This is a genomic window from Enterobacter sp. BNK-14 (assembly GCF_047456095.1).
GTDB classification, from domain to species: domain Bacteria; phylum Pseudomonadota; class Gammaproteobacteria; order Enterobacterales; family Enterobacteriaceae; genus Enterobacter; species Enterobacter kobei.
The window spans coordinates 3,667,184-3,782,526 of sequence record NZ_CP179897.1 but is presented as its reverse complement, the minus strand read 5'-3'; the positions used below and the strand labels follow the sequence as shown (position 1 = coordinate 3,782,526).

The 115,343-nt window shown below is 53.3% G+C and carries 93 protein-coding genes, 5 tRNA genes, 3 rRNA genes and 3 pseudogenes (1 of these 104 cut by a window edge); 36 read left to right on the top strand and 68 right to left on the bottom strand.

Going from position 1 to position 115,343, the window contains the following annotated elements; genetic code table 11:
* Positions 1-200: the 5' portion of a homocysteine S-methyltransferase gene (gene mmuM / locus ACMGGM_RS17910; RefSeq protein ID WP_023332204.1), read on the bottom strand. 733 nt of this gene lie to the left of the window's left edge; 200 of the gene's 933 nt are visible here — the first part of the coding sequence; its start codon is at positions 198-200; its stop codon lies beyond the left edge, outside the window.
* Positions 187-1,587, bottom strand: a complete 1,401-nt coding sequence (gene mmuP / locus ACMGGM_RS17905) for an S-methylmethionine permease (protein ID WP_014882714.1) — start codon at positions 1,585-1,587, stop codon at positions 187-189. The genes mmuM and mmuP overlap by 14 nt, the downstream gene beginning before the upstream one ends.
* A 345-nt stretch (positions 1,588-1,932) precedes the next feature.
* Between mmuP and ACMGGM_RS17900 the strand changes: the two genes are divergently transcribed.
* On the top strand, positions 1,933-3,042 hold the full coding sequence (locus tag ACMGGM_RS17900) for an AI-2E family transporter (protein WP_014882713.1): 1,110 nt from the start codon (positions 1,933-1,935) through the stop codon (positions 3,040-3,042).
* A 487-nt stretch (positions 3,043-3,529) separates the two neighbouring features.
* Positions 3,530-4,944: pseudogene (locus tag ACMGGM_RS17895) on the top strand (diguanylate cyclase).
* A gap of 35 nt (positions 4,945-4,979) precedes the next feature.
* Here the strand turns inward: ACMGGM_RS17895 and ACMGGM_RS17890 are convergent.
* Positions 4,980-5,879 carry a LysR family transcriptional regulator gene (locus tag ACMGGM_RS17890; RefSeq protein ID WP_032637378.1) on the bottom strand — a complete coding sequence of 300 codons (900 nt, stop codon included), beginning with the start codon at positions 5,877-5,879 and terminating at the stop codon, positions 4,980-4,982.
* Positions 5,880-5,977: 98 nt separating this feature from the next.
* Between ACMGGM_RS17890 and ACMGGM_RS17885 the strand changes: the two genes are divergently transcribed.
* The 6 genes from ACMGGM_RS17885 (at position 5,978) to ACMGGM_RS17860 (ending at position 12,082) form a co-directional block, all read left to right on the top strand.
* The gene (locus ACMGGM_RS17885) at positions 5,978-6,772 is read left to right on the top strand and encodes an SDR family NAD(P)-dependent oxidoreductase (protein ID WP_014882710.1); all 795 of its coding nucleotides are present in this window, start codon (positions 5,978-5,980) and stop codon (positions 6,770-6,772) included.
* Between the two features lie 45 nt (positions 6,773-6,817).
* A complete protein-coding gene (locus tag ACMGGM_RS17880; protein WP_014882709.1) occupies positions 6,818-8,035 on the top strand; it encodes an L-dopachrome tautomerase-related protein in 1,218 nt (405 codons plus the stop codon).
* Between the two features lie 320 nt (positions 8,036-8,355).
* Complete coding sequence (locus tag ACMGGM_RS17875) at positions 8,356-8,850, top strand: molybdopterin-dependent oxidoreductase (RefSeq protein ID WP_032628721.1); 495 nt, start codon at positions 8,356-8,358, stop codon at positions 8,848-8,850.
* A gap of 17 nt (positions 8,851-8,867) precedes the next feature.
* Complete coding sequence (locus ACMGGM_RS17870; protein ID WP_045269293.1) at positions 8,868-10,805, top strand: putative bifunctional diguanylate cyclase/phosphodiesterase; 1,938 nt, start codon at positions 8,868-8,870, stop codon at positions 10,803-10,805.
* Positions 10,806-11,043: 238 nt separating this feature from the next.
* Positions 11,044-11,301, top strand: a complete 258-nt coding sequence (locus tag ACMGGM_RS17865) for a YjhX family toxin (RefSeq protein ID WP_014882706.1) — start codon at positions 11,044-11,046, stop codon at positions 11,299-11,301.
* Between the two features lie 10 nt (positions 11,302-11,311).
* Positions 11,312-12,082, top strand: coding sequence for an SAM-dependent methyltransferase (locus ACMGGM_RS17860; protein WP_248180610.1), 771 nt, complete (start codon positions 11,312-11,314; stop codon positions 12,080-12,082).
* Between the two features lie 120 nt (positions 12,083-12,202).
* Here the strand turns inward: ACMGGM_RS17860 and ACMGGM_RS17855 are convergent, their stop codons facing one another.
* Positions 12,203-15,487 (bottom strand): response regulator, encoded by a 3,285-nt coding sequence (locus ACMGGM_RS17855; RefSeq protein WP_250365974.1) that lies wholly within the window; start codon positions 15,485-15,487, stop codon positions 12,203-12,205.
* A gap of 4 nt (positions 15,488-15,491) precedes the next feature.
* Positions 15,492-16,115: a response regulator gene (locus ACMGGM_RS17850; RefSeq protein WP_248180613.1), complete on the bottom strand. Its 624-nt coding sequence runs from the start codon at positions 16,113-16,115 to the stop codon at positions 15,492-15,494.
* A gap of 658 nt (positions 16,116-16,773) precedes the next feature.
* Here ACMGGM_RS17850 and ACMGGM_RS17845 point away from each other — a divergent pair.
* The 5 genes from ACMGGM_RS17845 (at position 16,774) to ACMGGM_RS17825 (ending at position 22,707) form a co-directional block, all read left to right on the top strand.
* Positions 16,774-17,301 (top strand): fimbrial protein, encoded by a 528-nt coding sequence (locus ACMGGM_RS17845; RefSeq protein ID WP_045134696.1) that lies wholly within the window; start codon positions 16,774-16,776, stop codon positions 17,299-17,301.
* Between the two features lie 73 nt (positions 17,302-17,374).
* Positions 17,375-18,058 (top strand): molecular chaperone, encoded by a 684-nt coding sequence (locus ACMGGM_RS17840; RefSeq protein ID WP_087529057.1) that lies wholly within the window; start codon positions 17,375-17,377, stop codon positions 18,056-18,058.
* Between the two features lie 30 nt (positions 18,059-18,088).
* On the top strand, positions 18,089-20,629 hold the full coding sequence (locus tag ACMGGM_RS17835) for a fimbria/pilus outer membrane usher protein (protein WP_414149061.1): 2,541 nt from the start codon (positions 18,089-18,091) through the stop codon (positions 20,627-20,629).
* Between the two features lie 24 nt (positions 20,630-20,653).
* Positions 20,654-21,679, top strand: coding sequence for a fimbrial protein (locus ACMGGM_RS17830; RefSeq protein ID WP_087529055.1), 1,026 nt, complete (start codon positions 20,654-20,656; stop codon positions 21,677-21,679).
* Between the two features lie 23 nt (positions 21,680-21,702).
* The gene (locus ACMGGM_RS17825) at positions 21,703-22,707 is read left to right on the top strand and encodes a fimbrial protein (RefSeq protein WP_232947936.1); all 1,005 of its coding nucleotides are present in this window, start codon (positions 21,703-21,705) and stop codon (positions 22,705-22,707) included.
* Positions 22,708-22,752: 45 nt separating this feature from the next.
* Here the strand turns inward: ACMGGM_RS17825 and ACMGGM_RS17820 are convergent, their stop codons facing one another.
* Positions 22,753-23,376, bottom strand: a complete 624-nt coding sequence (locus tag ACMGGM_RS17820) for a response regulator transcription factor (protein WP_158236410.1) — start codon at positions 23,374-23,376, stop codon at positions 22,753-22,755.
* Between the two features lie 15 nt (positions 23,377-23,391).
* Positions 23,392-26,664, bottom strand: coding sequence for an ATP-binding protein (locus ACMGGM_RS17815; RefSeq protein ID WP_414149060.1), 3,273 nt, complete (start codon positions 26,662-26,664; stop codon positions 23,392-23,394).
* 453 nt (positions 26,665-27,117) lie between these two features.
* Here ACMGGM_RS17815 and ACMGGM_RS17810 point away from each other — a divergent pair, with 453 nt between their 5' ends.
* Together ACMGGM_RS17810 and ACMGGM_RS17805 are read left to right on the top strand one after the other, a co-directional pair.
* Positions 27,118-27,561 carry a hypothetical protein gene (locus ACMGGM_RS17810; protein WP_127314866.1) on the top strand — a complete coding sequence of 148 codons (444 nt, stop codon included), beginning with the start codon at positions 27,118-27,120 and terminating at the stop codon, positions 27,559-27,561.
* Between the two features lie 828 nt (positions 27,562-28,389).
* The gene (locus ACMGGM_RS17805; protein ID WP_414149059.1) at positions 28,390-29,094 is read left to right on the top strand and encodes a response regulator; all 705 of its coding nucleotides are present in this window, start codon (positions 28,390-28,392) and stop codon (positions 29,092-29,094) included.
* On the opposite strand, the gene ACMGGM_RS17800 is transcribed toward ACMGGM_RS17805, so the two are convergent.
* The 3 genes from ACMGGM_RS17800 to ACMGGM_RS17790 form a co-directional block, all read right to left on the bottom strand.
* Positions 29,060-31,372, bottom strand: coding sequence for an ATP-binding protein (locus tag ACMGGM_RS17800; protein WP_333109946.1), 2,313 nt, complete (start codon positions 31,370-31,372; stop codon positions 29,060-29,062). The genes ACMGGM_RS17805 and ACMGGM_RS17800 overlap by 35 nt on opposite strands.
* Before the next feature lie 75 nt (positions 31,373-31,447).
* Positions 31,448-33,784: an ATP-binding protein gene (locus ACMGGM_RS17795; RefSeq protein ID WP_414149058.1), complete on the bottom strand. Its 2,337-nt coding sequence runs from the start codon at positions 33,782-33,784 to the stop codon at positions 31,448-31,450.
* Between the two features lie 186 nt (positions 33,785-33,970).
* Complete coding sequence (locus ACMGGM_RS17790; RefSeq protein WP_213784187.1) at positions 33,971-35,191, bottom strand: hypothetical protein; 1,221 nt, start codon at positions 35,189-35,191, stop codon at positions 33,971-33,973.
* 255 nt (positions 35,192-35,446) lie between these two features.
* On the opposite strand from ACMGGM_RS17790, the gene ACMGGM_RS17785 reads away from it, so the two are divergent.
* From ACMGGM_RS17785 to ACMGGM_RS17770, 4 genes are read left to right on the top strand one after another with little or no spacing between them, the layout of a single operon-like run.
* Positions 35,447-36,178: a hypothetical protein gene (locus tag ACMGGM_RS17785; RefSeq protein WP_069601762.1), complete on the top strand. Its 732-nt coding sequence runs from the start codon at positions 35,447-35,449 to the stop codon at positions 36,176-36,178.
* Between the two features lie 27 nt (positions 36,179-36,205).
* Positions 36,206-36,688, top strand: coding sequence for a CS1 type fimbrial major subunit (locus ACMGGM_RS17780; RefSeq protein ID WP_045269688.1), 483 nt, complete (start codon positions 36,206-36,208; stop codon positions 36,686-36,688).
* 56 nt (positions 36,689-36,744) lie between these two features.
* Positions 36,745-39,207, top strand: coding sequence for a CS1-pili formation C-terminal domain-containing protein (locus ACMGGM_RS17775; protein WP_250365968.1), 2,463 nt, complete (start codon positions 36,745-36,747; stop codon positions 39,205-39,207).
* A 49-nt stretch (positions 39,208-39,256) separates the two neighbouring features.
* On the top strand, positions 39,257-39,949 hold the full coding sequence (locus ACMGGM_RS17770; protein WP_052684084.1) for a response regulator transcription factor: 693 nt from the start codon (positions 39,257-39,259) through the stop codon (positions 39,947-39,949).
* 492 nt (positions 39,950-40,441) lie between these two features.
* Here ACMGGM_RS17770 and ACMGGM_RS17765 read toward each other — a convergent pair.
* The 3 genes from ACMGGM_RS17765 to proB all read right to left on the bottom strand — a co-directional run bounded on the left by ACMGGM_RS17765 (position 40,442) and on the right by proB (position 42,997).
* Positions 40,442-40,517, bottom strand: a tRNA-Thr gene (locus ACMGGM_RS17765).
* 111 nt (positions 40,518-40,628) lie between these two features.
* Positions 40,629-41,882 (bottom strand): glutamate-5-semialdehyde dehydrogenase, encoded by a 1,254-nt coding sequence (gene proA / locus ACMGGM_RS17760; protein WP_414149057.1) that lies wholly within the window; start codon positions 41,880-41,882, stop codon positions 40,629-40,631.
* 11 nt (positions 41,883-41,893) lie between these two features.
* A complete protein-coding gene (gene proB / locus ACMGGM_RS17755) occupies positions 41,894-42,997 on the bottom strand; it encodes a glutamate 5-kinase (RefSeq protein ID WP_014882684.1) in 1,104 nt (367 codons plus the stop codon).
* A gap of 305 nt (positions 42,998-43,302) precedes the next feature.
* Here proB and phoE point away from each other — a divergent pair, with 305 nt between their 5' ends.
* Positions 43,303-44,355, top strand: coding sequence for a phosphoporin PhoE (gene phoE / locus ACMGGM_RS17750; RefSeq protein ID WP_014882683.1), 1,053 nt, complete (start codon positions 43,303-43,305; stop codon positions 44,353-44,355).
* Positions 44,356-44,468: 113 nt separating this feature from the next.
* Here phoE and crl read toward each other — a convergent pair whose 3' ends face one another.
* From crl to gpt, 3 genes are all read right to left on the bottom strand, one after another.
* Entirely contained in the window at positions 44,469-44,870 is a 402-nt protein-coding gene (gene crl / locus ACMGGM_RS17745; RefSeq protein ID WP_014882682.1) for a sigma factor-binding protein Crl, read from the bottom strand.
* Positions 44,871-44,927: 57 nt separating this feature from the next.
* Positions 44,928-46,172 carry an esterase FrsA gene (gene frsA / locus ACMGGM_RS17740; protein WP_014882681.1) on the bottom strand — a complete coding sequence of 415 codons (1,245 nt, stop codon included), beginning with the start codon at positions 46,170-46,172 and terminating at the stop codon, positions 44,928-44,930.
* Between the two features lie 104 nt (positions 46,173-46,276).
* Positions 46,277-46,735, bottom strand: a complete 459-nt coding sequence (gpt, locus tag ACMGGM_RS17735) for a xanthine phosphoribosyltransferase (RefSeq protein WP_003863205.1) — start codon at positions 46,733-46,735, stop codon at positions 46,277-46,279.
* Between the two features lie 260 nt (positions 46,736-46,995).
* Between gpt and pepD the strand changes: the two genes are divergently transcribed.
* Positions 46,996-48,453, top strand: coding sequence for a cytosol nonspecific dipeptidase (gene pepD / locus ACMGGM_RS17730; RefSeq protein WP_200924897.1), 1,458 nt, complete (start codon positions 46,996-46,998; stop codon positions 48,451-48,453).
* Positions 48,454-48,508: 55 nt separating this feature from the next.
* Here pepD and dinB read toward each other — a convergent pair whose 3' ends face one another.
* The 8 genes from dinB to ACMGGM_RS17690 all read right to left on the bottom strand — a co-directional run bounded on the left by dinB (position 48,509) and on the right by ACMGGM_RS17690 (position 55,714).
* On the bottom strand, positions 48,509-49,567 hold the full coding sequence (gene dinB / locus ACMGGM_RS17725) for a DNA polymerase IV (RefSeq protein WP_023332160.1): 1,059 nt from the start codon (positions 49,565-49,567) through the stop codon (positions 48,509-48,511).
* Positions 49,568-49,674: 107 nt separating this feature from the next.
* Complete coding sequence (nqrM, locus tag ACMGGM_RS17720; protein ID WP_069601720.1) at positions 49,675-49,875, bottom strand: (Na+)-NQR maturation NqrM; 201 nt, start codon at positions 49,873-49,875, stop codon at positions 49,675-49,677.
* Positions 49,876-49,877: 2 nt separating this feature from the next.
* Positions 49,878-51,101: an NADH:ubiquinone reductase (Na(+)-transporting) subunit F gene (gene nqrF / locus ACMGGM_RS17715; protein ID WP_047343779.1), complete on the bottom strand. Its 1,224-nt coding sequence runs from the start codon at positions 51,099-51,101 to the stop codon at positions 49,878-49,880.
* A 10-nt stretch (positions 51,102-51,111) separates the two neighbouring features.
* Positions 51,112-51,708 (bottom strand): NADH:ubiquinone reductase (Na(+)-transporting) subunit E, encoded by a 597-nt coding sequence (nqrE, locus tag ACMGGM_RS17710; RefSeq protein WP_006810004.1) that lies wholly within the window; start codon positions 51,706-51,708, stop codon positions 51,112-51,114.
* Between the two features lie 6 nt (positions 51,709-51,714).
* Positions 51,715-52,353, bottom strand: coding sequence for an NADH:ubiquinone reductase (Na(+)-transporting) subunit D (locus tag ACMGGM_RS17705; protein ID WP_014882676.1), 639 nt, complete (start codon positions 52,351-52,353; stop codon positions 51,715-51,717).
* On the bottom strand, positions 52,346-53,140 hold the full coding sequence (locus ACMGGM_RS17700) for a Na(+)-translocating NADH-quinone reductase subunit C (protein ID WP_014882675.1): 795 nt from the start codon (positions 53,138-53,140) through the stop codon (positions 52,346-52,348). The genes ACMGGM_RS17705 and ACMGGM_RS17700 overlap by 8 nt, the downstream gene beginning before the upstream one ends.
* Positions 53,133-54,368 carry an NADH:ubiquinone reductase (Na(+)-transporting) subunit B gene (locus ACMGGM_RS17695; protein ID WP_014882674.1) on the bottom strand — a complete coding sequence of 412 codons (1,236 nt, stop codon included), beginning with the start codon at positions 54,366-54,368 and terminating at the stop codon, positions 53,133-53,135. Before ACMGGM_RS17695 ends, ACMGGM_RS17700 begins: the two co-directional genes overlap by 8 nt.
* Positions 54,369-54,370: 2 nt before the next feature.
* Positions 54,371-55,714, bottom strand: coding sequence for a Na(+)-translocating NADH-quinone reductase subunit A (locus ACMGGM_RS17690; RefSeq protein ID WP_023332159.1), 1,344 nt, complete (start codon positions 55,712-55,714; stop codon positions 54,371-54,373).
* Positions 55,715-56,012: 298 nt separating this feature from the next.
* Here ACMGGM_RS17690 and dpaA point away from each other — a divergent pair, with 298 nt between their 5' ends.
* Positions 56,013-56,753, top strand: coding sequence for a peptidoglycan meso-diaminopimelic acid protein amidase (dpaA, locus tag ACMGGM_RS17685; protein ID WP_014882672.1), 741 nt, complete (start codon positions 56,013-56,015; stop codon positions 56,751-56,753).
* Here dpaA and ACMGGM_RS17680 read toward each other — a convergent pair.
* Entirely contained in the window at positions 56,724-57,491 is a 768-nt protein-coding gene (locus ACMGGM_RS17680; protein ID WP_014882671.1) for a class II glutamine amidotransferase, read from the bottom strand. The two genes, dpaA and ACMGGM_RS17680, sit on opposite strands and share 30 nt — an antisense overlap.
* A gap of 46 nt (positions 57,492-57,537) precedes the next feature.
* Complete coding sequence (gene lpcA, locus ACMGGM_RS17675; protein WP_010427884.1) at positions 57,538-58,116, bottom strand: D-sedoheptulose 7-phosphate isomerase; 579 nt, start codon at positions 58,114-58,116, stop codon at positions 57,538-57,540.
* 239 nt (positions 58,117-58,355) lie between these two features.
* Between lpcA and fadE the strand changes: the two genes are divergently transcribed.
* Together fadE and ACMGGM_RS17665 are read left to right on the top strand one after the other, a co-directional pair.
* Complete coding sequence (gene fadE, locus ACMGGM_RS17670; protein WP_014882670.1) at positions 58,356-60,800, top strand: acyl-CoA dehydrogenase FadE; 2,445 nt, start codon at positions 58,356-58,358, stop codon at positions 60,798-60,800.
* A gap of 108 nt (positions 60,801-60,908) precedes the next feature.
* Entirely contained in the window at positions 60,909-61,679 is a 771-nt protein-coding gene (locus ACMGGM_RS17665; RefSeq protein ID WP_014882669.1) for an amidohydrolase, read from the top strand.
* A gap of 54 nt (positions 61,680-61,733) precedes the next feature.
* Here the strand turns inward: ACMGGM_RS17665 and ACMGGM_RS17660 are convergent, their stop codons facing one another.
* The 9 genes from ACMGGM_RS17660 to dnaQ all read right to left on the bottom strand — a co-directional run bounded on the left by ACMGGM_RS17660 (position 61,734) and on the right by dnaQ (position 70,828).
* Entirely contained in the window at positions 61,734-63,335 is a 1,602-nt protein-coding gene (locus ACMGGM_RS17660; protein ID WP_023338093.1) for a gamma-glutamyltransferase family protein, read from the bottom strand.
* A gap of 9 nt (positions 63,336-63,344) precedes the next feature.
* Positions 63,345-64,220, bottom strand: a complete 876-nt coding sequence (locus tag ACMGGM_RS17655) for an ABC transporter permease (RefSeq protein ID WP_023338092.1) — start codon at positions 64,218-64,220, stop codon at positions 63,345-63,347.
* 2 nt (positions 64,221-64,222) lie between these two features.
* Positions 64,223-65,164, bottom strand: a complete 942-nt coding sequence (locus ACMGGM_RS17650; RefSeq protein ID WP_014882666.1) for an ABC transporter permease — start codon at positions 65,162-65,164, stop codon at positions 64,223-64,225.
* An 18-nt stretch (positions 65,165-65,182) separates the two neighbouring features.
* Entirely contained in the window at positions 65,183-66,697 is a 1,515-nt protein-coding gene (locus ACMGGM_RS17645; protein WP_072253243.1) for an ABC transporter substrate-binding protein, read from the bottom strand.
* Positions 66,698-66,699: 2 nt separating this feature from the next.
* The gene (locus ACMGGM_RS17640; protein ID WP_023332156.1) at positions 66,700-67,782 is read right to left on the bottom strand and encodes an ABC transporter ATP-binding protein; all 1,083 of its coding nucleotides are present in this window, start codon (positions 67,780-67,782) and stop codon (positions 66,700-66,702) included.
* Entirely contained in the window at positions 67,779-68,792 is a 1,014-nt protein-coding gene (locus ACMGGM_RS17635; RefSeq protein WP_014882663.1) for an ABC transporter ATP-binding protein, read from the bottom strand. Before ACMGGM_RS17635 ends, ACMGGM_RS17640 begins: the two co-directional genes overlap by 4 nt.
* Positions 68,789-69,508: a FadR/GntR family transcriptional regulator gene (locus ACMGGM_RS17630; RefSeq protein ID WP_014882662.1), complete on the bottom strand. Its 720-nt coding sequence runs from the start codon at positions 69,506-69,508 to the stop codon at positions 68,789-68,791. The genes ACMGGM_RS17635 and ACMGGM_RS17630 overlap by 4 nt, the downstream gene beginning before the upstream one ends.
* Before the next feature lie 379 nt (positions 69,509-69,887).
* Positions 69,888-69,964 (bottom strand) — tRNA-Asp (locus ACMGGM_RS17625).
* A 132-nt stretch (positions 69,965-70,096) separates the two neighbouring features.
* Positions 70,097-70,828, bottom strand: coding sequence for a DNA polymerase III subunit epsilon (gene dnaQ / locus ACMGGM_RS17620; protein WP_032637426.1), 732 nt, complete (start codon positions 70,826-70,828; stop codon positions 70,097-70,099).
* On the opposite strand from dnaQ, the pseudogene rnhA reads away from it, so the two are divergent.
* A pseudogene (gene rnhA, locus ACMGGM_RS17615) lies at positions 70,782-71,359 on the top strand (ribonuclease HI). The gene dnaQ and the pseudogene rnhA overlap by 47 nt on opposite strands.
* Here rnhA and ACMGGM_RS17610 read toward each other — a convergent pair.
* Positions 71,360-72,076: a class I SAM-dependent methyltransferase gene (locus ACMGGM_RS17610; RefSeq protein ID WP_014882659.1), complete on the bottom strand. Its 717-nt coding sequence runs from the start codon at positions 72,074-72,076 to the stop codon at positions 71,360-71,362.
* 32 nt (positions 72,077-72,108) lie between these two features.
* Here ACMGGM_RS17610 and gloB point away from each other — a divergent pair, with 32 nt between their 5' ends.
* Complete coding sequence (gene gloB / locus ACMGGM_RS17605) at positions 72,109-72,867, top strand: hydroxyacylglutathione hydrolase (protein WP_063944067.1); 759 nt, start codon at positions 72,109-72,111, stop codon at positions 72,865-72,867.
* A gap of 68 nt (positions 72,868-72,935) precedes the next feature.
* Positions 72,936-74,300, top strand: coding sequence for a murein transglycosylase D (gene mltD, locus ACMGGM_RS17600; RefSeq protein ID WP_023336785.1), 1,365 nt, complete (start codon positions 72,936-72,938; stop codon positions 74,298-74,300).
* A gap of 52 nt (positions 74,301-74,352) precedes the next feature.
* On the opposite strand, the gene ACMGGM_RS17595 is transcribed toward mltD, so the two are convergent.
* From ACMGGM_RS17595 to ACMGGM_RS17585, 3 genes are all read right to left on the bottom strand, one after another.
* Positions 74,353-75,126 carry a class I SAM-dependent methyltransferase gene (locus tag ACMGGM_RS17595; protein ID WP_059373493.1) on the bottom strand — a complete coding sequence of 258 codons (774 nt, stop codon included), beginning with the start codon at positions 75,124-75,126 and terminating at the stop codon, positions 74,353-74,355.
* Positions 75,127-75,202: 76 nt separating this feature from the next.
* Positions 75,203-76,003 (bottom strand): endonuclease/exonuclease/phosphatase family protein, encoded by an 801-nt coding sequence (locus ACMGGM_RS17590; protein WP_014882655.1) that lies wholly within the window; start codon positions 76,001-76,003, stop codon positions 75,203-75,205.
* Positions 76,004-76,138: 135 nt separating this feature from the next.
* Entirely contained in the window at positions 76,139-77,314 is a 1,176-nt protein-coding gene (locus ACMGGM_RS17585) for an MFS transporter (RefSeq protein WP_059373495.1), read from the bottom strand.
* 104 nt (positions 77,315-77,418) lie between these two features.
* Here ACMGGM_RS17585 and yafC point away from each other — a divergent pair, with 104 nt between their 5' ends.
* Positions 77,419-78,324, top strand: a complete 906-nt coding sequence (gene yafC, locus ACMGGM_RS17580; RefSeq protein WP_023332148.1) for a DNA-binding transcriptional regulator YafC — start codon at positions 77,419-77,421, stop codon at positions 78,322-78,324.
* A 29-nt stretch (positions 78,325-78,353) separates the two neighbouring features.
* On the opposite strand, the gene dkgB is transcribed toward yafC, so the two are convergent.
* From dkgB to gmhB, 8 genes are all read right to left on the bottom strand, one after another.
* A complete protein-coding gene (gene dkgB / locus ACMGGM_RS17575; RefSeq protein WP_023336782.1) occupies positions 78,354-79,157 on the bottom strand; it encodes a 2,5-didehydrogluconate reductase DkgB in 804 nt (267 codons plus the stop codon).
* 160 nt (positions 79,158-79,317) lie between these two features.
* Positions 79,318-79,394 (bottom strand) — tRNA-Asp (locus ACMGGM_RS17570).
* A gap of 56 nt (positions 79,395-79,450) precedes the next feature.
* Positions 79,451-79,566: ribosomal RNA gene (gene rrf / locus ACMGGM_RS17565) — 5S ribosomal RNA — on the bottom strand.
* A gap of 64 nt (positions 79,567-79,630) precedes the next feature.
* Positions 79,631-82,536, bottom strand: a 23S ribosomal RNA gene (locus ACMGGM_RS17560).
* Positions 82,537-82,716: 180 nt separating this feature from the next.
* Positions 82,717-82,792: transfer RNA gene (locus ACMGGM_RS17555), tRNA-Ala, on the bottom strand.
* Between the two features lie 42 nt (positions 82,793-82,834).
* Positions 82,835-82,911: transfer RNA gene (locus ACMGGM_RS17550), tRNA-Ile, on the bottom strand.
* 70 nt (positions 82,912-82,981) lie between these two features.
* Positions 82,982-84,521: ribosomal RNA gene (locus tag ACMGGM_RS17545) — 16S ribosomal RNA — on the bottom strand.
* The 16S, 23S and 5S rRNA genes sit together here with 3 tRNA genes alongside, the layout of an rRNA operon.
* 370 nt (positions 84,522-84,891) lie before the next feature.
* Complete coding sequence (gene gmhB, locus ACMGGM_RS17540; RefSeq protein WP_014882651.1) at positions 84,892-85,458, bottom strand: D-glycero-beta-D-manno-heptose 1,7-bisphosphate 7-phosphatase; 567 nt, start codon at positions 85,456-85,458, stop codon at positions 84,892-84,894.
* Between the two features lie 188 nt (positions 85,459-85,646).
* On the opposite strand from gmhB, the gene metN reads away from it, so the two are divergent.
* The 6 genes from metN to proS all read left to right on the top strand — a co-directional run bounded on the left by metN (position 85,647) and on the right by proS (position 91,226).
* Positions 85,647-86,678, top strand: coding sequence for a methionine ABC transporter ATP-binding protein MetN (gene metN / locus ACMGGM_RS17535; protein ID WP_023332146.1), 1,032 nt, complete (start codon positions 85,647-85,649; stop codon positions 86,676-86,678).
* Positions 86,671-87,324, top strand: coding sequence for a methionine ABC transporter permease MetI (locus ACMGGM_RS17530; protein WP_003856130.1), 654 nt, complete (start codon positions 86,671-86,673; stop codon positions 87,322-87,324). Before metN ends, ACMGGM_RS17530 begins: the two co-directional genes overlap by 8 nt.
* A 40-nt stretch (positions 87,325-87,364) precedes the next feature.
* A complete protein-coding gene (metQ, locus tag ACMGGM_RS17525) occupies positions 87,365-88,180 on the top strand; it encodes a methionine ABC transporter substrate-binding lipoprotein MetQ (protein WP_014168729.1) in 816 nt (271 codons plus the stop codon).
* Positions 88,181-88,286: 106 nt separating this feature from the next.
* The gene (gene rcsF, locus ACMGGM_RS17520; RefSeq protein WP_008501883.1) at positions 88,287-88,691 is read left to right on the top strand and encodes an Rcs stress response system protein RcsF; all 405 of its coding nucleotides are present in this window, start codon (positions 88,287-88,289) and stop codon (positions 88,689-88,691) included.
* A complete protein-coding gene (gene tsaA, locus ACMGGM_RS17515) occupies positions 88,688-89,395 on the top strand; it encodes a tRNA (N6-threonylcarbamoyladenosine(37)-N6)-methyltransferase TrmO (RefSeq protein WP_014882649.1) in 708 nt (235 codons plus the stop codon). Before rcsF ends, tsaA begins: the two co-directional genes overlap by 4 nt.
* Before the next feature lie 112 nt (positions 89,396-89,507).
* Positions 89,508-91,226, top strand: a complete 1,719-nt coding sequence (gene proS / locus ACMGGM_RS17510; protein ID WP_023332143.1) for a proline--tRNA ligase — start codon at positions 89,508-89,510, stop codon at positions 91,224-91,226.
* A gap of 47 nt (positions 91,227-91,273) precedes the next feature.
* On the opposite strand, the gene nlpE is transcribed toward proS, so the two are convergent.
* The 3 genes from nlpE to ACMGGM_RS17495 are packed head-to-tail and all read right to left on the bottom strand — an operon-like array spanning position 91,274 to position 92,971.
* Positions 91,274-91,972, bottom strand: coding sequence for an envelope stress response activation lipoprotein NlpE (gene nlpE / locus ACMGGM_RS17505; protein WP_023339028.1), 699 nt, complete (start codon positions 91,970-91,972; stop codon positions 91,274-91,276).
* Between the two features lie 34 nt (positions 91,973-92,006).
* Complete coding sequence (gene arfB / locus ACMGGM_RS17500; RefSeq protein ID WP_014882646.1) at positions 92,007-92,429, bottom strand: alternative ribosome rescue aminoacyl-tRNA hydrolase ArfB; 423 nt, start codon at positions 92,427-92,429, stop codon at positions 92,007-92,009.
* Entirely contained in the window at positions 92,426-92,971 is a 546-nt protein-coding gene (locus ACMGGM_RS17495; RefSeq protein ID WP_045134609.1) for a YaeQ family protein, read from the bottom strand. Before ACMGGM_RS17495 ends, arfB begins: the two co-directional genes overlap by 4 nt.
* Before the next feature lie 195 nt (positions 92,972-93,166).
* On the opposite strand from ACMGGM_RS17495, the gene ACMGGM_RS17490 reads away from it, so the two are divergent.
* The gene (locus tag ACMGGM_RS17490) at positions 93,167-93,367 is read left to right on the top strand and encodes a YaeP family protein (RefSeq protein ID WP_008501889.1); all 201 of its coding nucleotides are present in this window, start codon (positions 93,167-93,169) and stop codon (positions 93,365-93,367) included.
* The gene (gene rof, locus ACMGGM_RS17485; protein ID WP_014882644.1) at positions 93,354-93,614 is read left to right on the top strand and encodes a Rho-binding antiterminator; all 261 of its coding nucleotides are present in this window, start codon (positions 93,354-93,356) and stop codon (positions 93,612-93,614) included. Before ACMGGM_RS17490 ends, rof begins: the two co-directional genes overlap by 14 nt.
* 28 nt (positions 93,615-93,642) lie before the next feature.
* Here the strand turns inward: rof and tilS are convergent, their stop codons facing one another.
* The 18 genes and pseudogenes from tilS to pyrH all read right to left on the bottom strand — a co-directional run bounded on the left by tilS (position 93,643) and on the right by pyrH (position 115,281).
* Entirely contained in the window at positions 93,643-94,932 is a 1,290-nt protein-coding gene (gene tilS, locus ACMGGM_RS17480; protein WP_250365965.1) for a tRNA lysidine(34) synthetase TilS, read from the bottom strand.
* A gap of 58 nt (positions 94,933-94,990) precedes the next feature.
* Positions 94,991-95,380 (bottom strand): VOC family protein, encoded by a 390-nt coding sequence (locus tag ACMGGM_RS17475; protein WP_014882642.1) that lies wholly within the window; start codon positions 95,378-95,380, stop codon positions 94,991-94,993.
* Positions 95,381-95,445: 65 nt separating this feature from the next.
* Positions 95,446-97,578, bottom strand: a complete 2,133-nt coding sequence (locus ACMGGM_RS17470; protein WP_045134607.1) for a lysine decarboxylase LdcC — start codon at positions 97,576-97,578, stop codon at positions 95,446-95,448.
* A gap of 100 nt (positions 97,579-97,678) precedes the next feature.
* A complete protein-coding gene (accA, locus tag ACMGGM_RS17465; protein ID WP_013095666.1) occupies positions 97,679-98,638 on the bottom strand; it encodes an acetyl-CoA carboxylase carboxyl transferase subunit alpha in 960 nt (319 codons plus the stop codon).
* Between the two features lie 12 nt (positions 98,639-98,650).
* A complete protein-coding gene (dnaE, locus tag ACMGGM_RS17460; protein ID WP_023336775.1) occupies positions 98,651-102,133 on the bottom strand; it encodes a DNA polymerase III subunit alpha in 3,483 nt (1,160 codons plus the stop codon).
* Between the two features lie 38 nt (positions 102,134-102,171).
* Entirely contained in the window at positions 102,172-102,768 is a 597-nt protein-coding gene (rnhB, locus tag ACMGGM_RS17455; protein ID WP_014882639.1) for a ribonuclease HII, read from the bottom strand.
* Positions 102,765-103,913 carry a lipid-A-disaccharide synthase gene (lpxB, locus tag ACMGGM_RS17450; protein WP_023332133.1) on the bottom strand — a complete coding sequence of 383 codons (1,149 nt, stop codon included), beginning with the start codon at positions 103,911-103,913 and terminating at the stop codon, positions 102,765-102,767. The genes rnhB and lpxB overlap by 4 nt, the downstream gene beginning before the upstream one ends.
* Positions 103,913-104,701: an acyl-ACP--UDP-N-acetylglucosamine O-acyltransferase gene (gene lpxA, locus ACMGGM_RS17445; RefSeq protein ID WP_014882637.1), complete on the bottom strand. Its 789-nt coding sequence runs from the start codon at positions 104,699-104,701 to the stop codon at positions 103,913-103,915. Before lpxA ends, lpxB begins: the two co-directional genes overlap by 1 nt.
* Positions 104,702-104,704: 3 nt before the next feature.
* Positions 104,705-105,160: a 3-hydroxyacyl-ACP dehydratase FabZ gene (gene fabZ / locus ACMGGM_RS17440; protein ID WP_010426706.1), complete on the bottom strand. Its 456-nt coding sequence runs from the start codon at positions 105,158-105,160 to the stop codon at positions 104,705-104,707.
* A gap of 102 nt (positions 105,161-105,262) precedes the next feature.
* Positions 105,263-106,288 (bottom strand): UDP-3-O-(3-hydroxymyristoyl)glucosamine N-acyltransferase, encoded by a 1,026-nt coding sequence (gene lpxD, locus ACMGGM_RS17435; protein WP_045281026.1) that lies wholly within the window; start codon positions 106,286-106,288, stop codon positions 105,263-105,265.
* A gap of 3 nt (positions 106,289-106,291) precedes the next feature.
* Positions 106,292-106,786: a molecular chaperone Skp gene (gene skp, locus ACMGGM_RS17430; protein WP_014882635.1), complete on the bottom strand. Its 495-nt coding sequence runs from the start codon at positions 106,784-106,786 to the stop codon at positions 106,292-106,294.
* A 122-nt stretch (positions 106,787-106,908) separates the two neighbouring features.
* Complete coding sequence (gene bamA, locus ACMGGM_RS17425; RefSeq protein ID WP_014882634.1) at positions 106,909-109,326, bottom strand: outer membrane protein assembly factor BamA; 2,418 nt, start codon at positions 109,324-109,326, stop codon at positions 106,909-106,911.
* A 31-nt stretch (positions 109,327-109,357) separates the two neighbouring features.
* The gene (rseP, locus tag ACMGGM_RS17420) at positions 109,358-110,710 is read right to left on the bottom strand and encodes a sigma E protease regulator RseP (protein ID WP_014882633.1); all 1,353 of its coding nucleotides are present in this window, start codon (positions 110,708-110,710) and stop codon (positions 109,358-109,360) included.
* Positions 110,711-110,721: 11 nt separating this feature from the next.
* Positions 110,722-111,579: a phosphatidate cytidylyltransferase gene (gene cdsA / locus ACMGGM_RS17415; RefSeq protein ID WP_014882632.1), complete on the bottom strand. Its 858-nt coding sequence runs from the start codon at positions 111,577-111,579 to the stop codon at positions 110,722-110,724.
* A gap of 12 nt (positions 111,580-111,591) precedes the next feature.
* A pseudogene (gene ispU, locus ACMGGM_RS17410) lies at positions 111,592-112,349 on the bottom strand ((2E,6E)-farnesyl-diphosphate-specific ditrans,polycis-undecaprenyl-diphosphate synthase).
* Between the two features lie 186 nt (positions 112,350-112,535).
* Positions 112,536-113,735 carry a 1-deoxy-D-xylulose-5-phosphate reductoisomerase gene (gene ispC, locus ACMGGM_RS17405; RefSeq protein ID WP_023332130.1) on the bottom strand — a complete coding sequence of 400 codons (1,200 nt, stop codon included), beginning with the start codon at positions 113,733-113,735 and terminating at the stop codon, positions 112,536-112,538.
* Between the two features lie 95 nt (positions 113,736-113,830).
* Positions 113,831-114,388, bottom strand: a complete 558-nt coding sequence (gene frr, locus ACMGGM_RS17400) for a ribosome recycling factor (RefSeq protein ID WP_014882629.1) — start codon at positions 114,386-114,388, stop codon at positions 113,831-113,833.
* A gap of 167 nt (positions 114,389-114,555) precedes the next feature.
* Complete coding sequence (gene pyrH, locus ACMGGM_RS17395) at positions 114,556-115,281, bottom strand: UMP kinase (RefSeq protein ID WP_045134604.1); 726 nt, start codon at positions 115,279-115,281, stop codon at positions 114,556-114,558.
* Positions 115,282-115,343: the final 62 nt, after the last annotated feature.

Here is a 115,343-nt window from a genome sequence, read left to right as displayed (position 1 = left end):
ATCGCCACCTGCGCCCCTGCGCGGTAATAATCAAGATGCACTTCGCGGATAAGTTCCGGGTTTTCTACCAGCACTTTGGCAGACCAGAGGCTGTCTGCAAGGTTACACCCGCGCGCTTCCAGCTCCGTTGCCATCGCCCCATCCAGCACCACATACGGCTGTTTTTCGAGAAGGGCGGTAAGCGGATTATTCTGCGACATGTTCAGGCTCCTGCGATGTCATATTTCGGGTCAGGTAGTACGCACCATAACACAGGGCGACAAACGGAAGCCCGCAATAAAGGGCAATACGCTGGCTCGGGTCAAACCACAGGCCGACACAGGCAACCACGCAGAGAATAAAACCGAGTACCGGCACCAGCGGATACCACGGTGCGCGATACTGCAACGCAGAGAGCGGCTGGCCGGACTGCAGATGTCGGCGACGGAAAACGAAGTGCGACGCGCAGATGCTGATCCAGACCGCCACCACCGCAAAGCCGGAAATGGCCGAGAGCGCGACAAACACCGTGTCCGGGGCGATAACGCTTGAGAACAGCGCCAGCACGCCACCGAGCATGGAAACCGAAAGCGCCGTCAACGGCACGCCATTTTTGTTCACCCGGGCAAAGCAGCGCGGCAACGTTTTCTCGTTAGAGAGCGACCACAGCATGCGCCCGGAGGCATACAACCCGGAGTTGGCCGCCGAGAGGATTGCCGTCAGGATCACGAAGTTAAAGATATCTGCCGCGTAAGGAATACCGACCTTCTCAAACACCAGCACGAACGGGCTCTTTTCCACGCCCGCCTGCTGCATCGGGATCAGCGCCGCCAGTACAAACACGGTGCCGATAAAGAAGATAATCAGCCGCGCGATGGTGGTGCGGATTGCGACCGGAATGACCTTGTGCGGGTTTTGGGTTTCGCCCGCCGCGATACCAATAAGTTCGGTGCCGGAGAAGGCAAAGTTCACCGCCACCATGGTCATCAGGATCGGCAGGCCGCCGTGCGGGAACCAGCCCTCAGCGGTAATGTTGCTTAACCCCGGCGCAGGAGAACCGTCCTGCATCGGGATAAAGCCAAAGACCGCCGCCCCGCCGAGGATAATAAAGGCGATGATGGTGATAACTTTCACCAGCGAGAACCAGAATTCGCCTTCAGCAAAGAAGCGCGTGGAGATGACGTTAAGGCCAAAAATCACCACGCAGAAGACCACGCACCACGTCCAGACGGGCACCTGCGGGAACCAGTACTGCATGCAGAACCCGGCGGCGGTAAAGCTCGACCCGAGCGCCACCGTCCAGGTGAGCCAGTAGAGCCACGCCACGGTGTAGCCCGTCGCCGGGCCAAGATAACGGGCGGCATAGACGTGGAACGCGCCGGTTTCCGGCATCGCCACGGAAAGCTCACCAAGACACTGCATCACCAGCCAGACCACCAGCGCGCCAATCAGGTATGCCAGCAGCGTGCCAGCCGCCCCGGTCGTGGAAATGATATAACCCGTATTAAAAAATAACCCAGTCCCAATCACGCCGCCCAGCGAGAGCATAATCAGGTGGCGTGTTTTCATGGTGCGCTTCAGCTGCCCATTTTCTTGTTGTGTTTGCATATTACCTTCTATACGTATGGACATCTAAACATCCAAAGAAGGTGTTATACCGCGATTGTTAATAAAAAGCTAGATGACCAGACGCAAACGAGCGCGCCGCGCACTGAGTCTGGGGTGGGATGTCAGGATGACATAGAGAAAAGGACGCCAGGCCATAAGCACCTCCGCAAGCTGATATGTACATCATGGTGCGGGAAGAGACGATCTTCGGTCAGTCGAAAGTGGGATCCGTGAAGAGTGGATTCATACCGCAACACTGTCCACAGGACAGGTAAGGCGCAAAGGTTGGTAATTCTCACAATCAGTTCTATAGTCGAACAGTTTCTTAGTAACCAGGAATGACTGATGCGCTTTAACGGACTGACCAAAGGTTTCTTTATTTTCATCCTCGCCCTTGTGACCTGGGCCTTCTTCGACGTGCTGTCGCCCTACTTCTCCGCAATACTGTGGGCCGCTATTCTGACCGTGATTTTTAACCCGGTAAAAAACAAGCTGCGCACCGCGCTGGGGGATCGCAACGGGCTGGCCTCGCTGCTGACCATCGGCATTATCTGCCTGATCGTCTTTATTCCGCTGATGGTGATCCTCTCCTCACTCGCCATTGAGCTGAACGTGGTGTACACGAAGCTTCAGGAGAACAACACGCAGTTCCCGGAAGTGGTGGCGAGCATCTTTAACCACCTGCCGGACTGGGCCAGCGGCTTCCTCGCGGATCACAACCTGAACAACGCGGCGCAGATCCAGAAAAAACTCTCCGATGTTGCGCTGCAGGGCGGGCAGTATCTGGCGGGTAGCGCGTTTCTGATCGGCAAAGGTACGTTTGGCTTTGCGATTAGCTTCGGCATCATGCTTTATCTGCTGTTCTTCCTGCTGAAAGACGGACCGTATCTGGTGCGCCAGATCCTCGACTCCCTGCCCCTGTCTGATTTCGCCAAACAACACCTGTTCGCCAAATTTGTCGGCGTATCGCGTGCCACGGTAAAAGGCACGGCGGCGGTGGCGGTGGTCCAGGGCATACTCGGCGGGATTGCGTTTGCCATTGTGGGCCTCGACGGCAGCGTCCTCTGGGGCGCGCTGATGGCTTTCCTCTCGCTGGTACCTGCCATCGGTTCGGCGATTGTCTGGGTCCCTGCCGCCATCTTCCTGTTCGCCACGCACCAGATCTGGCAGGGGCTGTTCATTGTCGGCTTCTTCGTGATAGTCGTCGGGCTGGTGGACAACATCCTGCGACCGCTGCTGGTGGGTAAAGACACCAAAATGCCGGACTATCTGATACTGATCTCCACCCTCGGCGGCATGGAGCTGTACGGCATTAATGGCTTTGTCATTGGGCCGCTGATTGCCGCGCTGTTTATCGCCTGCTGGAACCTCTTCTCCGGCCGCGACCACGAAGGAAATGCTGAAGAGCTGGATGCCGATTTCATTGAAGAGGGAAAAAACCCTCCAGATTTGTAAGGATGTGACAATATAGACCCCACCAGGCGGCACTGTGCCGCCTTTTTTTCGCCATAAATCAGCCGTTTTCTATAATCTGAAGAACGCCATCCTCTTCATGTTGTAAAAGGATCACCAGGTGCGAATCGCGACAATTACTAACTGGGCCTATGGTGCCACGGTCTGCCTGACCATTGCGTCCGGCATTATCATGCTGCTGGCTTCCGACGCCGACACCGCGGAACGTCAGGCCATTGAACAGCGTCAACGTTTTGATGAGCTGACGGAAAATATTGAAACTGATGCCTGGGTACAGTCCGATTTAGCGCGCCTGTACGTCGTCAAAAAAGATCCTCAAATCCTCAAAGAGTATAACCAGTCAGAGAATAGCCTGAAGCACATCGAGCTGAAGCTGGAAAAACTGCAGGACGCTGGCGCATCGGATGACGAGCTTGCCCTGCTGCATGAAGGCTTAAAGATTGTTGATGAGCTGCAGGACGAACAGCAAATGGCCCTGGCGAACACGGCGCGGGGTGAAGACGCTCAGGCCATCGCCCTGCTCTATGGTGCCTCTTATGAGCAAGAGCTTGAGCGCGCCCAGAACCAGATCGATCACTTTCGCCAGATACTCGACAAACGTGTGATCACGTCCGTACGGGAGGCGACAAAAAAATCGAAAGCGCTGCGAACGACCTCTGAGTTGATGGTTGGCCTCACCGCCCTGCTGTTCCTGTTTGTGCTTGGCTTTATATTAAAACGCCGCGTGCTGCGTCCGGTCGTGCGCCTGAGCGACGTGGTGCACCGCCTGGCATCACAGGACTACGCGGTGGAAACGCCCAACTTCAACCAGATTGATGAGATCGGCGATATGGCGCAGGCCATCCGCATCTTCCGTGAAAACGGCCTTGCGCGCCAGCGTCTGGAAAAAGAGCGCGATGCCGACTGGGCCATCCGCGAGCTGCTGGCGCGCATGACCCAGAGGCTGCAGGGATGTGAGAACGTAAACGATGTGATTAACGTGGCGGAGTTGTTTGCGCCCAATATTGCACCGGGGATCCCTGGCCGACTCTACGTTCTCGACCGGGATCCGTGGCAGATGCGCTGCGTCGCGCAATGGCTTGCGCCGGTGGGTGACGAGACAACGTTCCACCCTGACGAGTGCTGGGCCGTGCGTCGTGGTCAGAGCCATCCGCCGGTCAACGGTGAGCCGGATATCGCCTGCTATCACCTGCAGGAAGAGACGGCGAACAGCGCGCTGTGCGTGCCGCTTATCGCCCAGGGGGAGGCCATTGGCTTGCTCTCTTTCCAGAACATCAACGCGGACAATGCCCCTTCCCGCCCGTATCTTGAACTGATGGCTGAGGCGCTCGGACTGGCGCTGGCGAACCAACGTCTGCGCGACGCGTTACTGGAAAAAGCCCTGTTTGACCCGCTCACCGGCCTGCGTAATCGCCATCATCTGGAAGACACCCTGCACACCCAGATGGCACAAGCCATGCGTAACGATGAACCGGTTAGCTGCCTGATGATCGACATCGATCACTTCAAGAGCATTAATGACCGTTTCGGCCATGAGGCCGGAGACCTGGTCATTAAAAGCGTGGCGCTGATTGTTCAGCGGGCCGGGCATGACAGCGGTCTGGCCTTTCGCTTCGGGGGGAGGAGTTTCTGGTACTGCTTCCCGGCGCCGGAGAAGCAGAAGCGCATGCCTGTGCGCAGAAAATTTATGACGGTGTGCGTGAGCTGTCGCTTCGTTACGGCCTCTCAGAGATTGGGCCGGTGGATGTCTCGATTGGTATTGCCAGCTATCCAGAGCATGCCCAGAGCGACAACCTGCTGCGCGCCGCGGATGTCGCCTTATACCGGGCGAAAGAGCTGGGCCGGGCGCGGATTGTGAGTTTTGGGATGCTGGAAGCGGGTTAAGGTTAGACTCTTATTCATGACGCATGATGTTCATGTCATTGTTCTGACGCCAGAAGATCAATCATGGCCCGTGTGGCAGCTGACTGGCGTCGATGGGGCGCATAGATGAGCGAGAAAGGTCGCGATCGTCCACGAAGTTGCGGAAGTATCTCAACTAACTGGCCGCGCTGTATCTTCTCGCGGACAATGAATTCGTAGCTCTGACAGACCCCTATTCCATGTTCAGCCAGCGAAACCACGCCAAGGACATCATCTGAAATCTCGATGGTTGAATCTGGCTGCCAGTCAACATCCCGCTCATCCACGCGAAATACCCAGGGCGCAATACGGCCGGTACGCGGCATAATAAAAGGCAGGCACATATGCTGCCGCAGTTCATCGAGCGTCTGCGGCATTCCCATGCGATGAAGGTAAGCGGGTGAAGCAACCAACAGCAGTGCCGCATCCTGCAATTTACGCGCGACGAATCCACTGTCAGGCATTTGACCCAGGCGAATAGCCAGGTCGAATCCCTCAGCGATCAGGTCGACATTGCGATTGGTAATGTTCAGCTCCACCTGAACGCGCGGAAACTGTTGGGAAAAGCGGGCCAGCAAGGGCGGCAGACAATAATGCCCATAGGTGGTCGGGACGCTGATCCGTACCCGGCCAGTCAGATCCCCCTCCTGCCCCCGGCCATCGCGTTCGGCGTCATCAAGCAGGGAAAAAGCAGAACGCGCCTGCTCAAGATAAATCCGTCCGGCTTCCGTTAGTCCCACACGACGTGTGGTGCGTTGCAATAGCTGTCGTCCAAGACGCACTTCAAGGCGGGAGACCGCACGACTCAACACTGAGGGCGTGGTTGAAAGGGCGACCGCTGCAGCGGTAAATGAGCCATGTTCAACAACAGTAATGAAGACCTCAACATCGCCGAGATAATCGAATTTTCTGCTCATCTTGCTCTTTCAGGAACAAATGTTTTTCATTTTCGCTAATTTATCTCCGTTTGAGCGATGAGTAAAGTAGCCGCACTTGTTACCAAAAGGCAAAAACGATGGATCTTCAACTCAACGGTAAGACAGCACTTGTTACAGGGGCCACCGCAGGCATTGGGCTGGCTATCGCCAGTACCCTTGCGCGCGAAGGTGTTGCCGTCACGATTACCGGACGCGATCGGGAAAAACTGCACAATGCGGTAGCGAAAATTGCTCAGGCAGCTCCCCAGGCCCGGGTATCAGCCATTGTCGCCGATCTGGCTAACGCTGAAGGTGCAGAAGCGCTGATTAAGGCCTGTACGGATACCGATATTCTTATCAATAACCTGGGTTTTTATGAAGCCGCCCCTTTCGCTGATATCACCGACGAGGAATGGCTACGCATGTTCAACATTAACGTGATGTCAGGCGTTCGTCTTTCACGGCATTACTTCCCACGCATGCTAGCACGCAACTGGGGCCGGGTGATTTTTATGTCCAGCGAAGTTGGCGCTTTCACTCCGCCAGACATGGTGCATTACGGCGTCAGTAAATCAGCTCAACTCGCCGTATCGCGAGGAATGGCAGAGCTGACGAAGGGTACCGGCGTAACGGTCAACAGCGTACTGCCATCGGCAACCCGCTCTGACGGAATCATTGATTACCTGCGCCAGACAGCGCCTGAACCTGGCATGACAGACCAGCAGATTGAAGCGCATTTCTTCCAGACCTACCGCCCCAGTTCCCTGATCGCGCGAATGATCGAGGCTGACGAGATAGCCGCTATGGTCGCGCTACTGGCAAGCCCACTCGGCGCGGCATCAAACGGGGCTGCGGTACGCGTCGAAGGCGGAACGTTCCGCTCCATTCTTTGATACCGCATTAAGAAACCGCGTCTTACTCACATCACCGGAGCATGTATGTCCTACCGTATCGGTACTTTCCCCGCCATTGCAATGGCGGCATTGTTCTCTTTCGCAAGCTGCGCCAGCGCGGCGGATCAGATGCCTCTTGAGCACTGGCGCAGCTACTCAGGCGTAAGCTGGGATAAACCTGAAAATGTGCAAATGCCAGCCGTGTTTTCCGGGTCGGTGAATGCCCCCTTAGCAGGCATTCACTTTGATGCAAAGGGCCGGGCCTTTGTCAGCACGCCCCGACTGATTTCAGCCAGCGCCCCCGCCACGTTGAATATTCTCGACACCGATCCTCAGTCCGGACCCGCGCGCCTGACAGCATTTCCGTCCCGCGAGCGTAATGCGGTTGATTCCGCTCCCGATCAGAACCTGCGCAACGTGCTCGGCTTTTATGTTGATCGTAAAAACGGCTGGTTATGGGCGCTGGATATGGGGTTCATCGCGGGAGAAACGGAATCCCCTTCAGGCTCGCAGAAATTGGTCGTACTGGATCTCGACTCGGGCCGAACGGTTAAACGTATCCCCCTGGACGGCGTGGCCGACCGTAAGGCAAGTTTCCTTAATGATGTCGTTGTCGATGAGAATCATCGTATCGCATACATTTCCGACAGCGGGTCGCGCAGTGCGCCTGAAAACCGTGTCGGCCTGATCGTCGTGGATTTCGCCACCGGCACAGCCCGACGCGTGCTGAATAGTCACCCTGCCCTGCAGATTGAACCGGGGGTAAACGTCATTTCCCATGGCGCGGAGGTATGGCCAGGTAAACCGCTATTGATTGGTATCAACGGCATTGCGCTGTCTCCCGATGCAGAAACATTGTACTGGACGGTGACGACGGGAACACATGCATACGCGGTGCCCACTGCCGTGCTGAAGCAACATGATTCAACTGATGCGCAGATTGCCGCTCAAATTCAGAATCTGGGCACGGTGGGAGGTAATACTGACGGTTTGGTGACCGATGCAAAAGGCTACCTCTATATTACAGATGTCACCCATAACGGCATTGTCAGATATGATCCGAAGACCCGTAAAATGTTACTTATTGCTGCAAATGAAGCCATAAAGTGGCCAGACACACCGGCTATTCGCCCGGACGGTGACCTGATCTTCACATCAAGTAGCCTTAATGACCACTTCGCTGGAATGGTCAAACCAGGCCATGAACGGTACGATCTGTGGCGCTTGCGACAGGACACGAACCCGCCGATGAACACTCGCTAATATGGCTGCGCCACCCCATGGGTGGCGCTTTTTTAGCTGTGATGGGCAGGTAAAATCTGTGTCGTGAGAAAATAACGCTCATTTAAAACGATTATTTTTTAAACGCAAAAGAGCTTATTCAAGTAATGTTAGTTTGTCTCAAAATTTCAGTAGCACCATCCACAAATCAAACACCCTACCCCAAAACCACCCAACCCATTGTTTTTAATGGCTTTTACTAAACTAAACGTGCAGTAACAACCGCTACTCAACAAAATATGTAAACTACTGTGATAACTAAATTATAATTCATATACTTCGTTAAAAAAGTGGGGGTCAAAATGAGATTAACCTTAATGCTGTTGTGCTGTCTGGTGCCAACTTTAGCCTGGGCAGGTGAACTGCCAAAACCTGTTGGAAAACCTATTTTGACGATTTACGGTAATATAGAAAATACCAACGAAGAGGGAAAAGCAGTGTTTGATCTCGCCAGCCTTGAAAAACTAGGGATGGTGAGTTTCGAGACGACATCGCCCTGGTATAACGGACGTACAAAGTTTGAGGGTGTCCCTATGAGAAAACTCATGGATTATGTGGGGGCAAAGGGTACTAACGTTAACGTCATTGCGCTCAATGATTACTCTACCGTCATCCCTCTTAGCGACTTCAAAAAATACAACGCCATACTTGCCTTAAAGGTCAATGGCGAATATATGCGCATCCGCGACAAAGGCCCGTCGTTCATTGTTTACCCTTATGACAGTCTTCCTGAGTTGAATAATCAAATTTATTATTCGCGTTCAGCATGGCAGGTTAGCAAAATGAAGATTGAGTAGCAGTTCAGGAGAACATAATGAACAGGATACTGGTTGGTATCATTTTTTCTCTTTTTATCACGACAGGATATATTGCATTCCTTGTTTACGATCGACAGCAGGAGTTGCAAAAACTGACTCAATACACCGAGTCCTGGTCCGTGGCTCAACTGGTATCAGAGTATTACCGATTTGAATCATGGCTTGGTCTATACGCAACCGATACCGATGACGTTACGATAGACCAGGTCCGCATGCGTCTTGAAATTATGCTAAGCCAGAGCGATTTAATGAACGGCGGGGATTTAGGTCGCTATATTGACAGCGATAAAATGCACCAGGAACTCGCTTCGCGTTTAGAGAAAATACTGGCGTATCTGGATGGCAATCTCGAAAAAATGAGCCATTCGGAGTTACAGGCATACCTGAAAAATATGCATATGCTTGATGCGCCGCTCAGCCAACTTTCGGCCACGGCATTAACAAAAGATATTAATACAGTTAATGAATCAAACAGAAAAATCCAAATCCTGTATTATATTTACTCCGCACTTTCATTACTTCTGGTGATCTTAAGCTTTATTCTGGGCTTTTTAATGATCTACCAGAATAAAAACATTCTCAAAGCCCACATGCAGGTTAAAAGCCTGGCTGACGAACTACAGATATCAAAAGAAACGCTGCAGATTCAGAACGCGAAGCTGGAGTATGATGTTTATCATGATTCCCTGACCGGTATGAAAAACCGCCTTTTCTTCTGGGACGATCTCAACAAAATTAATCTTCAGGCGGATAAAAACCATATCCCCGTCACGGTAATGTTATTTGATTTAGACCGGTTTAAAGAGGTCAACGATACCTATGGTCATGATGCCGGAGATTTACTGCTGAACCAGGTCTCCCGCCGCCTTACCTCAATGAGCAGCGCGACGGATACGTTTTACCGTTTGGGTGGCGACGAGTTTGCCCTTCTCTCCAGCGGCCTGACGGAAAGCGCTGCGGTTTCGCGCGCCAAAGAGATCAGCGATCATATCAGCCAGCCCTATACGATTAATAACCAGCTGATAAAAATTGCCACCTGCGTGGGTATTGTTTTATCGGATAACGAACGACGCTCTGATTATCTTTACAAGTTTGCCGATCTCGCCCTCTACGAAGCCAAAAAAGAGGGCTCGCAGCAGATAAAAGTCTTCCGTCAGTGGATGCTGCAAAAACTGCAGGAAAGCAGAACCCTTGAACATGATATGGCGCTGGCGCTCGATCACCATGAATTTGTGGTGTATTACCAGCCTATTGTCGATGCATTCAGCAATGATATTTACGGCTATGAAGCGCTTATTCGCTGGATACACCCGCAGAAAGGAATACTGTCGCCGGATTACTTTATCTCTGTTGCTGAAAAAACAGGGATGATCAATGAGATCGGTAAAAATGTGCTTGAGCTTGCCTGCCGGGAGGCCGTTTCCTGGGCGGTTCCGGCACGGATCTCGGTGAACGTCTCGCCTGTTCAGTTAGGCACGAAATCCTTTACGGCGATGGTGCAGTCTATTCTGAAAGAGACTGGGCTACCGGCCAATCGCCTTGAGTTAGAAGTCACCGAGTCTTCACTCTTCAGTGACAGCAACACGCCAGTCACTATTCTCAAAAAGCTCAGATCGCTGGGGGTAAGAATTTCGATCGATGATTTCGGTACCGGGTATTCATCGCTCTCACGGCTCAGTGAACTCAACTTTGATAAAATCAAAATAGATAAATCCTTTGTGAATCCCATCTCCACGCAAGATGATGCGCTGAATATCGTTAAGCTGATCGCCGGTATGGCAAAGAGCCTTAATATGAGGGTCATTGCAGAAGGCGTGGAAACCGAAGCACAGCTTGAACGCCTTCAGGCGCTTGGCTGCGACCTCGTGCAGGGCTATCTGTTCGGAAAACCGCAGGCTGAAGTCGACAAAAAAATAAAAAGCGGTGCAGCGTGATCCCTCCGGGATCACACTTTTCAGCCGTGGGTATTCACATCCCCTCACCAGCTGTTACCATTCACCCCGTAAATACCTTTCAACTCAACCCGAGGCTTTGATGCTGGAGAATGTCATCATCCGATAATCAGCTCCCCGACCTTTCAGGCCGGACTGATTATCAATGCGCCGAAATCGAATGCGGACACCGCTGTGTGTTTGCACGTTTTGCACATGATGATTAAACAGGTTTTCCAGTATGAATTTATCCCGTCAGGAACAACGTACCTTACACGTTCTCGCCAAAGGTGGCCGTATTGTGCACGTCCGCGATACGTCCGGCCGCGTCACCGCCGTGGAATGCTACAGCCGCGAAGGGCTGCTGCTGTCTGATTGCACGCTCGCCGTCTTTAAAAAACTCAAAACTAAAAAGCTGATCAAATCCGTTAAGGGTCAGCCCTACCGCATCAATACCACCGGGCTGAACAACGTTCGTGCTCAGCCTGATAATCGTTAAGGAGAGGAATATGGATATCCCATGTATTTTTACCGTCAGCGAAAGCGAACACCGCATTCATAACCCCTTTACGCCAGAAAAATACGCCACGCTGGGCCGCGTGTTACGCATGAAGCCAGACACGCGCATTCTCGATCTCGGCAGCGGCTCGGGAGAGATGCTTTGCACCTGGGCACGTGACCACGGAATTACCGGCACCGGCATCGACATGAGCCCGCTCTTTACCACGCAGGCCAAACTGCGCGCAGAGGAACTGGGCGTTGCCGAACGCGTTCAATTTATTCATAACGACGCGGCAGGTTACGTTGCGGATGAAAAATGTGACGTGGCGGCGTGTATTGGCGCCACATGGATTGCAGGTGGCGTCGCCGGGACGATGAGCCTGCTGGCACAAAGCCTTAAGCGCGGGGGGGTCATGCTCATCGGCGAACCTTACTGGCGGCGACTTCCCGCAACGGATGAGGTGGCTCGGGCCTGTGGCGCCTCGTCCATCGCAGACTTTCTCACCCTGCCCGACCTCGTCGCCTCTTTCGATCAACAAGGCTATGACCTGGTGGAAATGGTGCTGGCAGACCAGGAAGGCTGGGACCGATACGAAGCCGCGAAATGGATGACATTGCGTCGCTGGCTGGAGCAAAACCCTGACGATGACTTTGCGCAGGAGGTGCGAGCGGAGCTGAAAAGCGCGCCTGAACGCCATGTGACCTACACGCGGGAATACCTCGGCTGGGGCGTGTTTGCGTTAATGGCACGACAGGAGGACGTTTGCGGTACCGCCTAAAGGGAAAACCGGATATCTGATTACCTTACCCGATATCTGCGATAAATTGACCCGAACCGCGCATTTACTCTACGATCGCCCGGTAGCGCTTCGCTTACCGGGCGGAAAGGATGAAGATATTCAGGGTTCCACCTCAGCCAACCAGCCTCCCACAGCAAGGTTAAACTCCTCCACCGCGTCACAAAGCTCTGACCACAGGGCATGCAGGTGTTCCAGAGCCTGTTCCGGACAAAGACAGGCCATCTCAAGTTCACGACTCGCCCGTTCAATCCGTCTCGCGCCACAAATTTTCGCGGCTCCCGACAGACGATGCATGCAAGCGGCCAGCTCCGGCCAGTCCTGCAGCTCGACCAGGTCTGCCGCATAGCGCAGATCGTCATTATTCGTTTGAACGGTTACCCGCAGCAACTCTCCCAGCATCTGCTCATCAAAGCTGCTGAGCGCCTCCAGCTTCGGGTAATCCACCACTCGGGAGAGAGAAACGGCCTCCCCCCTGGGTGCAGCAATGTTTTTCATCACGTCATTCAACAACGTTTTGAGCTGGGACATCGGAAGAGGTTTGAACAGGCAGTCGTCCATTCCGGCCGCGAGGCATCTGGCCCGCTCTTCAGGCCAGGCATTGGCCGTTAGCCCGAGGATGATCAGGGCGTCACCGGCACGTTCCCGCAGCAGACGCGTCAATGCCAGACCATCCATCCCCGGCATACTGCAATCGGTAATAACCACATCAAATCGCGTCTCCTGAAACAATTCCCAGGCCTCCAGGCCATTCTGCGCCTCCTTGACATGGTGACCAAGATGCATGAGCTGGCGGCGTAACAGCATCCGGTTCGCTGGATGATCGTCCACCGCCAGAATGCTCAGAGGACGATGAGGAACCGCTATTGGTTCGACATCTGCCTCCGTTGGACTGACGGGGTTGTCCCGCTGCTGGACTGACACCGTAAAACTGACCTGCGTTCCCTTACCTTTCTCACTCGCGATGGTAATACTGCCGCCCATCATCGTGACCAGCTGCGCGCAAATCGCCAGTCCCAGCCCGGAACCACTCTGGACGGCACCATCCCTCGCCTGGACCCAGGGATCGAAGATATTCTTTTGCTCTTCCGCGGAAATCCCTCGCCCCGTATCCGAAACGCTAATGTGCAGAAGATAGTTAGCCGGGGCCGTTTCACCGTTAAAAAGGGTCATTTCAACGGTGATGCAACCTTTCTCGGTGAATTTAATGGCGTTACTCACCAGGTTTGAGAGCACCTGTCTGAACCGCAGCGGATCGAGAAAAATCTCCTCTGGCAACTCCGGAGGCACCACATACTGCAGACGTAACGCTTTCTGCCTCGCCAGGCCCTCAAAGACCCGCACCACCGGCGGCAGAAGATCCGCCGTTCTGACCCACTGCGGAGTTAATTCAAGTCGGCCTGATTCAATCCGGGCCATATCCAGAATATCCCCGATAAGCCCCATTAAGGAGCGGGCAGATTCACAGGCAACCCTGACGGGATCGTCATCTTCCCATGTTTTATCTGCGGCGTTGACCGTCAGCTCAAGCAGCCCAATGATGGCGCTTACTGGCGTCCGTATTTCATGACTCATGGTTGCCAGAAACGTACTTTTTGCGCGGTTAGCCTGTTCGGCGCGTTCCGTTTCTTCTGAAAGCGCACGGGTCAGCGTTTCGTTATAGGCCAGCTGAGACTGAAGATCCTGCTGAGCCAGCTGACGGGCGCCAATTTCGCGCCGCAGGTAATAGATCCAGATAAGTGAGGTCAGAATGACAATCCCGGCCACCCCGGAAACCAGCCAGAAGCGGGTTCTGTACAGCTCCCACGTATTGAGTCTGACATCGGGTCGCGTCTGCCATTTATCGATCACATGAGTGATATCCGCCGGGGAGATATTCTCCAGTGACTTGTTAAGGATGCTCAGAAGTTCGGGCTGATCCCGCGAAACTGCAAACGCAACTTTTGCTGTCTGATTGCCGATATGACCGCCAATCTTGAGCCGATCGCGAAAATAACGATCGATCATGTAGCTGGCCCCAAACAGCGTATGTATCGCCACGTCTGCCTTGCCATCGGCAACATTTTGCATCGCTATCGCGGCGTTTTCGGTTTCGATCAGCACGATCCCCGGGCGGGTGCGCCTGAGTTCAGGGATGAGGGCATTTTTCGTCACGATTGCCACGCGCGTTCCCGGCGGCAGGGCTGCGGTGTAATGTTTGTCCGAGGCCTCTACCCACACAAATGGCGACGTAAAATAGGGTCGGGAAAACCGCAGCTGCTTCGTTCGTTCCTCGCTCTGGCTGACCGCGCCCATGAAGAGCGCCTTTTTACCGGCGATCTGGTCCTCCATCCGACGGATTGAATCCGCCGGAACCGGATCAAAATGCAGGCCGGTACGCAGCCGGACCAGACGTAAAATATCGGCGGTAACCCCGTAAAAATTCCCCTTTGCATCAATCATGGTGAAGGGGGCATAGAGGGCATTAACGGAAACCGGCACCGTGGGATTGTCTGCTAACCACTTTTTCTCTGCTGCGGTAAACGCCACTTGTTCCCTGACGCGCCAGCGTGACGAGCCTTCACTCCACTGCTGCAGAATGACCTCCTTCTGGGTACGGGGTATCGAATCAAGCACCCGTCCCACGGACCGTATCAACGCATGGTCTTCCTTGCGCATGACGAAATGGCTTCCGGTATCACGTTCCGGATAGACCTGCTGAAGCACCAGAAAATGCGGGTAGTGGCGTTCAAGTAAATATGATCCTGTCACCAGGTTACCAATATAAAAGTCGTTTTCACCGAACGCCACGGAGGCCATGGCCCGATCGTCGGTGTCAAAATGAATCAGCCTGGCGCCGGGGAAATGGGCCTCTATCCAGCTGTCGTCAACATACCAGCGCGCGATGGCCAACCGCATCCCGGGTTGATAGTGAAACGGTTTTTCAGGGGATTGTTTTCGGTGGACCAGGACAGGATGATCCCGAATGAAATTCGCTGACGCTACCAGTGCAGCATGAACCCCACGGACCTTTGCCGAGGGATCCACCACGATATCCACCTTTTTCTGGGCCAGTGCAGCATAAGCCGAATCGCGATCCTCAAATGCAACGACGTGGATCCGCACGGCCAGATACTCGCCAAGAAGCGCAATATAGTCTGCAATCATGCCTTCCAGCCGACCGTCTTCCGGAAACAGTGACAGCGGAGGGATCTCAGGCTGCCAGACCGCCATCGTCAGCACTCGTTTTTTCCCTAACCAGCGCCAGTCATCGTTGGTGAGCGTAAATTCTTTTGGCGCGTAGCTCTCCCGGCTAATAATCTGCACATCCGCTGGTTCCAGCGCAAGGCTGCGCAGAGGGGCAAGCACCAGATACAATAAGCCAAGGGTAAAAAGAAATTTTTTCAATGCATTAGTCCAGATGATGGCGACGCGCAAAATCAACCAATCCAATGGTGTGCGTTATCTCAAGCTTGTGCATCAACCGGGTTTTATAGGTGCTGACGGTTTTGTTGCTGATGAACATTTTGTTGGCGATATCATTGATTTTCATACCGCGCGCGACATAGCGCAGAACCTGAAGCTCGCGGTTTGACAGGGTTTTGATCACATCGCTCTCGCGGACAAAGCTGGCGGGCACCCGATTGGCCTGACGACGCAGAGGAAAATAGGCGTAGCCGCGTTCTACCGCGTTGACGGCATTTCGAAGTTCATCCAGATTATTCCCTTTCCCGACAAATCCATCCGCACCAAACTGAATACATCGGTTAAGGTAATGTTCATCATCCCGACTCGTCAGTACCAGTAACCTGCCAGGAAATTCTGTTTTACGCAGTTTTTCTATTAACTCCACGCCGCTCAAACCGGGAATATCAAGATCGACCACCACGATTTCGGGCTTTATTTTCTGAATCACCTTAAATGCGTCCGTCCCATCACCACTTTCAGCAATGATGATATGGTTATCTTTTTCGAGCAGCATACGTATAGCCAGACGAACCATAGGATGGTCGTCGACAATGAGGATATTAGCCATATCAGCCTCTTTAATTTCCTTTTATTAAAGGCTGTCATAAAATCCCTGGTAAAATCAATCCAAAAATCTATTTTTTTATTTTATTGTCGCAAAAATATTTTTATTCACTGCTATTTCTCCCGGTTACCTTACGGGGATGACATCTTTTTCCTGACAGATCCGCTTTAATTCTCAACTCAATTACCAGAAGAAAAACAAATCTAATTCATTGATTTTAATTAATTTACCAACCAAAGAAACATTTTCACAACCAGGTGGTTTTCGCCGCTTGTAGGCAAAGGACTACAGGTAATGTCGTCTTTGATGACATAAATCAACTCCCAGTCTGAGTGTTTTAATTTACTGCGAGGGTATAGTGGATTACACAAAGCGAGACCAAACAGAAATGCTTTTTGAATAAGTTTCAAAATCCCAACTGTTACGCATAAACAGGATTTCTCATGCGCAATGGATATTTATAGCCTAATAAAAATGGGCAAATCAAATTTCATTATCATTGAGAAATACATCGCTTTGAAAATACTTTTATTCGCAAACCCAAAAATGCGCTGTTTTTATCACCTGCAAACAGGAAGCTGCTTGCCGTTTTATCAGCATCATCCAGGCGCAATACGTAAACACAGTGTTAATTGTTACTCACTTACAGGAATAAAACCTGATGAAAAAGCAACTTCACTTTATCGCCATCGCGTCAATCATCAGCGGTGCATCACTGACTGCCGCCCACGCTGCTGACGGCACCATTCAGTTTAACGGCGAAATCATTGATGCCGCCTGTACGGTATCGGCATCCAGCGCCAACCAGACGGTCACCTTAGGCCAGATTAGCGAAAACGCCTTCTCCGCCGCAGGTGATACCGCCGGTGCGACCGCTTTCCAGATTGATCTGACGAGCTGCCCGGCAAGCGTGACCTCCGCAGCGGTGAAATTCGACGGAACGCCTTATCAGGGAGACAACAGCGCGCTCGCACTGACGCCGGTGAATGGCGTCGCAACCGGTGTCGGCATCCAGATCCGTAATGCGGACAACACCGTGCTGCCTCTGTTCACCGAATCTCAGCGCGTCACGCTTTCCCAGGCGGGGACCAATACGCTGAAATTTAACGCTGCTTACGTAGCAAAAGCCGCCACAGTGACCGCAGGTCCAGCGAACGCAACCGCCACCTTCAGCGTTGTTTACAACTGATCCAACGGCAGCGCTTTCTGCCGTTATCCGAAAGCCAGCCCCCGGCTGGCTTTTTCCCAGAGGAGAAACCACAGTGACATTCAAACTCTCATCCTTACTGGTTGCGGGCATGCTCATCGGGTGCGAAATGGCTCACGCCGGCGTAGTCGTGGGCGGCACGCGCATTATCTATGATGGTGACAAAAAAGAGGCGTCAATCAGCGTAGACAATCCCGACGCCACGCCTTATCTCATTCAGTCCTGGATAGAAAATGAACGCGGTCAGAGCGATAAACAGAGCTTTATCGTGACGCCTCCGCTTTTTCGCCTGGATGGAAGCCAGAAAAATACCCTGCGTATTCTGAAAATGGCCCCAAATTTCGCTGCAGATCGGGAGACGATGTTCTGGATGAATATTAAATCCATCCCCGCAGCCGATCCCAGCCGTTCGGACAATACCCTGCAACTGGCCGTCAATACGCGCCTGAAGTTGATTTATCGCCCGTCAGCCCTGAAGGCTTCCTCACCGGATCAGGCCAGCAACAGCCTGAAATGGACGCGTCAGGGACAGCGCCTGTCGGTAAATAACCCGACCCCATACTACATCAACTTTCAGTCAATCAGCCTGAACGGACGTCAACTTGAGAATGTGACCTACGTTGCCCCTCGCGCAACGGCCTTCTTTGACCTTCCGTCTGGTGCTCAGGGCAATCAGGTCGAATGGAAGGTGATCAGTGATTACGGCGCAACTGGCGCTGCTCACAAAGCCTCCCTTTAACGCACCTGTAACGAACCGCTGGAAAGAACCATGTCCCCATTATCATACGCTGCACAAAAACGTCCGGAGTTTCGGCCATCCCTTATGGCCGTGCTAGTCGCCCTCCTTCTGCCTTCCGTTCACGCTGAAGCCAGGGACTACTTTAATCCTGCGCTTTTACAGCAGACAGGTACAGGCGGCACCGTACCTGATCTGTCGGCTTTTGAGAATGGCGGGCAGTTACCGGGTCGTTATCCCGTTGATATCTATCTTAATGACGAACAGGTAGACAGCAGAGACGTCACCTTTTTCCAGACCTCCGAGAACGGCCTTCAGCCGTGTCTGGATGCAGAAACTCTGGCGGGATATGGCGTTCGTACAGAGTTATTTCCTGGATTACAGCCTGAAGGCGAGCAGTGCGTGGATTTTTCAACGATTCCGGACAGCGCAGCTGTCTTCGTATTCGGCGCACATCGTCTGAACATTTCGATCCCGCAGGCGGCGGTTAACCCGCGCATTCGTGGCTATGTTTCACCCACGCAGTGGGATGACGGTATTAACGCCGCACTTCTGCATTACAGCTTCAGCGGCGTGAGCCCTCTGACCGGCGAGGGTAGCAGTCAGTATCTCAATCTGCGTCCGGGTCTGAATCTGGGTGCCTGGCGTTTTCGTAACTACACCACCTGGAACCGCCCCGCCAGCAGTGATAGTGGCGGCGACAAGTGGAACACCGTCTATACCTATGCTCAGCGCAGCATCGTTCCGCTGAAAAGCCAGTTAACGCTGGGGGACAGCCTGTCCCCGTCTGACGTGTTTGACAGCGTGCCTTTCAGAGGTGCGCAGCTGGCATCCGATGACGAAATGATCCCCGACAGTCAGCGCGGCTACGCGCCGGTCGTGCGCGGCATCGCACGCGGTAACAGTGCGCAGGTCACCATTCGCCAGAACGGTTACGTCATTTACCAGACAACCGTACCGGCCGGGGCATTCGAAATCACGGATATGTACCCTACCGGCGGCAGCGGCGATTTGTACGTCACCATTAAAGAGGCCGACGGCAGTGAGCAGTCGATGGTCGTGCCTTACGCCTCTCTTCCTGTCCTCCAGCGTGAGGGCAGACTGCAGTTCAGCCTGACGGCAGGTCAGTATCGTGCCTATGACAGCAGTATTGAAAAAACGCCCTTTTCACAGGGAACCCTTCTGTACGGCGTGGGTAAAGGGATGACGTTATATGGCGGCGCACAGCTGGCACAACCTTATCGCGCTTTCGCGGCGGGCGTGGGTCAGAACCTGGGGGGGCTGGGGGCGTTATCGGTAGACGTTACGCAGGCGTGGAGTACGCCACAAAACGATAAAGAACAACAGGGACAATCCTGGCGTCTGCGTTATAGCAAAAGTCTGGCGGAAACGGGAACCCACCTTGCGGTTGCAGGGTATCGCTATTCCACCGAGGGGTTTTACGATCTGGCTGATGTCCTGGAAAGCTATCGCGATAAACCCTCTTCCATGCGCACCGAACGCAAGCGTAATCGCGCGGAACTGACCCTGAGCCAGGATTTAGGCGGCGAACGCGGTTATCTGTCCGTTGGGGCAATCAGTGAAGACTACTGGGATAACCGTCGTAAAACGACCTCGTGGAATATGAGTTACAACAACAGCTGGAACGGCATCAGCTACAGCCTTAACTACGCCATGAATCGTAACACTGCGGGCGGGGGTCAATACACAGGCGGAAAAAACAGCGAACGCGATGATGTCCTGTCCCTCAACCTGAGCATTCCTCTGGATAAGTGGCTGGGTAAATCCTTTGCCAGCTACAACGTCAGCAGCAGTCCCGCACGAGGGACCGTCAATACCGTGGGACTTAACGGTACGGCACTGGAGGATAACAGCCTTAACTGGAACCTGACGCAAAGCCATGCATCGCAGGAGCAGTCTAACAGCGGCTACGGGAGCGTTAACTATCGGGGAACTTATGGCGAGGTGAATGGTGCCTACAGCCAGAGCGCCGGTCAGCGCAATCTCAGCTACGTCCTCCAGGGCAGTATTGTCGCTCACGCCGGGGGCATAACCGCCGGTCAACCCATGGGCGAAACGTTTGGACTGGTCAAAGTGCCGGGCGCATCGAACGTAGCTATCCAGAATCAAACCGGTATCAGAACGGATTATCGCGGTTATGCGCTCGTACCAAACCTGATGCCGTACCGCCGCAATGACGTCACGCTGAACACGTCAACGCTGGATGAGGATGTCGATCTGAAACAAACCAGCCGTAGCGTCGTTCCGACCCGGGGAGCGCTGGTGCGGGCAGAATACCGCGCGCAGGTAGGGCAGCGCGTGATGATGACGCTTATCCGCGCTGACGGCAAACCGGTGCCCTTTGGCGCAACCGTTGTGAACGACGCCGATCCGGATGCCGGCAGCAGTATTGTCGGCGATGGTGGACAGGTGTACCTCGCCGGCCTGTCTTCTGAAGGCACGCTGAAGGTGCAGTGGGGAAATGACGCGCAGCGTCAATGTCGGGTGTCCTATCGCCTGAGTAAACCGAAAACGGGCGAAAGCATCCCGGTCATCCAGGGACAGTGTCGCTGAGCGAACATCAATAGAAGGTTAGTAATGAAAACGTTAATCAAACACATATTTCGAAACCGCCTGCTCTCGGCCATCTTGCTGATGGGGGTTTCAAACGGCGCACTCGCCACCTGTAGCTTTATGGACAGTCGCTTTACACCGAATGATGCCGTTCAGCTGAATCTGGGGTCAGTGATCGTTCAACGCGACACGCCCGTCGGGACCGTCGTCTGGAGCGCCACAAACAATACTCTGGGCGGGCGAAATAATTTCATCGAATGCAACGCCACGGGATACCGTACACAGTGGGCTGCAGGTTCCGGGTATGCGCCGGTAGCCTATAGCGGCCAGACGCTGTACCAGTCCGGTGTCCCGGGTCTGGCTTTCAGGATCGTCACTCCAGGGGCAGGAACGACCAGCGGCCGGTATGGAACCGGCCCTCTTCCCCGTCAAATTTCCAACGTCCCCTGCACCAGCTCGTCGACCTGGTGGCGGTTATGCGGGGGAACCTGGGGAAGCTACCAGCTTCAGCTCGTCAAAATTGCCCCCACTACCGGATCGGGCCCCATCACGACCGGCACGATTACCCGGGCGCTGATCGTCGGAGAGACCACTATTTTTGACTATGCCATCGCCAGCGGCACGGTTCAGACGGTGGCCTGCTCGGTAACCAATCCTAATATTACGGTCAACATGGGAACGGCCAAAAACACCGATTTCCGGGGGACGGGAAGCACCAGCGGCAATACCGATTTTGCGATCGCCCTTAACTGCGATGCCTCCACCAATATCAATATGACGCTGACAGCGGGAAGTGCAGGTGCGGCCGACTCAACACAGGGCGTGCTGAACCTCGACAATGCCGGGGCGGCAGACAACGCAACCGGAGTGGGTGTTCAGGTGCTCTATAACAGCAGACCGGTTTCACTGGGCACGCGCATAAACGTAGCCAGAACCACGGCGAATGGCACCTATTCCATACCGTTGCAAGCGCGCTATTACCAGACACAGTCGACGGTAACACCGGGAAAAGCGGATGCTAATGCCACGTTTACCATGACTTATCAGTGATTATTTTAGGACAACGCTCTCCAGTGAACATACGAATTTTATTCTGCGGCGTACTGCTCCTGACCTCTAAAATGGCGGTGGGTGCCTGCAGCTTTATGGATAACCGGTTTACGGCCAGCGACAATATTAACCTCAATTTTGGTCAGATAATCGTTCAGCGCGACACCCCCATCGGTAGCGTGGTTGCAACCGCCAGTTCTGCCACACTCGCTAACCGGAACGATTTTATCGAATGCACCACCTCCAGGTTCGTCACCCAGTGGGCGCCAGGAAGCGGTAATTTTCAGCCAGTACAGCATAATGCTGAAACTCTCTATCAGTCAGGCGTGGCGGGTCTTGCCTTCAGGGTTGTGACCCCGGGAGCAGGGTCAACGGCCGGGCGCTATGGAACGGGGCCTCTGCCCAGACGCGTCAGTAATATCTGGTGTCGCCTCTCCCCCACCTGGTGGAGGCTCTGTGGCGGCTCCTGGGGGAACTATCAGCTCCAGCTGATCAAAATTGCTCCCGTAACGGGGTCAGGCCGTCTGCAGACCGGATCTATCACGCGGGCAGGCGTTGTGGGTGAAATGGATGTCATGAACGTGAATATCGCGAGTGGAGAAGTACATACGGTGGCCTGTTCCGTAACCACTCCAAACATCTTTGTGAACATGGGAAGCATAAAAAATACCGAGTTTTCGGGGGCTGGAAGCACCTCGCGCGACGTGAGCTTTAACGTCAATTTGAACTGCGACGCGTCTGCTAATATTTACCTGACGCTGGAGGCGGGACGTGCGGGCGTAGCGGATACCAGTAAGGGTATTTTGAATATTGACACAACAGGCTCGGGTGAAACAGCCAGCGGAGTGGGGATACAGGTGCTGTTTAACCACACGCCAGTTATACCGGGAGAACGGCTTAAAATTACCACCACCGCGTCAGACGGTCTGTATGCCCTCCCGCTTGCGGCACGCTACTATCAGACTGGCACCATCCTGACGCCGGGTACGGCTAACGCCACGGCAACGTTTACGACAACGTACCAGTAAATCGCTGAGCGGTCCCCCGAAACGGGTACCGCTAATTCCCTTTAGTCACGCCAGATGATTACGTTTAGCGAATTCGACCAGCTCCAGCGTTTTACTCAGGCCCAGCTTTTCCATAATACGTCGCTTATAGGTACTGACGGATTTGTTGCTGACATGCAGTTTCTCCGCAATCTCCACCAGCAGTTCGCCCCGCGCGATATAGCCAAGAACCTGCAGCTCCCGATTAGACAGGCGGCTCAGCAGGTCCTTCTCCGGCTGTATCCCATCCGGTCGGCCTGACGATGACTGGCGCTGGGGAAAAAACTCGTATCCGTTTAACACGGCCCTGAACGCATCTGCCAGGGCGTCAAGCTGGTTGTTCTTACTGATAAAACCATTGGCGCCTGCGGCCCTGACCCTGTCTACAAAATGCTGATCGCTGTGCGTCGTCAGAACAATAATTCCGCCTGGATAATTCTCTTCGCGCAGCCGTTTTATGACCTCAAGTCCGTCAGGCGGAGGGATATCAATATCAATCACCACCAGATCGGGACGATGGTTACGCAAATAGACTAATGCATCGTGCCCGTTGTCGCAGGTGCCCACAACGTCATATCCCTTCCCGTTCGCCACGACCTGCACGGCAAGTTGAGAAACAGGATGGTCATCAACAATAAAGATTGTGCTCATAAGCATACCCTGCGTTTATTCGTCATCCGCCTTCTTCCCCTGGTGAGAAAACTGTTGGTCTTTAAGGCGATTATTCAGTTGCAGCAGATGGGCCTCCAGTGCGGTGACCAGAGACAGAATGTGAGGCAAGTCTTCTTCTTCCGCTGCGTTTTCCAGCCTCTCGCATATTCCGGCAAGTTCGTGCGCTTCAAGTAATCTCGCCCCTCCGGTCAGGCTGTGCGCCGCGCGTCGAATGCCCGTAAAATCAGCGTCCGCAATCCCCCGTTTAAATGCCGCCCAGTCCTGCGTATTTTGCGATATCGCCGCGTCGATCAGCCTGTCGAATATTTCGGGCTGCGATTGCGCCATCTCCCTCAAACCGAGACGAGTATGACGCTCCCCGGAGGGGGATGCCAGTCGCGTCGTTTCGGGGATATGCTCAAGGAGCCGCGCAAGTTCGACGGGCTTAAACAAGCAGGCCGTCATCCCGGCCTCCTCAGCCAGCGCGACGACTTTCTGCTCGGCCATGGCAGTCAATCCCAGCATCGGCCCGGGAGCCCGATTCAGCTGTTTTTCCTTTTCACGTAGTTGCCGGATGAGTTCAAAGCCGCTCATACCGGGCATATTGCAATCTGTAATCACCATATCAAACGGCGGCGTTTCCTCACCCCATAACTGCAGAGCCTGAACGCCATCTTCTGCCACAACGCACGTATGCCCGGCGACCGTCAGCTGCTGCGACAGTAGCATTCTGCTGGGAGCATGATCGTCCACCACCAGTATGTTACAGGGCGTGGAAACCGCCCCCACGTTCGTAGCCGGTGGCAAATCGGCTTCATCAATGACCGCTGGTGCAGAAAAACGAAAAATAAAGGTGGTACCTTCACCCGGTACGCTCTCTACCGCCAGCTGCCCGTCCAGTAATTCGGCGAGCTGCCGGCAAATCGTCAATCCCAACCCGGTCCCCTGCCGCGCAGAGTGGGCACTGTGAACCTGCACAAAAGGTTCGAAAATAGCGGCTTGCTGGGCTTCCGTTAATCCGGGACCTGAATCACTCACTTCCAGCACATAGCTATTACCGCGTTCAGGGGTTGAGGGGGTCTGATAGATTACAATCTCCACTTCACCGTGAGCGGTAAATTTGATGGCGTTACTCAGTAAATTGGAGGCGATCTGGCTCAGCATCAGGGGATCGCTCATGACCCGATCAACCTCGACGTCCACCTGCGTCAGCAGCGTCAAACCTTTTTTTTCTGCCGTATGATGAAATAACGTACTGACCTGATTAACAATAGCGTTGAGAGAAACCGGTACGGAGCGTACGGCATAGGTACCGGACTCGATTTTCGCCATATCCAGAATATCGCCCACGAGCATGAGCAGGAATTTCGATGATTCATAGGCAACAGCAATATTATTACGCCGTTGCGCCGGGGAGGAGTGGCCGAGATGCTCAAGTTCAAGCAGGCCGATAATGGCATTTAGCGGCGTGCGTATTTCATGGCTCATTTGCGACAGAAACACGCTCTTGGATTCACTCGCCTTTTCAACCTGTTGCTTTGCCACGGTGAGTTCATTTTGCAGTGCTTGCTGTATGGCCAGGTTCTTTTTGAGCCAGCGGTTGCGCCAGAAGTAAAAAGCCAGCATCACCGCGATGACAAACATCACGGCGCTGGCAATTAATATAGCGGTTCGGTAGCGCCCCCAGACTTCAAAGCGCTCAAGGGCATAGCGCATTTGCCAGCCCGTGAGTTCTGCGCCCATTTCACTGGATGTCTGTTCACTGAGCGTTTTGTTAATGATAGAAATCAGATCTTTATTTTCTGCGCTGGTCGCCATGGCAAGCCGAAGGGGGGCGATTGGCAGGGTTAAGGCGATCCGGAAACGATCGTTCAAATAGCTTTTCAGTACAAAACTGGCCGCGGTCTGCGGCACAATGACCCCATCGAGTCGGTGGGTAAAAAGTGAAAGCGCCGTTTCCAGCGAAAAATCATCTTCAACAAATTCCACCTGAGGGAAGCGTTCGCGCAGCTCAGGTAAATAATAAATGCCGGTAAATACCGCCACGCGTTTTCCCTTCATATCAGACAGAGAGCGAATGGCGGGGAATGCGCTACGGGTCACCAGCACCCAGTTAGATATTTGATAGGGCCGGGAGTAGATAATGTCAGGTTCGTGAGTTGCCGATGCATCTGCGGCCGCTATTAACGAGTCAGGCGCGCGTTTCAGCGCATCACGCATCTCCGGCACATTTGAAAACGGAACCCAACTGAACGTTAATCCCGTCTCTTTGGCGATGTTCTGGAGTAATGATACGGCATACCCACTCTGCTGACCGCCATCATTAATGTAAGTTACCGGAACATGCGTGTTTACCACATACACCGCAATCTTAGGATGATGCGCAATCCAGTTTCTTTCCTCAGAAGTAAGAGCGTTTTTAAGGGTCTTTTTTCCCTCTTCCGACAGGCGCGTCAAACCCCACGTCTGGGCTACTTCATTGTAAATGTGGCGGCGACGATCTCTGAGTGCCGTGTTGATGGCATCCTTAAGGGGCATCATGTCCGGACGGATGATAAATCTGGGTCCCTGTTCTGGCAAAAACGTACTGGGGGACAGCGTTAACTGGCTATTGAAATTCTGACGATTAATCTCGGCAGCCGTCACAAAGTTGGTCCAGAATACGGCATTGTCATCATTGGCCACAGACGCCATTGCGCGGTAATCATCTGTAGCGGCAGTCAATGAAGCCTTCGGAAACGCGTTTCTTAGCTGTTCGCGTAACGCATCTCCACCAATATAAAACAGCACTTTTCCACGTAATCCGTCCGCTTCCCGAACCGGTTTTTGGCTCACCAGAACAGCACGATCGGCCAGATAACGGTCGGTCAGAAGCAGGTCGGGATGACGTTCTGTATCGGTAAGGGAACGATCGTCGACGATCATGTCCACCTGTGACGCGGTTAAGGCTTCCAATGCTGCAGAACTGTCAGGGTAACGTAATACCTGGAAATCCACTCCCAGCGTGCGGGACAAACGTTCGAGGTAGTCCGCCGTAATCCCCTCAAAATCCCGATCGGCAATGCTCACCTGATAGGGTGGATGTGCGGATGCGCTCACCCCAACGCGGATTGCTGGATGCTGTTGAAGCCAGCCTTTATCGTCAGGATTAAGTTCGGGAAGGGGCTCAGAAAAATGCGTATGGGCCAGAAGATTTAGCGAAACGGGTTTGGCCGAAATAGCAAAAGCAGGTCCCAGCAGACAAATCAACGCAAGAAGAAGGCCTGACTTATTCCATAATGCTGACATACGCCTCCATTAGCGTGTGCGTCGAAGTCTGTTCGTGAATTCAGTCAAAAATACGCCGGAAGTGTGACCCTGAATGTGATGGTCATTAGGTCTCTAAACCTTACTGCTCGCTCAGGCGTGATGAACCGACTGAACCTGTAGTCCCCTGCCTACAGGATAAGGTGGCGCGGTCTCATATTTCTCCCTGTTCTTTTCCGTTACCGTAAATATACGACAGAAATCTTTCCCAGGCGCAGTGTAAAAAACATGATGAATGACAACCCTATCTTCGATAACCCCCTTATGCCTGACACAAAAAGAGCCCCTCTCCGGCGCGTTCTTATCGGAACGGCATGCCATTTTACGTCGCAGGGGCTTTATACGGTTTTATCGGCAGACGCACAGGCATGCGGTAGGTTGCTCATAACAAAAATCTCGTCAACTACGCTCCCGCACACCCACTGCAACGCAGATATGGTGATTCTCGACGAGGTCGCCTTAAGGGAGGACAAACTGAATATTTTGTCGGCATGTATTACGACGGACACGACGATAGTGGTCATGACAGACCGTATTTTTCGCGATACTTACAGCCTTGAGCACAATAAGAAAATCATTTTTATTGAGAAATCGGCTCCCGTAAACAGGTTAAAGCGCAGTCTGTTTCATCTTCTGCTGTCTGCTATCCCCGTCCGTAGGTCTTCTCGTCCGGAGGGACATCAGCGCGCCAGAATGGTTGAACGCGAAGTGTTATACGCCTTAATGAAGGGGGAAAAACCCGGCGATGTTGCCCGGAGGATGGGCATCAGCTACAACGCGGTAAGTCGATACAAAATGCTGGCCCTAAAACGAGCCGGGTTGAAAAGCCTGAATGCACTGTTAGTAAGAAAAAACAGACATCTTTATCAAAACCTGTAGTTCTCCATTGCAGCGTGAGCATTTTAGTTTGCCAGAACAAATTCCCGTTGATACCAGAAAATCCGGGCCAGAAACCGCACTATCAGGCTTTGGGTTGATTCCGCTTGGCCTGGAATGAGTTTGAGATGATGCGTTAACAGAAACCAATAAAACATAATCATTTGATTTACATAGCCATTTAAATTCTAAAACTCTTGTAGCGGCCAAAAAATGGCCACCACATTACCTCTGCAGATCCGTCATGAAGGCAAAGCCGTCGGGCATAGTGTATTTAACCGGGCAACCTTCAAAAGAGAAATGGATTCGAACCCTGTGCCGCAGATCAGGACCATCCTGCACCTTCCCCCCTTTTAGAGGCACACAAAGCCTGTTGGATGGTGCAATCATTCACAACTCAGCCAGATCCAGTGTGCTCAGATCCGGGCTCACGCCATGACCGGTATCGCTTTGAGTCAGTTGTTCAGCAAACAGACCAGACGGCGCGCGGGCTGATTTCCTGACGCTACCGTGGCTAGTCAGCCATGCTCAGTGAACCTGGCTAAGACGAGGTGGAAATGGTGCAGTGATAACGAATATATTCTGCAAGCGTGTTCTATATGGGCTCTTTCAAATCTTCGCGCGTGCGAACGTTAATTTCATGTATAAGTGCTACCCCCCGCTAAACTAACCTTAAGTTGTGGATCCTGTAGGATTGATTTGGCGAGTTTTGAATCATAAAGTGATTATCGTCAGATTTATGGAAGGTTGCGGACAGGAAGTCGACAAAGCGGGAGTTTTTACAATGCTCCACACTAAAGTTAACCGAATCTATTGCTATGAGTGATTGTGATGAAAAGTACAGCGCGAAATCAGGTTTCCATTGCCTTGTTAGACGATCATCTTCTGGTGCTACGAGGGCTTGCTGATGTATTGCGCGAAAACCCTGATTTTAATGTCACAGGTACTTTTACTGACAGCAAAGAATTACTGAAAGCGCTGAAGGCATTTAAAGCTGATGTGATAATTGTGGATTATGAACTTGCGCCGTCTGATATCGACGGCCTCAGCCTTATTCAGATGGTTCGTCGGCAGTATGAGGATGTTGCCATTCTGGTACTTTCAGCGCATTACAACACAGCCACTGTAGCGCAGGCACTGCGCGGTGGGGCCAACGGATTTATTGGTAAAAATCGACCTTTTGAAGAAATTCAAAATGCAGTACTTGAGGTCAGCCGTGGTAGAACGTTCATTGAAAGCCGAATGGCACAGGAGTTGGCCCAATATCAGCAGCAGGGGGAAGTGCTGCTGACAGGAAACTTCAGCAAGGTGAATGTTGAACGGGCATTAAGTCTGGCGGTTCTTTCACCTAAAGAGCAGGAGGTTATCCGATGTTTTATTACCGGTATGACAGTCACAGAGATTGCCGAGAAATTTAACCGCAGCCTGAAGACCGTTAGCGGCCAGAAACAGAGTGCTTTGCGCAAGCTGGGTTTGAAAGCTGACCACGAGCTTTTTATTATCAAAGATGAGTTAATGAAGATACTTCAATTTTAAGCGTTTGCAGCCAGGATTCCTTCTGGCTGCTGCTGAGTTCTGCACCTTCCCGCAGTGCCGCTTCAATCCGGGTGGCGACGTATGCCAGGTTATTGAGGTTATACGTCTGGGCCGCGCCGCGAAGACGATGGACGTGATACTGCATCAGCCTGACATTGCCATCCGAGCTTGCAGCGGAAAATCCCTGCAGGTCTTCCCGCAACCACCGCGCCAGTTCCTCCTCCTGCTGGGGATTTTGCTGACGTTTTAAGCGTGCTGTTGATGGGGAAAGATGGCACCAGCGACGCAGATTATGCGCCAGCGAGCTCAGTACGATAGGTTTGCTGAGCACCACGTTAATTCCGCTTTGCTGGCAACTTGAAAGATGCGTTTCGTCACTCATAGCAGAAATTGCAATCAAGGGCATCGCTTCACTGCCACGTTGCTGCTCAATTTCCCGAAGCCTACGCGCAACTTCGTAACCGCTCAAGTCGGGAAGATTAATGTCAAGCAGTATCACGTCATAATAGTTTTCATCGGCGATTTTACTTAAGGCTTGTGCTCCAGTCTCGACTATATCGGCCTGGCAACCCAGCACCGCCAGCTGATCCTTCAATATTCGTTGTGCAGCAGGGTGATCTTCCACGACAAGAAGTATTGTATCGGACTTAAAAAGCGGAAGATCTGGCTCGGCAGGCATTCTCTCCGGTTCAGTTAAACGAAGGGGTAGCTTTATGCTAAATAGGCTTCCCTTGTCCGGTTCGCTCTGACACATCAGCTCACCCTTCATCAGACGCATCAACTGCCAGCAAATCCATAAACCCAGCCCGCTACCTCCATAATGGCGATCGGGTGCGTCGTCCGCCTGCATCCAGGCTTTAAACAGGTTATGTTGGATTTCAGGTGAAATGCCTATACCCGTATCGGCGACGTCTAGCGAAATCATGCACGTTTTATTGGCCAAAAACTCACCCTTTAGCGTTACTGAAACAGAACCACTCGCGGTGAACTTTATCGCATTGGACAGCAGATTGTTGACGACTTGTCTGATCCGGTGCGGATCACCTTCCATCATCTGGTTATCGAGGTCGGGATTGATACATACGGACAGCATCAGTCCTTTTTGCGCGGCAAGTGGACGATAGCTGTCACATACCGCACGGATAAGCTCTGCAAGTACAAACGGGCGCGACTCAAGGCGGATACCTTTCTGGCTTATTTTGCTGTGATCAAGTATATCGTTTAGCAGGTCCAGCAGACTGCGGGCGGAAGAACTGGCAAGTGCGAGATACTGTTCCCGTTGCTCATCCGTCACCGGGCGATTCAGCAGTTCAAGGGAGGCAATCATCGCATTCATAGGCGTGCGAATTTCATGGCTCATCATTGCCAAAAACTGCGTCTTATGTTTTTCACTGGCCATGGCTTTTCGCCACAGTTTTACGGTGCGTTGCAGCATCCATCCCAGCAATATCAGCAGCAATAAAAAAGCCGAAATTTCCAGACTGTACAAAGAAAAAATAACCCCAGTGCTGGGATAGCCGAGTTTCATATCACTCACCCAGCGGTTAAAAATAGTATTACTCATTTGTGCTGGAATCGATCCTAGCGACTTATTTATTATGCTCAATAGCAGAGGCTGATCCTGCCGAATAGCGATATTAATACCCGCGCGTAATTCAGGGATCTGCCCTGCAATGGCGAGCTTATGCGAGTAATACCTGTAATAAAGAGGCCTGATGACCAAATCAGCGCCAAGTCCGACATCCGCATCCCCACTATAGATCGCTTCGAATAATCCACGAGTATGATCCTGGGGGACCAGGCTAATCTCCGGGTGGTGTTCACGAAGCCAGCTTTCATAATAAGTGCCACGGCGAACCGCAACGCGTTTCCCACTGAGTTGTTGCAGTGACTGTATTGTGGCCGCGTCATTATCACTGATAACCAGGGCGTGTGTGGTCATCCATCGCTGGCTGAAGCGCCATTCTTTAAGCTCGCTTTCGGGTAAAAATTCAGGGGATATTGCGGAAATAAGCTGCGGGGCTTTGGCTCCGTCAGTCAGAATAAAATTCAGCCCGCTTATTTTGCTTATCACGTCGAGGTAATCACGACTCAGACCAAAATGTTGTCCTTTTTCTTCATAGTCCAGAGGCCAGCTGGGGATGACGTTATAAATGACCTGCTGATGTTCTGCGATCCATCGTCGTTCTTCCGGGGAAAAAAGCGGCTCTGATGCCGCAGATGGCAGGTGATAAAACAGACCTGTGAGTGTCATCAACAGGCTGATGATGAAATGCATAATGAATAACCTGAATTCCTAAAATCAATTCAGGTATTTGATGAAAAAAACACCACAAGCTCTACAAGAGCACTCTCATTTGATTTTGATGTGATCCAGTCTATTTCTCCACGCATCAATTCTGAGCAGATCGGGCACTCCTTGCCGTCGCAAGGATTGTTCAATTTCTTCCGAAAGTAACGCGAGCTCGGAAAGATTATACATCTGCGCCACGCCGCGTATCCGGTGGCTGTAATAAATCATCTGAATATTGTCACGGCTCTCGCATGCCTGGTGAAATTGATCTATGTCCTGTCTGAGCAACTGCCGCACTTCGTCATTAATCACCGGCGAGGATCTGCCTGCGAATGAGGTATCGTCGTTGAGCTGTCCAAAATTAAGCCCCTGATGAGAGGGGAGACAATACCGCCTAAGCATTTCTGCGAGTGGGTTTAAACGGATAGGTTTGACCAGTACATCGTCCATACCGCTTAGCTGGCACCGTTTATGGTGTTCCTGACTACTGACAGCAGAAATAGCTATTATAGGCATGCGTTCATGTTGGTGCAGGCGTTCATATTGCCTGATTTCACCGGCCAGCCAGTAGCCATCTTTACCCGGCAGATTACAATCCAGCAGCATAAGGTCGTAATAATTTTCATCTTCAAGCAACTGAAACGCATCCTCCGCACTTTGAGCGACTTCCCATTCGCAACCCAACAGATCAAGCTGTGCAGATATCACGCGTTGATTAGCGGGATGATCCTCAACAATCAGCACACTTAAGCCCAGAGAAAGCACGGGCAGGTTATCCGCGGTGGGCGTATCTGTTTCGGGGGGATGTACGCGTTGCGCCGACAGTGTGCAGGTAAAGATGCTGCCCTTACCTTGTTCACTTTTAAGCGAAATATCACCTCCCATTTGTTTTGCAAGCTGGCGGGACAGGTAGAGCCCTAAACCACTGCCGCTGCGAAGGCCTGTACCACTGCTTTCAGCCTGGTGCCACGCCTGAAAAAGGCGCTGCTGATCGACTTCACTGATACCGATACCGCTGTCCGTTACCCTGATGGAGAGTACTCCGCATACACTTTCCTCTGACGTCCAGGTGCACTCTAATGCAATGCTACCGACGTCAGTGAATTTGACCGCGTTTGAAAGAAGATTATTAACAATCTGCCTTACACGGTGTGCATCTGCGTCAATCCATAAATCGGAGGGTAAAGCGTCCAGCGCAGAATATAGCTTTAATCCTTTGCGTTCTGCTGACGGCCGCTGGCTGTCACATACCACCATGAGTAACTGACGAATATCGCAGGGAGCCATCTGAAGCGGCACAGGCTGATGGGTGAGTTTGCTGTGGTCGAGCACATTATTGAGTAATTCCAGTAAATCATTGGCTGCAGAGAGCGCGAGCACCTGATATTCCTCCGATTTATGCTGGCCCGCTGGCTGCTGTTGGAGCTCCAGAGCGGCAACAATGGCGTTCATCGGCGTGCGAATTTCATGACTCATGATGGCGAGAAACTCTTCTTTTTGTTTTTCGCTTCTCTGCGCCCGTCGGCGAGCCTTAAGGGCGTAAAACAGAGTCAGCATTAACAGCATTAACAGAATGCCAAAAACAAAAAGTTCATAGCGATAATGGTATATAACCACGCTTATCGAGGGCGAACCAAAATCTACAATACCTACCCAGTGTTCAAAAACCTGCTGTGCCTCAAGGGCGCTGATGCTTTCAAGGGTGACGTTGATAATATCGCGCAGTATCGGATAGTGAGGATCAACGGCCATATTGATGCTGCTGGCCATTTCAGGAACCTGTCCGGATATGGCCATATCACGTGCATAATAACGCTGGAGAAGCGGTAGAATCACCAGCCCTGAGCCAATAGCAGCATCGCTGTCACCGTCTTCAACCTTCTGCAGTGCAGCCTTTACATCGCTAACTTCAACCAACCGTATTGCAGGATTATGCTGGCGGATCCAACTGGCATATTCACTGTTTTTCTCGATCGCCAGCGTTTTACCGGACATTTGACCCAGAGTCCGGATGCCTGTCGCGGTATTTTTACCGATCAGCATGGGCATGGTGTTAGCCCATGCATGAGTCATCAGCCAGCGGGATTTATCGTTATCGCTAAGTAATTGCACGCTGAGCGCCGCAACAAGCATAGGCGGTGATGCTACTGCGTCTTCAGGAGCGATATACCTGAAATGCAGCCCCGTCCGTGCGCTGATTTCCTGCAGAACACTCTGACTGAGCCCGACCGGATGACCGTTGACGCGAAAGTCCTGCGGCCAGCGGTCGCTGACGGTGTAGGTGACGTCCGGATGGTGCTTAATCCACTCCAGTTGTTCCGGGCTAAGCGCTGTCGGCTTCGCCTGAGCGGCAGATAAAGTGATAAGACAGAGCAGAAGTGTTATCCACTTTTTCATGAATTAACCATCAATATAATCTCAATAAGAGATATTGATTGCGAATAATGGCGCACTTTGCAAGTTAATCATGTTGTAATGAGGCTGTAAGCAGTGGAGATGCGTTGCGGGGATCTAGCCTGAGCCAGCATGCACCGGCGTCAGGCTGAATGGATCGCCCCATTCGAAGAGGTAGTAAGGGGCAGGTTATTGGCTGGCGAAAGGCAAATCGGCATCAAATACGAGCGTTACTGCCCCTTTCCAGGTGGTACCGGGTTGGGTGATCATTTTACGACTATCAGGCCCATTAATCTTAAACTGAACTGTTGATGAAGCGGCATTATTAAATTGTGTAGGTTCAAGATTAAAGCTTGGCATATGATTTTGTCGCATCGGTAGCACCATATCTGTCACGGATTCACCCGTTATTATATTTCGCATTTGGGGCATCGTTACGGAGATAATAACGGGAACCGTTTCATCTGACCCCTCCTTTTGTAATGCACAGTTGCCAAGCTGGTTATGTTCGCATTCAAGATATAAGCTAAATGGTGCCGAAGCGGTTAAAGCAAAGGTTGATTGTGCTCTTAATGGAACCTCATTTGAACCTGAACCGATTACGGTGTCCCAGCCCCCTTGAGGTTCCAGCATCACTTTTTGAGAGCTGGTGTGTTCAACCTTGAAATCATGTTTGATTGTGGTCCGAATCGTAATTTTTAACTCATCATCACTGTAAGTGGCGTTACCCAAATCTATCGCATTGTTATTACCTACAAAATAGCTAATTGAACCCTCATAATTACCATTGGGTAATGACATTGGACTTAACGATCTCAACTCATAACCGATGGAAATCGGACTTATGGTAATATCATTTACATTTACATCCGGGACTTTTTTATAGCATTCCAGACCAGGTCCAGGATGTATCCACCCAAAATCATAAACTGTTGAACTGCTTAGAGAAGTGGCCCGCTCACAACCGCCAACAGGCGATAGCCCACCCACGGAAAACTTGTCCTTATCCCATCCTGTTCGGGTCACAAACCTGGTGAACACAGCCGTTATTCTAAATGTTGCGGTGATTTGTTTGCGGCTGCCTCGATCATATAACGTCACAATTCGCCACCCGTTGTCGATGCGCTGATAAAGCTGGTCTCTTAAACTGGTGCTATTGAAATTTAATACGCGATTTCTTGCACTCAAATTAGTTGCAATCGTGACATTCCCCGCTCTGCAATATGCCGTGTTTGCATTGGTCTGACAAAACCCTGAAATAGGCGTAGTGTTCACAAATTCATTATTACCAGGATTTACGGCTGAAGGAGTAAACTCTGTAGTAATAATAACTTCGTCTGCATAGACAAAGCGATTAGTGGCAAGCGTAAGCAGTAATAGGATAAAAATTTTTATAACAGGGTTCATCATAATAATCTCTTAGTTCGATGTTGATATAAGCTTGTTTTATTTTTACAGTAGCTCCAACAGGAGTACTCTCAAACTGGTCGCAGTTATAAGATAACTTTTTCGAGAAAAAGGATTCTTCCTTGCAGGACGACATTCATGTTTTGAGAGTGGTCTTGTGTAAGAGTAAGCTTAGTTTGAGGCATAGTCTTGCTCATTGAATACGCACAACCTCATATTGCATGGGCACGAGGTGGTGTTAATCACTGAGAGGTCACAATGTTAAAAACTTTATTAGGTATTGCACTATTCACCGCTTCAGGTATTGCAGCCGCAACGCCACAAATCTCTATCGGCTCTATGTATGAATTTATAGATGCGGATAAAAGCACCTTATTGAAACGTATTCGTAACAACGGTGATCAAACGGCTTATATCCGCACGGAAGTCAGTGAGATAATTTATCAACACGATGGAAAAAAAATCGAACGAAAAATGGATGCAAGCGAGGTAGCACGCGGAAACATTAATGGCCTGGTGTTTACCCCATTGCGCATGATTATTCCTGCTAAGGCTATGCAGTCCGGACGATTAGTGTTTTCTGGTAAGCGTGAACAGGAGCGCTATTTCCGAGTACGCTTCTCACCAGTATTACCTAAAGATCAGTATGAATTTAATCAATCTAAGCAGGAGTATGAGGCTTATCGTCAAAAACTTAGTGCAGGTATTAATATCCTGACAGGATTTGGCGCAATGATTATTGTACGCCCCGAAAATGTCAGATACAGCACGCAAATCGAACGTGTCGGACAAATCATTTCATTTAAGAACAATGGCAATAGCACAGTTTTAATTGACGGAATTAAAGAATGCATAAATAAAAAGTGCGCGCCAGAAAATTCGGTTTTCTTGTTACCTGGTAAAACACACCAGATACACCAGAAAACCAATCATTCTCTGCAATTTATTTTGCAGGAAGGAAGTAAAAGTACACCGAAATCATTCGGTTAATATTTAATCCCTTATTGAGAGTCTACCATGTTCAAGAAAATTCTCCTTACCGCACTGATTAGCACCTCTGCTACGGCAATTGCAGATGATACCACTACACTACAGTTTGATTTAGAAGCTACGGTTCCAACAACGCGTTATTTCGTTGAATTTAACGACCCTACTTTTGGCACGAATACACAGGAGATGGTGTGGAACCAAAGTGCTCAGAAACTGGATAATGTTTCTACTCAACTGAAAGCGCTAAATAATAGTGGAAAAATTGAGGCTTATATTGCTTCCGCTGCAGAGTTAGTTCACGAAACTGATATCAGTAAGAAGATCCCGCTGACAGTAACCATTGACGGAAAAACGTTACCTGTTGGGGCTGCTTCAGCCGTTGAGATTGTGGATGATGCGACTACCACAGTACAGACGTTGCCGCTGGTGGTTAGCCCAACAGGAGCACCAACCTATGATGATGGGAAATATAACGGCACCGTCACCATGAATTTTGATCACAGTTTTTAATTGTGCCTGTTTGAATACAAGGGCGCGTCAGCGTCCTTTTTTTAACGGATAAAACCATGACGTTATTCTCAAAAAAAACTCTGACCATTGCGGTAATGATGTCGTTGATGTCGCTGCCGGTCACTGTATTCGCCATGGAAGATTTGAACACACAGGCAGAAAATTTGCCTGCAGATTTTAGTAGTCATTTCTTCGATGCGCCATTGCTGACCAAAGTTGAGCTGGATGGAGAGTATTTAGGTGACGCCATGGTTTTATTATCAAGGAATAACACCGTCCAACTTATTAATTTCTCCCAATTCTCGGAAAGCAAATTATCATCACAAGTCCGTAATCGTTGGGCAAATACACTTAAACAGTCGAACAAGCTAGGGAAATGCGATAAAAATTGTGCAGACGGCTTAATTAGCCTTGATTACAGCTTGATCAACGCGGCGCTATATATCACCACCGATGCAGATAAAAATGCCCGGGGCGGCGTGCGTCACATTGCTCTGCCTGAAACCGGCAGTAGTGGATTGATACTGCGTAACCAGATGAATTTAGTTGGGGGTGAAATGCAGCCCTGGTCTGGTTATCAAAGCTTACAGGCACAAGGCAGTATTGGGAACTGGACGGCACAGGCCAGTAGCCAGCTCAGCCGTAGTGATGTTGAGAATAGTCATACTGAGGCACGTGTAAGTTCGCTTTTTTTACAACGTGAACTACCGGGGAAATCAGTTAGAGCAGGTCTCTTTATGCCTGATAGCCAGGGAATTTTGCGCCAGCCGCAAATGCCCGGCAGCCAAAGTAGCCAAACATTGGTTGGCGTGATGGTTGGAAGTTCAGACACGTTATTAGAAACGTCGGGGCAGGCCAGCGTCTATCCGCTTTACGTCACTGCCAATCGAGACGCAATCGCTGAAATTTATCGCGATGGTGTGTTGATCAATAGCCAGCCGGTTAAACCGGGTATGCAACAACTCGATACTACGGTATTGCCCTCCGGCATTTACAGTGTTGAGGTGCGTATACTTGAATTGGGTAAAGAAATTAGCCGCAGCGAAGAAACAATTTACAAGCCCAATAGCTGGCGCAATCCCGAAAGTCGCTGGCAATACAATATATATGGAGGTGTCGAACAACAGCTGGGCAACAATCGTCTTAACGATAACAGTGGCAAAGAGGCATTGGGTGCTAGCGCTAACTATTTGTTGCATCCGCGTGTGATTGTAGGTGCTGCAGGACAACGTAATGCCAACGGGAACCAGGTGGGCGCTTCAACCGATATTCAGGCTGGGCAGAATGTCCGCCTTTATGGCAGCGTCGGCGTGAGCGACAGTCTGGGGTCGCGATTCGACACGCAGTTCAACTGGCAAATGCGACCACAAACCAGCTTAATGCTGAATCATAGCCAGAGCTGGTACGGCGAGGAAAACTCCTTTTGCGGTAACAAAAAGTGCCAAACCACTAAGCATCAATCCAGCGGGGCGACACTAAACCATCGACTCGATAATGGCGACTCGCTTTCACTACGCGGCACGCATTACGAACGTGAAAAGAGCGTTGGGATAGATGCTAACTGGCGTACTCGTTTCACCGTTAAAGACACGCCAATCTCATTAACGCTAAACGGCTTTGATCGTCCTTATCGCCAAAGTGGGAGCACAAGAAATCGTGGAGCGAACCTTAATCTCAGCTTCGCCCTGGGCGGGAGTGGACGCAGCATAAACGCGACATTGGGCAGTCGTAATGATAACCGGGGTGAACGAGAAATGTTCGCTTCCGCGGGTATAAGCCAGTCCTTTGAACAAGGGAGCATTAAAAGCTTTTCGGCTGGGGTCACCGGCGATCGATATGGTCTGAGCGGCAATATTTATAGCGACTTCGCGCATCGCTACGCCAGCGGTTCGATATATGCGCAAAGTACCAGCAATAACAGCAAATTGAGTGGCGGTATCAACATGAGTAATACGCTTGCCGTTGGTGGCGGTAAGGTCTCAGCCAGCCATACCCCTGAATCATGGGCCAGTCACACCGGCATGATCATTGATGTTGAGAGTGACGATGCAGATGTCATCCTCAAAGCCTGGGATAGCATGGGAACCACCAGCACTTTACGTGCCGGTCGTAATTTCATTCCCGTGAATGCGTGGAAATCAGGTCAGATGCAAATTGATTTCATTGGTAAAGATGCGCCAGCACTCAAAGTCTGGCCAACGGAACTGCCTTATCACTTGAATAAAGGGGGGGTAGCAACCGCTAAAGTACGCGTAATGAAAACCGTCACGGTGATTGGTCGCGTGGTAGATATTAACGGAAATCCTTTGTCCGGTGCCAAATTAGTGAATCATGCCGGACATGGTATCTCTGAAGGGGATGGTTTTTTTGTCACTGATATGCATGAACATACGCCGGAACTGATCATTCATTCACGTAACGATCAGCAATGCAAAGTACATCTGGATGTCAATGCATTCAAGCGTGAAAATAATACGCTGATGGTCGGCGATCTGAGTTGTAAAAAGCAAAAGAGTTAAGCCTGCACGTGGAGACTTTTCAAAAATATTTATACAGGAAGCGGATCCCATGAATTTCAGCCGTTCTCAACCGTTGCGCATCATTATCCTTGACGATCAACCAATTTTTTTACGGGGCGTTCATAATCTCTTCCAGCATGAGTTTGATATTAAATTGTTGGGTAGTGTAAGTGATTGCACAGATCTGGATATATTCATTAATGATGCTGATATTTTGCTTATGGATTTTGCGCTTTTGCCGCAGAAAAAAAACGGAATCAACTTAATTAATTATTTGCATAAGCACCATCCAAATTTATATATTTTAGTGATGTCTTCGTTTTATTCTGCCAGCAGCGTCTCCATGGCATTGCGCAATGGCGCACGAGGGTTCATTCACAAGCAGGCGTCAGAAGCTGAAATGATTAATGCGGTAAAGGTGGTCGGTAGCGGCAATGTGTATCTGGAGCTGGAAATGGCGGTACTGCTGGCGCAATTACATTACGCTGAAATGCAGGCTTCTTCCAGACATGCGCCGCCAACGCAAGAAGCTTCGCGGGTTTCGCTCAGCAGTTTGTCGCCCAAAGTGCAGGAAGTCATACACGGCTTGCTGGAGGGAATGACTGTGAAAGAGATTGCACAAAAATATGGACGCAGTATTAAGACTATCAGCGGACAGAAACAGACCGGTATGCGCAAACTGGGGCTTAAATCGAATAGAGAACTTTATTTACTGCGCCATAATCTGGACTACAGCGCATAACAAACACAAGTCATTGACCGGCGGACTCAGCAATATTGCGAGCAAAAACAATTGAGTTGAATTGGCTAATGAAATGATATCAACATTATTTATTTGTCGAGTTTTTTTATTTTACAGACTTCATAATATTGGAGGTTAAAGCAGAAGAAGGAATTAGAGTAAACTATATAATAAATTGAAAATGAGTTAGTTTTCAAGTTACATCTTTATATATTCCCGAAAGCCATGCCACTCAAGCGCCACAGAATGAAACATATTATTGAGTGGTACATCCCGAATCTGCTTTTCTTCTTTCCTGGTAAAGGATGGGTCGATACCATCTGTCAGCTTATAGGCTTTCTCTCTGGGTTTAGCAGCGCCAGCCTGTCGCGTATTAAGTTTCAGTGAAGCTATAACCCTGGAACGAATATAAACCCGTTGATAACAGGAAATAAGATTACAGGACGGAAACAGCTTTGAGTTGTTTTCGGTAGACATGAGAAGAGTTTTGAGTGGTGCCGATAATAGGAGTCGAACCTACGACCTTCGCATTACGAATGCGCTGCTCTACCAACTGAGCTATATCGGCCCTGAGAGGCCGGTTACGAGTGTAACCACGGTGCAAAAGGTTAGATCTAACCGGGTGATGCGTCAATGCCCTTTTGAATCAAACGGCTATTTTTGCATCACCCGTGATTATTTACGCACGAATTGTATCGTCACCGAGGCCGATCCACTTGTACGTGGTCAGAGCTTCGAGGCCCATCGGACCACGCGCGTGCAGTTTCTGCGTGCTGACCGCCACTTCTGCGCCAAGTCCAAACTGGCCACCGTCGGTGAAGCGCGTTGAGGCGTTGACATACACCGCAGAGGAGTCCACTTCGTTCACGAAGCGATCGGCATTGCGCAGCGTACGCGTCAGGATCGCGTCAGAATGCTGGGTACCATGCTCACGGATGTGGGCAATCGCGTCATCGAGATCGCTAACAATCTTCACGTTCAGATCCAGCGACAGGAACTCGTCATCGTACTGCTCCGCTTTGACTGGCACTACCTTAGCCGGGCCATCCTGGAGCAGTGTGAGCGCATTGGCATCCGCGTGCAGCGTTACGCCGCTCTCCGCCATCTGTTTGCTCAGCGCCGGGAGGAAGGTATTTGCAATGCCCTGATGCACCAGCAGCGTTTCCACAGTGTTACAGGTACTTGGACGCTGAGTTTTGGCGTTAACGATAATCTTCAGCGCCGGGGCAATCTCTGCGCTGTCATCGACAACGATATGGCATACGCCGATACCGCCTGTAATGACCGGAATAGTGGACTGTTCACGGCACAGCTTGTGCAGACCTGCGCCACCGCGTGGGATCAGCATGTCGATGTATTTATCCATGCGCAGCATTTCGTTGACCAGCGCACGGTCTGGGCTCTCGATCGCCTGCACGGCTCCCGCCGGTAAGCCACACTCTTCCAGCGCCTGCTGAATGACGTTTACCGTCGCGGCGTTGGTGCGCCAGGTCTCTTTTCCGCCGCGCAGAATGGCAGCGTTACCGGTTTTCAGGCACAGGGAGGCGACGTCAACCGTCACGTTTGGACGGGCTTCATAAATCACACCAATGACGCCGAGCGGCACGCGGCGACGCTCCAGACGCAAACCGCTGTCAAGCAGCCCACCGTCAATCACCTGCCCTACCGGGTCAGCCAGATTACAAACCTGACGGACATCATCAGCGATGCCTTTCAGGCGCGCTAGCGTCAGCGCCAGGCGGTCGAGCATCGCTTCGCTCAGGCCGTTTTCACGCGCCTCAGCTAAATCTTGTTCGTTGGCTCGCAGGATCTCAGCGGATTGCGATTCCAGATAATCAGCGATTTTTTCCAGCACGCGGTTTTTCTCACGGCTGGAAAGGAGCGCCAGTTTGTAAGAGGCGGCCTTCGCGGCTGCGCCCATTTGTTCCAGCATGTTCTGGCTCCTTAACGAATAATCATGTCATCGCGGTGAACGGCAACCGGGCCATATTCATAGCCCAGAATGGCGTCGATCTGCTGCGAATGGTGGCCCGCAATGCGGCGCAGCGCGTCGCTGTTATAGCGGCTTACGCCATGAGCGATATCGCGACCTTCAAGGTTACGGATGCGGATCACTTCACCACGGGAGAAGTTGCCTGTCACGCTTTTAATTCCTTTAGGAAGCAATGAACTCCCTCGTTCCAGAATCGCCGCCGTCGCGCCTTCATCAACGGTGAGCTCACCGGCAGGAGGCGCGCCAAAAATCCAGCGCTTGCGGTTTTCCAGCGGGGATTCCTGCGCATGGAAGCGGGTGCCGACAGAGATGCCTTCCATCACGTCACCAATCACGCCCGGGCGGCTGCCCGCCGCAATAATGGTGTCGATACCGGCACGGCACGCCACGTCAGCAGCCTGCAGCTTGGTTCCCATACCACCGGTTCCCAGCCCTGAAACGCTGTCACCCGCGATGGCACGCAGCGCATCATCGATGCCATGAACGTCGGTGATCAGCTCAGCTTCCGGGTTGGAGCGCGGGTCGGCGGTAAACAGCCCTTGCTGATCGGTCAGAAGCAGGAGTTTATCAGCTCCGGCCAGAATGGCGGCCAGCGCAGAGAGATTATCGTTATCCCCCACTTTGATTTCAGCGGTGGCAACGGCATCGTTTTCGTTGATGACGGGAACAATGTTGTTGTCCAGCAGCGCGCGCAGGGTGTCGCGCGCGTTCAGGAAGCGCTCTCTGTCTTCCATATCCGCGCGCGTCAGCAGCATCTGCCCGACGTGAATACCATAGATGGAGAACAGCTGTTCCCAGAGTTGAATGAGTCGGCTTTGTCCCACGGCGGCCAGCAGCTGTTTAGAGGCGATCGTCGCGGGGAGTTCGGGGTAACCCAGATGTTCACGCCCGGCGGCAATCGCCCCGGAAGTCACAATCACAATACGATGCCCTGCGGCATGCAGTTGAGCGCACTGACGTACAAGCTCAACAATGTGGGCGCGATTTAGGCGGCGCGATCCGCCTGTTAACACACTGGTACCGAGTTTTACCACCAGCGTCTGGCTGTCACTCATGATTCTCTGCCGTTCAACGATAAGGGAAAGTAATGTCGAACGAACGTTTTAACAGGAGTCAGCCCGGTTGCCAACTGCCTTAGTACATCACAAAGCACTTTGTTGCGCGGGATCAGGAAGCGTAGCGGCAAAATTTGACGGATTTATTACCGAAATAATAAATCACAGTTTTTTAAAATTATTCTTAGTTTGTCATAAAAGTTTCATTCCAGAACGATAAAACCCTTCCTGTTTTTTCACGGGACTTAAGCATGAGCTTATCGTCCAGCGAATTTTTTTAGCGCGTTTATAAGACAGGATCGAAAATGAAAAAGAGCACTCTGGCATTAGTGGTTATGGGCGTGGTGGCTTCTGCATCCGTTCACGCAGCTGAAGTTTATAATAAAAACGGTAATAAACTGGACGTGTACGGCAAAGTTAAAGCGATGCACTATATCAGCGATGATGACACCAAAGATGGTGACCAGACGTACGTTCGCTTCGGTTTTAAAGGTGAAACCCAGATTAACGATCAGCTGACGGGCTATGGCCGTTGGGAAGCTGAATTTGCCGGTAACAAAGCCGAAAGCGACTCTTCTCAGAAAACACGCCTGGCGTTTGCGGGTCTGAAACTGAAAGACTTTGGTTCCCTGGATTATGGTCGTAACCTGGGTGCCCTGTACGACGTCGAAGCGTGGACCGATATGTTCCCTGAGTTCGGCGGCGACTCTTCCGCACAGACCGACAACTTTATGACCAAGCGTGCCAGCGGTCTTGCAACCTACCGTAACACCGATTTCTTCGGTGCGATTGATGGCCTGGACATGACGCTGCAGTACCAGGGCAAAAACGAAAACCGTGACGCCAAAAAACAGAACGGTGACGGTTTCGGTACCTCTCTGACCTATGACTTCGGCGGTAGCGATTTCGCCGTCAGCGGTGCGTACACCAACTCTGACCGCACCAACGCGCAGAACCTGCTGGCGCGTGGTCAGGGCCAGAAAGCGGAAGCCTGGGCTACCGGTCTGAAATACGACGCAAACGATATTTATCTGGCAGCCATGTATTCCGAAACCCGCAATATGACGCCAATTTCCGGCGGCTTTGCTAATAAAGCGCAGAACTTTGAAGTTGTTGCACAATATCAGTTCGATTTCGGCCTGCGCCCGTCTCTGGGCTATGTCCAGTCTAAAGGCAAGGATATAGAAGGGATTGGTGACGAAGACCTGGTGAAATATATCGATGTCGGCGCGACCTATTACTTCAACAAAAATATGTCCGCATTTGTTGATTATAAAATCAACCAGATTGACGACGATAATAAACTGGGCGTAAGCAGCGATGATATTGTTGCGCTGGGTATGACGTACCAGTTCTAAGATTATCCGAATAAGAAAATCCCGGCAGATGTGCCGGGATTTTTTTTGCCCGAAATGAATGCGGTCTGATGCCCTCACCCCGGCCCTCTCCCACAGGGAGAGGGAGAAAAGCATTACGCGGTCAGCTTCACCGCTTCGCTGGAAAAGTTATCCGCGGGTTCGAACTTCAGCTCCAGAGAGGCCAGCAGTGCGCTCGCTTTGTCATGGAACTCTTTGAGGGTATATTCCAGGCGATCAATCACTTCCTGATCGTTGATGGTGGTGGCCTGCCAGTTGCCGTCTTTATTAAACAGGCCAAACTGGTAGCTATAGGTAAAACGTTTCTCCTCAGCTTCCATTTCCATCCACCAGCCCCAGAATTCACGTTTTTCGGGTGCAGGCTTCACGTTGACGCAAACAGCCAGGCAGTCGAAAAAAAAGCGATTTTCTTCACACTGCTCTTCTCGAATATACGGGCCGAGAGCCATAAATTTCTTAATCAGCCTACTTTTCGGGTGTCCACTCGGTAACGTCATTGCGATCTCCTTTTGTGAAGCCACTGTTTTACCAAACCAGCAAAATTTAGCAATCTATTAACACAATCTCTGAGCGATCCAGCGCGTAATCTCTTTCAGTGCTTTGTCGAAATTCTGATATACCGGGCTGAACGGCACCTCAAGCAATTTGCCATCCGCAGATGACGAAGTGATTAAGCGTGACTCTTCCTCCGGGCTGAACGGATCGTTTTTCCAGAAACCGGACAACATCGGCGTCGGGCAACGGCGTCCCAGCAAACCTTGCGTTTTTAACGAGTAACGATTGAGCTCAACGCGCAGCGCTTCATCTGATGCATCATGCATGCCAAGGCGGCTGGCCAGCACGTCAAGGTACATTTCCGGCACGCTGCCCTGACGGGCAGGATCGCTAAGCAGGGCGTGGACTACCGGGCCCAGGCACGCGACGGCCTTCAGGCGCGATGATTCAAGGTAAGCCAGACGCACTGCGACGTTCGCCCCAAAGCGGAAGCCGAATGCCGCCACGCGGGTGTGGTCAACCCAAGGAATGTTTTCCAGCGCTTTTAGCGCATGCTGGTGCAGCAGACTGGAATCCTGAGTCAGCTTCCATTTGGATGAGAAACCAATTGAGGGCATATCAAGCGTCAACATCGCGATCCCTTTTGGTGCGAAGTAACGCTCATACAGGCTGTAATAGTCGATTTGCAGCGAATCCAGCCCGCCGCACATCAGGACGGTCGGGAACGGGCCGTCTCCTTCAGGCATATGAAGGAACCCGGTGACGGGCGCACCGCCGGGAATGGTGAACTCCAGTTCGCGCATCTGGCCCGGAAGGCGCTGAGCCGCTTCTTCATAGGCTCGGTTCGCCAGCGCCTGAGCCTGCTCAGCCAGCTCATCACCTTTTAAATGCGGGTAGGCGGCAATGGCGTAGAGATTGGCCGCATGGAGCCAGTGCTTGCCGCTCCGCGTAGCATCTTCCTCCTGGCTGGCTTTTTGCTGCCAGAGCATCGCCTGTTTAGACCATTCATAGATCCAGTTGCCGCCGCGATAGCCGACCACCGTGTCGTAGAGTTCGCTGTCTGTGCGCTCCGACTCGCTCATGACGATACGCGCCTGCACATCCAGGATTTCACGCGGATCAATACCGCGCCAGATCCACATCAGGCGGTTAATCATGCGATACCAGTGGGGGACGTTTTTGCCGTCTAAGGCAGACTGGACGGCAGGCTGGATACCCGGATTGAACCGACGGACCAGCGTCGACGTTTCAGGGTGTTTGAAACGGGGTTTGAAGAGTGTCTCGGTGAGATTCGCCTGCGTCATTGCGTTGCCTCCATGGATACGTCATATAACGTCCATTGTAACGCGTGGCAGGATAAAAAGAACAACGCCCGACATAGCCGGGCGTGTAAAGTTACGTGCGGAAATTAACGGCCTGAAATAGGCGGTACAAAGACCACGCCCATATCCCATGGCTGTTCAATCCAGGTATCCTGAGGGATATCAATCACGTAATCGTCAACCAGTGGGCGACCCGCCGGTTTCGCGAAGATAGTGACGAAATGCGCTTTTGGATACATTTCGCGGATAGCCACCGCGGTACCACCGGTGTCCACCAGATCGTCGATGACGATAAAGCCTTCACCGTCGCCTTCAGCGCGTTTCAGCACTTTCAGCTCACGCTGGTTGTCGTGGTCATAGCTGGAGATGCAAACGGTATCGACATGACGAATACCCAGCTCACGTGCCAGCAGCGCCCCCGGTACCAGACCGCCACGGCTGACGGCAATAATGCCTTTCCACTGTTCGGAAGGCATCAGACGCGCAGCCAGTTTGCGGGCGTGAATCTGCAACATGTCCCAGGTGACGACGTATTTTTCGCTCATGTGAAGTGTCCCAGCCTGTTTTTATACGGCTTAAAAAGTGTTCGAGGGGGAAATAGGTTGCGCGAGATTATAGAGATCTGACGCACTAAAAACCAGTGTTTAGCGCCCTCTGCCTGAGTTTTTACATGCTTTATGCTACCAGCCCGCAGAGAAAGTGGTATTCTCAGTTGCATCTCGCAAGCCTGTCTTGTGGTAACTATTAACCTGCTAACCCTGTGACCTGCAACCTTGTTTGCAGAGCATCGACAAGGAGACTTATCGTGTCTGAACTGTCTCAATTATCTCCGCAGCCGCTGTGGGATATTTTTGCCAAAATCTGTTCCATTCCACACCCTTCCTATCATGAAGAACAGCTTGCCGAACATATTATGGGTTGGGCGAAGGAAAAAGGTCTGCACGCTGAACGCGACCAGGTGGGCAACATTCTTATCCGTAAACCGGCCACCGCAGGCATGGAAAACCGCAAACCGGTTGTCCTGCAGGCGCACCTGGACATGGTGCCACAGAAAAACAACGATACCGTTCACGATTTCACTAAAGACCCGATCCAGCCCTACATCGACGGCGACTGGGTGAAAGCGCGCGGCACCACCCTGGGTGCAGATAACGGCATCGGCATGGCCTCTGCGCTGGCCGTGCTGGCGGATGACAGCGTTGAGCACGGTCCGCTGGAAGTGCTGCTGACCATGACCGAAGAAGCGGGCATGGACGGCGCATTCGGTCTGCAGGCGAACTGGCTGCAGGCTGATATCCTGATCAACACCGACTCCGAAGAAGAAGGTGAGATCTACATGGGCTGCGCGGGCGGGATTGATTTCATCTCTACCCTGCCACTGTCACGCGAAACGGTGCCTGCGGGTTACCAGACCTTCAAGCTGACGCTGAAAGGGCTGAAAGGCGGCCACTCCGGCGGCGATATTCACCTGGGCCTGGGCAACGCCAACAAACTGCTGGCACGCTTCCTGGCGGGCCACGCGGCTGAGCTGGATCTGCGCCTGGTAGACTTCAACGGCGGTACCCTGCGCAACGCGATCCCACGCGAAGCCTTCGCCACCGTTGCAGTACCTGCAGCAAAAGCGGACGAGCTGAAAAAACTCTCCAGCGTCTACCTGGATATCCTGAAAAACGAACTGTCAGCGAAAGAGAAAAACCTGACCGTGGTGCTGGAGTCTGTTACTACCGACAAAGCCGCGCTGACCGTGCAGTCTCGTGAAACCTTTGTTCAGTTGCTGAACGCGACGCCAAACGGCGTGATCCGCAACTCTGACGTGGCGAAAGGCGTGGTAGAAACCTCACTGAACGTGGGCGTGGTCACCATGAGCGACGACAGTGCAGAAATTATCTGCCTGATCCGTTCCCTGATCGACAGCGGTAAAGAGTACGTGGTGAGCATGCTGGAATCTCTGGGGACGCTGGCGGGTGCCAAAACCTCCGCTAAAGGCAGCTACCCGGGCTGGCAGCCGGATGCCAGTTCTCCGGTGATGGCGCTGGTGCGCGAAACCTATCAGCGTCTGTTCAACAGCACGCCGAACATTCAGGTGATCCACGCGGGTCTGGAGTGTGGTCTGTTCAAGAAACCGTATCCGAACATGGACATGGTCTCTATCGGGCCAACCATTACCGGGCCGCACTCGCCGGATGAGCAAGTTCATATCGAAAGTGTGGGCCATTACTGGACCCTGCTGACCGAGTTGCTGAAGGCGATTCCTGCTAAGTAATTCGTCGTCTGTTGCCCGGTGGCGCTACGCTTACCGGGCCTACGATTGGCGTAATCTACAATCCCAAAACCAACTGACGCTCTAACTGCGGATCCAACAGTGTGACGTGCAGCCCCACCAGCCTTACTCCGCGCCCTGCCCGCCGTTCTTCCCATGCTTTTTTTGCCGTCGCGATAAGATCGTCTCTGTTCAGACGCGGCCAGACGTGCTCCTGCGTAGTCTGCTGGAAGTCGTTAAACTTGAGCTTCACGCCCTGCCGGGCGATGAGCAGATCGGGCTTAACCTTCGCTAAGCGCCTTTCCAGCTCAGGATAAAGCTGTTCAGTGATGATGAATTCACATTCGGACCAGTCGTGAATATCTTCCATCAGCGTGCGTTCAACACCAACCGATTTACGCAACCGCTCGCTGCTTACGCTGCGTTCATCAATGCCCTGACTGCGTTCCCACAGCACGCGACCAAACTTTCCGAAACGCTTGAGTAGCATAGCCAGATCGCTTCGCTGCACATCTTCGCAGGTGCGTAATCCCATACTTTCCAGCTTCGCGGCAGAGACTTTGCCTACGCCGGGGATTTTGCCAAGCGGAAGCGTTTTCAAAAACGCAGGCACCTCTTCGGGGGTAATGACGTACTGACCGTTGGGTTTATTTAAATCGGAGGCGATTTTAGCGAGAAATTTTACCGGCGCGACCCCTGCCGATGCGGTGAGATTCAGCTCGCTGGAAATAGTCTGGCGGATCTCCTGCGCCATCAGGGTGGCGGAGCCGTGACAGTGAAGGCTGTCGGTGACGTCAAGATAGGCTTCGTCCAGGGATAGCGGCTCAATCAGTGAGGTATAGCGTGAGAAGATTTCCCGTATATGGTTCGACGCTTCTTTATAGGCTTCAAAGCGCCCAGGCAAAAGGGTGAGGTGCGGGCAGAGTTTTAACGCCATCGCCGTCGGCATGGCGCTGCGCACGCCAAATTTGCGCGCAGGGTAGTTGGCGGTGCTGATCACCCCACGCTGTACGCGGCTGCCGCCAATGGCGATGGGGATATCCCGCAGCGCCGGGTTGTCACGCATCTCCACTGCGGCAAAAAAGCAGTCCATATCGACATGGATTATTTTGCGCATAGTAAGCCCTCACTCATCACTGGATAAGTATACAGTAAACAAATGAGGGTTGAGAAGTGTACGTGGGAATTGTCGGGTGGCGGCTTCGCCTTACCCGACTAACAAGACTAAATAATGCGCTGCTGTTCGAGGGCCATTCTTTTTTTCCGCGCATCGCACGGTTCCGGGCAGTCGCAGACCTTTTCCATTCCGAGAGAAGAGATCCCGCCGCAGCTGCCCTGAATGCTTTTACGCTTGATGATCCAGCCTAATGACATGCCGAATACCACCAGCACAAACACCGCAAAGGTCGCCAGAAAGGTCAACATGATCAGCCTCCAAAATCATCAAGGAGGATGTTCTCATCTTCCACGCCGAGATCTTTCAGCATCTTTATCACAGCGGCGTTCATCATTGGCGGACCACACATGTAGAACTCGCAGTCTTCTGGTGCCGGGTGCTGTTTGAGGTAATTTTCATACAGCACGTTGTGGATGAAGCCCGTATAGCCTGTCCAGTTATCTTCCGGCTGCGGGTCGGAAAGCGCCACGTGGAAGGTAAAGTTAGGGTTCTCACGCGCCAGCTGTTCGAACTCATCGTCATAGAACATTTCGCGCAGGGAACGCGCCCCATACCAGAAGCTGATCTTACGCGTGCTCCCAAGACGCTTGAGCTGGTCAAAGATGTGTGAGCGCATTGGCGCCATACCCGCGCCCCCGCCGATAAAGACCATTTCTGCGTCGGTATCTTTGGCAAAGAACTCCCCGAACGGACCGGAGATGGTGACTTTGTCGCCAGGCTTGAGGGACCAGATGTACGACGACATCACGCCCGGCGGGGCATGTGGCACGTTTGGCGGCGGAGTGGCGATACGCACGTTGAGCATAATGATGCCCTTCTCTTCCGGGTAGTTAGCCATGGAATAGGCGCGAAGCGCGGGCTCTTTGACCTCGGAAACAAAGCGGAAGAGATTAAATTTATCCCAGTCGGCACGGTACTCTTCAGGCACCTCGAAGTCGGCATACGCCACGGTGTGTGCCGGACAATCAATCTGGATATAGCCACCCGCACGGAACGGGACGCTCTCCCCTTCAGGCACACGCAGCTTAAGCTCTTTAATGAAGGTGGCTTTGTTATCGTTAGAGATAACCTCGCACTCCCATTTTTTCACGCCGAAGATCTCTTCCGGCAGCTCAATCTTCATATTCTGACGCACCGCGACCTGGCATGCCAGACGACAACCCTCTTTCGCTTCACGTTTCGTAATATGCGACAGTTCTGTGGGCAGAATATCACCGCCCCCCTCTTTCACCGTCACACGGCACTGCCCGCATGAGCCGCCGCCACCGCAGGCTGACGAGACAAAGATCCCGTTGCCGGAGAGCGTATTAAGCAGTTTATCCCCTGCCGGGGTACGGATCTGATTCTGGGGATCGTCATTGATATCAATGACCACATCACCGGAATTGACCAGCTTCGCGCGCGCCGCCAGAATCAGCCCTGAGAGCACCAGTACTATCAGCGTGAACATCACCACGCCAAGAATAATTTCCATCTTTTAGCCCTTATAGCTGCACACCGGAGAAGGACATAAAGCCCAACGCCATCAGGCCGGTGGTGATAAAGGTGATCCCTAAGCCACGCAGCCCGGCAGGGACGTTGGCATATTTCATTTTTTCGCGGATCCCCGCCATGGTAACAATCGCCAGCATCCAGCCGATACCGGATCCAAAGCCATACACCACGGATTCACTGAAGTTGTAATCACGCTGAACCATGAATGAGACGCCACCAAAGATGGCACAGTTTACGGCGATGAGCGGCAGGAAGATCCCCAGCGCGTTGTACAGCGACGGGAAATACTTATCGAGGATCATCTCCAGGATTTGCACCAGCGCCGCAATTACCCCGATAAAGGTGATGAAGTTCAGGAAGCTGAGATCAATCCCCTCCACCAGCGCACTGTCCCGCAGCACAAAGTTGAACACCAGGTTGTTAATCGGAACGGAAAGCCCCAACACCACGGTGACCGCCACGCCCAGACCAAATGCCGTCGAGACCTTTTTGGAAACGGCAAGGAACGTACACATGCCCAGGAAGAAGGCGAGCGCCATGTTTTCAACAAACACCGCGCGCACAAATAAACTCAGGTAATGAGCCATTGTCGGTTACTCCTTTTCCTGCTGTTCGGGCTTCAACGTACGAATCAGCCAGATCAGCAAACCGATAATGAAAAATGCGCTTGGGGCCAGCAGGAACAGTCCGTTTGGCAGGTACCAGCCGCCGTTCTGTACCGTGTCCAGCACCGTGATGCCAAACAGCTTGCCGCTGCCAATAAGCTCGCGCAGGAAACCGACCGTCAGCAGGATCACGCCGTAGCCCAGACCGTTGCCGATCCCATCCATAAAGCTCGCCAGCGGCGGCATTTTCATGGCGTAGGCTTCAGCGCGTCCCATCACGATACAGTTGGTGATAATCAGGCCGACAAACACCGAAAGCTGCTTCGAGGTTTCATAAGCAAACGCGCGCAGCAGCTGATCGACGACGATCACCAGCGAAGCGATGATCGCCATCTGGACGATGATCCTTACGCTGTTGGGTATGTGGTGGCGGATCATTGAGATAAACATGCTGGAGAACGCTGTCACCAGCGTAACTGCCAGCGTCATCACTACCGCCGTTTCCAGTTTGGTCGTCACCGCCAGGGCAGAGCAAACGCCCAGCACCTGTAGCGTTATCGGGTTATTGGCTAAAAGTGGGCCAATCAGTACCTTTTTAACTTCTTTCAGTTCACCCGTATCAGCCATTGTTTAGCGCTCCTTCACGTACGTTTTTCAGGAAGGGACCAAAGCCCAGTTCACCCATCCAGAAATCAAAACTGTGCTGCACACCGTTAGAGGTGAGCGTGGCCCCGGAAAGGCCGTCAACGGCGAAGTCATCACCGGGACGCGCGCCCCCTTTCACCACCTTAAGCGCAGGCTGACCGTTATCGTCGAGTACTTTTTTACCGACAAACTGCGCACGCCAGTTAGGGTTCTCAACTTCGCCACCCAGCCCCGGCGTTTCGCCCTGATCATAATAAGTAATGCCTTTGACCGTGCGGCCATCGGTGTCCAGCGCCACAAAGGCGTACATCATTGACCACAAGCCGTTACCATAGATGGGTAAAACCACTTCCTGCACGCGTTTTTGCTCGTCACGAACGAGATAAATCTCCGCAATATTGCTGCGGCGCTTAATCCCTGCCGGATCCTGAGAGGCATCAAGCGAAGTGCTCATCTGCGGATCTTTCAGCGCCAGCGCCTGGTTATATTTCGCCGGGTCTTTATCCATCAGTTCACCGGTTTTTAAATTCACCAGCCGTGCGGTAATGCGTTCAGCAAACACGGCTGAGACGTCGTCCTTCGTCATGCCTTCCTGCATCAGCCCGGCCACGGCCAGGATGTTACGCTGTTTATCCAGCGCCCGTTGCTCCTGCTGCAGCGGTTTTAACCCGACGGCAGAACCGGCGACGACAATGGAACAGACCAGGCAAAGCACCAGAACCACCAGCAATGTTTTGCTGATGCTGTCGTTATTTTTGACTTCAGCCACGCGCCTTCCTCCGCTTAATGTTGGCGCGCACGACCAGATAGTCGAACAGCGGCGCAAACAGATTGGCAAACAGAATGGCCAACATCATCCCTTCCGGATAGGCCGGGTTGACCACGCGAATCAATACACACATCACCCCAATGAGCGCGCCGTAACACCATTTACCTCTGTCGGTAAACGAGGCTGAGACGGGATCGGTGGCCATGAACATCATGCCAAACGCAAAACCGCCCAGCACAAGGTGCCAGTACCACGGCATAGAGAACATCGGGTTCGTGTTTGAACCAATGAGATTGAACAGGGTGGCAGTAAGCACCATCCCGAGCATCACGCCTGCGACGATGCGCCAGGAGGCCACGCGACCAAAGAGAATGATCGCCCCACCGAGCAAAATCATCAGGGTAGACACTTCCCCGATGGAGCCCGGGATGTTGCCAATAAACGCATCAAACCAGGTCACCGGCTGGCCGGTCGCATTATTGACCAGCGTTTCACCGCCGCCTGCCGCCCACTGGGAAAGGGGGGTCGCACCAGAGAAACCGTCCGCAGCCGTCCACACCAGGTCACCTGAGATCTGCGCCGGGTAGGCAAAGAACAGGAACGCACGCCCCGCCAGCGCCGGGTTCAGGAAGTTACGCCCGGTCCCGCCGAAGATCTCTTTGGCAATCACGACGCCAAAGCTTATCCCCAACGCCGCCTGCCAGAGTGGCAGCGTAGGTGGCACAATCAGCGCAAACAGGATAGAGGTAACAAAGAAGCCCTCGTTAATCTCGTGTTTGCGGATGATGGCGAACAGCACTTCCCAGAAACCGCCCACGATAAAGACAGTCATATAAATCGGCAGGAAGAATACCGCCCCCAGCGTCATCATGCTGAGCCAGCCCGCGTCCGCCGCGAAGCTCACGCCTAACGACTGTGCCAGGCGGTAGTGCCAGTCAGACTGAATGACCTGCGCCAGCTGCTGCGCATCATAGAGATGATGCAGCGCCGGAATGGTTTGCAGACCCACGTTGTACATACCCCAGAACATGGCCGGGAAGACCGCAAACCACACCAGGATCATCATGCGTTTCAGGTCGATGGCATCGCGAACGTGCGCCGCCCCTTTCGTCACCAGACCCGGCGTGTAGAAAATGGTCGTCGTCGCTTCGTACAGCGGGTAGTACTTCTTCAGTTTACCCTCGGTAAAATGCGGCTCTATTTTTTCAAAGAGGTGTTTTAAGCCCATCGTTATCCTTCCTGCTCAATGCGGGTTAACACCTCGCGCAATACGGGTCCATATTCGTATTTACCTGGACACACATAGGTACACAGCGCCAAATCTTCTTCATCCAGCTCGAGACAGCCCAGCGCCTGCGCGCCGTCGGTATCACCGGCAAGGAGATCGCGCAGCAGCACGGTGGGCAGAATGTCCAGCGGCATCACGCGTTCGTAGTTGCCAATCGGGACCATTGCGCGCTCACCGCCGTTCGTGCTGGTGGAGAAATTAAAGAGCTTATGACGCAGGAAGTGACCCAGCGTAGTGCGGGTCACGGAGTATTTCTCTGCACCCGGCAGCACCCAGCCGAACAGCTCTTTCTCACGCCCTTCCTGCACAACGCTCACCTGAAGATGGAAACGGCCCAGGTACGCATGCGCATCAACTGCGCGGCGCCCACTGAGTACTGAACCGGAAATCAGGCGGTTTTCACCCTCTTTCGTTTCCCCGGAAAGCAGGTCATTAAGATCGGCTCCCAGAAGCGTTTTTACCAGGCGCGGGTTTGCAGCCTGCGGACCGCCGATAGCGATGACCCGTTCAGCGCAGAGAACGCCAGTGGTAAAGAGCTTACCAATGGCAATGACGTCCTGATAATTAAGATGCCAGACCTGTTTTTTCAGACTCACCGGCTCAAGGAAGTGAATATGGGTGCCGACCAGCCCAGCCGGATGTGGACCCGAAAATTCATTAAACGTGACCTGCCCCTGCGGATGGCCGCCAAGCTTGCCACCGCCGGCCTGGCAGACGTGAACTTTTCCGGGCGTCAGGCGCGTTAAAACCGTCAGCCCGGCATCGAAGGCTTTACGCTGCGCCAGAATAACGGGCTGCGGGTCTGCGCTGAGCGGGTTGGTGTCGATGGCCGTCACGAATATGGCAGCCGGGGCCGTATCAGGAGCGGGGGATTTGCTGAAAGGACGCGTGCGAAGTGCCGTCCACAAACCGGATGCCAGCAGTTGAGCCTGCACAGTTTCCCGGCTAAGCGACGCGAGTTCTGCGGCGTCGTAATGGGCAAACTCACGCTGTTCATCGCCTTCAATGCGGATCACCACCGACTGAAGGACACGGCGCTCGCCACGATTGATAGCCACAACGGTGCCGCTGGCGGGAGCAGTGAACAGCACGCCGGGATTTTTTTTATCCTCAAAGAGCGCCTGCCCTTTGATAACGCGATCGCCCTCCTGAACCAGCATAGAGGGGCGCATTCCCAGATAATCGTCGCCGACGATGGCGACATGACGGACACTTGCACCGGGCGAAACGTGCTGCTCGGGCACGCCTGCAATCGGCAGATTAAGTCCTTTTTTTATTTTAAACATGTGGTTAGCAGGTTTCCATAAACAACAATCCAGTGGGCGCGAAGTGTACCATTTTCCCCTTCTCACGGGCAGGGGATCCGCCTGCGGGTGCGCCAAATTGCGAGCTAATACGCAAAGTTCCTGGAGCCAGCGTGATTTTGATGGTTTATAAAGTAAAACTAATTTGTAAACTCATCGCCCGACTCTTGCGAAAATCTATAGCGGTGCTAATGTGAGCGCTCCTAACAGAATAATCTGATTTCGGGTCTCTTTTGCCGCCCTGGCAAGTTGGTCTACGTTTTATCAAGGAACTTGTAGTATGCGTAAAATCGCATTGTTCATTGCGATGCTTCTGATTCCGTGCATGTCGTTTGCCGGGCTGCTCAGCAGCAACAGCTCCACGACGCCGATCAGCAAAGAATATAAACAGCAGTTAATGGGATCGCCGGTTTATATTCAAATCTTCAAGGAAGAACGCACGCTCGATCTATTTGTGAAAATGGGCGAGACATATCAGCTGCTTGATAGCTACAAAATTTGTAATTACTCCGGCGGGCTGGGGCCAAAACAGCGCCAGGGTGATTTTAAAAGTCCGGAAGGGTTTTATAACGTTCAGCGTAGCCAGCTCAAACCGGACAGCCGCTTCTATAAAGCCATTAACATCGGTTTCCCCAATGCCTATGACCGTGCTCACGGTTATGAAGGGAAATACCTGATGATCCACGGTGCCTGCGTGTCTATCGGCTGTTATGCGATGACCGATGCCGGCATTGATGAAATTTTCCAGTTCGTAACAGGCGCGCTGGTGTTCGGGCAGCCTAACGTTCAGGTCAGCATTTATCCGTTCCGTATGACAGATGCCAACATGGCCCGCCATAAGTACTCCTATTACGCCGATTTCTGGAAACAGCTGAAGCCGGGTTACGACTACTTTGAGCAGACCCACAAGCCGCCTGTGGTTTCAATCGTAGATGGCCGTTACGTGGTCAGCAAACCGCTGAGCCACGAAGTCGTCCATCCACAGCTGGCGTCAAATTACACGGTCCCCGAGACAAAATAGCACCCACTCGCCTGGCATGATCTTTTGCCAGGCTTCGTTGCCCGTCAGCGGCTGCGTCGCAATGACTGTGACCACATCGTTCGGTGTGGTCTCTTTCTGAAAGTCTATCTCCACATCCTGATCGAGCAGCTTTGCAACGCCAAACGGCGCACGGCGCGTGATCCAGAACAGGTTCGTCGAACAGAACGCCATGACATAGCGTCCGTCTGACAGCAGCATGTTAAACACGCCTTTTTCACGTAGCTCGGATGCCAGCGTCGCGATGTATTTAAACACGGCGGTCATGTTGCCGGGCGTACGAGGATAACGTTCCGTCAGCTTGTGCAGTAGCCAGCAGAAGGCTTTTTCGCTATCCGTTTCGCCGACCGGGCGGAAATTCCCCGTCTCCAGCGACTTATAGCCCGTCAGTTGCCCGTTGTGCGCATAGGTCCAGTTTCGCCCCCACAGTTCACGGGTAAACGGATGGGTATTTTCCAGCGCCACTTCGCCGCGGTTTGCCTGACGGATGTGCGCAATCACTGAGCGGGACTTGATGGGATAGTCCTGCACCAGTTTGGCAATCGGTGAGTTATAGCTGGGCTGTGGATCTTTGAACGTGCGACACCCTTTGCCTTCGTAGAAGGTAATGCCCCAGCCGTCTTTATGCGGCCCGGTTCCTCCACCGCGCTGCACCAGCCCGGTGAAACTAAAGCAGATATCGGTTGGCACATTGGCGCTCATCCCGAGCAGTTCGCACATACATCACCTCCACAACAGCGGGGGCAAGAGTGCCCCCAGCGAAGTCTTACTTAACCATCTCTTTTTCGATCAGTTGAATCAGGATGTGGATCACTTTGATGTGAATTTCCTGAATACGGTCAGCATAACCGAAGTGCGGAACGCGAATTTCGACATCCGCGGTACCGTCCATCTTACCGCCATCTTTACCGGTCAGGGTGATGACTTTCATCCCTTTTTCACGCGCGGCGGCGATCGCTTTGATCACGTTGCCGGAGTTGCCAGAGGTAGAGATCCCCAGCAGCACGTCGCCTTCACGGCCTACCGCTTCAACGTAGCGGGAGAAGATGTGGTCGTAACCGAAGTCGTTGCCTACGCAGGAGATGTGGCTGACGTCGGAAATCGCAATCGCCGGGTAGCCCGGACGGTTTTCGCGATAGCGTCCGGTCAGCTCTTCTGCAAAGTGCATGGCATCACAGTGGGAACCACCGTTACCGCAGGAGAGCACTTTGCCGCCCGCTTTAAAGCTGTCGGCCAGCAGGACCGCCGCGCGCTGAATAGCGTGAATGTTGGCATCATCTTTCAGAAAGTTAGCCAGCGTTTCCGCCGCTTCGTTCAGTTCGTTACGAATAAGATCCTGGTACATGAGGATAATCCTTCAGTATTGATGAAATAACACAGTGGAGTGTACCGGATAGCGGGAAAAGCGAGAAGCTAAAGCCATGCGAATCCTCCGGCGTTTTGCTTTTTCGTGCCGGCGAAAACACGAACAATGTGAGCCCGGTTGTAATTATTTTGTAAACACATTGCTAAAGGAAATAACATCAACTACAACCATATCATCACAAGTGGTCAGACCTCCTACAAGCAAGGGAGCTTTTCTTTATGATGATTTTGAGCATTCTCGCAACTGTTGTACTGCTCGGTGTGTTGTTCTATCACCGCGTCAGTTTATTCCTGAGTAGTGTGATTCTGCTGGCCTGGACGGCTGCACTTGGCGTCGCTGGTCTGTGGAATATCTGGCTTTTAGTTCCGCTGGCCATCATTCTTCTGCCGTTTAACTTTACCCCGATGCGTAAGTCGATGATCTCCGCGCCGGTGTTCAAAGGCTTCCGCAAAGTAATGCCGCCAATGTCGCGGACTGAGAAAGAAGCGATTGATGCCGGTACCACCTGGTGGGAAGGCGACCTGTTCCAGGGCAACCCGGACTGGAAAAAGCTGCATAACTATCCGCAGCCGCGTCTGACCGCTGAAGAACAGGCTTTTATTGACGGCCCGGTGGAAGAAGCGTGCCGCATGGCAAACGACTTTGCCATCACCCATGAAATGGCCGATCTGCCGCCAGAGCTGTGGGCGTATCTGAAAGAACATCGCTTCTTCGCGATGATCATCAAGAAAGAGTATGGCGGTCTGGAATTCTCCGCTTACGCTCAGGCTCGCGTCCTGCAAAAGCTGGCGGGCGTCTCCGGGATCCTGGCGATTACCGTTGGCGTGCCTAACTCCTTAGGCCCGGGTGAACTGCTGCAGCATTACGGTACGGAAGAGCAGAAAGATCACTACCTGCCGCGTCTTGCGCGTGGTCAGGAAATCCCTTGCTTCGCGCTGACCAGCCCGGAAGCGGGTTCCGATGCAGGCGCGATCCCGGATACCGGCGTGGTCTGCATGGGCGAGTGGCAGGGCGAGCAGGTGCTGGGCATGCGCCTGACCTGGAACAAGCGTTATATCACCCTGGCGCCAATCGCCACCGTGCTGGGTCTGGCCTTTAAGCTCTCTGACCCGGAAAAACTGCTGGGCGGCGAAGAAGATCTGGGCATTACCTGTGCGCTGATCCCAACCTCTACCCCGGGCGTTGAAATTGGTCGCCGTCACTTCCCGCTGAACGTGCCGTTCCAGAACGGTCCGACCCGCGGTCAGGACATCTTTGTGCCGATTGATTACATTATCGGTGGTCCGAAAATGGCCGGTCAGGGCTGGCGTATGCTGGTGGAATGTCTGTCGGTTGGCCGCGGCATTACCCTGCCGTCGAACTCTACTGGTGGCCTGAAATCTGTGGCGATGGGGATTGGTGCATACGCCCACATCCGCCGTCAGTTCAAAATCTCCATCGGCAAGATGGAAGGTATCGAAGAGCCGCTGGCGCGTATCGCAGGTAATGCCTACGTGATGGATGCCGCCGCATCTTTGATTACCTACGGCATTATGCTGGGCGAAAAACCGGCCGTGCTGTCCGCGATTGTGAAATACCACTGTACCCACCGCGCACAGCAGTCGATCATTGACGCGATGGATATCGCAGGCGGTAAAGGCATTATGCTCGGCGAAGGCAACTTCCTGGCGCGCGGCTATCAGGGCGCACCGATTGCCATCACCGTTGAAGGTGCCAACATCCTGACCCGCAGCATGATGATCTTCGGTCAGGGGGCGATTCGCTGCCATCCGTACGTGCTGGAAGAGATGGCCGCTGCGCAGAACAACGACGTGGATGCCTTCGATAAGCTGCTGTTCAAACATATCGGTCACGTGGGTAGCAACAAGGTGCGTAGCTTCTGGCTCGGCCTGACGCGCGGTCTTACCAGCGCGACGCCAACCGGTGATGCGACCAAACGCTATTACCAGCATCTGAACCGTCTGAGCGCCAACCTGGCTCTGCTGTCGGATGTTTCCATGGCCGTTCTCGGCGGTAGCCTGAAGCGTCGCGAGCGTATATCTGCCCGTCTGGGGGATGTGCTGAGCCAGATCTTCCTGGCGTCTGCGGTCCTGAAGCGTTACGACGACGAAGGGCGTCAGGAAGCAGATCTGCCGCTGGTACACTGGGGCGTTCAGGATGCGATGTATCAGGCAGAACAGGCGATTGACGATCTGCTGGCGAACTTCCCGAACCGCTTTGTTGCGGGCGCCCTGCGCGTGGTGATCTTCCCGACCGGTCGTCACCACCTGGCACCGTCCGACAAGCTGGACCACAAAGTGGCGAAAATCCTGCAGGTACCGAGCGCGACACGCTCCCGTATCGGCCGTGGTCAGTACCTGGCCCCTACGCCTCATAACCCGGTGGGTCTGCTGGAAGAGGCGCTGCTTGATGTAATGGCCGCCGACCCAATTCATCAGAAGATCTGCAAACAACTGGGCAAAAACCTGCCGTTCACCCGTCTGGATGAACTGGCGAAACAGGCGCTGTCAGGTGGCATTATCGATAATGCTGAAGCAGCAATTCTGGTGAAAGCCGAAGAGAGCCGTTTGCGCAGTATTAACGTCGATGATTTCGAACCGGACGAGCTGGCAACACAGCCGGTAAAGCTGCCAGAGAAGCACCGCAAACCTGAAGCGGCATAACCCGTTTCGTTCTGACAAACCCCGCCGCGCGCGGGGTTTTTTATTGCCACATTTTCTCGTAATGACGTGCTACAGTGTCAAAAAGGGGTCGTTTGAGGAGTCTGTATCGTGCCGGGTTTGAAGATTTCGATTTTGCAGCAACCTTTAGTGTGGATGGATGGCCCTGCCAACCTGCGCCACTTTGATCGTCAACTGGAAGAGATTACCGGACGAGATGTGATTGTCCTGCCGGAGATGTTCACCACCGGCTTCGCCATGGAAGCAGCGAAGCAATCAATGCCTCAGGATGACGTGGTCGCCTGGATGCATACCAAAGCGCAGCAAACAAACGCGCTGATCGCGGGTAGTGCCGCCCTGCAAACCGAGCGCGGGCCAGTGAACCGTTTTCTGCTGGTTGAGCCGGAAGGGAAAGTGCATTTTTACGATAAACGCCACCTGTTCCGCATGGCGGATGAGCATCATCACTATGAAGCGGGTAATGAGCGCGTGGTATTCGAGTGGCGCGGCTGGCGCATTCTGCCGCTGGTCTGCTACGACCTGCGCTTCCCGGTGTGGTCGCGCAACCGCAACGATTATGACCTGGCGCTGTATGTCGCCAACTGGCCAGCACCGCGTTCGCTGCACTGGCAGTCGCTGCTGGTGGCGCGCGCCATTGAGAACCAGGCGTATGTGGTGGGCTGTAACCGTGTGGGGACGGATGGCAACGGGCATCACTACCGCGGCGACAGCCGGGTGGTAAATCCGCAGGGCGAGATTATTGCGACTGCCGAGCCGCATCAGGCAACGCGAATTGATGCGGAGCTATCGTTGACCGCGCTGAAGGAGTATCGGGAGAAGTTTCCGGCCTGGCAGGATGCGGATCCGTTTAGCATCGGGTAAAAAAAGCCGGGTGGCGGCTACGCTTTACCCGGCCTACAAATGTTGCTCGAGCGTTTAACTCACCAACGCCTGTCCGTCTTTACGGCTCTCCGTTGCCGCCACGTAATGCCCTTCCGGAAGGCGATAAATCACCTGCGCACCGCCGAAGTTATAATCCTGCAGCGGATCTTCCACCACGATCTGGTGTCCGCGTTCGCGCAGCGCGGCGATAGTATTGCGATCGAACGTTGATTCGACGATCACTTCCCTGCCCTGCACCACGCGCCAGCGCGGAGCGTCAATCGCCGCCTGCGGGTTTTGCCCGTGCAGCATAATGCGCAGCGCCATCTGCATGTGTCCTTGCGCCTGCATCGGGCCGCCCATCACGCCGAAGGACATCAACGGCTTGCCGCTGCCGTCCATCGCAAAGCCCGGAATGATGGTGTGGAACGGACGCTTGCTGCCCGCCAGCGCGTTCGGATGATTAGGATCCAGCGAAAAACCACAGCCCCGGTTTTGCAGGCTAATCCCGGTGTCTGGCACCACGATCCCTGAACCAAACCCCATATAGTTGGACTGAATAAAGGAGACCATCATCCCGCTGGCATCCGCAGTGCTGATGTAGACCGTACCGCTCTGGGTGGGTGAACCGTAGACAAAATCAGAGGCGCTTTCGTGGTTGATAAGCGCCGCACGCGATTTCAGGTAATGATCGCTCAGCAGCTCTTTGGCCGCGAACACCATATGATCTTCATCCGCCACGTAGCGGTCGAGATCCGCCAGCGCCAGCTTCATCGCTTCAATGGACAAATGCAGAGACTGCACGGAGTCCGGATGATGCTGCTCGATGCCGCACTGCTCCAGAATACCCAGCGCAATCAGCGTGGCGATCCCCTGGCCGTTTGGCGGCAGCTCCTGCACCGAACCACCCGCGAAGTCGCGTGACAGCAGGTCTACCCAGTCCACGCGGTGGCTGGCGAGATCTTCAGCCGTCAAATGCGCGCCGTGTTCTTTGGCGAAGGCGGCAATTTTCTGCGCCAGCTCGCCGCGGTAAAACGCATCGCCGTTGGTTTTCGCTATCAGTTCCAGCGAATTCGCCTGCGCCGGATTACGGAAGATCTCCCCCACTCGCGGCGCGCGGCCTTCCGGCGCGAAGCAGGCGCTGAAGCCAGGCTGATCTTTCAGCTTGTTGTAGCCGCGCTGCCAGAGATGGCCAATCAGCGGCGAAACCGGGAAACCGTTTCGCGCATAGTCAATGGCGGGCTGCGCCAGCGTGGTCAGCGGCAGCGTGCCGAAACGCTCTGCCAGTGCGACCCAGCCGGATACCGCACCGGGCACGGTCACGGCGTCCCAGCCGATTTCGGGTACCGCCGTTTTTCCGGCAAACAGATCTGCATGCCAGCTGGCCGGTGAGCGCCCCGACGCGTTCAGACCGTGAAGTTTTTCACCGTCCCAGACGATGGCAAAGGCATCACTGCCGATCCCGTTACCGGTCGGCTCGACTACCGTCAGCGCCATCGCGGTGGCAATCGCCGCATCAACAGCATTACCACCCAGCTGCAGCATTTTCATTCCTGCCTGCGCCGCCAGCGGTTGCGAAGTGGCAACGGCGTTATGGCCCATCATCGGCGGGCGTCGTGATTCGTAACCGGACGTAAAATCAAGCGCTTTAGTCATCATGACTCCTTAGTCGTGGCGCGGATCGAGCGCATCGCGCAGCCCGTCGCCAAGTAAATTAAAGCCCTGCACGGCAAGGAAAATTGCCACGCCGGGGAAAACGGACATCCACGGCGCCTGCTCAAGAAAACCTTTCGCGGTGTTGAGCATTGACCCCCAGGACGGATTGGGCGGCTGCTGCCCCAACCCTAAAAACGACAGGCTGGCTTCGGCGATAATCGCCGAGGCAATCGCCAGCGTGGCCTGCACCAGGATCGGTGACATCACGTTGGGCAGCACGTATTTGATGATGATCCAGCGATCCGGCAGGCCAATCGCCCGCGCGCCGTCGATGTACTCTTCGTTGCGGATGGCGATCACCTGCCCACGCGTCAGACGGGCGAAGATCGGCATCGCGGAAAGGCCAATGGCGATCATCGCGTTGGTCAGGCTTGGGCCTAAAAATGCCCCCAGCGCGATCGCCATGATCAGAAACGGGCAGGCCAGCAGCGCTTCAATGAAGCGCGAGATCACCCCATCCCACATCTTCTGGAAATACCCCGCTACCAGCCCCAGCGGCACGCCGATCGCTACCGCGATAACGACCGACATACAGCCCGCCATCAGCGAGGTTCGCGCCCCCCAGATAATGCGGGATAAAATGTCGCGCCCCAGCTCGTCGGTTCCGAACCAGTACATTGCCGACGGCGCTTTACGCACCGCCAGGAAGTTGGCTTTGACCGGGTCGAACGGGGCAATCCACGGCGCCAGCAGCGCCACCAGCACAAAGAAGCCCACCACCACCGCGCCAATCACCGCGCTTTTATTGGCGAGGAATTTCTTTAGCACCCGGTTTTGCGCGCGCCGCAGCGCGGGCACAGCGGTTTGCGTCGTCAGTTCCGCCATGGTTAACCTCGCATTTTCGGGTTGATAAGAACGTAGAGCACGTCAGCCAGCAGGTTGAGCAGCAGGAAGCCGATCGCCACGATCAGCACCACGCCCTGCACCACCGCGTAGTCTCGGTTAAATACCGAATCGACGATCATCTTGCCGAAGCCGGGAATGGTGAAGACCTGCTCGGTCAGCACCGCACCGCCCAGAAGCTCACCAAACAGCAACGTCGTAAGGGTGATAACCGGCACCAGCGCATTGCGAAACGCGTGCTTTAAGATCACCGCTTTCGGCAGTAATCCTTTCGCGCGCGCGGTGCGGATGTAATCCGCTTTCAGGACCGCAATCATCGATGCTCGGGTATGGCGCATCAGCGTCGCCGCCAGCCCTGTTCCGAGAACGGCTGCGGGCAGCAGCAGCGTGCGCAGGTTTTGCACCGGATCCTCACTGAACGGTACATAGCCGGACGCGGGAAGCCACTGCAGGTTCACCGAGAAGACCAGAATCAGCAGGATCCCCAGCCAGAAATGGGGGATCGAGATCCCCGAGATCGCCACAAAGTTCGCCCCGTGATCGACCCAACTGTTTTTGTTCACTGCCGCGAGGATCCCCATGCTAATGCCAAATACCAGCGCGATAATCATCGCCAGCAGCGACAGCTCCAGCGTCACAGGCAGCTTACTGGCAATCAGCTGCGTCACCGGTTCGTGCGTGCGTAAGGAGACCCCCAGGTCGCCCTGCAATGCGCGCGTTAACCAGTTGAAATACTGCACAGGAATGGGCGCATCCAGATTGAGCTCAGCACGCAGCTGGGCGATAACCGCCGGATCGCGCTCCTCCCCGGCCATGGCGATCAGCGGGTCGCCGGGCAGCAGTTTTTGCAGGCCAAACACCATCATGCTCACCAGCAGCAGGGTCGGGATGGCCAGCAGCAGACGTTTGCAAATCAGTTCCAGCATGGGTTCTCCTCAGGACGTTTATTTCGCCAGCGTCAAACCCGCCAGACGCACGATGCCGTCCGGGTAAGGCTTAAAGCCCTGCACGCGCTTGTTCAGACCAAAAATGCGCGGCTCGAAGTAGAGGTAGGCAATCGGCATGTCGGTTTGCAGCTGTTTCACCACCTTGTCATACAGCGGCTGGCGTGCGGCCTGGTCGGTGCTCTGGCGCGCCTGAGTCAGCCATTCGTCGACCTGCGCGTTGCTGTAGCGTCCGTCATTCAGAGTGCCTTTGCTATGGACAAAGCCGTAGATGCTGCCGTCCGGGTCCGGGCGGCCCGACCAGCCGGAGAAACTGAGCTGATAATCACCACTCTGCTGACGATCCAGCAGCGTCGCGAATTCGGTCATCTGCAGGTTGAGCGTGAAGCCGGCCTCGGCAACCATTGCCTGCAGAACCTGACCCACCTGCTGCGAGGTCGGGTTGTTCGGCACCAGCAGGTTGACGGTCAGCGGCGTGGTGACGCCTGCCGCTTTGAGCAGCGCTTTGGCTTTATCGACGTCACGGGGCGGAACCGGCAGATTGACGTGATACGGGCTCACCGTGGAAAACGCCTGGTTTGCCGGCGTGTATAGCCCTTCAAAGACCACCTGATTTAGCGCATCACGGTCGATGGTCTGCGAAAATGCCTCGCGTACGCGGGCATCTCTGAACGGATCGTTCGCCGGGACCTTGCCGTTATTGATGTTGAAGGTAATACCCTGGTAACCCAGACCCGTTACCTTCGCCAGCGCCAGCTTGCTGTCAGATTCAACGGTTTTAACGTCGCTGGCCGCAATGCCTTCGGTCAGGTCGAGATCGCCTGCCCGCAGGTTCGCGAGGCGCACGGAGGCGTCCGGGATCGGCAGATAAATAATTTTGTCGAAGTGGTAGGCGTCTTTATTCCAGTAATTGTCGAAGCGAGTCAGAACAATGCGGTCCTGGGACACGCGGCTGTCAAACTTATAAGGACCGGAACAGACCGGATGGGCGGCAAAGTCAGGCTTTTTCGCCGCGTCGGGTGCCATCATCGCGCCCGCGCGGTCAGTCAGCTGCATCAGCAGCGCGGCGTCAGGGGTTTTCAGGTGCAGCGCAATCTGCATCGGACCGGTGACCTCTACCGATTCCACCGAGGAGATCTCGCTTTTGCGCAGGGAGCCTTTTAGGGTCAACGCACGGTCGAGGTTGTATTTCGCAGCAGCGGCGTCGAATTTCTCGCCGTCATGGAAGGTCACCCCCTCACGGAGATCCATGGTCAGCGTTTTGCCGTCATCGCTCCAGGCCCACGACTTCGCCAGACCTGGCACCACTTTCAGATGCTCGTCGACATCCACCAGCCTGTCGCACAGGGAAGCAAAGACAAAGCGGCCATAGTAGGTGCGCGCCAGATGCGGGTCGAGCATGTCCGGGTCAGCTCCCAGACCAATTCGCAGCACGCTTTCAGAATGGGCGGGCAGCGCCGCGCCAAGCAACATAACACTTCCCAGTACGGTCAAAAGAGAATTACGCATTGTCATTATCATGAGTTCCTTGAAGGAAGGGAGGAGTGAGTGGCCGCGTGTTCAAACAGCGCGCGGCGGCGCAGAAAAGCTGCGGATGGCGGTGCTATCTGAATAACACTGCGATCGCGATTGATGTCCTGCCAGCGGTGACAGGCGACCTGACGTCCACCGTCCAGCACCTGATTAATCGGCTCAACCTGACGGCATTCATCGGTAACATACGGGCAGCGGGTATGGAAACGGCAGCCGGACGGAGGGCTCGCCGGGTTCGGCAGATCCCCCTGCAGCAGCGGTGCGTCGCGTTCAATGCCCGGCTGCATCTGTGGTGCCGAGGCGATCAGTGCCTGGGTATAAGGGTGCAGCGGGGCGTCAAAGATCTCGTCGACGGTCGCAAGTTCAACGATTTGCCCGAGATACATGACCGCCACGCGGTCGCTCATATGGCGAATCACCGCCAGGCCGTGGGCAACGATCACCATCGTCAGCCCGAGCTGGTGCTTCAGGCTTTCCAGCAAATTGACGACCTGGGCCTGGACGGAAACATCCAGCGCAGAGACGGGTTCATCGCCAAGCAACAGTTTTGGTCCCGAGGCCAGCGCGCGCGCAATGCCGATACGCTGGCGCTGGCCGCCGGAAAATTCGTGCGGATAGCGCCCGGACCAGGCGGCAGGCAGGCCAACGGTTTTGAGAAGTTCGGCGACGCGATACTGTCGGTCGGCTTTCTTCATGTTCTGGTGCAGCCACAGCGGCTCACCGACGATCTGCTCCACCGTCATGCGCGGGTTCAGCGAGGCAAACGGATCCTGGAAAATAATTTGCAGCTCACGCCGGAGCTGGTTCAGACGGGCGCCCGAGGCGTCGGTAATCTCCTCACCCTGGTAAAACACGCGCCCTTCACTGGCGGCGAGCAGGCGCAGCAGCAGACGCCCAAGGGTAGATTTGCCGGAGCCAGACTCGCCGACAATTGCCAGCGTTTCACCCGGCATCACGGCAAGCGAAACGCGATCGACCGCCGTAACAAACCGGGCCGGTGAAAAGAGTTTTTTCGGACCAGGGAAGCGCTTGCTGAGGTCGCGGGCTTCAAGAATTGGCGTAGTCATGCGGTCTCTCCCAGGGCAATGTGGTGTTCGAGCGGCACGCGGAAGCAGGCGACCTGATGACCCGCGCCGAGCGTGTTGAGCGGCGGTTTTTCATCATGGCAGCGAGACTGCGCAAACGGGCAGCGCGTCGCAAAACGACAGCCTTTAGGCATGGATTCCGGGAGCGGGACCGACCCGGGAATGGTGGAGAGCTGGCCTTTACGTGCACCCAGCGAAGGGATTGAGCCCATCAGGCCGATGGTGTACGGGTGCTGCGGGTCGGCAAAGATGGCCTCGACGCTCCCCTGCTCCACCACCTGCCCGGCATACATTACCGCCACCTGCTGGGCGACTTCGGCCACCACGCCTAAATCGTGGGTGATCATCAGGACCGCCGTGCCGGTTTCTTCTTTGAGGGTGTTGAGCAAGGTGAGGATTTGCGCCTGGATGGTGACGTCGAGCGCGGTAGTCGGTTCATCGGCAATCAGTAATTTAGGATGGTTGATCAGCGCCATGGCAATCATCACACGCTGGCGCATACCGCCGGAAAGCTGATGCGGGTAAGCCTTGAGGCGCATCTCCGCCGCGGGGATCTGCACCTTCTCCAGGATCTGCAGCGCGACCTTCATCGCCTCTGTGCGGGAAACGCTCTGGTGACGCATGACCGCTTCACTGAGCTGATCGCCTAATGTGAAAGCGGGATTGAGCGAGGTCATCGGCTCCTGGAAAATCATCGCCAGCTCGCTGCCACGCAAATCGGCATAGTCCCGCGGCGAGAGCTTTCGCAGATCGTGACGGCGAAACTGCATTTCTCCGCTGACAATCTGCGCGCTGGCGGGCAGTAATCCCATCAGCGCCAGCGAGGTGATACTTTTCCCGCAGCCGGACTCTCCCACCAGCGCCAGCGTCTCGCCTGCTTTGACCGTGAGGGAAATACCGTCCAGTACGCTAACCGGCGAGCCGGAAAATTTAACGTTGAGATTATTCAGCCGAAGTACAGGCGTGGTGTCCTTAAACGGGATCGTCGTCATAGCGTGAAGTCGTCCTCAAGGTGGATCGCCTGAATCAGGGCGGTTTGCAGGCTAAGCAGGTGTTCGCGCATGGCGGCAGCTGCTTCATTAGGCTGGCGATGGATAATCGCAGACATGATCTTGTGATGGTGGTCGTTATAGCTGTCGACACGTTCGGGCGTGCGGGCTAATTCACGCAGATGCTGCCAGCCCGGTTCGCGCCGCACGGCATCAATCGCGTCAAACAGGCCGAGCATCAGGCGGTTGCCCGCAGCCTCGGCAATAGCGCGGTGAAAGGCGCTATCCCATAGTTCGTTGAGATCGCGGTCATCCGGGCTGACCTTGTCGATGCGTTCCAGCATGCGCTGCATGAGCGCGAGGTTTTCCCTGGTGGCACGCAGTGCCGCAAGCCGGGCTAAGCCGGGTTCGAGCTGTAGACGAGCTTCCATAACTTCCAGCAGGTTGGTTTGCTGAACCAATCCCTGAAGCGCCAGCGGTTCAACAGGGGCAGCGGGACCAATAAAGGTGCCTTTACCCTGTTTACGCCAGATCCGTCCTTCCTCTTCCAGCACATCCAGCGCGCGACGCACTTCGCGTCGTCCTACGCCGAGAGTTTCCGACAGCTCACGTTCCGTGGGCAGCGGAGTGCCTGGTGTTGACTCATGCTGGTTGATAAGCCCGCGCAACTGCTCAAGCGCGGTACTGGAATTGGCCAGAAACCGTGACGGTTTTTCCATATTGGTTCGCTCGCTATCATCATTATTTTCTTTTTATTAACGATAAGTTATTGATATGGCATGAACCTTATCGTGCTAATGATTAAGCAATAACCGAACCAATTATTTATTGGTTCAAAAACTTTCACGATATCCACTGTAAGCGAATGATTTCATGAAAATTATTTTTACAAAGCGACACAGTCTGATTAAGGCCAAAAAGTGGCCGGGCGAAAGAATGCACAAACACAGTGCAAATAACGCACTAATGCTGTGCAAATGTTAATTAATTGCACCACATAAATTAACATTTTGTTAATGAAAAGAAAGGGGGATAAAAGACAAAGGCTGTTGAAACGACGAAGGCCTGAATCATTTCTGATTCAGGCCTTCTGAATAGTGGCGGAACGGACGGGACTCGAACCCGCGACCCCCTGCGTGACAGGCAGGTATTCTAACCGACTGAACTACCGCTCCACTGTTCCCGTTTGGGGAACGAGGCGCATATTACGGTGTGCCTCCGATCTCGTCAACGCTTTTTCTCACGTTTTGAATCGTTTGCTGCAAAAATCGCCCAACCGATGATTTTACAGACATTATGGCGTTTTTTCAGGCGCGCCACATACAGCTGCCACCCTTCTTCTGTACCAGATCGAGACGGGATTCATGGTTAAGTAACTCTTCATCACTGGCTAAAACAACCCGTAAACGACTTGCCTGACGGACCACGCGCTGGATGCCCGCTTCGCCCTGCGTCTGCTGCGACTCATTTTCCATGCTGAATTTCATCGACGTCTGACCGCCGGTCATCGCCAGATAGACATCAGCCAGAATCTGGGCATCGAGAAGTGCCCCGTGCAGCGTTCGCTTGGTGTTGTCTATTTCATAACGTGAACAGAGTGCATCGAGGCTGTTACGCTTGCCGGGAAACATCTTCCTCGCCAGCGCCAGGCTATCGGTCACTTTGCAGAAGGTATTGGTTTTCGGAATATCGCGATGGAGCTTACTAAACTCATAGTCCATAAAGCCGATATCGAACGACGCGTTATGGATGATTAACTCAGCGCCTTTGATGTAGTCGAGAAACTCGTCTGCCACCTCGGCGAAGGTCGGTTTATCCAGCAAGAACTCATCGGCAATACCGTGAACGCCAAACGCTTCTGGATCCACCAGCCGATCGGGTTTGAGGTAGACGTGGAAGTTGTTCCCCGTGAGACGACGGTTCACCACTTCAACGGCACCGATCTCAATGATCTTGTGCCCTTCGTAGTGCGCGCCGATCTGGTTCATACCGGTGGTTTCGGTATCGAGGACAATCTGGCGAGTAATTGCAGTGCTCATAGCGGTCATTTATGTCAGACTTATCGTTTAACTGAACGTTTCAATACAGGAAGTCTACCAGAGATGCGTAAACAGGTAGAAATTTTCACCGATGGATCTTGTCTCGGGAACCCAGGCCCCGGCGGCTACGGCGCGATTATGCGCTATCGTCAGCATGAGAAAACATTTAGCGAAGGGTATTTCCTGACCACCAACAACCGTATGGAGTTGATGGCGGCCATTGTGGCGCTGGAAGCCTTAAAAGAACACTGCGACGTGGTGTTGAGTACGGATAGCCAGTACGTGCGACAGGGTATCACCCAGTGGATCCACAACTGGAAAAAACGCGGCTGGAAAACTGCAGATAAGAAGCCCGTAAAGAACGTCGATCTCTGGAAGCGCCTGGATGCGGCACTGGGCCAGCACGAGATTAAGTGGGAGTGGGTTAAAGGCCACGCCGGCCACCCGGAAAACGAGCGCTGCGATGAACTGGCGCGCGCGGCGGCCTCTAATCCGGCCCATGAGGATACTGGCTACCAGCCTGAATCCTGATCAGGGTTTTCTGTACTGCCGCGTTGCGCCAACGGTCTGGCGGATGGGCGTTTTCGATTTGCTCTGCTTCATGGGGTTAAGCGTCAGAGGGATGGTTCGCTTACGCGCGACGATAAACTGCATGCAGCCTAATGCGGGCAAATGCGTACTCAATAAAACTCCCCCCTGACGTGCCCACGGCAGTACCTGAAAACCGCCATAGTTGAGCACTTCAAAGTTGAGCAGTGACAGCCAGTCGAGCTGGCGCATCATGGTGAACATCCGGCTGTTATAGGGTGGCGTTCGGCGCAATACAGGCACCAGCTTACGTAACCCCATCAGACTCAGCGGATTAAAACCGCTGAGTATCAGCCAGCCGTCATCAATCAGCACGCGATCGGCTTCACGCAGCATACGATGAGGATCGCTGCACCAGGGCAGCGCGTGGGCAAGAAGACACGCATCTACGGATTTTTCCGCAAACGGCAGATGCAATGGGTCAGCCTTCACCTGAACCGGCGATCCGCCGAGAGAGACATTGACCTGATGTGAGATGGCGCAGCTTTCGGTATTGATTTCTGCGCTGAGATTGCCAATCTTAAGCAGGTGAAAGCCATACATTTTCGCGAGCCAGGGCTTCAGCTGTTGCTCAAGCGCCTCGCGATAGTATTCACCCCAGGGCAATTCCGCCCAACGTTCCGGTGCTGCGACAGTCTGAGGTATCCTTGCCGGTTTCATCAAAACACCCGCCACGCTATAAGAGGTAATGTATGAATCTTATCAGTATTCCTGCTTTTCAGGACAATTACATCTGGGTTTTGGTCGATAACGATCGTCGATGCGTCATTGTCGATCCCGGCGAATCCGCCCCTGTGCTTGATGCAATAAAGGAGAACGCCTGGCAGCCAGAAGCCATTCTGTTGACGCACCATCATAACGATCACACTGGCGGCGTGCCGGAACTGTGCGCTCATTTTCCGCATCTTGTGGTTTACGGACCGGCTGAGACACAAGATAAGGGAACGACGCAAGTAGTCCAGGAGGGCGAAAATATCCACATCCGTGAGTGGGAGTTTTCCGTATTTGCTACGCCAGGTCACACTTTGGGACATCTGTGTTTCTACAGTAAACCTTATCTTTTTTGTGGCGACACCCTCTTCTCAGGCGGTTGCGGAAGACTTTTTGAAGGCACACCAAAACAGATGTATCAGTCTTTACAAAAGATTAGTGCTTTACCCGATGACACACTTATTTGTTGTGCCCATGAGTATACATTAGGGAATATGAAGTTTGCGGAGAGCCTCTTACCCGAGGATCGGGCGATTCAGGATTATTATCACAAAGTGAAGGAGTTACGTGCAAAAAACCAAAATACACTACCCGCAATTCTGAAAAATGAGCGCCGAATTAATTTATTTCTGCGAACAGATGATATTGATTTAATTAATAAAATTAACCAAGAAACAAATTTGCAACAACCAGAACAGCGATTTGCATGGTTAAGGTCAAAGAAAGATAACTTCAGATAAATGCGGGTTGCCTTTTCAAAATTTCGCCGTTATCATCGCTCGTCTTTTAAGCAACTATTGACACACACATGAAGGCAAAAGCGATATTACTCGCCTCTGTCCTGCTTGTAGGTTGCCAGTCGCAGAACGGCAGCAACGTACAACAGCACGCACAGAGCCTTTCTGCAGCTGGTCAAGGGGAAGCAGGGAAGTTTACAAGTTCGGCGCGCTGGATGGACGATGGGACATCTTTCGCGCAGGAGCAAGACTTGTGGACCTCTATTGGCGACGAGCTAAAGATGGGAATTCCGGAAAACAGCCGGATTCGCGAACAGAAGCAGAAGTATTTAAGAAATAAGAGCTATCTCCACGATGTAACGTTACGGGCAGAGCCGTATATGTACTGGATAGCCGGGCAAGTTAAGAAACGTAACATGCCTATGGAGCTGGTACTCCTACCCATAGTGGAGAGCGCTTTTGACCCACACGCGACGTCTGGCGCCAATGCCGCAGGCATTTGGCAGATCATTCCGAGCACCGGGCGAAACTATGGTCTGAAACAGACCCGCAACTATGATGCGCGTCGGGATGTTGTCGCTTCAACGACAGCCGCTCTCGACATGATGCAACGTCTGAATAAGATGTTTGACGGCGACTGGCTGTTAACGGTCGCGGCGTATAATAGTGGCGAGGGTCGTGTACTGAAGGCAATGAAAGCGAATAAAGCACGGGGTAAATCCACCGATTTTTGGTCGCTCTCACTGCCACAGGAAACGAAGATTTACGTACCGAAAATGCTGGCCTTGAGCGATATTCTCAAGAACAGCAAGCGTTACGGTGTACAACTGCCAACACCAGACGAAAGTCGTGCACTGGCGCGCGTTCGCCTCAGCAACCCTGTGGATATTCAACAGGTTGCTGATATGACGGGTATGTCGGTAAGTAAACTTAAAACCTTTAATGCAGGCGTTAAAGGCTCAACGCTGGGGGCTAGCGGCCCGCAGTATGTGATGGTTCCGCAGAAACATGCTGAGCAATTGCGTGAGTCTTTAGCATCGGGTGAGATTGCCGCCGTTCAGTCAACGCTGATCGCCGATGCTTCATCCGTTAACAGCCGCAGCTATAAGGTGCGTTCAGGTGATACGCTTTCTGGCATTGCATCACGTCTTGGCGTGACGGCGAAAGATCTGCAGCAGTGGAATAATCTGCGCAGCTCAGGTCTGAAAGTGGGTCAAACTCTGACGGTAGGCGCAGGTAGCAGCGCACAGCGTCTCGCCAGCAACAGCGATAGCATCACTTATCGCGTACGCAAAGGCGATTCACTGTCCAGTATCGCAAAACGACATGGCGTGAACATCAAAGATGTAATGCGCTGGAACAATGATACTGACAATCTGAAACCAGGCGACCAGTTGACGTTGTTTGTGAAGAACAGCGCCACGCCAGACTCCTGATTACACGATCGAAAGATAAAAAGGCACCGATTCCCCTCGGTGCCTTTTTTGTTTATCCCGCTTTTTGCGCTTCAGCCATGATGGTATCGCTGGTAAACGATCCATCCTCCCGCAATTCAAAGTACGCTTTTACCTCAGCAGAGGCACTCTCCTGATAGAGGCGAATCGCCTGACTTAATGCTTCCGGGGTACGCATACGGGCAATCCACGAAGGGTATTCCAGCGGCAAACGGTCTGTTGTTAACGTTCGGGTAATCAACCCCGCTTCAGTGATAAGCGATAACCACTCTCCGCTGGAGTAGTTTTGTACGTGGGAAGTATCACGCAGCGCTTCTACTGTCTGCAGCCAGATATCGCGCACCGGATGCCCGGGAGACATCACATCCATAATAATGAAGATCCCGCCCGGCTTCAGGACACGTTTGACTTCACGTAACGCCTGGCCGACATCATGCCAGTGGTGCGCGGAATAACGGCTAATCACCACCTCAAACGAGGCATCATCAAACGGTAAGGACTCGGCGTACCCCTGGCGCGTATCCACGTTGCTCAACCCTTTCGCCTTCGCCGCCTCAGCAACAACATCCAGCATCTGACTGGATAAGTCATACGCGGTGACCTTCGCCACCTGCTGCGCAGCCGTAAAGCTGGCATGCCCTGCCCCACAGCCTAAATCCAGCACGTGCGCCTGCGGGAATGCTGCCAGACGTTCGCCGAGACGCAGCAGGTCACGACCTGAAGCATGCACGGCGCTGGTCAGATAGGCATTTGCCTGGGAGCCAAACTGTTTTTCTACGTTGTCATGATGGGAGTGTGTTGTTGTCATCGTACTGTCCTTTGTTGGTTAAAAATAAAAGGGCAGCACCCGCGCAGGCCTGCCCCACGGCAGACCTGACACACCATTATTTATCAGGTTTGCCGGGACTGAATTCGACTAGTAGAGGGTTGTGATCGGAGGCGCGCGTGACCAGAACAGAGGCATCATGCACGCTCAGACCACGATAGAAGACAAAATCGAGAGGTCGACCAAAGGCTTTTTTACGCTGATCGTCACTAAAACGGACTTCACGCAGAGACATTTCACGCGCAAAGCGATACAGCGCATTCATGCGCGGACGACTCCAGGCATTGAAATCACCGGCCATAATGATAGGCCCGCTGTGGTGGGCAATTTGATCGCCAATGGGAAGTAACTGCTTACTGTACACATCCACGCCCAGGCTGAAATTTACCGCGTGGATGTTCACCACCATCAGCATCCGGGTATCCGGCAGCGGATAGACGGTCACCAGCGCCGATTTCGCCAGACGCAGTATAGGCTCGCGCTCACGCAGCGGGCAGCAGTAAACCGGGTGTGCTGAAGAGAGGGTCATCACGCCTGAAGGATGTTGCGGCAGGACAAACGCCGGCACCTGGTCGGCAGCAAGATAGTTCGTTGTGGCAAACCGAACCAGTTCAGGTGTGGTTTGCGCCTCCTGAAGCAGAACCAGATGAGCATCTTTACCAAAATTCTTGAGTACCGATAACCACTCCGCACGCTGCTGCTTAAAGATATTCCAGACCAGTACCCGAATTTTGTCATCGCTGCTTAACGGTGTCCCTGCGGGTAATGCCTGGCTTATGCTCGCAAACGACCCCGGAGGCAAGATCCTCTCCGCGGGCATTCCGGCAACATAACGCATGGCATAGGTATTTTTTCGCACTTTTGGAAACGGCCTCTGTAACATGAACCAGCCCGAAAACGGACTGGTTCTAATGTTATAGGGACTTTAGGTCACACTTTCAACGCAATTTCTGAGAAACCGCTTTCCAGTTTTGTAAGCAAGCACTTACTGATGTTATCCCAGTGCTACGCGGGTAGGTTTATCGAGGCGGCCACTCAGCCCTATCAGCAGGAAAGCGACAAGGACGATCACCGCACCAATCCAGGGTGTCTGGGTTAATCCAAAGTGTTCGACGGTTTGTCCGCCAATAATGGAGCCCAGCGCGATCCCAATATTGAACGCGGCAATGTTCAGTCCGGATGCCACATCCACGGCGTTTGGCGTATAGAGCTCCGCTTTCTGAACAACATAAACCTGAAGCCCGGGCACGTTGCCAAAAGCGAAGACACCCATTACCAGTACCGTGATCAGTGCGGCGTATTGCATGGACGCCGTGAACTGGAATATCAACAGCAGAACCACCAGGGCGGCGAAGATAAATTTCAGCGCCGGAACCGCACCATGTTTATCTGCAAGCTTGCCGCCCCAGATATTGCCAATCGCCACGGAAATACCGTATCCCAGCAAAATCCAGCTCACGGCACTCGGGGAGAAGCCTGCCAGGTCCTGCATCATCGGTGCCAGGAAGGTGAAGGCGGTAAATACGCCTCCATAGCCCAGAGCCGTGACCGCGTAGATGATCAGCAAACGCGGATGGGTAAGCACCTTTAGCTGATCGCTCAGGCTGGCGCTGGCCCGGCCTGGAATAGTCGACGGTACCAGCAGCAGGCTAGCAACAAGGGCAATAACCCCCAATAAGGAGACGGCCAGAAACGTCTCACGCCAGCCGAAGTGCTGTCCGATAAACGTGCCTAGCGGCACGCCCGTAACGAGTGCGACGGTCAGTCCACCAAACATGATCGCAATAGCTGAGGCTGCTTTCTCTTTGGAGACCAGGCTGGTTGCAATGGTGGAACCAATTGAGAAGAACACGCCGTGTGCAAGGCCGGTCAACAGACGGGCAATCACCAGGGTGGTGTAGTCCGGTGCCTGCCAGGCCAGAATGTTACCGGCGGTGAACAACACCATCAACGCAACTAACAGCTGCTTACGCGGAAAACGTCCGGTCAGAGCCGTCAGCACAGGCGCACCGACGGCGACGCCCAGGGCGTAGATTGACACCAGCAATCCGGCGGAAGGCAGCGAGATCGCAAGCTGGTTAGCAATGGTGGGAACCAGTCCCACGATAACAAATTCGGTCGTGCCAATTGCAAAGGCACTGATCGTCAGGGCAAGTAGCGCCAGTGGCATAAAATACTCCGTATCATCAGGATTAAGATGACAGGCAGTATGCGCCAGTGCTTAAATAACAAAAATGGTCAAAATATCAATAGAATTTTGCAGGTGGTGCAACAATGAAAGCAACGTCAGAAGAGCTGACAATCTTTGTCGCCGTTGTTGAAAGCGGTAGCTTTAGCCGTGCAGCCGAACAGCTGGGACAGGCTAACTCGGCCATCAGCCGCTCAGTGAAAAAGCTGGAGATGAAGCTTGGGGTGAGCCTGCTCAACCGGACGACGCGGCAACTGAGCCTGACGGAAGAAGGAGAGCGTTATTTCCGCCGCGTGCAGTCGGTGCTGCAGGAGATGGCTGCAGCAGAGACAGAAATTATGGAAAGCCGCAGCACGCCGCGGGGATTGCTGCGCATTGATGCGGCCACGCCGGTAGTACTGCACTTTCTGATGCCGCTGATCAAACCTTTTCGTGAACGCTATCCGGAGATGACGCTTTCTTTGGTCTCATCAGAGACGTTTATCAACCTCATCGAGCGTAAAGTGGATGTGGCTATCCGGGCCGGTACACTGACCGATTCAAGCTTGCGCGCCCGCCCGCTGTTTGCCAGCTACCGCAAAATTATCGCGTCGCCGCAGTACATTGCTGAGCACGGTAAACCGGAGACCGTTGAAGAGTTGAAGCAGCATCTTTGTCTGGGCTTTACGGAACCGGTATCACTGAACACCTGGCCTGTCGCCTGTCGTGATGGTCAGCTTCATGAAATTACCAGTGGGTTATCGTCAAACAGTGGAGAAACGCTAAAGCAACTGTGTCTTGAAGGGAACGGCATCGCATGCCTGTCTGACTATATGATAGATAAGGAGATTGCACGAGGTGAACTGGTGGAACTGATGGCGGATAAACGTTTGCCGGTCGAGATGCCTTTTAGCGCAGTGTATTACAGTGACAGAGCGGTGAGTACGCGGATTCGTGCTTTTATTGACTTCCTGAGTGAACATATAAAGACAGCTCCCGGAGGAGCTGTATGAGGGTTAAGGCGACAGAGGGTTAGTGAAACTTAATCCCAGTCAGGCGCTAAACCTTCCGGGCTGACCAGGCGATCGTTGCACTCCAGTGCTGCGATCGCTTTTTTATCGTCATCATCCAGATGAAGGTCGACCGCTGACAGGTTGCTGGCCAGGTTTACACGTTTGGTTGACGATGGGATCACGGCATAACCTTCGCCCATTGCCCATGCCAGAATGACCTGTGCCGGAGTCGCGTTATGTTTTTCTGCAATACGTATAATCGCCTCATCTTTCAGAGCCTTACCATAAGCCAGCGTCATGTATGACGTGATGTGGATACCGTGCTGCGTTGCCCAGTCCACGACTTTATGGTTTTGCAGATAAGGTGAAAGTTCAATCTGGTTGGTCGCGATATTTTCTGCACCTACTGCGGCAATGGCTTTTTCCATCAGCGGAATGGTGAAGTTTGAAATACCGATTTCACGCGTTAATCCCTGCTTTTTCGCTTCCATCAGCGCCTGCATGAACTCTTCTACAGAAACGGCATCGTTTGGTGATGGCCAGTGGATCAGCGTCAGGTCCACGTAGTCAGTACGCAGCTTTTTCAGACTCTCTTTCAGGCTAGGGAGCAGTTTGTCTTTGCTGAGGTTTTCAATCCAGATTTTGGTGGTGATAAATATCTCGTTACGCGGTACACCACTCTCTTCAATGGCCTGTCCAACGGCAGCTTCATTTTCATAGATCTGTGCCGTATCAATTGCGCGATAGCCTAACTCGAGTGCCGTTTTAACAGATGCGATAACAACGTCGTCTTTCAGGCGGAAAGTGCCCAGACCAAATGCAGGGAGAGTCATAGTATTCCTCAATCATTATGTTCGTAAACTGAGGAGGATTATCGCTGGCGTTGTTATATTGAAAAAGATCGTAAAACGCAGAGGATTTTTGCTCATTTCGCAATAATTAAACAGCAGATAAGAAAAAATCCCTGAGCGTTAACTCAGGGCTTTCAATAAGTGGCGGAACGGACGGGACTCGAACCCGCGACCCCCTGCGTGACAGGCAGGTATTCTAACCGACTGAACTACCGCTCCACCGAAGACTGCTTGTAACCACCGGATTTATGCACCGGCTTACTACTTAATTTGATGCCTGGCAGTTCCCTACTCTCACATGGGGAGACCCCACACTACCATCGGCGCTACGGCGTTTCACTTCTGAGTTCGGCATGGGGTCAGGTGGGACCACCGCGCTAAAGCCGCCAGGCAAATTCTGTTATCTGTATCAGGCTGAAAATCGTCTCTCACCGCCAAAACACCTTCGGCGTTGTAAGGTTAAGCCTCACGGTTCATTAGTATCGGTTAGCTCAACGCATCGCTGCGCTTACACACCCGACCTATCAACGTCATAGTCTTTAACGTTCCTTCAGGAGACTTAAAGTCTCAGGGAGAACTCATCTCGGGGCAAGTTTCGTGCTTAGATGCTTTCAGCACTTATCTCTTCCGCATTTAGCTACCGGGCAGTGCCATTGGCATGACAACCCGAACACCAGTGATGCGTCCACTCCGGTCCTCTCGTACTAGGAGCAGCCCCCCTCAATTCTCCAGCGCCCACGGCAGATAGGGACCGAACTGTCTCACGACGTTCTAAACCCAGCTCGCGTACCACTTTAAATGGCGAACAGCCATACCCTTGGGACCTACTTCAGCCCCAGGATGTGATGAGCCGACATCGAGGTGCCAAACACCGCCGTCGATATGAACTCTTGGGCGGTATCAGCCTGTTATCCCCGGAGTACCTTTTATCCGTTGAGCGATGGCCCTTCCATTCAGAACCACCGGATCACTATGACCTGCTTTCGCACCTGCTCGAGCCGTCACTCTCGCAGTCAAGCTAGCTTATGCCATTGCACTAACCTCCTGATGTCCGACCAGGATTAGCTAACCTTCGTGCTCCTCCGTTACTCTTTGGGAGGAGACCGCCCCAGTCAAACTACCCACCAGACACTGTCCGCAACCCGGATTACGGGTCTACGTTAGAACACCAGCCATTAAAGGGTGGTATTTCAAGGTCGGCTCCACGCAGACTGGCGTCCACGCTTCAAAGCCTCCCACCTATCCTACACATCAAGGACCAGTGTTCAGTGTCAAGCTATAGTAAAGGTTCACGGGGTCTTTCCGTCTTGCCGCGGGTACACTGCATCTTCACAGCGAGTTCAATTTCACTGAGTCTCGGGTGGAGACAGCCTGGCCATCATTACGCCATTCGTGCAGGTCGGAACTTACCCGACAAGGAATTTCGCTACCTTAGGACCGTTATAGTTACGGCCGCCGTTTACCGGGGCTTCGATCAAGAGCTTCGCGTTACCGCTAACCCCATCAATTAACCTTCCGGCACCGGGCAGGCGTCACACCGTATACGTCCACTTTCGTGTTTGCACAGTGCTGTGTTTTTAATAAACAGTTGCAGCCAGCTGGTATCTTCGACTGATTTCAGCTCCACCCGCAGGGGCTTCACCTACATATCAGCGTGCCTTCTCCCGAAGTTACGGCACCATTTTGCCTAGTTCCTTCACCCGAGTTCTCTCAAGCGCCTTGGTATTCTCTACCTGACCACCTGTGTCGGTTTGGGGTACGATTTCGTGTTACCTGATGCTTAGAGGCTTTTCCTGGAAGCAGGGCATTTGTTACTTCAGCACCGTAGTGCCTCGTCATCACACCTCAGCGTTAATAAGGTACCGGATTTACCTGGAACCTCCGCCTACATGCTTAAACCGGGACAACCGTCGCCCGGCTAACATAGCCTTCTCCGTCCCCCCTTCGCAGTAACACCAAGTACAGGAATATTAACCTGTTTCCCATCGACTACGCCTTTCGGCCTCGCCTTAGGGGTCGACTCACCCTGCCCCGATTAACGTTGGACAGGAACCCTTGGTCTTCCGGCGAGCGGGCTTTTCACCCGCTTTATCGTTACTTATGTCAGCATTCGCACTTCTGATACCTCCAGCAACCCTCACAGGCCACCTTCAACGGCTTACAGAACGCTCCCCTACCCAACAACGCATAAGCGTCGCTGCCGCAGCTTCGGTGCATGGTTTAGCCCCGTTACATCTTCCGCGCAGGCCGACTCGACCAGTGAGCTATTACGCTTTCTTTAAATGATGGCTGCTTCTAAGCCAACATCCTGGCTGTCTGTGCCTTCCCACATCGTTTCCCACTTAACCATGACTTTGGGACCTTAGCTGGCGGTCTGGGTTGTTTCCCTCTTCACGACGGACGTTAGCACCCGCCGTGTGTCTCCCGTGATAACATTCTTCGGTATTCGTAGTTTGCATCGGGTTGGTAAGCCGGGATGGCCCCCTAGCCGAAACAGTGCTCTACCCCCGAAGATGAGTTCACGAGGCGCTACCTAAATAGCTTTCGGGGAGAACCAGCTATCTCCCGGTTTGATTGGCCTTTCACCCCCAGCCACAGGTCATCCGCTAATTTTTCAACATTAGTCGGTTCGGTCCTCCAGTTAGTGTTACCCAACCTTCAACCTGCCCATGGCTAGATCACCGGGTTTCGGGTCTATACCCTGCAACTTAACGCCCAGTTAAGACTCGGTTTCCCTTCGGCTCCCCTATACGGTTAACCTTGCTACAGAATATAAGTCGCTGACCCATTATACAAAAGGTACGCAGTCACCTAACAAGTAGGCTCCCACTGCTTGTACGTACACGGTTTCAGGTTCTTTTTCACTCCCCTCGCCGGGGTTCTTTTCGCCTTTCCCTCACGGTACTGGTTCACTATCGGTCAGTCAGGAGTATTTAGCCTTGGAGGATGGTCCCCCCATATTCAGACAGGATACCACGTGTCCCGCCCTACTCTTCGAGTTCACAACCTGTGCATTTTCGTGTACGGGACTATCACCCTGTACCGTCGGACTTTCCAGACCGTTCCACTAACACACAAGCTGATTCAGACTCCGGGCTGCTCCCCGTTCGCTCGCCGCTACTGGGGGAATCTCGGTTGATTTCTTTTCCTCGGGGTACTTAGATGTTTCAGTTCCCCCGGTTCGCCTCGTTAACCTATGTATTCAGTTAACGATAGTGTGACGAATCACACTGGGTTTCCCCATTCGGACATCGCCGGGTCAAAGGTTCATATCACCTCGCCGGCGCTTTTCGCAGATTAGCACGTCCTTCATCGCCTCTGACTGCCAGGGCATCCACCGTGTACGCTTAGTCGCTTAACCTCACAACCCGAAGATGTTTCTTTCGATTCATCATCGGTTTGCGAAAATTTGAGAGACTCGAACACACATAACATGTGTGTCGTTTCAATTTTCAGCTTGATCCAGATTTTTAAAGAGCAAAACTTCGCAGTGCACCTTTTCAGGTTCACTCTGAAGTTTTCTTGTGTTCGCAGTAAAAGATGGTGGAGCTATGCGGGATCGAACCGCAGACCTCCTGCGTGCAAAGCAGGCGCTCTCCCAGCTGAGCTATAGCCCCATCGTTTGTAATCTCTGTACCGCTCATCCTTTAAAAGGAGTTTGGTAGGCCTGAGTGGACTTGAACCACCGACCTCACCCTTATCAGGGGTGCGCTCTAACCACCTGAGCTACAAGCCTGCAGAGATTTTTACTGCTGTTTTTTCATCAGACAATCTGTGTGAGCACTACAAAGGCAGGTTCTTTAAGGTAAGGAGGTGATCCAACCGCAGGTTCCCCTACGGTTACCTTGTTACGACTTCACCCCAGTCATGAATCACAAAGTGGTAAGCGCCCTCCCGAAGGTTAAGCTACCTACTTCTTTTGCAACCCACTCCCATGGTGTGACGGGCGGTGTGTACAAGGCCCGGGAACGTATTCACCGTAGCATTCTGATCTACGATTACTAGCGATTCCGACTTCATGGAGTCGAGTTGCAGACTCCAATCCGGACTACGACGCACTTTATGAGGTCCGCTTGCTCTCGCGAGGTCGCTTCTCTTTGTATGCGCCATTGTAGCACGTGTGTAGCCCTACTCGTAAGGGCCATGATGACTTGACGTCATCCCCACCTTCCTCCAGTTTATCACTGGCAGTCTCCTTTGAGTTCCCGGCCTAACCGCTGGCAACAAAGGATAAGGGTTGCGCTCGTTGCGGGACTTAACCCAACATTTCACAACACGAGCTGACGACAGCCATGCAGCACCTGTCTCAGAGTTCCCGAAGGCACCAATCCATCTCTGGAAAGTTCTCTGGATGTCAAGAGTAGGTAAGGTTCTTCGCGTTGCATCGAATTAAACCACATGCTCCACCGCTTGTGCGGGCCCCCGTCAATTCATTTGAGTTTTAACCTTGCGGCCGTACTCCCCAGGCGGTCGACTTAACGCGTTAGCTCCGGAAGCCACGCCTCAAGGGCACAACCTCCAAGTCGACATCGTTTACGGCGTGGACTACCAGGGTATCTAATCCTGTTTGCTCCCCACGCTTTCGCACCTGAGCGTCAGTCTTTGTCCAGGGGGCCGCCTTCGCCACCGGTATTCCTCCAGATCTCTACGCATTTCACCGCTACACCTGGAATTCTACCCCCCTCTACAAGACTCTAGCCTGCCAGTTTCGAATGCAGTTCCCAGGTTGAGCCCGGGGATTTCACATCCGACTTGACAGACCGCCTGCGTGCGCTTTACGCCCAGTAATTCCGATTAACGCTTGCACCCTCCGTATTACCGCGGCTGCTGGCACGGAGTTAGCCGGTGCTTCTTCTGCGGGTAACGTCAATTGCTGTGGTTATTAACCACAACACCTTCCTCCCCGCTGAAAGTACTTTACAACCCGAAGGCCTTCTTCATACACGCGGCATGGCTGCATCAGGCTTGCGCCCATTGTGCAATATTCCCCACTGCTGCCTCCCGTAGGAGTCTGGACCGTGTCTCAGTTCCAGTGTGGCTGGTCATCCTCTCAGACCAGCTAGGGATCGTCGCCTAGGTGAGCCGTTACCCCACCTACTAGCTAATCCCATCTGGGCACATCTGATGGCAAGAGGCCCGAAGGTCCCCCTCTTTGGTCTTGCGACGTTATGCGGTATTAGCTACCGTTTCCAGTAGTTATCCCCCTCCATCAGGCAGTTTCCCAGACATTACTCACCCGTCCGCCACTCGTCACCCGAGAGCAAGCTCTCTGTGTTACCGTTCGACTTGCATGTGTTAGGCCTGCCGCCAGCGTTCAATCTGAGCCATGATCAAACTCTTCAATTTAAGTTTGATGCTCGTGAATTAAACTTCGTAATGAATTACGTATGTTCACTCAGAGACTTGGTATTCATTTTTCGTCTTGCGACGTTAAGAATCCATGTCACTTTGAGTGCCCACACAGATTGTCTGATAAATTGTTAAAGAGCAGTTGCAACGCGGCTTTCAGCTCACCGTCGCGAGGTGGCGTATATTACGCTTTCCTCTTTCAGAGTCAACCCGTTATTTCAGGATTTTTTCTCTTCAACCGACCGGGTTGTCTGTGAAGTGATTCACATCTGCCGTGTCGATGGAGGCGCATTATAGGGAGCTGCCGAGGAATGACAAGTGGAAATATGCATTTTTATTTCGACCGCTCACCTTTTCACCAGAACGGCTATTTTTGGTGCTTTTTTATCTCTTTTGGCAGATCGGCCAGGCTATTAATCACCCAATCCGCGGCATTTTCAGCTTCTGGCGTAACAGGCTTACCCGTGCGCACTAATATTTTGGTCCCCACACCTGCAGCTGCAGCTGCCTGCATATCTTCCAGTTTATCGCCCACCATATAAGAAGCGGCCATATCGATGTGCAGAAACTCTTGCGCGGAGATAAACATTCCCGGATGCGGTTTACGGCAATCACAGGTCTGGCGATACGCTTCTACGGTTCCCTGAGGGTGGTGTGGGCAATAATAAATGCCATCAAGATCGACCCCGCGATCCGCCAGCGACCAGTCCATCCATTCTGTCAGCGTCTCGAATTGCGCTTCGGTGAATTTACCGCGCGCAATACCAGACTGGTTCGTTACGACCACCAGCGCGTAGCCCATCTCTTTCAGCTGGCGCATTGCCTCTATAACGCCTTCGATAAATTCGAACTCATCAATCTCATGAACATAACCGTGATCCACATTAATAGTGCCATCACGATCGAGAAAAATTGCGGGTACTGATTTTGCCACCGGTTTGCTCCTGAAAAAGGCCTGTTGAGCTAGTATCTCATGAAACGCAGCGCAATAAAGTGCTCATCGTACAGAGTTGGATTGATTTAGACGTCTGGATGCCTTAACATCCGTTTTGTTTACGGTCATCACCCGTATCTGGCAGAACAAAATGCCACGGCTAACTTACATACGATAAAAATAATCTAATGATTAAACTTTCCAATATCACCAAAGTGTTCCAGCAGGGGAACCGAACCATTCAGGCGCTGAACAATGTCAGCCTGCATGTTCCTGCTGGTCAAATTTATGGCGTCATTGGCGCATCGGGTGCAGGTAAAAGCACGCTGATCCGTTGTGTTAACCTGCTTGAGCGTCCAACCCAGGGTAACGTAGAAGTTGGCGGCCAGGAACTTACCGCTCTTTCAGAGAAAGAACTCACCAAAGCGCGTCGTCAGATTGGCATGATCTTCCAGCACTTCAACCTGCTGGCTTCCCGCACCGTTTTCGGCAACGTCGCCTTGCCGCTGGAGCTGGACAACACACCGAAAGAAGAAGTGAAACGTCGCGTTACCGAACTGCTCGACCTCGTGGGTCTGGGTGACAAACATGACAGCTACCCGGCAAATCTGTCTGGTGGTCAAAAGCAGCGTGTGGCGATTGCCCGCGCACTGGCTAGCAATCCTAAGGTATTGCTGTGTGATGAAGCGACCAGCGCACTGGATCCGGCTACCACGCGTTCTATTCTGGAACTGCTGAAAGACATTAACCGTCGCCTCGGCCTGACGATCCTCCTTATTACGCACGAGATGGATGTGGTGAAACGCATCTGCGACTGCGTGGCGGTCATTAGCAACGGTGAACTGATTGAGCAGGACACCGTCAGCGAAGTGTTCTCCCATCCGAAGACCCCGCTGGCGCAGCAGTTCATTCAGTCGACGCTGCACCTGGATATTCCGGAAGATTATCTGGAGCGTTTGAAAACTGAACCCGCGGCAGACAGTGTCCCAATGCTGCGCATGGAGTTCACCGGTCAGTCCGTTGATGCCCCTCTGCTTTCCGAAACCGCGCGTCGCTTTAACGTGAACAACAACATTATCAGCGCCCAGATGGATTACGCCGGTGGCGTGAAGTTCGGCATCATGCTGACGGAAATGCACGGCACACAAGAAGAAACCCAGGCGGCAATCGCCTGGCTGCAAGAACACCACGTAAAAGTAGAGGTACTGGGTTATGTCTGAGCCGATGATGTGGCTGCTGGTTCGCGGCGTTTGGGAAACGCTGGCAATGACCTTCGTATCGGGTTTCTTTGGTTTTGTGATTGGCCTGCCGGTCGGCGTACTGCTGTATGTCACGCGTCCGGGTCAAATCATTGAGAACGCGAAGCTCTACCGTACGCTCTCTGCACTGGTTAACATCTTCCGTTCCATCCCGTTCATTATTCTGCTGGTGTGGATGATTCCATTTACCCGCGTGATCGTTGGTACGTCAATCGGTCTGCAGGCGGCCATTGTTCCGTTGACGGTCGGCGCTGCGCCGTTTATCGCCCGTATGGTGGAAAACGCCCTGCTGGAGATCCCAACGGGATTGATCGAGGCCTCTCGTGCGATGGGCGCAACACCTATGCAGATCGTCCGCAAGGTACTGCTGCCTGAAGCACTGCCTGGCCTGGTGAATGCGGCCACGATTACGCTTATTACTCTGGTGGGGTATTCCGCGATGGGTGGTGCCGTAGGTGCCGGCGGTTTAGGCCAGATTGGCTACCAGTACGGCTATATTGGTTATAACGCTACCGTAATGAATACCGTTCTGGTATTGCTGGTTGTGCTGGTTTACTTAATCCAGTTCTCTGGCGATCGCATCGTCCGGGCTGTTACTCACAAATAACGTTACACACAACACAAACTCGACGAGTTAAGGATAAAACATGGCGTTTAAATTAAAGACCTTTGCAGCAGTAGGCGCGCTTATTGGCTCTCTGGCACTGGTGGGTTGCGGTCAGGACGAAAAAGATCCAAACCACATCAAAGTGGGCGTTATCGTTGGTGCAGAACAGCAGGTTGCTGAAGTTGCCCAGAAAGTGGCGAAAGAGAAATACGGCCTGGACGTTGAGCTGGTGACCTTCAACGATTACGTTCTGCCAAACGAAGCGCTGAGCAAAGGCGATATCGACGCTAACGCCTTCCAGCATAAGCCTTACCTGGATCAGCAGATCAAAGATCGTGGCTATAAGCTGGTAGGTGTCGGTAACACCTTCGTTTATCCGATTGCCGGTTACTCCAAGAAAATTAAATCACTGGACGAACTGCAGCCGGGCTCTCAGGTTGCGGTGCCTAACGACCCAACCAACCTCGGTCGTTCCCTGCTGCTGCTGCAGAAAGTGGGCCTGATCAAACTGAAAGACGGTGTTGGCCTGCTGCCAACCGTTCTGGATGTCACCGAGAACCCGAAAAATCTGAAAATTGTTGAGCTGGAAGCCCCACAGCTGCCACGTTCTCTGGACGATGCGCAGATTGCTCTGGCCGTTATCAACACCACTTACGCCAGCCAGATTGGCCTGACGCCAGCGAAAGACGGTATCTTCGTTGAAGATAAAGACTCCCCGTACGTTAACCTGATCGTGACTCGCGAAGACAACAAAGACGCGGAAAACGTGAAGAAGTTCGTACAGGCTTATCAGTCTGACGAAGTTTACCAGGAAGCCAACAAAGTGTTTAACGGTGGCGCGGTTAAAGGCTGGTAATCTCACCTCAGTGTAATATCATCAGGACGGGCTTATGCCCGTCTTGTCATTTGTGCAGTCAACTGATTCAATATCTGACGTTTTGATTATCCATTGAGGAATTATTATGCGTGCTTTACCGATCTGTCTTTTAGCACTCATGCTGAGCGGCTGTTCTATGCTAAGCAGATCTCCTGTTGAACCTGTTCAAAGCACGGCAACCCCGCCAAAAACAGAGCCTGCGAAACCGAAAGTGGTTCGCCCTGCGCCGGTTCGCATTATCACGAAAGCTGACGAACTCGTCGGTAAACCGTTCCGTGAACTGGGTGAAGTAAGCGGTGAATCCTGTCAGGCAACCAATCAGGACTCTCCGCCGAATATCCCGACAGCGCGTAAACGCATGCAGATTAACGCTGCCAAAATGAAAGCCAACGCGGTTCTGCTGCACAGCTGTGAAGTCACCAGCGGCACGCCGGGCTGCTATCGTCAGGCGGTTTGCATCGGTTCTGCGCTGAACATTACGGCGAAATGAGTGCATTTCAGTTTGAGCAGATAGGCGTTATCCACTCTCCCTATAAAGAGAAGTTCGCCGTGCCTCGCCAGCCGGGTCTGGTGACCAGCGGCGGGGGCGAGCTTCATCTTCTGGCGCCTTACAACCAGGCCGATGCGGTACGCGGGCTTGAGGCATTTAGCCATTTATGGGTGGTATTTGTCTTTCATCAGACGATGGAAGGCGGCTGGCGACCAACCGTGCGCCCTCCTCGTCTGGGTGGAAATGCGCGAATGGGCGTATTTGCGACTCGCTCGACCTTCCGTCCAAACCCGATCGGGATGTCGTTGGTTGAACTGAAAGGCATACGTTGTCAGAAAGATCGGGTGATACTGGAATTAGGCAGTCTGGACCTGGTGGACGGCACGCCGGTTATCGACATCAAACCCTATTTGCCCTTCGCGGAAGCGCTCCCGGACGCGCGCGCAAGTTATGCTCAGGATGCACCGCAGGCGGATATGCCTGTCTCTTTTACCCCTGAGATCGCCTCGCAGCTTAGCCAGATGGAGAAGCGCTATCCTCGTTTGCGGAATTTCATCACCGAAGTGCTGGCACAGGACCCCCGTCCAGCCTACCGTAAAGAAGAGGAAGCAGGAAAAACATACGCCGTCTGGCTGCTGGATTTTAACGTGCGCTGGCGCGTCACCGGGGCAGGTTTTGAAGTGTTTGCCCTTGAACCCAGGTAATTTTGTTCTCCTCTCTTTTGGCATCTTTGCCACACTGGTAAACTAAACCACTTTTTTTGTGTCAGGCTGGTGTTTCAGCCTGTTCCAATCGTCGAAATGGAACCGTAACAACATGCGTACTAGCCAATATCTGCTCTCCACTCTGAAGGAGACGCCTGCCGACGCCGAAGTGATCAGCCATCAGCTGATGCTGCGCGCCGGGATGATCCGCAAGCTGGCCTCCGGGTTATATACCTGGCTGCCGACCGGCGTGCGCGTCCTGAAAAAAGTCGAAAACATCGTGCGTGAAGAGATGAACAACGCCGGTGCTATCGAGGTGTCCATGCCTGTGGTGCAGCCCGCTGACCTGTGGCAGGAGAGCGGCCGTTGGGAACAATATGGCCCAGAGCTGCTGCGCTTCGTCGATCGCGGCGAGCGTCCATTCGTTCTCGGCCCAACGCATGAAGAGGTCATTACCGACCTGATCCGTAACGAGCTGAGCTCTTACAAACAGCTGCCGCTGAACTTCTTCCAGATTCAGACCAAGTTCCGTGATGAAGTTCGTCCTCGTTTCGGGGTGATGCGCTCCCGCGAATTCCTGATGAAAGATGCTTATTCTTTCCATACCTCTCAGGAATCGCTGCAAGAGACCTACGACAAAATGTACGAGGCATACAGCAAAATCTTCTCCCGCATGGGTCTGGATTTCCGCGCTGTGCAGGCTGATACCGGCTCCATCGGTGGTAGCGCATCCCATGAATTCCAGGTACTGGCGCAGAGCGGTGAAGACGATGTGATCTTCTCGGACTCTTCAGATTACGCCGCGAACATCGAATTTGCAGAAGCGCTGGCACCAAAAGAACCACGCGGCGCTGCAACGCAGGAGATGACGCTGGTTGATACGCCAAACGCGAAAACCATTGCTGAGCTGGTTGAGCAGTTTGGTCTGCCGATTGAAAAAACCGTCAAAACGCTGCTGGTGAAATCTACCGAAGGCAGCGCTTACCCGCTGGTTGCCCTGCTGGTGCGTGGCGATCACGAGCTGAACGAAGTGAAAGCAGAGAAGCTGCCGCAGGTCGCGAGCCCGCTGACGTTTGCAACAGAAGCGGAAATCCGTGCCGTGGTCAATGCAGGTCCTGGCTCTCTCGGCCCGGTTAATATGCCGGTTCCGGTTGTTATTGACCGCACAGTTGCTGCGATGAGCGACTTCTCCGCCGGTGCTAACATCGACGGTAAACACTACTTCGGTATTAACTGGGATCGCGACGTGGCGACGCCTGAAGTGGCAGACATCCGTAACGTGGTCGCAGGCGATCCAAGTCCGGACGGTCAGGGCACCCTGATGATTAAGCGCGGTATCGAAGTCGGTCACATCTTCCAGCTGGGTGACAAATACTCTCGCGCACTGAACGCCGCCGTTCAGGGTGAAGATGGCCGTAACCAGATCCTGACCATGGGCTGCTACGGTATCGGGGTCACTCGTGTGGTCGCGGCGGCCATTGAACAGAACTACGACGAGCGTGGTATCGTCTGGCCGGACAATATCGCTCCGTTCCAGGTTGCGATTCTGCCAATGAACATGCACAAATCCTACCGTGTGCAGGAGCTGGCTGAGAAGCTGTACGCCGAGCTGCGTGCTCAGGGTATCGAAGTGCTGATGGATGACCGTAAAGAGCGTCCGGGCGTGATGTTCGCCGATATGGAACTGATTGGTATTCCACACACGGTGGTCATCGGTGACCGTAACCTCGACAGCGATGAGATCGAATACAAATACCGTCGTAGCGGCGAGAAACAGATGATCAAGACAGGCGATATTCTTGATTACCTGGTGAAAGCCATCAAAGGCTAAACAAAAAACCCCGCTCAGGCGGGGTTTTTTAATGGATAATCGTCAGCTTATTGACTGTTACAGTCTTTGCCTGCGATAAATTTCGCCTCTTTATCCACCACCAGCGTTTTCACGCTCTCTCCGCTATCCGGGTTTGGCTCCAGCGTAAAGTGACCATCTACGGTCAGCAATACCGGCTTGCTGTCATTGCCACGCGCCACGGCGTAATCACGTTCAAGCTGCGCGTTGTTCGCCACGCTGACTTTCTTACCCGTTGCACAGTCGGTAAAGATCGCCGCATCCGCCATATAGAAATACATACCCCGCATTGGCATCGGCGTAGCAGGCAGAGCCGCTTTCACCGGCGCAAGCGTATAGTTGAACTGGGATTCAATCGGGTTGCCCTCGCGGTCGAGCATCTCCATCCCCTCACCTTTGGCGCGGAAATACGTTTTCTCACCCGTGGTATCCGTCAGGACCAGCTTTTCCGCTGTACGCGCCCAGGTTCCGTAGGTCGCAAACGAAGAGGGTTCTTTAGCGCCCTGATAACGCTGGTTCATAACCCAGGTGCCGTCTTTTTGCAGGAACAGGGACGTTTCGATGCCTTCACAGTCTGCACAAGGCAATACGCCGCGCCAGCTCTGCTGCATAGGCTTTAACGCTTCATTCTGCGAGGGCTGCAAAACCTGCGTTTCAGAACGGTTGTTACACCCGAAAAGCGCAAACAGCGTACTCACTGCCAGCGCTGAAAATAATGCTTTTTTCACAATGAATTCCTTATGAAAAGTGTGTTCCCTTTCGTCACTCCATCGGGCGACGAACTTTACCGCGTAGTGCTTTCACTGTGGATTTTTGGGCTTTCGAGGACAACCGACGCTCTTTCGATGCGCGGGTTGGCCGCGTTGCCCGGCGGCTTTTTTGTACTGCTGTTAATTCTTTAATAACGGCCACCAGCCTGGCTATCGCCGCTTCCCGGTTTAACTCCTGGCTGCGGTACTCCTGGGCTTTAATCACAATCACACCTTCGCTGGTGATCAGATGATGGCTGGCAGCAAGCAGACTCTCTTTATAATACTCTGGCAGGCTTGATGCCCGAATGTCAAAACGCAAATGGATCGCCGTTGACGCCTTATTGACGTGCTGTCCACCCGCCCCCTGAGCACGGATGGCGGTGATCTCCAGCTCATTATCAGGGATGCTGACGTTTCGGGACAAAACAATCATGACGCAGGCTGCCAGGCCGTCAAATGAATTTCCAGATTATTCTGAGAATCAGAGAGCCAGATGGCACCGTCCTGAATGGTTGCCTGCAGGGCCATCGTCCGGCCGGCAAACTCACTGAGCTGCGCCAGCTGTTCATCATCCAGATACCAGACGGTGAGATTTTTATACTGCGCACATTTATTCTTGTTTTGTTGCCACCAGATCTCCGCCGCGCGCTGGTTATAGGCGAATAACGCCACTTCAGCGGACTGGGTACAGGCCTTTTTAATCCGACGCTCGTCCGGCAGACCGAGCTCGATCCACAGGTCGATGCCCAGATGATCGTTTCGCAGCCAGGCTTCTGGCTCGTCCTCTGCACTTAAGCCGCGGGTAAACTGCAGCCGCTCGTTGGCGTATTTAATCCACGCCAGCAGGCGCAGCATCATACGCTCCTGGGTTTCGGAGGGGTGGCGCGCCAGCGTCAGCGACGCATCCAGAAACTGGTTGCGATCAAGATCGGCCACATTGACCACTGCTTTATAAATTGTCGCTTTAAGCGCCATGAGAGAACTCCATTCGAATCAGGGGCACATTGTAGCGAAAACAGAGGCAAAAGGCTGTCACGCGGTGATAAATCACACCTGTCAAGGCGCTGATATTGCTTAAATGAGTATGGTATAGTCACCTTGCTAAACCGAGTTTATCTTCGTAGGCTTAATGATATCTCACAGTAAGTCAGTGCGCTGGCGGGAGGGGATGTGAATAATTATTGTGAGTTAATTCGCAAACGGTATGCGGAAATCGCCAGCGGAGATCTGGGGTATGTCCCGGACGCGTTGGGCTGTGTATTGAAAGTGCTTAATGAAGTGGCCTCTGATGAGAGCCTTTCAGAGTCGGTCAGGGAAAAAGCAGCGTACGCTGCGGCGAATTTACTGGTGAGCGATTATGTCGATGAATGATACTTATCAACCCATCAATTGTGATGACTATGACAACCTCGAACTCGCCTGCCAGCATCATTTAATACTGACGCTGGAGCTAAAAGATGGCGAAGTATTGAAGGCAAAAGCCAGCGATCTGGTTTCACGTAAGAACGTGGAATATCTGGTTGTTGAAGACGGCAGTGCAACGCGTGAGCTACGTCTGGATAAAATAGCCAGCTTCAGCCACCCGCAAATCGGCACCGTCGTGGTGAGCGAATCCTGATGACACTTACGGGCAGCCTGGCTGCCCGTTACACTTTCTGCCAATCAAAACTGCCCCCTTCTTCTGACCATCCCTCTTCCGTGATGAAAACCCCGGCAGCAGCCATCAACGTTTCACCGTAAAACAGCAGTGGCGTGGTATCACGTCGCCACGGCGGCACGCTGCACTCCTGCCATATCTTCTTAAGCTTCCGTCCCCCGTTGCGCCCGACAATATGCAGCAAACCACCAGCCTTGAAGCGTACGGTTACCGGCTCACCAGGCTTCGGCAGACGCACATGACCGGACGGGCTCAAAGAGACGCTCCCTGCATCACAGGGCAATATCAGCGGTACCTCTGGCGACGCCCAGTCGAGTACCACCTCGGTCAGTGAAGGCGTGGATTTGATCCACCAGAGTTTGCCTTTATAGCGCCTGACCTCAAAACCATTCAGATACACGCAGGGGGAAGCATCTTCCCGCGCCTGCGCGACTTCGTCCCAGATCCGGCTCAGCATCGCCCGCGACGGCATCGCTGCATGATGAGTAGCCAGCCAGCGGCGTAACAGTGCGGCGCGACGCACCGGGCTCATCGCCTCCAGGGGCGCTATCGCCAGTGCTCCGTCTTCAGAAATCAGGTCAGCCAGATCCGCACTCAACAGTTCATCCAGCAACAATTCCTGTTCAGCACACAGCATGGCGCTTCTCGCTGTCGCGTCGGCGAAATGCGGCCAGCGCTCGCTCAACAGCGGTAGGATGCGCAGGCGCAGGAAATTACGATCGTAACTGTCGTCCTGGTTACTCTCGTCTTCTATCCAGTTCAGCTGATATTCCCGCGCCCAGGCTTCCAGCGACGCCCGCGTCTCGCCCAGCAGCGGGCGCAGCAATTGCGTCCCGGCAAACTCAGATCGTGCAGGCATGGCGGACAGCCCCGCCGGTCCGCTTCCCCGCTTAAGCGCCAGCAAAAAAGTTTCGCACTGATCGTCCAGATGCTGAGCCGTTACCAGCGCTTCGCCAGGAAGTAATGCCGCGGAAAAAGCGGCATAGCGGGCTTTCCGCGCCTGTGCCTCGATGCCCTTCCCCTCATCAATGAGCGTGACGCGCTCAACGATGAACGGGATCGCCCAGGCCGCACACAAGGCTTCACAGTGCGCCACCCACTCCTCAGCGTGAGGACTTAATCCATGATGGATGTGCATAGCCCGAAGCTGGATGTCAGGCTCCCGGTCGCGCCAGCGTTTCAGGCGATGGAGCAGAACGGTGGAATCCAGGCCACCGCTAAACCCCACCAGCAGCTGGCGGTACGGTGAAACAGCTTGTGCGATAGCGGGTAAGGTCATAGGAAATTACACATAAAAAATGCCCGAACTGAGCGGGCATTATCACACAGGACAAACATTACTGCTGGTAAAGCTCCAGCGGCAAACCATCCGGGTCGTTAAAAAAGGTAAAACGCTTGTCGGTGAAGGGATCGACACGGATCGGTTCACACGTCACGCCGTGCGCTTCCAGATGTTTTACTGCGTTATCCAGGTCATCAACGCTGAAGGCAAGATGGCGCAGTCCACAGGCTTCCGGGCGCGACGGGCGCGCAGGCGGGAAGGGAAAAGAGAACAGCTCAATCACATATTGCCCGTTTAAAGCGAGATCCCCCTTCCAGGAGTCACGCTCCTCGCGGTAGGCCTCGCTCAACAGCGTAAAGCCAAGAATGTCACAATAGAAGGCCTTACTTTTCGCGTAATCGGTAGCAATGATCGCAATATGGTGAACCGCTTTTAAACCCAGCATAGCTTCTCCTTTTTATGATGTCTGAACGTTACAACCGAGAACCCGCACCTGGCAAGCGGTCACCCTTATTTTAGGACTCGCACCCAGTAAACGCCGTGCTCATCGCGCTTCGCACCGTGAATATCCGTCTCGAAACCCGGATAGTGACGCCCCACCGAACAGAGCATCAGCAGAAAATCGAGCACTGCCCGGCTCTCCTCGGTGATCATTTCCCCCGGCATCAGCAGCGGTACACCCGGTGGGTAAGGCAGAATCATATTGGCCGACACGCGCCCGACCAGATTTTCCAGCTCAACGGTTTCTACCTCACTTTTTACCTGCCGCTGCCAGGCCTTGTGAGGCGTCAGCTTCATGTCAGGCAGGACGTCAAACGCCTGAAGCATGAGGCGCGGCAGATCGTGCTGGCGGATCAATCTGTGGATCCCCTGGGCCAGATCCTGAATGCGCATATTGCGGTAGAAGTCAGGATCTTCCGCGTAGAGATCCGGCAGCATGTTCTTCACCCGCAGGTTGAGATCGTAGGCACGCTTAAACTCCATCAGCCCGCGCAGCAGACCCATTGCCCGGGTTTTATCGATCCCGATACTGAACAGGAACAACAAATTATAGGGGCCGGTCTTCTCCACTACCACGCCGCGCTCATCAAGGAACTTCGCCACCAGCGCGGCGGGAATACCTTCATCACCCATTACACCCTGCTCGTCCATGCCTGGCGTCAGGATCGTCACCTTAACCGGATCGAGGAACATGTGGTCCGCATCGGCATCGCGGAAGCCGTGCCAGCTCTCCCCAGGCGCAACGGGCCAGCACTCGGCCTCGTCGATCTCTTCCGGCTGCCAGATATCAAAGAACCAGCCGTCTGCCTCATCTTTCAGCCGCTGGACCTCTTTACGGAAATGCAGCGCCCGCTCCACCGAGCGGTTTATCAGGCGTTTACCCGGGTTGCCGCGCAGCATCGCCGCCGCGGTTTCGATAGATGCCACCAGCGGATAGCTCGGTGAGGTGGTGGTATGCATCATAAAGGCTTCGTTGAAGGTATCCTCGTCGTACTCGCCTTTGATGTGAATAAGAGACGCCTGGGAAAAGGCGGCCAGCATTTTGTGGGTCGATTGCGTTTCGAAGAACACTTTGCCCGGCACGCGCTCGCCGCTCATCCCGCTCTTACCCGAATAAATCGGGTGAAAATTGGTATAAGGCACCCACGCAGAATCGAAGTGGATCGACGGCACGTCCAGCGTCTGCTTGATCCAGTTGGTGTTGTATAACAGGCCGTCATAGGTGGAATTGGTGATCACCGCATGAACAGGCCAGCTTGCGCCAGGGATCGCCGCAACTTTCTTTTCAATGGTTTGATGCGTGAACTCCCGGCGTGGAATGCCGCCGAGAATCCCCAGCGCGTTACGCGTAGGGGATAACCAGAGCGGCACCACGTCGCTCATCATCAGCAGGTGCGCCAGCGATTTATGGCAGTTGCGGTCAATCAGCAGCGTGCTGCCCGCAGGCGCAGCGTACATCCCGACGATTTTGTTCGAGGTCGAGGTGCCGTTGGTCACCATATAGCTCTGCTCAGCGCCAAAGGTGCGGGCAATATACTCCTCGGCCTCCAGATGCGGGCCGGTATGATCCAGCAGAGAGCCCAGTTCCGTGACCGAAATTGACACGTCCGCTTTCAGCGTGTTGCCCCCGAAAAAATCATAGAACAGACAGCCTACCGGGCTTTTTTGATAGGCTGTTCCGGCCATATGCCCTGGCGTGCAGAAGGTGTATTTCCCCTCTTTCACATAGGTAAAAAGCGCGCGGGTAAAGGGCGGCGTAATGTTATCGAGGTATTCACCCGTGTACTGCTGAATGCGGGTCGCGATATCTTCCGCCACGCCGAGAGAATATTCAAAGAACCACAGCGCCATCCGCATATCATGCGCGCTGACGTCCATGGTCGAGTGGGTATTGATAAACGCATACAGCGGGAGATATTCGTTCAGCTTGTTGATCTCGCTGCACAGCTCCAGATCGTATTCGTCCCAGTCGAAGATCACGCCACAGATTCGCGGGTTATGCTCAATAAACTTCAGCAGGTCGGCGCTGTTGTGCGGCCAGATGAGCTGATACCCGCGCGACTGAAGGGCTTGCTCCAGCTCCTTGATGGGCTCGTCTTTATAAAAGACGCCGTGCGGCCCCATAATGGCAATGATGTTCACGGTCTACCTCCTTGAAAAACATTAGCTAAGCATAGTTAAGGTAAACGGCGGGTATAAAAAAAGCCGCAACATTGTGCGGCTTTTCAGATAATTGTGAAGCTTACGCGTAGCCGTAAGTCATCAGACGCTGATAACGACGGTTGAGCAGGTCTTCTTTGCTCAGGACGTCCAGATCGGCCAGGTCAGCCAGCAGCTGGGCTTTCAGGGAAGCAGCCATCACTTCCGGCTTACGATGCGCGCCACCCAGCGGTTCCGGGATCACGGTATCGATCAGCTTCAGCTCTTTCAGACGTGGGGCAATGATGCCCATCGCTTCTGCGGCCAGCGGCGCTTTATCAGCGCTTTTCCACAGAATGGACGCACAGCCTTCCGGAGAGATAACGGAATAGGTGCTGTACTGCAGCATATTCACTTTATCGCCCACGCCAATGGCCAGCGCACCACCTGAACCACCTTCACCGATGACGGTACAGATGACCGGCACCTTCAGGCGGGACATCTCGCGCAGGTTACGGGCGATGGCTTCAGACTGACCGCGCTCTTCCGCGCCCACGCCAGGGTATGCACCCGGGGTGTCGATGAAGGTGATGATTGGCATGTTGAAACGCTCAGCCATCTCCATCAGACGCAGGGCCTTGCGGTAGCCTTCAGGTGCAGGCATACCGAAGTTACGACGGATTTTCTCTTTGGTTTCACGCCCTTTCTGATGACCAATGATCATCACCGGGCGTCCGTCCAGACGCGCGATACCGCCGACGATAGCTTTGTCGTCAGCGTATGCGCGATCGCCTGCCAGTTCGTCAAATTCGTCAAACGCCAGGCGGACATAATCCAGGGTGTACGGACGCTGTGGATGACGCGCCAGCTGGGCGATCTGCCATGCGCCGAGATCGGCAAAGATTTTGCGCGTCAGCTCTACGCTTTTTTCACGCAGACGATGCACTTCTTCGTCGATGTTAATATCCAGTTTTTCATCCTGACGGCTTACCGCTGTCAGAGAATCGATTTTCGCTTCCAGCTCAGCAATCGGCTGTTCGAAATCAAGGAAATTCAGACTCATAGTATTCCTGTATTAGTCAAACTCCAGTTCCACCTGCTCCGAACCAATGAGGCCACGGAGATCGTTCAGTAAACGATCGCTCGGAGAGACACGCCACGTTGCACCAAAGCGCAACCGCGCACGTGCATCCGCCCTCTGATAGTAGAGATGTACTGGAATTGTCCCCGAGCGGTGGGGTTCCAGAGACTGACGGAGTCGGTTTAAAAGCTGGTCATCAATTTGCCTGTCCGTCAGCGAGATAGCAAGCCCGCGAGCATATTTTTCCCGGGCTTCGTCAATGTCCATCACTTCGCGGGCGGTCATTTTAAGCCCCCCGCTGAAGTCATCAAAGCTGACCTGTCCGCTGACGATAAGTATGCGGTCTTTTTCCAGCAATTGCTGGTATTTATCCAGCGCGTCGGTGAACAACATCACCTCCAGACGCCCGGAACGGTCATCCAACGTACAGATGCCGATACGATTGCCGCGCTTGGTGACCATAACCCTTGCAGCAATCACGAGCCCCGCAGCCGTGGTAATTTTACCACGTTCTGTCGGATGCATGTCTTTTAGCCTGTGGCCGCCGACATAGCGCTCAATTTCTTTGATGTACTGGTTGATCGGGTGACCCGTCAGGTACAAGCCTAACGTTTCACGCTCGCCATCCAGCACGACCTGTTCTGGCCATGGCTGGCAGTTAGAATACGACTGCTCAATCTGCTCCGGCTCCTCCGCCAGCACACCGAACATATCTGCCTGCCCAATGGCTTCCGCTTTCGCGTGCTGGTCCGCCGCTTTCAGGGCATCGCCGAGGGAGTTCATCAACGCAGCGCGGTGCGGCCCCAGCCTGTCGAACGCGCCGGACATGATCAGCTTTTCCAGTACGCGGCGGTTCAGTTTTTTGGTATCGGTACGGGCGCACAGATCGAACAGCTCGCGGAAATAGCCGCCGTTGTTACGCGCTTCGATGATCGCCTCGATCGGCCCTTCACCCACGCCCTTGATCGCACCGATCCCGTAAACGATCTCCCCGTCGTCGTTGACATGGAAATGGTAAAGCCCCGAGTTAATATCCGGCGGCAGGATCTTGAGCCCCATGCGCCAGCACTCATCCACCAGGCCAACGACCTTCTCGGTGTTATCCATATCGGCAGTCATTACCGCCGCCATAAATTCAGCAGGATAGTGCGCTTTCAGCCACAGCGTCTGGTATGAGACTAGCGCATAGGCGGCAGAGTGGGATTTGTTAAATCCGTACCCGGCGAATTTCTCCACCAGGTCGAAGATTTTCATCGCCAGCTCGCCGTCAACGCCGTTTTTCTTCGCGCCGTCTTCAAAGATGGAGCGCTGCTTGGCCATCTCTTCCGGTTTTTTCTTCCCCATAGCACGACGCAGCATGTCCGCGCCGCCGAGGGTATAACCAGAAAGCACCTGAGCAATCTGCATGACCTGTTCCTGGTACAGGATGATGCCGTAGGTCGGCTCCAGTACCGGTTTCAGGCTTTCATGCTGCCACTGCACGTCCGGGTAGGAAATCTCTTCGCGACCGTGCTTACGGTCGATAAAGTTATCTACCATCCCCGACTGCAGCGGCCCCGGGCGGAACAGCGCCACCAGTGCGATCATATCTTCGAAGCAGTCAGGCTGCAGGCGCTTGATCAGGTCTTTCATGCCGCGGGATTCAAGCTGGAAGACCGCGGTGGTCTCCGAGCGCTGCAGCATGTCGAAACTTTTCTTGTCATCCAGCGGGATGGCAGCAATGTCTATCGGTTCAAGGCCCTGCTTTTCCCGGCGCGGGTTGATCATCTTCAGTGCCCAGTCGATGATCGTCAGCGTACGCAGGCCGAGGAAGTCAAACTTCACCAGCCCGGCGTATTCCACGTCGTTCTTATCAAACTGAGTGACTGGATGCTCACCCGCTTCATCGCAGTAGAGCGGCGCGAAGTCGGTAATTTTGGTCGGAGCAATAACCACGCCACCTGCATGCTTACCGGCGTTACGCGTGACGCCTTCCAGCTTGCGCGCCATGTCGATCAGGGCTTTGACTTCTTCGTCAGCTTCGTAGATTTCCGGCAGCTGAGGTTCGGCTTCAAACGCTTTTGCCAGCGTCATGCCCGGATCGGGCGGCACCAGCTTAGAAATACGATCGACGAAACCGTACGGGTGGCCGAGTACACGCCCCACGTCGCGGATAACCGCTTTCGCCGCCATGGTACCGAAGGTAATGATCTGCGATACCGCATCACGGCCATACATGTCCGCTACGTGCTCGATCACCTGATCGCGTTTCTCCATGCAGAAGTCGACGTCGAAGTCGGGCATGGAAACACGTTCCGGGTTGAGGAAACGTTCGAACAGCAGGTCGAATTCCAGCGGATCGAGGTCGGTAATTTTTAATGCATACGCCACCAGCGAGCCCGCACCGGAGCCACGGCCCGGACCTACCGGCACCCCGTTATCCTTCGACCACTGAATGAACTCCATAACGATCAGGAAGTAGCCGGGGAAGCCCATCTGGTTGATAACCTGAAGCTCTATATCCAGACGCTCGTCATACTCCGGACGACGTTTTTTACGTTCTTCTTCATCCGGGAAGAGGAATTCGAGACGCTCTTCCAGACCCTCCTTCGATTTCATGACCAGGAAATCTTCCGTCGTCATGTCACCCGTCGGGAATTGCGGCAGGAAGTATTCGCCGAGGCGCACGGTGACGTTACAGCGCTTGGCAATCTCTACGCTGTTTTCCAGCGCTTCAGGGATATCGGAAAAGAGCTCGCACATCTCCTCTTCGCTGCGCATATACTGCTGCGATGAGTAATTACGCGGGCGCTTTGGATCGTCAAGGGTGAAGCCATCATGGATCGCCACACGAATTTCGTGGGCGTCAAAATCGCCGGATTCCAGGAAACGCACATCATTCGTCGCCACCACGGGCAAACCGCGCTCTTCAGCCAGCGCAACAGCGGCGTGCAGATAGCTCTCTTCGTCCTGGCGGCCGGTGCGGATCAATTCCAGATAGTAACGATCCGGGAAATATTCTTCATAAAACGAGACGCACTGATCCACCAGCGCGCTGTTGCCACGCAGCAGGCATTTGCCGACGTCGCCCATGCGGCCACCGGAGATCAGCAGCAGCCCTTCGTTCAGTTCTGCCAGCCAGTCCCGGTCGATCCACGGGCCCAGCGCGCCATAGCCGCGCTGATAGGCTTTCGAAATAAGCAGAGTGAGGTTCTGGTAGCCCGTGTTGTTCATAGCCAGCACGGAAATTTGCGTCAGTTCATCGCCGATGAGATCGCTCTGCACATGAAAATCCGCACCGACTACAGGCTTCATCCCCGCGCCATGTGCCGTTCCGTAGAACTTCACCAGGCCACACAGGTTGGTAAAATCGGTGATCGCCAGCGCAGGCATGCCAAGCGCGGCCGCCTTTTTTACCAGCGGCCCGGTCTTCGCCAGCCCATCGATCATGGAGTAGTCGCTATGCACCCGCAGGTGTACGAAACGTGGTTCAGCCATCTTCAGATTCCGCGTTACTTAATTGCTTGCGTATTGATTCAGGACACCCGTCCCAGCGCGCGTTTCACCGGGCCAAAGCTGCGCCGGTGATGTTCAGTTGCGCCATGTTCAGCCAGCTTTTCCAGATGGAAAGCCGTAGGATACCCCTTGTGCTGGGCGAAGCCATACTGAGGGTAAGTGAGGTCCAGCGCGGCCATTTCAGCGTCGCGTGTCACCTTGGCAATAATAGATGCTGCGCTGATCTCGGCGACACGGCTATCGCCTTTGACGACCGCCATCGAAGGCATCGGCAGTGCCGGACAGCGGTTGCCGTCAATCAGGACATATTCCGGAGCAATTTTCAGGCCCGCTACCGCGCGCTGCATGGCCAGCATTGTAGCATGCAAAATATTCAACTCGTCGATTTCATGCGGCTCAGCGCGCCCCAGGCTCCAGGCCAGAGCCTTCTCCTGAATCTCACTGAACAGGGCCAGTCGACGTTTTTCGGATAATTTTTTTGAGTCGTTTAGCCCGACGATCGGGCGGGCGGGATCGAGGATCACCGCGGCGGTCACAACAGCCCCCACTAACGGGCCACGACCGACTTCGTCCACCCCTGCCACAAGATGCGTGTGAGGGTATACAAATTCCATCATTTCGCTAACTCCAGCACTGCATCGGCCGCTTGCTCATCTGCATTGCAGCGGATCAGTTGATGCAGTTCACGGAAGGTATCATGCATCTGGTGGCTGGTCTTGCCGTTGGCGAGCAGCGGCAACAGGGCCTCCGCCAGCGCCTGAGGCTGGCACTCATCCTGTAAGAGCTCTTTTACCAGCTCGCGCCCGGCAAGCAGGTTTGGCAGGGAGACATAATCCGTTTTCACCAGACGTTTTGCCAGCCAGAAGGTAAACGGCTTCATACGATAACCGACCACCATCGGGCATTTCGCCAGCATACATTCCAGCGCAGCCGTGCCAGAGGCCAGCAGTGCGGCATCGCTCGCAAACATCGCTTCCCGACCTTTCCCGTCCAGCAGGCGGACGTGAAGATCCGGGGCGACTTCCGCTTTAATGCGTTCGAACTGCTCGCGGCGTTTGGCATTCACCAGCGGCACGACCACTTCAAGATCGGGATACGTCTTGCGAAGAATCTGCGCGGTTTTCAGGAAATCAGCGCTCAGCATCTCCACTTCTGCGCCACGGCTTCCTGGCAGCAATGCCAGACAGTGCACATCATGAGGGATACCGAGCACGTCGCGCGCCGCGTTTTTATCCGGATCCAGCGGCATCGCATCCGCCATGGTATGACCGATAAAACGGCACGGAACATTAAATTTGTCGTAAAACGCTTTTTCGAAAGGCAGAAAAGCCAGCACCAGGTTGGTGGACCGTCCAATTTTGAAAACGCGTTTCTGTCGCCACGCCCAAACGGACGGACTGACGTAATGAATGGTTTTGATGCCCTGCTTTTTCAGATTACCTTCGAGGGTAATGTTGAAGTCGGGTGCATCGATACCGACAAACACATCGGGTTTGAGCTCGGTAAAGCGGCGGGTAAGATCGGCACGAATATGCAGCAAGCGTCGCAAACGCCCCAGCACCTCAACAATGCCCATCACGGCCAGCTCTTCCATTTCATACCAGGCTTCACAGCCTTCGGCCTGCATCAGCGGGCCAGCCACGCCAACAAAGCGGGCGTTAGGTACGCGAGCTTTGAGCGCGCGGATGAGACCGGCACCAAGAATATCGCCGGAGGTTTCTCCGGCGACCAGGGCTATCGTAAGCGGACGACTGTCGACCATTAACGAATCAGACCCCTTGTTGAACGGTCAAAGAACTCCATGAACGCGTTCACTTCCGGGAACTTATCCGCCAGTTCGGCAATGTCCGGCTTCGCCTCTTCCAGCGTTTTACCGCTACGGTACAGCAGTTTGTACGCGTTACGGATGGCAGTAATCGCTTCGCGACTAAAACCACGACGCTTGAGGCCTTCGATGTTCACGCCAAACGGCGTGGCATGGTTGCCCTGCGCAATCACATACGGTGGGACGTCCTGCGCCACACCGGAGCAGCCACCGACCATCACGTGTGCACCAATGATGCAGAACTGATGGACTGCGGTCATGCCGCCAATAATTGCGAAGTCATCAACAGATACGTGTCCTGCCAGCGTTGCGTTGTTGGCAAGAATACAGCGATCGCCCACGGTACAGTCATGCGCAATATGCGCATTCACCATAAACAGGTTATCGCTACCCACCTTCGTCAACCCACCACCCTGTACTGTTCCACGATGAATGGTGACGCTTTCGCGAATACGGTTACGATCGCCAATTTCCAGACGGGTCGACTCACCAGCATATTTCAGATCCTGGTTAACTTCGCCGATGGAAGCGAACTGATAGATCTCGTTATTGCTGCCAATGGTCGTATGACCATTCACGACAACGTGAGATTTCAGTACTGTACCCTCACCAATTTCGACATTGGGTCCAACAATACAGAACGGGCCAATGTGAACGTTGGCACCAATGATGGCGCCGGTTTCCACAATAGCAGTAGGATGAATAAAGGCGGATTTATCAATCACGTATCAGGACTCCCGGCTACGAGCACACATCATCGTCGCTTCGCAAACAACTTTGCCGTCAACCAGCGCTACGCCTTTGAAGCGAGTCAGGCCACGACGCGTTTTTTCAAAAGTGACTTCCATGATCATCTGATCACCAGGCACGACAGGACGCTTAAAGCGCGCTTCATCAATACCTGCGAAGTAATAGAGTTCACCTGGCTCCAGTTTACCGACGCTTTTAAACGCCAGAATACCGGTAGCCTGAGCCATCGCTTCCAGAATCAACACACCCGGGAAGATAGGCTTACCCGGGAAGTGTCCCTGGAAGAACGGTTCGTTCACGGAAACATTTTTCACTGCGCGCAGAAAACGACCTTCTTCAAAATCCAGCACACGGTCTACCAGCAAAAACGGGTAGCGGTGCGGCAGAAGTTCTAAAATCTCTTCAATATGCAGAGTATGAGTGTCAGTAGTCAAAATACTCTTCCTGTCAAAATGTACTGATAACAATAATAACACGGCCTGCCGGTTTATTAGAAAGCCGACAGGCCGGGAAAGATAGCGTTAAACGGGTGACGTTTAGTCTTGTTGATCGATCTTACGCTCAAGAGACTTGAGTCGCTTGCTCATATCATCAATGTTCATCACCAGTGCTGCTGTTTTACGCCATACCTTGTTGGGTTGCAGCGGAATGCCCGAGGAATAGACGCCAGGTTCAGTGATCGGACGCATTACCATGCCCATGCCTGTCACCGTCACCTTGTCGCATATTTCCATGTGGCCATTAATCACGCTCGCACCGCCAATCATGCAATAACGACCAATTTTCAGGCTGCCCGCCATGATGACGCCCCCCGCAACTGCGGTATTGTCGCCAATCACAACGTTATGCGCAATCTGGCACTGGTTATCGATGATAACACCATTGCCAATGACCGTGTCGTCGAGTGCACCACGGTCGATCGTGGTACAGGCCCCAATCTCCACGCGATCGCCAATAATAACGCGACCAAGCTGCGGGATCTTAACCCAGTTACCGCGATCGTTCGCGTAACCAAAGCCATCAGAACCAATCACGGTGCTGGACTGGACGAGGCAATTTTCGCCGATTTCAACTTCATGATAAACGGACACATTGGCCCATAAACGGGTTCCTGCGCCGATTTTCGTATTTTTCCCAACGAAGCACCCCGGGCCAATCACGACGTTATCACCCAGCACAACGCCAGACTCGATAACCGCATTCGCACCAACGGCAACATTGTTACCAAGCTTAGCCGTCGGATCGATTGCTGCACTGGCAGCAATGTTCTGAGCCGGCTGCGGCGTGGTATCAAGAATTTGAGCCATGCGTGCATACGTCAGGTAGGGATTTTTCACTACCAGTGCACTTCCAGTGGCAAAGGGAAGATCGTCCTGCGTCAGAACAACAGCTGACGCCTGGCATTGAGCCAGTTGTTCACGGTACTTAGGGCTTACCATGAAGGTAATCGTGCCAGCTTTAGCAGATTGCATGGACGCAACAGCGGTGATGACGATATCGCCATCACCGTGTAATTCTGCATCCAACTGCTGAGCTAAATCAGCCAGTCGAATTGAAGGCATTACTTATTTAACCTGTTTCAGAACATCAGCGGTGATGTCTTTAACATCGCTGCTGTTGAAAGCAACGGCATTCGCATCAACAACCAGATCGATGCTCTGATCGGCAGCCACTGCTTTAACAGCAGTCTGAATGCGAGTGACCAGCTTGCCACGCTCTTCGTTAGAACGACGCTGACGATCCTGCTCGAAAGCCTGCGCTTTCTGAGAGAAGGTCTGGCGCTGAGCCATAACGTCTTTTTCCAGTTTGCTGCGATCGCTTGCTTTCATGGTAGAACCATCACGCTGCAGACGCTGCATTTTGGACTGAAGATCGCCTTCCATACGCTGCAGTTCGCTCGCACGGCCTTTGAATTCGTTTTCCAGTGTTGCAGAAACACCCGTTTTCTGTGCAACCTGCTGGAACAAATTACCCATGTTGACGATTGCGATTTTGTCTGCTGCCTGAGCAGAAGTTGCCATCGCTAAACCGAGACCTGCAGCTAATAACCACTTTTTCACAATTAACTCCTTACCATCCCATTGGCACCAGAAGGTACCGTTCTTTGCGTGGCAAGGCGACCGTTTTACCGATCGCCGGTTGTCAGCGCTACACTGCCAACGCATTCCTTTGCAGCGGATTATTACCAGGTTTTACCAATGTTAAACTGGAATTGCTCCGCTTTGTCTCCATCGTATTTCTTAAACGGCTGGGCGTAAGAGAAGACCAACGGTCCCAGCGGTGACATCCATTGTAATGCGATACCAGCAGACATGCGAATATTGCTCGGATCGCTGTAGTCCGGAACGCCAGCATCACGCATCTGTGCAGTATTCTGCCAGTTGGTGTCCCACACCGTACCGGCATCCCAGAAGAAGGACGTACGGACGGAGTTCGCGTATTTATCACTGATAAACGGCGTTGGTGTGATGAACTCGAGGCTCGCCACGGCCATGGCGTTACCGCCCACTGCATCATCAGAGCTACACACTTCGGAAGATGAAGATTTATAGCAGTTATCTTTATCGTTACCGCCGTAGTAAACCGCTTTCGGACCAATGTTGTTGGACTGGAAGCCACGCACGGTGCTGGAACCACCCGCGTAGAAGTTCTCGTAGAACGGCAACTCTTTACTGCCGATACCATCACCATAGCCCCAACGGGTACGACCCAGAACGACCCACTTGTGGTCATCATCAATTGGGAAGTAGGACGCGGTATCCAGGGTTACCTTGTAGAACTCATTGTCAGAGCCCGGAACGGTCACTTTACCGTTCAGGTTGACGCGAGAACCTTCCGTTGGGAAGTAACCACGGTCGAGGCGGTTATAGGTCCAGCCGTAGTTGAAGGTGAAGTCATCCGCAGCAAAACCATTGTTATCGCCGGTTTTACTCGCAGACTGGCCAATAGAGTCCAGATAACGCCACATCGCCACCTGAGGTTGCATGTTGGACAGGTCGTTATGCACGTAACCTAAGCCCGCACGCAGGGTGTTATATTCGTTAACCGGGAAGCCGAGCGTTCCGTCTACACCATAGCTCTTGTTGGTATAGGAGGAGAGATCCGCGTCGTCTGCTTTAAAGTCGTTATAGAAGATACGACCGCCCAGGCTTACACCGTCAACGGTGAAGTATGGGTTGGTAACAGAGAACTCAGAGTAGGTCTGGTAGTCGTTTTTGGTGCCGTTAATACCGACAGAGTAACCTGTACCCAGCCAGTTATCCTGCTGGACGCCAACCTGGAAGCTCACGCCACTTTCAGTACCGTAGCCCACACCGAAGTTGAAGCTACCGGTGTTACGCTCTTTCACCTTATACACGACATCAACCTGATCCGGGCTGCCGGGTATACGCTGCGTTTCCGTGTCCACGGTTTCGAAATAGCCCAGACGGTTCAGACGCTCTTTACCCTGGTCAACGAGGTCGCTACCCAACCATGCCCCTTCCATCTGACGCATTTCGCGACGCAGAACGGAGTCTTTGGAGGTATCGTTACCGACGAAGCGGATCTTACGTACGTAGAAACGGTTACCCGCATCAACGTTAACATGCAGCTTAACGGTTTTATCCGCGTCGTTGATTTCCGGCTGTGTTTGTACACGCGGGTAAGCATAACCATAGCGGCCGAGCAGCTTCTTAATGCCGTCTTCCATTTTGGTGACTTTAGAACCGCTGTACAGATCGCCCGGCTGAATTTTAGTCAGCGCTTCAATTTCAGCTGAATGCCCGGCCAGGTTACCACTGACTTCAACACCGGAAAGCTTGTACTGATCGCCTTCAGTGATGTTAATCGTGATGTAGATACCTTTCTTGTCCGGCGTCAGACTGACCTGAGTCGAGTCGATGTTGAAACGGGCGTAACCGCGATCCAGATAGTAGCTGCGCAGGGTTTCGAGATCCCCCGCCAGTTTCTGTTTCTGGTATTTACGATCGCCAACCACGTTCCACCACGGCACTTCATCGCGCAGCTGGAAAGTGGAGATCAGTTCGTCGGTGCTAAACGCGTGGTTACCCACGATGTTGATCTGCTGGATCTTCGCGGAAACACCTTCCTGGAAGACCAGCTTCAGGTCAACACGGTTACGTGGGAGCGGCGTAACCACCGCTTTCACGCTGGCACTGTATTTACCGACGCTGTAGTAGAAGTCTTCCAGACCTTTTTCAATGTCTGAAAGGGTTGTGCGGTCCAGAGATTCCCCCACACGAACACCGGATGCTTCAAGGTTTTGCTTGAGCATGTCATCTTTCACCGACTTGTTACCGGAGAAAGTGATACTGGCGATCGTTGGACGTTCTTTTACCTGTACCAGCAGCGTATCACCATCGCGCAGGACGCGGACATCCTCGAAGTTGCCGGTGGCAAACAGAGCACGGATGGTGTTACTGATATCTTCATCATTAACCGTATCGCCGGGGCGCACAGGCATACTGAGGAGGGCCGCACCAACGGCGACACGCTGAAGGCCTTCGAAATGAATGTCTTTCACTACGAACCCGTCAGCACCGTATACGGTGGCGCTGCTAAACAGCAGCGACGCTATGAGCAACTTTTTCATCGCCATCGTTATTATGCGTTCTTCCTAACTAACTCTCTTACAACCGAGAGAAATCATTGAAAAGTGCAAGCCCCATTAACAGCACCAGCAAAATCGAGCCGATGCGGTAACTAAAGTCTTGAACTCGCTCGGATACCGGTCCGCCTTTTAGCTTTTCAATCGCTAAAAACAGCAGATGACCCCCGTCTAACACGGGAAGCGGGAACAGGTTGATTATCCCAAGGTTCACGCTAATGAGCGCGAGGAACATGAGATAGTAAATCACCCCGAATTCCGCTGACATCCCAGCCCCCTGAGCAATCGAGATTGGCCCACTGAGGTTGTTCAGTTTCACATCACCGGTTATCAATTTCCCCAACATGTTGACCGTCAGCTTCATCAGTTGCCATGTTTTATCCGTGGCTTCAAGGATGGCGCTGAACGGCCCATACTGGCGTATTGTCTTGTACTCATCTGGCAGCGGGATCACTTTTGGCACAACGCCTGCGAACCCTTCTGCCTTTTTGCCGACCGACTTCGTATCCGGGATCAGCGTCAGCGAAAGCGGACTGCCTTGCCTTTCAACTTCCAGCGCGAGGGACGTCCCCGGATTATCGCGCACCAGAGTAACAAAGGTCATCCACTCTGTTAATGGTTGACCATCGACTTTAACGATCCTGTCGCCCGCTTGCAAACCCGCTTTGCTCGCCGCCGAATTTGGCTGGACTTCAGCTAATACCGGCTCAATCTGCGCACCGCGGGGACGAATACCCAGCGCTGCGACGGGATCTTCTTTATCGGGCTCGAAACGCCAGTGGCGTAAATCCAGTACTTTGTCCTGACGCGCGTCTGACCCAAACGGCGATACGCTGAGGGTTGTCTGCGCATCGCCAATTTTGGCTACCAGTTGCAGTCGCACGGCATCCCAATCAGGGGTTTCGATGCCATCAATCGCTTTAAGTTCCATCCCGGACGTAATTTGCGCATTCGCCGCGATAGAGTTGGGCGCAATTTCCCCCACCACCGGACGCACGCCAGGGACGCCGATAATAAACACCAGCCAGTAAGCGAAAATTGCAAAGATGAAGTTGGCTACCGGTCCGGCAGCGATGATGGCAGCGCGTTGTCCAACGGTTTTGTTGTTAAACGCACTGTGTCGCAGCTCGGGTGCGACAGGCTCGACGCGTTCGTCGAGCATTTTGACGTAGCCGCCAAGCGGGATAAGTGCAATGACAAATTCCGTGCCGTGACGGTCGGTGCGCGTCCAGAGTGATTTGCCAAAACCAATGGAGAATCGCTCTACCCGCACACCACAACGGCGAGCAACCCAGAAATGGCCAAATTCATGCACGGTAATCAGCACACCCAGTGCAACAATGAACGCCGCCAGATTCCAGAGAATGCTCAGCATAAAACCTTCCGTTAAATCGTCCCGAATACCAGTAAAAGCAGGCAAGCAAACACTGGAACAGCCGCTGTCAGGCTGTCAATGCGATCCAGTATACCGCCATGCCCTGGAATCAGATGTCCGCTGTCCTTAATCCCTGCTTCACGCTTAAACATACTTTCGGTTAAATCACCGAGCACTGAGGCAAGCGCTGCAAAAATAGAGCATACCAGCAGTATTGACGGAGCCACTGCCAGATCCGCCCAGACGCCATAGCCCCAGGAGATAACTGCAGCCGTAAACAAGCCGCCGATGAATCCTTGCCAGGTTTTCCCTGGAGACACCTTCGGCGCCAGTTTATGTTTGCCGAACAGTTTACCAAACATATAGGCCCCGGAGTCAGCCCCCCAGACGAGAATCATCACATAAAGCAGCCAGATCGCACCGCTATAGTGGTTTTCGTCATAGTGCCAGGCGCGTAGCGCGACCATCCCCCAGAAAAAAGGCACAATGGTGAGCAGACCAAAAATGAGTCGCAACACTTTTGAATTACGCCATAACGCCGCAGAGCCTGGATAAAAAAGAACTAACAGCAATGCCGCCACCCACCAGGCCAGCGATATCCACAAGGAACCGGCAACCAGCGGCTGATGAATATCGTGGTGATATTCAGGCAACGTAAACAGCATTATGGCCAGAATAAAGCCACAGAGTACCGCAAGCCATACTCGCTGATTGCGCGAGGTAAAGCCGCTAAACTGTCCCCATTCCCACGCCGCGAGCATGCAGACCACCAGCGTGACAATAGCGAATCCCACCGGGGGCAGTAAAAACAGCGCCGCAATAACAATGGGTATTAATACAAAAGCGGAAATCAGGCGATACTTCAGCAAAAGCTACCCCCATCAGGCGTTGTCGCCACCTGGCTCGGTGCCGCCGAAACGACGCTCTCGATTGGCAAAGGCATGCAGCGCACCTTCAAAGTCTTGTTCATCAAAATCGGGCCAAAGAACATCTGTAAAGTAAAGTTCGGCATAGGCAATTTGCCATATCAAAAAGTTACTTATGCGATGTTCCCCCCTGTCCTAATTACCAAATCCACAGGTGCCAGCTCATTCATGCAGATTTGCTTGCTCAGCGCCTCTTCATCAATCTGGTCGGGTCTCAACAGCCCTTCCTGAACCTGTTCGGCCAGATGCCGAACGCCCTGGATAATATCCCAGCGTCCGCCGTAATTCGCCGCGATATTGAGCGTCAGACCGGTATTATTTTCAGTCAGCGCTTCTGCTTTACGAATCCGTTCCTGCAAACGTGAGTTAAAACGACTGGTATCGCCAATGATACGCAGGCGGACGTTGTGGCGGTGCAGGCTTTTTACTTCGCTGTCGAGCGCCCACACAAACAGTTCCATCAACGCAGTCACTTCCTGCGGCGGTCGATTCCAGTTTTCACTGCTAAAAGCATAGAGCGTTAACGCATCAATGCCGTTATTCGCGGCAAAAGAAACGGCGCGGCGAACGGATTTCGCCCCTGCTTTATGCCCAAAGGCTCGTATCTTCCCTTGTCTTTTCGCCCAGCGGCCATTGCCATCCATAATGATTGCTACATGACGGCAGCCATGAGCTGGCAAGTTTTCGCTTATTGGTTGATTCGCAGACAACATAACGCGTTTTTTGTCCCTGAAAAGGATTTAACGGTACTCAGGAATACTTAAGCCTGTACATAAAAAAGCCGTGTCAAACCACGGCTTACCTGACCACATAAAGTCAAATTCCTGCGATCAGGTGGCGCAGACTATATCACTGAAGCCCAAAGCTAACAAATAGCACGACGACTAGTGCTTGCTTTATCACCAGCTTGCGAGGCGGCTCACCTGTTTACGCGCAATATCACGTGCAGCAGCATCGACCGCCAGTACCTCTTCCACACTTTGAGGCTCACGCAAATCCATTATTTCCAGTACCGATAAATTCAACGTTGCGATATCGGTAAAGCGGATTTGCTGATGCAGAAATGCGTCAACGGTAATTTCGTTGGCTGCATTCAGTGCCGTCGTCGCCGCCTGTCCCTGGTCGAAGGCGTTCATCGCAAGCTTCAGACAAGGATAGCGATCGTAATCGGGTTCACTGAACGTCAGGGAACTTAGCTTACAAAAATCAAGCGGCTTCACGCCCGATTTCACCCGGTTTGGCCACGCCATTGTATGGGCGATGGGCGTACGCATATCCGGCTCGCCCAGCTGTGCCAGCACGCTGCCATCCTGATAGCGAACCATCGAGTGAATGACCGATTGCGGGTGAATCAGAACTTCCATCTGTTTCGCTGACGCATTAAACAGCCAGCGAGCTTCAATGTATTCCAGACCTTTATTCATCATGGTGGCGGAGTCAACGGAGATTTTACGTCCCATTGACCAGTTCGGATGACGACACGCCTGATCCGGCGTCATTGCGCTCAGTTCAGACAGTGGCGTTTCACGGAACGGGCCACCAGACCCGGTAAGCAGAATCGACACGACGCCATTCTGCTCCAGGTCAGCGTACCCCAGGTTCTGTTGAAAAGGTTGCGGTAAACTCTGAAAAATGGCGTTGTGCTCGCTGTCGACCGGCAAAAGACGCGCCCCGCGCTGCTTCACCGCGTCCATAAACAGGCGTCCGCAGGTCACCAGCGACTCTTTGTTGGCCAGCAGAACATCTTTACCCGCATCTATTGCCGCAAGCGTCGGCAGCAACCCGGCCGCACCGACAATGGCCGCCATGACCTGGTCAACCTCATCCAGCGCCGCCATGTCGCAGGCCGCCTGCGACCCACTCAGCACCTCGGTTCGACTGCCCTTCTCAAGCAGCAGAGTTTTCAGCTGACGCGCGCTCTCATCGTCATCCATAACCGCATAACGTGGCATAAACTCCAGGCACTGCTCGACCATGCGCTGCACGTTCTTACCGGCGACCAGCGCGGTCACGGTATAATGTTCAGGATTGTGGCGGACGACGTCGAGAGTACTGCAACCGATAGAGCCGGTTGAGCCAAGGAGAGTTAAATGCTTCATGGGATGCCCGAAAAAAGTTAGACCAGATAAAAGCAAAACGCCGCCAGCAAGACCCGAAGTCCCTCTGAACGGCGTTTATCAGTGTACGACAGAAATCAGAACTGCATCAGTTCCGCTTCTTTATCTGCCAGCGCCGCATCAATTTTCTTGATCGCTGCGTCGGTCATTTTCTGAATGTCGTCCTGAGAACGACGATCGTCATCTTCACTGATCTCTTTTTCTTTCAGCAGTGCTTTCACTTTATCGTTCGCATCGCGGCGAACGTTACGCACGGATACGCGACCCTGCTCAGCTTCGCCACGCACCACTTTGATCAGATCTTTACGACGCTCTTCCGTCAGTGGAGGCAGTGGAACGCGGATATCAGAACCGGCAGAGCTTGGGTTCAGACCGAGGTCAGAGGCCATGATCGCTTTCTCAACCGCCGGGCTCATAGAGCGATCGAACACGTTGATTTTCAGCGTACGGGTATCTTCTACCGTCACGCTCGCCAGCTGACGCAGAGGGGTTGGCGTACCGTAGTATTCCACGATGATGCCATCCAGCAGGCTTGGGGAAGCACGGCCAGTACGGATTTTGCTGATTTGGGTTTTGAACGCTTCTACGCATTTTTCCATGCGTACTTCAGCATCTTTTCTGATGTCGTTAATCACGTTACGAATCCTTGAAAACTTGTCTCAGGCAGACTATCCGCCAGCACAGCGCTACAGGTGTGCTAAGTATAGTCGCGTTTAATTCATGACAACGCCAAAGGCGCGCCCGGGTAAGATACCACTACAAAATAAAGCGGAATCTTACCTGTATTTATCGCCGACGGAAATTATTCCGCGATCAAAGTGCCTTCTTTTTCGCCCATGACCACGCGACGCAGTGCGCCAGGCTTATTCATGTTGAAGACACGGATCGGCAGTTTGTGGTCGCGAGCCAGCGTGAAGGCGGCAAGATCCATCACTTTCAGCTCTTTTTCCAGCACTTCGCCGTAGCTCAGCTGATCGTACATGGTGGCGGAAGGATCTTTTGCCGGGTCGGCAGTAAACACGCCGTCTACTTTGGTCGCTTTCAGTACCACATCGGCTTCGATCTCAATACCGCGCAGGCAGGCAGCGGAATCGGTCGTAAAGAACGGGTTACCCGTACCGGCGGAGAGGATCACCACGCGGTTGTTGCGCAGCAGGCTGATCGCCTCTGCCCAGCTGTAATTATCGCATACGCCATTCAGTGGAATCGCGGACATCAGGCGGGCATTCACATAGGCGCGGTGGAGCGCATCACGCATCGCCAGGCCATTCATGACGGTTGCCAGCATACCCATGTGGTCGCCCACAACGCGGTTCATCCCCGCTTTCGCCAGACCAGCACCACGGAAAAGGTTGCCACCGCCAATGACCACGCCAACCTGGATACCCAGTTCGACCAGTTCTTTGATTTCCTGTGCCATGCGATCAAGGATGCTTGCGTCAATACCGAAGCCTTCCGATCCCTGCAGCGCTTCGCCACTCAGCTTAAGCAGAATGCGTTTGTACACGGGTTTTGCATTGGTAGCCATGTTTCTTTCCTGAGACTGTCAACGATTAAGATGGGAGTTAATTCTGGCGACATGATATGCCG

Excerpts from the sequence above, each read along its gene's own strand:
- mmuP (WP_014882714.1), bottom strand. The coding sequence starts at position 1,587 with ATGCAAACACAACAAGAAAATGGGCAGCTGAAGCGCACCATGAAAACA.
- ACMGGM_RS17900 (WP_014882713.1), top strand. The coding sequence starts at position 1,933 with ATGCGCTTTAACGGACTGACCAAAGGTTTCTTTATTTTCATCCTCGCC.
- ACMGGM_RS17890 (WP_032637378.1), bottom strand. The coding sequence starts at position 5,879 with ATGAGCAGAAAATTCGATTATCTCGGCGATGTTGAGGTCTTCATTACT.
- ACMGGM_RS17885 (WP_014882710.1), top strand. The coding sequence starts at position 5,978 with ATGGATCTTCAACTCAACGGTAAGACAGCACTTGTTACAGGGGCCACC.
- ACMGGM_RS17880 (WP_014882709.1), top strand. The coding sequence starts at position 6,818 with ATGTCCTACCGTATCGGTACTTTCCCCGCCATTGCAATGGCGGCATTG.
- ACMGGM_RS17875 (WP_032628721.1), top strand. The coding sequence starts at position 8,356 with ATGAGATTAACCTTAATGCTGTTGTGCTGTCTGGTGCCAACTTTAGCC.
- ACMGGM_RS17870 (WP_045269293.1), top strand. The coding sequence starts at position 8,868 with ATGAACAGGATACTGGTTGGTATCATTTTTTCTCTTTTTATCACGACA.
- ACMGGM_RS17865 (WP_014882706.1), top strand. The coding sequence starts at position 11,044 with ATGAATTTATCCCGTCAGGAACAACGTACCTTACACGTTCTCGCCAAA.
- ACMGGM_RS17860 (WP_248180610.1), top strand. The coding sequence starts at position 11,312 with ATGGATATCCCATGTATTTTTACCGTCAGCGAAAGCGAACACCGCATT.
- ACMGGM_RS17850 (WP_248180613.1), bottom strand. The coding sequence starts at position 16,115 with ATGGCTAATATCCTCATTGTCGACGACCATCCTATGGTTCGTCTGGCT.
- ACMGGM_RS17845 (WP_045134696.1), top strand. The coding sequence starts at position 16,774 with ATGAAAAAGCAACTTCACTTTATCGCCATCGCGTCAATCATCAGCGGT.
- ACMGGM_RS17835 (WP_414149061.1), top strand. The coding sequence starts at position 18,089 with ATGTCCCCATTATCATACGCTGCACAAAAACGTCCGGAGTTTCGGCCA.
- ACMGGM_RS17830 (WP_087529055.1), top strand. The coding sequence starts at position 20,654 with ATGAAAACGTTAATCAAACACATATTTCGAAACCGCCTGCTCTCGGCC.
- ACMGGM_RS17820 (WP_158236410.1), bottom strand. The coding sequence starts at position 23,376 with ATGAGCACAATCTTTATTGTTGATGACCATCCTGTTTCTCAACTTGCC.
- ACMGGM_RS17815 (WP_414149060.1), bottom strand. The coding sequence starts at position 26,664 with ATGTCAGCATTATGGAATAAGTCAGGCCTTCTTCTTGCGTTGATTTGT.
- ACMGGM_RS17810 (WP_127314866.1), top strand. The coding sequence starts at position 27,118 with ATGGTGATTCTCGACGAGGTCGCCTTAAGGGAGGACAAACTGAATATT.
- ACMGGM_RS17805 (WP_414149059.1), top strand. The coding sequence starts at position 28,390 with ATGAAAAGTACAGCGCGAAATCAGGTTTCCATTGCCTTGTTAGACGAT.
- ACMGGM_RS17800 (WP_333109946.1), bottom strand. The coding sequence starts at position 31,372 with ATGCATTTCATCATCAGCCTGTTGATGACACTCACAGGTCTGTTTTAT.
- ACMGGM_RS17795 (WP_414149058.1), bottom strand. The coding sequence starts at position 33,784 with ATGAAAAAGTGGATAACACTTCTGCTCTGTCTTATCACTTTATCTGCC.
- ACMGGM_RS17790 (WP_213784187.1), bottom strand. The coding sequence starts at position 35,191 with ATGATGAACCCTGTTATAAAAATTTTTATCCTATTACTGCTTACGCTT.
- ACMGGM_RS17785 (WP_069601762.1), top strand. The coding sequence starts at position 35,447 with ATGTTAAAAACTTTATTAGGTATTGCACTATTCACCGCTTCAGGTATT.
- ACMGGM_RS17780 (WP_045269688.1), top strand. The coding sequence starts at position 36,206 with ATGTTCAAGAAAATTCTCCTTACCGCACTGATTAGCACCTCTGCTACG.
- ACMGGM_RS17775 (WP_250365968.1), top strand. The coding sequence starts at position 36,745 with ATGACGTTATTCTCAAAAAAAACTCTGACCATTGCGGTAATGATGTCG.
- ACMGGM_RS17770 (WP_052684084.1), top strand. The coding sequence starts at position 39,257 with ATGAATTTCAGCCGTTCTCAACCGTTGCGCATCATTATCCTTGACGAT.
- proA (WP_414149057.1), bottom strand. The coding sequence starts at position 41,882 with ATGCTGGAACAAATGGGCGCAGCCGCGAAGGCCGCCTCTTACAAACTG.
- proB (WP_014882684.1), bottom strand. The coding sequence starts at position 42,997 with ATGAGTGACAGCCAGACGCTGGTGGTAAAACTCGGTACCAGTGTGTTA.
- phoE (WP_014882683.1), top strand. The coding sequence starts at position 43,303 with ATGAAAAAGAGCACTCTGGCATTAGTGGTTATGGGCGTGGTGGCTTCT.
- crl (WP_014882682.1), bottom strand. The coding sequence starts at position 44,870 with ATGACGTTACCGAGTGGACACCCGAAAAGTAGGCTGATTAAGAAATTT.
- frsA (WP_014882681.1), bottom strand. The coding sequence starts at position 46,172 with ATGACGCAGGCGAATCTCACCGAGACACTCTTCAAACCCCGTTTCAAA.
- gpt (WP_003863205.1), bottom strand. The coding sequence starts at position 46,735 with ATGAGCGAAAAATACGTCGTCACCTGGGACATGTTGCAGATTCACGCC.
- dinB (WP_023332160.1), bottom strand. The coding sequence starts at position 49,567 with ATGCGCAAAATAATCCATGTCGATATGGACTGCTTTTTTGCCGCAGTG.
- nqrM (WP_069601720.1), bottom strand. The coding sequence starts at position 49,875 with ATGTTGACCTTTCTGGCGACCTTTGCGGTGTTTGTGCTGGTGGTATTC.
- nqrF (WP_047343779.1), bottom strand. The coding sequence starts at position 51,101 with ATGGAAATTATTCTTGGCGTGGTGATGTTCACGCTGATAGTACTGGTG.
- nqrE (WP_006810004.1), bottom strand. The coding sequence starts at position 51,708 with ATGGCTCATTACCTGAGTTTATTTGTGCGCGCGGTGTTTGTTGAAAAC.
- ACMGGM_RS17705 (WP_014882676.1), bottom strand. The coding sequence starts at position 52,353 with ATGGCTGATACGGGTGAACTGAAAGAAGTTAAAAAGGTACTGATTGGC.
- ACMGGM_RS17695 (WP_014882674.1), bottom strand. The coding sequence starts at position 54,368 with ATGGGCTTAAAACACCTCTTTGAAAAAATAGAGCCGCATTTTACCGAG.
- ACMGGM_RS17690 (WP_023332159.1), bottom strand. The coding sequence starts at position 55,714 with ATGTTTAAAATAAAAAAAGGACTTAATCTGCCGATTGCAGGCGTGCCC.
- dpaA (WP_014882672.1), top strand. The coding sequence starts at position 56,013 with ATGCGTAAAATCGCATTGTTCATTGCGATGCTTCTGATTCCGTGCATG.
- ACMGGM_RS17680 (WP_014882671.1), bottom strand. The coding sequence starts at position 57,491 with ATGTGCGAACTGCTCGGGATGAGCGCCAATGTGCCAACCGATATCTGC.
- lpcA (WP_010427884.1), bottom strand. The coding sequence starts at position 58,116 with ATGTACCAGGATCTTATTCGTAACGAACTGAACGAAGCGGCGGAAACG.
- fadE (WP_014882670.1), top strand. The coding sequence starts at position 58,356 with ATGATGATTTTGAGCATTCTCGCAACTGTTGTACTGCTCGGTGTGTTG.
- ACMGGM_RS17660 (WP_023338093.1), bottom strand. The coding sequence starts at position 63,335 with ATGACTAAAGCGCTTGATTTTACGTCCGGTTACGAATCACGACGCCCG.
- ACMGGM_RS17655 (WP_023338092.1), bottom strand. The coding sequence starts at position 64,220 with ATGGCGGAACTGACGACGCAAACCGCTGTGCCCGCGCTGCGGCGCGCG.
- ACMGGM_RS17650 (WP_014882666.1), bottom strand. The coding sequence starts at position 65,164 with ATGCTGGAACTGATTTGCAAACGTCTGCTGCTGGCCATCCCGACCCTG.
- ACMGGM_RS17645 (WP_072253243.1), bottom strand. The coding sequence starts at position 66,697 with ATGACAATGCGTAATTCTCTTTTGACCGTACTGGGAAGTGTTATGTTG.
- ACMGGM_RS17640 (WP_023332156.1), bottom strand. The coding sequence starts at position 67,782 with ATGACTACGCCAATTCTTGAAGCCCGCGACCTCAGCAAGCGCTTCCCT.
- ACMGGM_RS17635 (WP_014882663.1), bottom strand. The coding sequence starts at position 68,792 with ATGACGACGATCCCGTTTAAGGACACCACGCCTGTACTTCGGCTGAAT.
- ACMGGM_RS17630 (WP_014882662.1), bottom strand. The coding sequence starts at position 69,508 with ATGGAAAAACCGTCACGGTTTCTGGCCAATTCCAGTACCGCGCTTGAG.
- dnaQ (WP_032637426.1), bottom strand. The coding sequence starts at position 70,828 with ATGAGCACTGCAATTACTCGCCAGATTGTCCTCGATACCGAAACCACC.
- ACMGGM_RS17610 (WP_014882659.1), bottom strand. The coding sequence starts at position 72,076 with ATGAAACCGGCAAGGATACCTCAGACTGTCGCAGCACCGGAACGTTGG.
- gloB (WP_063944067.1), top strand. The coding sequence starts at position 72,109 with ATGAATCTTATCAGTATTCCTGCTTTTCAGGACAATTACATCTGGGTT.
- mltD (WP_023336785.1), top strand. The coding sequence starts at position 72,936 with ATGAAGGCAAAAGCGATATTACTCGCCTCTGTCCTGCTTGTAGGTTGC.
- ACMGGM_RS17595 (WP_059373493.1), bottom strand. The coding sequence starts at position 75,126 with ATGACAACAACACACTCCCATCATGACAACGTAGAAAAACAGTTTGGC.
- ACMGGM_RS17585 (WP_059373495.1), bottom strand. The coding sequence starts at position 77,314 with ATGCCACTGGCGCTACTTGCCCTGACGATCAGTGCCTTTGCAATTGGC.
- yafC (WP_023332148.1), top strand. The coding sequence starts at position 77,419 with ATGAAAGCAACGTCAGAAGAGCTGACAATCTTTGTCGCCGTTGTTGAA.
- dkgB (WP_023336782.1), bottom strand. The coding sequence starts at position 79,157 with ATGACTCTCCCTGCATTTGGTCTGGGCACTTTCCGCCTGAAAGACGAC.
- metN (WP_023332146.1), top strand. The coding sequence starts at position 85,647 with ATGATTAAACTTTCCAATATCACCAAAGTGTTCCAGCAGGGGAACCGA.
- ACMGGM_RS17530 (WP_003856130.1), top strand. The coding sequence starts at position 86,671 with ATGTCTGAGCCGATGATGTGGCTGCTGGTTCGCGGCGTTTGGGAAACG.
- metQ (WP_014168729.1), top strand. The coding sequence starts at position 87,365 with ATGGCGTTTAAATTAAAGACCTTTGCAGCAGTAGGCGCGCTTATTGGC.
- rcsF (WP_008501883.1), top strand. The coding sequence starts at position 88,287 with ATGCGTGCTTTACCGATCTGTCTTTTAGCACTCATGCTGAGCGGCTGT.
- tsaA (WP_014882649.1), top strand. The coding sequence starts at position 88,688 with ATGAGTGCATTTCAGTTTGAGCAGATAGGCGTTATCCACTCTCCCTAT.
- proS (WP_023332143.1), top strand. The coding sequence starts at position 89,508 with ATGCGTACTAGCCAATATCTGCTCTCCACTCTGAAGGAGACGCCTGCC.
- arfB (WP_014882646.1), bottom strand. The coding sequence starts at position 92,429 with ATGATTGTTTTGTCCCGAAACGTCAGCATCCCTGATAATGAGCTGGAG.
- ACMGGM_RS17495 (WP_045134609.1), bottom strand. The coding sequence starts at position 92,971 with ATGGCGCTTAAAGCGACAATTTATAAAGCAGTGGTCAATGTGGCCGAT.
- rof (WP_014882644.1), top strand. The coding sequence starts at position 93,354 with ATGTCGATGAATGATACTTATCAACCCATCAATTGTGATGACTATGAC.
- tilS (WP_250365965.1), bottom strand. The coding sequence starts at position 94,932 with ATGACCTTACCCGCTATCGCACAAGCTGTTTCACCGTACCGCCAGCTG.
- ACMGGM_RS17475 (WP_014882642.1), bottom strand. The coding sequence starts at position 95,380 with ATGCTGGGTTTAAAAGCGGTTCACCATATTGCGATCATTGCTACCGAT.
- accA (WP_013095666.1), bottom strand. The coding sequence starts at position 98,638 with ATGAGTCTGAATTTCCTTGATTTCGAACAGCCGATTGCTGAGCTGGAA.
- dnaE (WP_023336775.1), bottom strand. The coding sequence starts at position 102,133 with ATGGCTGAACCACGTTTCGTACACCTGCGGGTGCATAGCGACTACTCC.
- rnhB (WP_014882639.1), bottom strand. The coding sequence starts at position 102,768 with ATGATGGAATTTGTATACCCTCACACGCATCTTGTGGCAGGGGTGGAC.
- lpxB (WP_023332133.1), bottom strand. The coding sequence starts at position 103,913 with ATGGTCGACAGTCGTCCGCTTACGATAGCCCTGGTCGCCGGAGAAACC.
- lpxD (WP_045281026.1), bottom strand. The coding sequence starts at position 106,288 with ATGCCTTCAATTCGACTGGCTGATTTAGCTCAGCAGTTGGATGCAGAA.
- bamA (WP_014882634.1), bottom strand. The coding sequence starts at position 109,326 with ATGGCGATGAAAAAGTTGCTCATAGCGTCGCTGCTGTTTAGCAGCGCC.
- rseP (WP_014882633.1), bottom strand. The coding sequence starts at position 110,710 with ATGCTGAGCATTCTCTGGAATCTGGCGGCGTTCATTGTTGCACTGGGT.
- ispC (WP_023332130.1), bottom strand. The coding sequence starts at position 113,735 with ATGAAGCATTTAACTCTCCTTGGCTCAACCGGCTCTATCGGTTGCAGT.
- pyrH (WP_045134604.1), bottom strand. The coding sequence starts at position 115,281 with ATGGCTACCAATGCAAAACCCGTGTACAAACGCATTCTGCTTAAGCTG.